The following is a 115,343-nucleotide window of genomic DNA, read 5'->3' on the forward strand; positions in this document are numbered from 1 at the left end:
AAAGAAAACACCGGCTGGCAGAGTTATACCGTTTCACTATCCATCCTCCCCTGTGGCGTGCAGGTCTGCGCCAGAACTTCCGTAATTTCCAGCAGCAGGATATTCAGACTATTTCAGCGCTCCTGCTACAGGAAAACGGCATCACAGACTGGCAACCGTATTTTTATGAAGACCATGCCGATCGCGAGTTCTGCGTCCAGTATGGCGAAAGCGACCTGGCATTTTTGTCACGTCTGTGGGCTGAAGAGGGGATTTTCTTCTTCGACAAGCACTCCCCGGACGGTGCGAGCCAGACATTAACGTTGTGTGATGATAAGGCGGGCCTGGCCCGGGCTGAATCTTCCTTCCCGTTTAACCCGAACACTCGAGAAGTCACCGATGAGTGTATCAGCGTGTTTCGCTATGAAGCCTGCATCAGCCACTCATCCGTAATAAGCCAGGACTACACCTTTAAAATACCCGACTGGACGGGTCTCTATGACCACGATGCTGAAAATCTCAACGGTCAGCGCTCGCAATATAAAATCTTTAATTATCCGGGGCGTTATAAAGACGAACAGCACGGCAAAGATTTTACCCGCTACCGCATGGAAGGCCTGCGCAATGATGCAGAAAAAGCCAGCGGCTCGGCCAATACGCCAAAATTGTGGCCAGGCGTGTGCTTTGCGCTGACCAGACATCCACAGGAAAACCTGAACCGCCAGTGGCAGGTGGTGCGCAGTCTGCTCAGTGGAGAACAACCACAGGCGCTGCACGGCAGCCAGCGAAAAGGTACCACGCTCAGCAACCAGTTTGAGGTGATACCCGCTGACCGGACCTGGCGCTCCACGCCCCTGCCGAAGCCGAAAGTGGATGGCCCGCAAAGCGCTGTCGTCACCGGTCCCCCAGGCGAAGAAATCTTCTGCGATGAGTACGGACGTATTCGCGTCAAATTCATCTGGGACCGCTATCACGGCACCACCGAAGACAGCTCCTGCTGGATTCGTGTCTCGCAGGCATGGGCAGGTACCGGATTCGGCAATCTCGCCATCCCGCGCGTCGGCCAGGAAGTGATTGTTGATTTTCTCCATGGTGACCCGGACCAGCCCATCGTCATGGGACGGGCCTATCACGAAGACAACCGTTCGCCAGGCGACCTGCCGGGCACCAAAACCCAGATGACCATTCGTTCGAAAACCTACAAAGGCAGCGGGTTTAACGAACTGAAATTCGATGATGCGACCGGCAAAGAGCAGGTCTATGTCCATGCGCAAAAGAATATGGATACGGAAGTGCTGAACAATCGCACTACCGATGTGAAAGTCGATCACACCGAAACCATCGGTAACCACCAGAAGATCACCGTGGGGCTGGGTCAGAAGGTGTGGATCGGTAAAGAAAATGCGGGCGGCCATGACCAGACCATCACGGTGGCCCATGACCGCAGCATCACGGTACGCAACGACCAGACGCTGAAAGTGACAAATGACCGCACCGCCAACATCAGCCACGACGACGGTCTGTTTGTGGCGAATGACAGGAAAGTGACGGTGAAGGGGAATCAACATCACAAAACCACCGGTAATCACGTCAGTCTGGTGGAAGGGAAATGCAGCCTCGAAGTGAAAGGCGATCTGGCACAGAAAATTGCCGGCGCAATGGGGGTAAAAGTACAGGGATCTGTCGTGCTGCAGAGCGGCGAAAAAATCACCCTGAAGGTGGGCGGTTCGTCCGTTGTGATCCATGCCAGTGGCGTGGACATCATAGGGTCGAAGATCAACCTCAACAGTGGCGGCAGCCCAGGGACGCCGGTGCAGACATTGAATCCGGCAGTGCTGAAAGCGCTGCCGGATGATGGCGATGAAAATGCTGGGAGTGATGAGAATGCTGACAACGTTGGTAACGATGAAGGTGATGATAAGGGGAACGATGATCCAACCGTGAGATTCATGTTTTCGTAACAGAGTGAGTATTCAGACAGATAACTCGCAGTTATTACCTTAGCTACGCTTTTGAAAAAGGAATTTAAAATGATCATCAGCCCTCCGTTATTACATGAACATTCGGACACGGAAGCAGATTCCGACTGGGTCAACAGAATGATGCCTGTTGACTCACAGCGAACTTTCCCCATGAATGCAGGCCAGTCATGGCATGGTGGCATTCATCTCGTCGGTTCTCCATCCGACATCCTGCGGTGTATTGCCGATGGTGAAGTCATTTCACTGCGCCAGCCCGATCCGGCTAAAAGTCTTGTGCCGCCATTAAATTATAACGGGACGACAGACTACGGTTATGTTCTGCTGAAACACGAAACGGAAATCGGCAGCGGTGATGATGGCAAAATTGTTTATTACTCACTGTATATGCACCTGAAGAGCATCAGCAGTGACATCTCTGCAGGGAAAAAACTTTACCGTAAAGAGTCCATCGGCACGGCTGGCGTGGTGGATGGCCAGAACGGGCTGCATTTTCAGATTTTCTGTGATGATGAAAATATCCGGAAAATCACTGGCAGAACGGCTCCGGAACTGGATCTGACGAAAGATGGCCGCATCGACGCCGTTTATGGTGATATGCATTTCTGCCTGCCAGCAGGGACATCGGTGTATGCCAGTGCACCGGATGGGAATTCGCCAACAGTAAGCGGTACACAAGTGACAACCAGCGTACCGCTGTATGTGACCATGAGCTTCAGCAAAGGCAGTTGTACGATGGTGACGCGCCAGCAAAATCTCGGACAGACGGGGCAGTATTCTGTCGTGGGAGAATCCCTGAATAACGCCGATGGTGAGGATTATGAATACAACCTCTATTCCACTGCGCTGAAACTTTACTCGGACAGCCCGAGTGCCGGATACGAAATGCTACGATTCGGGCGGGTGATCAATACAGAATACGAAACATTATCCCCTGCGGATGCGCCGCTGTGGCGGACAGTAAGCACGCCCGAAGGTAACGGCTTTGTGAATCTGGCGGCCCCTGATATCCGCGTTTACAGTGACGGAGATTTTCCGCACTGGATGGGATGGACACTGGTGGATGATGATACGGATACCAACAGCCAGTGCAATTCACCGACTATCCTCAATTCAACTCGCACGGATTTAAGCCAGATGGTTTGTCATTTCCCGCTGGAATGGGATACGGGCACGGTGGACACGCGCTTTGAGTGGCTGAAGTCGCCCAATGACGTGCTGAATAAACCCATGACGGAGTGTGACCTGGGGCTACTTACCGATCACGGGAAAGCGCTTTGCCTGACCGAGAACCCATTACCTTCCGGACGGGTATGGCATTTTGACCCACGGCAGTTTATTGCACATTTCAGGAAGTGTAATTGGATCTCAAAAAATGAATTTACATTAATATATCCAGATAATATGTACCCTGTGACAAAATTACAGGTAATAAACAAAACACCTGAGGGTATTCGGGAAAAATATCGTTGCATTATAAACAATGCATTAGAGAAATATTTCATCATCACACCAACAAGGAAATCTCATTTTTTCGGACAAGGTGCTGTTGAATCAAATATGCTTTCGCTAATGGTTGAAGGGGCTGTAAGTTTCAACAGAAACCCATCACACGCCAGCTTTGGAAGTGAGGCTGGTGGGTTTTATAATCCACCACAGGGGGGATATCTTGACTATCTCAATAATCGTTTAGGCAACATAGAAACTGGTGATGGCCCTAAGTTTAGAGGTCGCGGAATGAAACAATTAACAGGCAGGGAAAACTACAGTAAATACTGGGGCTATAGAGGCTGGATAAATATCAATGAATACAAAATGACCTATAAAGGTTTTGTTTCACAATGGTGGAATCCTACCAACCTGAGTAAGGCTCCAGTCATCCCCGACCCTCAGAAGTTATCTGTAGATGATTACAGCTGTATAGATGCTGGCAGTTGGTACTGGGCAGCGGGATCTCGAGTTAATAAATTTTTATCTATTAACAAATCAATTTTTGAAGGAAATATCGATTTTGAGCACTCAAAAACTGTAACCTACTCTATTAATGGTGGATACACTGCAGATATCGAACGATGGAACCACACTACCAGAATATCTAAAATCCTAATGGATAAGGTCTGCTAGCATGAAGAAAACAATTTCAACTTTATTCTTGATACTTTTATTTTTGTGCATTTCCTTAATGAATTCTTATGCATCAAATATAATCATTGAAAAATCTGGAGAAAACAATGTTAAAATTGAAAGTGTAAATGGAGTTTTTTATCTCAAAACAGATATACAACTAACAGGATATAGTGTGAACTGCTCTGGGGATAAATTAATTTTGTGGGGGCATTCAAAAATACTAAACGAAAGCAACCCACAGGATAGCCTTATTATTTTATTTGACTTAGCAAAACAAATTAAAATTAAAGAGCAAGGGTTCAGCAAGGGTGTTTTTGATGTTAACTTCATAAAAAAAAATAACACAGCATATATTGATAGTGACCCTGGCTTTATTATTAATGTCATCACCGGCAATACTTTTATTATACCGCAAGGTTTTGATCCTTCGGAAGATGATAATTTTGAGCATTGCGAGAAAGATAAAAGCTGGACATATGACAAATATCGTAATAACCAGTAAATATTTCTTTGTCTGCGTAATAGCACCAATTGGACTGAAGAGAATATCCCCATGAATACAGGCCAGTCATGGCATGGTGGTCGGTTCTCCACTCAACACGCAGTGATTTAAGTCAGATGGTTTGTCATTTCCCGCTGGAATGGGATACGGGCACGGTGGACACACGTTTTGAGTGGCTGAAGTCGCCCAATGAGGTGCTGAATAAACCCATGACGGAGTGTGACCTGGGGCTGCTTACCGATCACGGGAAAGCGCTTTGCCTGACCGAGAACCCATTACCTTCCGGACGGGTATGGCATTTTGACCCGCGGCAGTTTATTGCACATTTCAGGAAGTGCGGGTGGTTAGGGGAACGTGATTTCTTAAGCGTGGTCAGGCGCTATCAGAATGCTTACCCAATGACTTCAGAAATTAGAATACCATTAACTAAAGAAACCCTAATTGATCGAATTACTAATCAAGGTCAGAATGATGAAAATGAAGTGGTAAGTCCGAGTGATTTAAAAAATACACTATCAAAATCATTAAGGAAATATTTAATCACAACCCCTGTCAGAATTTCACATTACTTTGGACAGATGTCGAGAGAAACAGGTAGGTTTGCATCATTTATTGAAAATGGGAATATTCATTATTTTGATATTTATGAACCAGGAACGGTTCAGGGAAATAAACTTGGTAATAATGTTATTGGTGATGGTGCACGATTTAAAGGTAGAGGTACAATACATTTAACTGGTCGTGAGAATTATAAAAATTATGGAAAGTATAGAGATCCTAGAAATGAAGATTTCTTCACTAATGAACCAAACAATCGACTTCCGGTAGAAAATGCATATTATGCCTGTGATGCGGGCGGATATTATTGGGCAAGTAAGCAAAAATATATCATGGTGCACGGGCGATTGACGCCGAGCGGTAGTTTAGGTGTTAATTATTGGGCTGACAAAGGATGTAGCTTAACTGATGCTCACGAAGTGACTCGCAGAGTCAATCCGGCAAGCGATGGCTTCGATTTAGTCCGCTTACCTGCTTTTGAACATGCCTGGTATGCATTAAATGATGTAATCACTCCTCCATCTAATTTTCAAAGGATTATTTAGAATCATGGGAAATTTAAAACAAAACGGAATGGTACTACTATTTTTATTATCGGTTCCTGTATTTTTTTCTAGTGGTGGTTCCTTTCAGCCTGATCTTAGCAGATATTCAGTTCTACTATGTGGAAAAATATCAAATGAAATATTAAATGATGTTGATCGTTATAATCAAAGAGATAGAAACTCTGATACAGTAAACTTTATAATCTTAATCAGTAATGATGACCCAAACAGCATCTCAGACACCAGAGTTGTTTCTGATGGTGAGATATTTTTCAAAGGAAATGACATGATTAAGTTTGATACCTCATTTATTATGACTATAGACAAAGGCAAGCATACAGACACGGTTATGTTTATGTCAAAAGAAAATAAAGTGGTTGGTGGTTATTTTTATAAAAATGAAAGTAGTGTAAATGAAAACAATGATGTATATATCTCAAAAACAGGAGCCGTATACCATTTAAATATTGCAAAAGAAAACGATGAGAGTTGTTCTAATAAGTTTAGATGAATTTATTAGATAATAAAATTATTGTCCATCAGGAATAATCTTGGTACAGCATTATTCCTGAGAAAAACAGAGAATAATGATCAGCCCTCCATATTTACATGAACATTCGGATGCTGAAGCAGATACTGACTGGGTGAACAGAATGATGCCTGTTAACCCACAGCGAAATTTCCCCATGAATGCAGGCCAGTCATGGCATGGTGGCATTGATTATTCCATCAAGACAAAGCGCGGCCAGACGGAAGCCTATCATATGTGGCCGGGTCATGGCGGTGGTAAATGAGGTAAATAGTATTCGTCCTGGAATTCGTTCGCAGGCCCTAATCACTGGACAACAGACACCTACAGAACCAATTTTCAGGGTTCCCCATTAAAGTCCCCGAAGTTAAAAACTACACCGGTTGGGACAAAATGCGCTGCGACCCGGATTTAGGATTACCGCCATCATCATGAGGAAATAAATAATTTCACTATATAAAGAAGCAGTGGCAGAGAATAAGGGCTGATATAGAGACTCGATTAATATTTTGCACAGCAGATGTGCCAATACTATCCCATTCGTTCGATGTCTTATTTGAAAAGTGTAGTGATGTGATGAACGTCCCTCCCCTTCCCTAAAAATAAACTCGCGAGAGTGCCACCCACACTTTGCGATTGAGTAGATGGCACAACATTTAATTTATGGCTTTGGATAATGTGACGGACGGGCTTTCGGGTGTATTGCAAAATGGCCAGTCGGCGCGTTATCAACGGTCACAGGAACGATATGCGGCGCGTGTCTTATTCGTGAATGGTCGCGGAACATATAAACGATAAATGGCAGAATAAATACCAGACCGAAGCAGATGACCAGCAAGCCGGCATAAATATCATGGGCATGGGTGCCAGGCAGAGAGCTCGGTGGAATAAACGAAACCACAAACGCCAATACTGAAACCAGCAGACCAGAACAGGCGATAGCCAGTTTCACCGATTTCCCTCCGGGGATCTGGAAGGCACGCGCTCTATCGCGCTGATGGCGAACCAACTGGATATATCCCAGAAACAGCATCAGGTAACTGCACAGATAAATAACCACGGTGAGTGACAGCGCAATCAGGAATGACATATTGCTACCGCCACCGGTATTGGTGAGGACAATCAATGCAATGGTTGTGATGGTTAACTGGGAAATCACCAGTGCGACTGGAACACCATTTTTATTCACTTTGGCGAAACGTGAAGGCAATAAACCGTCTTGTGCCGTCACTAGCATGCCGCGGGAAGGGCCAACAATCCACGACGCGATCTCTGCCAATACCCCCAACATTAACAACGCAGCTATCACGCGAACCGCCCACTCATATTCAGGCCCGTAATAATTTATCAAGGTGCTGAATGCCTGCATAACACCCGCAGAAAGGTTGATTTCATTATGCGGGATCACCGCTGCGACGGACAGGCCACCAATGGAGCTCAACACAATGGCAGCAATCACCAGCAGGAACATCGCCAGAGGATAATCGCGGGCCGGGTTTGTCATTTCATTAACGTGGGTTGCCGAGGCTTCAACGCCCATGTAACTGAGCACAAACGCCACAAACACCACTAATGTGCCAATCTGGGAAAAATCAGGGAAGAAGGTGTTCGCTGACATCTCAATGGCCAACGGCTGCCCGTGATAAAGCCAGGCCACAGCCAACCCCACCAACACAATTGCCGGGAATAAGATCCCAAAGAAGAAGCCAAGTTTGGCAATGATCGCGGTATAGCGCGTCCCTTTAAATTGGGTCAGCGCCAGCCCCCACAAAATAACGATGGAAGCCACCGTTCTCACCAGCGGATCGGTGTTTAACGCAGGCCAACTGAGAATGTAAGAGAGTGCGCCAAGCACAAAATAAAGCATCGGGATAAAACCGATGGCAATTTGCAAATAGCTAAAGGAGATAGCCGCAAATCCCCAGCGCTCCCCGAGCGTATTAGAAACCCAGGCGTACAGGCCTCCTTCTTGCCAGCCTTCTACGGTCGCCATTTCTGCGGCACACAGTCCCACGGGGATAAACCAGAAAATCCCGCCCATCAGCAGAAAGAAAATCAGGCTAAAGCCTGAGGTAGCAAACGTTGGATACTCATAAACTGCCATCACCATAGAGGCGGTAATGGCGAAAAAGCCGAGCAAAGTGAGCGATCTTGTCGGGCCGCTCGTCGTTGTACTGGACATAAGCCTCTCCACATCTCCAGGTACAAGTAACCTGTAGATGCTCATACAAAATTAAGGAAGAGAGCCGAAATCGACAGGCTCTCTGAATGATTGATACTGATAAGAAAGGGTTTTATGCGTGGTTGAAGCCACCCGCTTCCTCGATGGTCAGCGGACGTGTGACAGGATTTTGCTCAAGCGTTGCAAGGGTGCGTTTCAGATCAGCAATCAGCAATTCGGCCAAATCGGTGCTCATACCATGGCGAACCAGAATTCGCTGCACCACTAAGTCTTCGCGGTGAGTTGGCATGGAATAAGCTGGCACCTGCCAGCCGCGGCTACGCAGGCGGTCGGCAAGGTCGTAAAGCGTGTAACCACAATTCTGGTGGTCAGCTTTGAGTGCCCAGGTCAGCCCTGGGATGCCCTGTTGTTGGTTGCCATCATAAATAACGTCGAATGGGCCAATAGCGGCAATCTCACGCGCCAGATACTGCGCAGTGTGGTAACAAGCCATATGAATTTTACGGTAGCCTTCACAGCCCAGACGCAGGAAGTTGTAATACTGAGCGACAATTTGCCCACCCGGACGCGAGAAGTTCAGCGCAAAGGTCGGCATATTGCCGCCGAGGTAGTTAACGTTGAAGACCAAATCCTCTGGCAGATCCTGCTTTTCACGCCATACCACCCAACCGGCACCCAGTGGTGCAAGGCCGAATTTGTGGCCGGAAGCATTAATGGATTTCACTCGTGGCAGACGAAAGTCCCATTCGATTTCCGGTGCGCAGAACGGAGCAAGAAAACCCCCACTGGCACCATCGACGTGAATTGGAATATCAATCCCGGTCTTCGCGGACAAATCATCCAGCGCATCATTAATTTCTTTTACCGGCTCGTACTGGCAGGTAAAGGTAATACCCAACGTTGGCACCACACCGATAGTGTTTTCATCCGCATATTTAAGCACTTCTTCGGCGGTCATCATCAGGCGATCGCCTTCCAGTGGAATTTCTCGTAACTCAACATCAAAGTAGCGGGCGAATTTGTGCCAACAAATCTGTACCGGGCCGCAAATCAAATTCGGTTTATCAGTAGATTTCCCGGCCAGTTCACGGCGTTTACGCCAGCGCCATTTCATCGCCAGGCCGCCAAGCATTGCGGCTTCGGAAGAACCTATCGTTGAGCAACCCATAGTGTCGGTTGCTGACGGGGAATGCCAAAGGTCGGCGAGCATATTCACGCAACGCTGCTCAATTTCAGCGGTTTGCGGATACTCATCTTTATCAATCATGTTTTTGTCGATGGAGAGATCCATTAACTGGCGGATCTCATCATCAACCCAAGTCTGGCAAAAGGTCGCCAGATTTTGGCGGGAGTTACCGTCCAGCATGAGTTCATCATGAATGGCATGAAAAACATTACGTGGATTACTTTCTTTTACCGGAAATGTGGTTTTAGGTAGCGGTGCCAATAACTCTACGGATGCATAAATATCGTCATTTTCATTTTCGACAGACTGAGTTGATATGATCATAATAAATCCTCTATTGGTCTCATTTCATTTAACAGTTCAATTAATCGTGAGTGCAGATTTACTTAATGCTATGAGTCAGTTCACCCAATTTTGCTTTAGGTGTTTTTTGACACTGTTTATAGATTCTGGGTACTGATACGGTTTCGACTTCCTGCCAATGGACATAATCGCCACCTTTAAAGTCGGTATCTTTATTCACCACCCAAAAGGCGATTGGCGTCATATATTTTGGGTTCATGTTTATAAACTCCTGACAGGTCATATTCTGCGGCGTCGTTTCCTGAGCAGCGAAAGCACTATTCATTGAGCCAGATAAAGCGCCAGCAGAAACAATTAACGAAATAAATACTTTATTCTTCATAAGTTAATCCAGTGTTTATTGTGAATTTGAAAAAGCTTGTTTAATCTGCGGAGCAGTCGTCAATTTCTTGCGCAAAATGAGAAAACTCACTGCGCTGAAAATCATCTCAATGCCAATAAATGCGGTCGTAAAGAGATACGATTGTTCAGGCGTCATCCCTAACCAGATAATCGCAATCAGCAGATCAAAAATACCGACAAAAATGTTCGGGATAGCGCCTACGTGGCCTCGCATAGTGAACCCTGACACGATGCGTGAAACCCCACCGACAATGAACAAGCAGCAAAATACTATCGATAACGAATTCATTCCAACCAGCGGATGAGAGACGAAGCTGTAGCCCAACAATAACCAGGCGATGGCAAACACCGCGCTGACAAATTTAGATCGCCAGTGCTGAGAACGAAAAACCACCAGGCTATAAAGAGTATAAAAACCGCAGACCATAAACAGCATGCCAATGATATAGCAGAGGTACATCCCAGCCATAAACGGGAAAATAAGACAGCAAGCACCGCATAGATATAGAAGCACTGCCATAATCATGGCATGCCTTTTATATTGAAGACGTGAAGCTTCACTAAGAGCCTTCACTCTAAATTGGTTAAATATGAACATTTGATACCCACCCTGTAGTTGATGAGCAAAATAGTAAATCCTGTCTCCGGGAGGGTAAATAAGAGCGAAACCCCATTGTTATACGCTCAATCTGACGTCTGTCTCAACAATCTGACAAGCGTCAGATGGCTCCTGCAATATTCATTCTGCGCTCTGATTTTCATCCTGAGCGTTATTTTCTATTCTGGCTCCGTTGGTGATTAACACCCATTTTATTGAGGAGAAGATAATGAAAAAATTAATTCTGGCTGGTGTACTGGCAACCATGATGAGTTCTGCACCGGTATTTGCTACAACAACAGCGACTCCAGCGCAAACCGCTGCTGCAACTGCACAAATCCAAAAAGAAGCGGCTGATGTGATGCAGGTTGCCGTACAGGGTGCTAATGCCATGCGAGATATCCAATTCGCACGACTGGCGCTGTTTCACGGCGAACCCACTACTGCTAAAAAACTGACTGATGACGCGGCGACGCTGCTTAAAGATGACAGCGTGGACTGGAAGAAATTTGTCAAAACCGATTCCAAAGCGAAGATGATTGACGATCAATACGTCATCATTAACGCCAATGTCACCTTATCTGAAGACTATATTGCGTCACCGGCCAAAGAGAGCGCCATCAAGTCTGCCAATGAAAAACTGGCAAAAGGCGATAAAAAAGGGGCAATGGATACCTTACGTCTGGCGGGTATTGGCGTAATGGAAAATCAATATTTGATGCCACTGAACCAAACCCGTAAAGCGGTGGCTCAGGCTCAAAAACTGTTGGCAGACGGCAAATACTACGAGGCTAATTTGGTACTGAAAGGTGCTGAAGACGGGATCGTAGTGGATAGCGAAATGTTCGCTGCAACCAACTAAGCAGTGCTTCGCTAATCCGACCTACGAAAGCTGCGTTTGCATTATCGTCTCGTAGGTCGGATGCCGTTTTAGTGACTCATCAAACTGTCTATCTCAATGTCGATTTCCCGCATCACCGCAGAAATTTTCTCCAGCGTTTTCTTACGCTCCTCAAGCGGTATCGCATCGTGTCGGCGTGATTCGAAAGGTTCACACAACGCCTGAAGCGCTGTGATTTCCAGAATCTGTGCCGAGCCATGCAAACGGTGTAACGCGTGCAAAAACATCTTAGGTTCATTCTGCTCAATTGAGCGCACAGCGACTTGCAAATCATTGGCCGATGCTTCTCGGAACGTTTCCAGAATCTCGTTCATCAACTTCCTGTCACCACCGGTGTTCTCAGTCAGAATACTCAGTTTCAAATGTCGTGTGTTGCCAGATGACGCACGCCCCATATCGAGTTTACTCAGCTCATGAGTCAACGTTTGAATCGAAATCGGTTTAAACAGGCACTGATTCATCCCACTTTGCAGGCATTGCTCGCGTGACTGCGAAAGTGCACTGGCGGTAAGTCCCCAGATTTGCAGCCGCACATTCTTGCGACGTAAAGATGCCGTCAGCGCCAGGCCATCTTTTTTCGGCATGTTCAGGTCAGTTATCAACAAATCGTACTGCTTGTGGGCGATTTTGGCTTCAGCCTCCTCGCCGTCACAGGCTTCATCCACGTTATAGCCAATGGCATTCAACTGGCGCTTTAACAGCAGGCGATTCGTCGGGTTATCGTCAGCAATCAAAATCGACAAACGAGGCAGCGGCGACAAAGCGGCTGGAGTATTCTTCGTCGGGGTACGGGTTTGCTGTGCGATTTCAACCGCAAGCGTAATGGTGAAAGTGGAGCCTTGCGACTGCTGGCTGCTGAGTTCCAGCGTGCCGCCCATCAGCGTCACCAACTCTTTGGTGATAACCAGCCCCAGCCCAGATCCGGTGTGTTTACGCCCCTGGCCTGCCTGAACATAACGGTGGAATAATGTCTTCTGTTCTTCCGCACTGATCCCGCAGCCGGTATCGCTAACCGTCACGGTCAAAGTCCCATGTTTATCCTCACCGGGTGTCAGACGGCAAGAAACCTCAATATGCCCTTGCTCGGTAAACTTCAGCGCATTGCCGACCAGATTGTTGAGAATTTGCCGCCAGGCTTGCGGGTCAATCAGCACACGATCATCCGGCGCAAGATGACTGGTAAAACGCAGCTCCACGCCTTTCTGTCTGGCCAGAGCGTCAAACGAGTGGCACTGAACGTCGATCAGCTGCGATAAATCCGTCCATTGTGGGGCAATCTGGTATTTACCAGACTCAATCTTATCAACGTCCAGGATCTTCCCGATCAACCCCAGCAGCGATTGTGCAGTAGCCGCGGCAAGCGCTATCGCCTCTTTGCGCTGAGCGGCGTTAAGATCCGAACTCGACAGCAGCTCTAAAAAACCAACAATCGAACTCACCGGAGTACGCAGCTCGTGGCTCATACTCGCAAGGAATCGACTTTTCGCTTTCGTGGCTTGAATCGCTTTATCTTTTTCAGCTTCCAACTCATGCGAGAGCGCCTCTTTAAGCTGCAATTCTTCTTCGAGTTGCCGTTGTGACTGTTTTCTTTTTCGAACTTCACGCGACAGCGATAATCCCCACCCCAGGCTAATGGCAATCAGCACTAACGCGAAGAACACCAACTGATAAAACTGCTTGCTATAAAGGCTCCAGGTGTCTTTCTGTACGCTAGAAATTTTCGACCACTTCTCCGTCATTTGCAGAATGTCACGCGGAGGAATCGCTTGCAGCGCCTTACTCATAATGGCGTTCAGTTCTGGTTCATCACGCGCCATCGCAAACCTCAGCGAGGCGCTCGGCATTCCGGGTAGCCGCATGTAGTACATTTTTTGCAGATAATAATGATCAATCATGTAGCGGGCGGATAACTCGCTGGTAATCGCCGCATCAACCTCGCCCTTCTCCACCATTTTCATTGCCTCAACAATGTTTTCCGTTTCAACCAGGGTCGCCTGCGGATAACGTTGATGTAAATCGTTGGTCAAAATAGTCCCCGCGGCCACGGCAATGCGCAGGGGTTTTGTGAGCAACAGGTCGGCATTTTCCTGGTGTGGAGTGACAATCACATACGAGATGCTCATCAGCGAATCGCTAAACGAGATTAATTTCAGGGGCGCATTATTCAGCGTAGCGGCAGGGATCATATCCCATTGGTCTGGCGCCATTTTGTTGCCGGAATTCACCATCACCGGCTGAAATTCAAGCCCGGTTTGTAGCTGAATAATATTGAGTAAATCAGCCATGATGCCGCGTAGCTCGCCACCCTGGTCGATAAGCGTAAACGGTGGATAGTTAGGGTTAATCAACACCTTAATATTACGATGTTTTTTAAGCCATTCCTGCTCTTCCTTACTGAACGGAATAGGCGAATTCAGATAGGAAAGATTGCCGCGATTCAACCAGTTCTGCATCATCCGCATATGCGTTTCATTACTAATAGAAGTAATGAAAGTTTCAAGGATGTTTCGCAACAACGGCTGATTATTACTGGTGATAAAATAATTGTATTGTTCTTGCTTGTTGAAGTAATGAGTTATAACCAGCGATTGCGAGAAGTATTTAGAAATATAATTCCCAGTGGTGACGTTATTACCTATAAAATATTGATTTTTACCGTCCCGCACCGATGACAATGCCTGATAGTCATTTTCATAAAAGGTCATGCTGGCGTTAGGGAAAGCTTCTTTGGCAACACGGGCAAATGCGCAATCTTGCACGCAGGCAAGGGTAACTTCTTTATCCGTTTTTAGCGGCAGCAAGGTATTTTTGAGCGAGGTCACAAGCGTCGGCCAGGTTTTGATCAACGCCGAAGTCGTCAACAGAGCACTTCCCACATCTTTGTGGACAGACAGTTGAGTGAGCAGCGTATCGACTTCGTGTCTCGAAAGCGCAGCAAGAGCTTCTTTCTCGCTATCGTACTGTTTAATAGTAATTTTAATATTCAGGTTTTTTTGCATCAGGGCCAGATAATCGGCATTCACTCCCTGATAAATTCCCCCGGTACTTTCATAATCGATAGGGGAAACTTCCGGCAACCAGGTACCGACAGTGAGGTTTTTTTTGTGCTTCAGCCAAAACCGTTCTTCCGGGCTTAAACGAATATCCAGCACTGCGGGTTGGTAGTTACTTTTAAGCTCAATAACTTGTGTCGCGCCAAAGGTGGAAAAACTGCTCAAGCCAAAAACAATCATCAAATAAATAAACAAACGAGCCAGCATCTCATTACCCTATTTTATTTCTTTGTGCATAATCGTAGAGTTCCATCAATGAGGAGCAATCTAGTTTTTCCATTAAGCGGGTTTTATACGTGCTCACCGTTTTATTACTGATATTCATTTTGCTGGCGATGGTGGTGTAATCAATGCCATTGAGAATATAACGCAGCACCTTCATTTCCTGGGTCGATAACGTATCCAGTTTGTCTTGCTCAGTAATGCTCGTACCAATAAAGCGGTCAAGAGAGAAAGGAAAATAGCTATAACCATTCTTTGCCGCGTCGATGGCGGCGAGAATATTGTTCATACCCTCTTTTTTACTGACAAACCCATTCGCGCCACACTCTGCGCTACGCTTGCCATAAAACAGTTCGTTTTTGGCCGAGATGATAATGATAAAGCCCGCGAAATGGCGTTTGCGTAATTGTTCCAGCACCTCAATGCCGCTAATGCAGGGGATATCAACATCGATTATCAGCAGATCCGGTTTGAGCCTCTCCGTGGTTTGCACTGCATGTTCGCCGCTATCGAGCTCAGTGATGACGGTGATGCCATTAGTATCGAGTAAATTGCGAATGGCGATCCGCGCCAATGGATGATCGTCAACGATTATCGCGTTCATTGCGTTAAGAAATCCTGATGTAATAAAAAATAGCGAAGTTTGCTATATTATTACTTTTTAGAGAGGATTCAGGGGGGGATGACATTTAGATATAACAGGAAATGGTGTCCTTAAATATTTACACTGTGTACAACCCAGCAAAGAAAATGGCTTCTATTTATTCAGCTCATTACCTTTAATTTAAATTAATCCTACTTAACATGATATCGATCATATTCTTGATGACACGTGTAGGAAATATCTTCAGATATTTTGCCGCATATTCAATCCTGAGATCATCAGATAAACACTTCATCGACCATCGCACTTCCCAGACGCATTGCGGAACAAATGCGTGGCATGCCAAGCGAAACCCCCAAATGTGTTTGAGTGGTAGCAAAACTCACCGGCTGATACTCGCGGTCACAATCGTCACCCAGCCATGCCAGCGCGTCTTTGCTTTCCATCATTGAAGGCGTAGACGGAAACATCAGCCATTCATAATAGTAATGACGAGTGCGAGCGGAGGCATTCACATCTTGCGCCAGCTGCCTGATGGCCAACGCTCTCGCCTGTTCTATCAGCTCACTTGCCTGTAACGTGCTGCCGAAACGCAGCGCATCGCCAAAGGTGCCCCAGTACAGCTCCTGCAACGCCACATAACAGCGTCCAGCGGGCGAAAATGATAAATAGTGTCCAGCCTGCCAACGGGCAAAAACTTGCTCGCAATGCACGAAGCCCTGATGCGTGAGATCGGTGCCGTTGAGTTGCGCCTCCAGCTTGCCGATTCGCAGCGCCAGTTGCTGTTGCACGAGAGCAAACAACTGTCGCGTTTCGTGAGCCTCGTTATTCATTCGCGCAGAAGCGGCGGACATAGAACAGACGCTGTCATAGACTTTCGTCATCGCCCGATGTTTTTTCACCACACGCTGGCAAAGCTGCCCGAGCATCGCTAACGTGAATTCAGGCGTCTCGAGTAACACATCGTCCACCGCCCATTTTTGCAACTGACTGCTGCCAATAAACTCGCCGGTCAGCCGTTGGAAATACGCTTTGCTTTGCTGGCTGTGCCACAGCTCACGTGTAACCCCCCTGTTTCTTGCAAAATCGACGACAAATTTCTCTGCAACACATTCCAAAGCGCGGGTTTGAGTACCCTGTACCAGGCTGTTCATTACTGTTCTACCGTAAATAGCGTCTGAATATCGTCCCGCAGCAGGCGGGTATCTTCGTGGATATAGCGCGTGGTTCGCACGCACAGCTCAAGCCGCTGGCGCAAAGCCATTACCGCGTCTTCATTTTGCTGACGCGCCAACAAACTTTGTTGCAGATTCAGGCGTATTGCATCCAACGTCTGGGAAAAATCGGCAAAGAAAGCTGTCATTCCCTCACTCACTGCATTTTCAATTTGCATCGCCAGGGTGCGATTAAGCTGCTGCAGGAAACGGGCAACATGCTCGCACAGCTTGCGTTGTACATCGGGCAACGAAATGACATAGCGACTTTGCATCACGGTGTACCCTTCCCAACCCCACTCCTCGCTATTGAGCCAGCGTGCGACGGTGCCTCGCATCCCAGCCGGACGGCGTAACTGCGCGACGGGAATATCCTGCTCTTCGATAAGCTCATTGAATGCTTTATGAGCATTGAAATTTAACAATCCGACATGGAACACCGGCAAGCTGAAATGGGTACGAAACCCTGCCTGGGCGAGCCCTTGTGAGACTCGGGATTCAATGGGTTTTAAGATATTACGCAGCGTATCCGCCAGTTCGACTTCCAGATAACTGAACAGGTGCATCAGTTCCTCATTCATCTTTTCTTGCGCGGCGGCCAGGATGATTTCGCATGAGGCGCGGATTCTGTGCAGCGCAATTTGCGCCGATTGTTCATCGTCAAAATTCAGCGTTTCATCGCGGGCGTCAAAATCGACGCCGCGACGAGTTCCATACGACATCGCCTGGCGAGTGAGTTTTTCAGGCACCATGCCTTGCTGGAAATAGTCGGCTACGTTTGCATTAATCTGTTGCTCATAACGGTGGATAAAATCCTCCATCGCTTGCACAGCAAGGTTTACGTTACTGCGCGCAACCGCACTTGCAGACTGCTGGCTTTCAGCGGCCAGGCTCATGTCCTCTTCAATTGCCACAATATTTTGCTGCAATTGCTCGCTGGCGATGCGCAAACCCTGGCAGCGGAAATTCAGGTATTCTTCCGCGCCCTGCGCGTAATTAAGTAATTTCTGGCAGGCAGAACGCAGTGCGTACATCGAGGCATTGGCGTGTGCGGCATGAAGCACATTTTTAATGGGTTCGGCAAACTGCGAGTCTTGCCAAAGCAGTTCCGCCGCCTGGCGCACAACGTCGCTATCCGCCAAATCATCACGTTGCCAACGACGCCCCAGCGCGGCATCAGCAAAATCTTGCACCCAGCGATGTTCATCGGGGTTCGGCAACTGAGTGTGTAATGCCAGTTCATGACGCGCGCGATTGGCCAGGTAACCCCACATGGAAGAAACCGGGAAAACATGGCTCGGCTCAATCATCCCTTTCATCAGCGTGCCAGAAATCAAGGCTTTAATTTGTTCTTCGTCGTCGCCGTTTCTGTCTTTTTGATCAAACTTGTTCACCAACGCGTACAGCGGCACGGAAGAACCGGTGCCTAATATCGCTTTTCGCACATCTTCGTCAGAAACTGACTTCAACTGGGTGTAATCCAGTACTGCCAGCACCGCAGACGCCTGCGCCAGTTGTTCCTGTAGCATTTTTTTCAGATGCGGTTGCCCGGCTTCATTCGGACCAGGCGTATCTAATAATGTCAGTTGCCCATAACCTTCATTAATTCCCGCTAAATGAACAAACTCCACTTCAATTACCGGAACATGTTCAATTGCCGCATAGGCTTTAAAGGGAAAAGCTACATCCAGAGCTTTGGATAAACGCACTAAATCATTAAGGCTTTTCAGACAATGAAAAATAGGCTGAGCCCCCAGATAATGTTTAGCGAAAGATTCCCCTTCAGTTATTCGGGTTAATAACGCCGCCATATCCCGATCAATTTCCAAATGCCTGCCGAGCGTTGCTCTGTCGGTTTGTTGCAAACGAAGTTGCAGCGCATGCATTAATTGGTCGATGGGTTGCACGTAAGGAAAATGCAATACTGGCTCACGCTGGCCTGGCGTGTGGCGAATCAATGTCGGTAATGCTGTCATCGGGCGATTGCGATTAGGCAGAACTTCTGTGCCAATAATGGCGTTGATGGTGGTGGATTTGCCTGCTTTTACCGTGCCTACAATGGCCAGCACCATCTCATTCTGGGTGATTTTGCGTAATTCATTTTGCAGCATGGCCTGCTGCTGTTGAAGGGTGTGCGGGCAAAACGCAGACGGGACAACCGCCCCCATTTGCGATTGCCCAGCGTCATTCTCATCATGCCGTGAAGTAAAAGATGTTGCCTTTAAGGAATTAAGGTTTTGCAGGGCGAGCTGTAATAGCCGCTCAGCCTCCTGACTTAACTCAAATATTGCTTGTGTGTGCATAAAAAATCCTTACTTAAATAAAATTATCCGGATTTTTATAAAAATACTTATATTTATAGGTCAATTCAGTACCGGAAATTATAATTTCGTGCGGAAATCAATTATTCGATATTTTTATTAAGCTTACGTTTCAAAGAAAGTTATCTAATGGTATAGAAAAAGAAAGAAACAATAGCGCATTTCAATAAGCTAATTCTGTATTTTCATCCCGAATTTAGCAATTGATTACAGATACAAAATATCAATCTTTGCGTTCATCTCATCCTCATGGCGCAAGGCGTAGCGGCAATAATCCCTGCAAAAGTAGGGTTTTAATGTATAATTGCGCTACTTTTGGCGGAAAGCCGCTATTTTTGAGGATATTAAGATGACTCTCCCTCATTGCCCGAAATGCAGTTCCGAGTACACCTATGAAGACAACGGTATGTTTGTCTGCCCGGAATGTGCGCATGAATGGAATGATGCCGAACCCGCACAAGACAGCGACCAGCTGATTGTTAAAGATGCCAACGGTAACCTGCTGGCTGACGGCGATAACGTCACCGTAGTGAAAGATTTGAAAGTTAAGGGCAGTTCTTCAATGCTGAAGATCGGTACCAAAGTTAAGGGTATCCGTCTGGTTGAAGGCGACCATAACATTGATTGCAAAATCGATGGTTTTGGCCCGATGAAATTGAAGTCAGAGTTTGTGAAAAAGAACTGATTCTTTTCCCTCTCCTTGAAGGAGAGGAAGAACTCCAGACTATCCCCTCTCCTTCAAGGAGAGGGTTAGGGTGAGGATGGTGTTAATAGTCAGTATCGCCCTCACCCCATCCCTCTCCCCCAGGAGAGGGAGAAACCGTACCATCCCCGCCTGGCTTGCCCTTATTCCCACATCTACACTTCATATTCACTCCGCATATGAGGAAAAAACCATGTCTGTTGGCCCCTACATCTTTTTTGACGGCACCTGCGAAGAAGCTATCGCGTTTTATAAACAAGCTATCGGTGCTGAACTGCTGTTTAAAATGACTTTTGGCGAAATGCCAAAGGAGGAAGCAAACAATGCAGCAGAAGGCTGCAACAGTGGATTTAACTGGCCTGATGATAAAATCATGCATGCCAATGTCCGAATAGGTGACAGTGAAGTCATGATGAGCGACGGCAATATAGCCACCGACCAGGTGAAACACTCCGGCTATTCACTGAGCCTGACCAGTAAAGATGTCGACGAAGGTAAACGGTGGTTTGATAACCTGGCCGCCGGTGGAAATGTCACCATGCCTTGGGGAGAAACATTCTGGGCCAAAGGCTTTGGCATGCTGACCGATAAGTACGGTATCCCGTGGATGGTGAATGTCGAAAAACCGATGTAATCCGTTTTAGGGTGCTGCCGCCTGCGATAACAGACGACAGCACCTCTACACCTACCGCGCTATTGCCCAGTTAATGGGGATGGCACCCTGCCCGTGTAAATAGTTCTGTAACGGTTGCGGCGCATAAGGTCCTGGCAGACATTCCCCGGTTATCGCTGACTGCTGCAACAACATTGGGCCGCCGCTCAGCCGCTCGATAACCGACTGGTGAACCATCATTGATGACGTCACCGGTGGAGGAAGCTGTCGAGGCGTGATGCGCAAATATCGGGTTGGCGGATACCAATCGCAATGCAGCAGCCCAAGCGGATCTGCAATAACCTCGCTGGGTGCAAGATTAATTCCCAAATCGTCGAGCGCATCATGCATCCACAAATACGCGCCATTCGACAAACCTCGGTCCTCTTGAGTGTTTTGATATCCCCCACCCACATCCTGATGAATACCAGGAAACATCACCTGCAAAATACGATCGCGGTTGTCCCACAATACGGGTTCTAAATCGACACGCTGCTCATCAATCGCCAGCGCCTGTAGCCCGTATTTCACACGGGGATGCAGCTCGGTATTGTTAAAGCGGAAAACACTGTAACGTTTATCCGTGAAATATTGAGGGATGCCCATCCGCCCGACAGTTTCCCACACCGCAACCGCTTCAATTGAGGCCGGACGCGAAATACAGGTAGGGTCAACGCTGTCGCAAAAAAAACCCGGCAACTCGCGCACCACGCTCCCTAGCAGGCTCGGACTCATATCCAGCGAATGGGCAAGATACTGCGCCCACACCGACGCGGCAAACCGCCACGCCTCATCTTTATTACGCTGATTTAATTTCAGCTTTTCACGATTTAATAAGCCACGATCGATGATCATCTCCGCCAGAACCCTCGCGGTATAGGCACCGTGGCTAAATCCCACCAGATAGATCCGATCGCCCGGCTGCCAATGGCGGCTGATAAAGGTGTACCCGCGAATGATCGGCACGATCAAATCTGCGCCAAATGCGCCACCCAGTCGCTTGATCAGGCCATTATGCGGATCACCCATTCCATAAATGTATTTCGCGACCTGCACCACATTGCCGCTGCTATCCGTCAGCGTTTTTTCTTGCTCATTGGCTAGTAACAAACTCTGCTGGTCAACAACACCTTTCAAATCAATAAATAACTGATAAACATTACTGGCAACGGTTTCATCATCCGGCTTTGGTTCAAAACCGGGAGCGGTCCATGTGCCATCGGCACAAAAAATAATATTCTTGCTCATTGTTACCTTCCCAATGCCCAGCGGGTAACTGTAAGCAAAGACAAAAACGAAGCGCCGAACAATACGACAAATAGCTGATTAGCTTGATGACTTCCAGGCTGCCGCTCACTCTTCATCATATCGAAACTTATCCTTAACAAAATCGTCACATTCAATCGGCACCATGAGGCAACTTTTTTAAGGAGCCGAATGATGCAAACAATTATTCGCGTCAACAAACTGAGCAAAACCTTCAACCAACATCAGGCGCTGAATGCGGTTGATCTGGTTGTTAATGAAGGTGAGATGGTTGCTCTGCTGGGGCCGTCTGGTTCAGGCAAATCTACCCTCTTACGTCACCTGAGCGGCCTGATTACTTCCGATAAATCAGCAGACTGCCACGTTGAATTGCTCGGCCGCACCGTACAAAAAGCGGGTCGCCTGGCAAGTGACATACGCAAAAGCCGCGCCCACACCGGCTACATCTTCCAGCAGTTCAACCTTGTGAATCGCCTGACGGTACTGGAAAACGTACTGATCGGCGCGCTCGGTTCCACGCCGTTCTGGCGTACCTGTTTTAACTGGTTTACCCGCGAGCAGAAACAACGCGCGTTGCAGGCACTGACCCGTGTCGGCATGGCGCAGTTTGCATATCAGCGCGTCTCCACCCTGTCCGGTGGGCAGCAGCAGCGCGTGGCGATTGCCCGCGCGCTGATGCAGCAGGCGAAAGTGATTCTGGCCGATGAACCCATTGCCTCTCTCGACCCGGAATCTGCGCGCATCGTGATGGAAACCCTGCACGACATTAACCGTCTGGACGGCATCACCGTGGTGGTGACGCTGCATCAGGTGGATTACGCCCTGCGCTACTGCGAACGCATTGTCGCACTGCGCCAGGGCCATGTGTTTTACGACGGAAGCAGCTCAGCGTTCGACAACGAACGGCTGGGAAATCTTTACCGCAGTATGAATCGCGTCGACGCGGTCGCTGCTTAACCACTTCAATCAGTTACCTCAAGGAATTGTCATGAGCTACAAAGCCGCTAAAGCCCTTGTCTTTACCAGCCTGTTAAGCGTTAGCACCCTGTTCAGCGCAGCTCATGCGGATGAACAAGAGAAAGCGCTGAACTTCGGCATTATCTCGACAGAATCGCAGCAAAACCTGAAACCGCAGTGGGACCCGTTCCTGAAGGATATGGAGAAAAAACTGGGCGTGAAAGTGAACGCTTTCTTTGCACCGGACTACGCCGGGATCATTCAGGGGATGCGTTTTAACAAAGTGGATATCGCCTGGTACGGCAACCTTTCCGCGATGGAAGCGGTAGACCGCGCTAACGGGCAAGTCTTTGCTCAAACCGTTGCGGCAGACGGTTCTCCGGGTTACTGGAGCGTGCTGATCGTCAACAAAGACAGCCCGATCAACAACCTGCAAGAGATGCTGGCAAAACGCAAAGAGCTGACTTTTGGCAACGGCGATCCTAACTCAACATCGGGTTATCTGGTCCCGGGGTATTACGTTTTTGCCAAGAACAACGCAGCAGCCAACGAATTTAAGCGCTCAGTGAACGCCAACCACGAAACCAACGCCCTGGCCGTTGCCAACAAGCAAGTGGATGTCGCGACCAACAACACTGAAAACCTCGATCGTTTAAAGAAAACCGCCCCTGAGAAATTCAAAGATCTGAAAGTCATCTGGAAATCCCCGTTGATCCCAGGCGATCCGATCGTGTGGCGTAAGAACCTTTCCGAAACCACCAAAGACAAAATTTACGACTTCTTTATGACTTACGGCAAAACCCCGGAAGAAGCGGCCGTGTTGAAAAACCTGACATGGGCACCGTTCCGTCCATCCAGCGACCTGCAACTGGTGCCGATTCGCCAGCTCGCTCTGTTCAAACAGATGCAAGGCGTGAAGGACAACAAAGGGTTAGCCGAGCCGGAAAAAAACACCAAAGTCACCGAGATTCAAAACCAGCTTAGTGATCTGGACCGCCTGACCGCAGCACTTTCCGCGATGAGCAGCGTGAATAAAGCAGTTCAGTGATCGATTAGCCCTCACCCCGACCCTCTCCCCCAGGAGAGGGGGAAACCACTCGATCCGTCCCCTCTCCCTCAGAGAGAGGATGAACACCGATCCGTCCCCTCTCCCTCAGGGAGAGGGTTAGGGTGAGGGTGGTTTTTCAAACAAAGGCAAAAACCGGAGCACCACATGCAACAAACCATTCAAGTCGCCGCACCAAAACGTAGCTGGTTCTCGCTACTGAGTTGGGCGATTTTGTTAGCGGTACTCGTTGCCTCCTGGCAAGGTGCGGAAATGGCTCCGCTCACCTTGTTCCGCGATGCGGGCAATATGGCGACCTTCGCCGCTGACTTCTTCCCGCCAGATTTCAGCGAGTGGCAGCAATACCTCAGCGAAATGGGCGTCACGCTGCAAATCGCCGTCTCGGGCACCGCCCTTTCCATCGTCCTTTCCATTCCGTGTGGCCTGATGTGTGCCGACAATCTCGTGCCATGGTGGGTTTACCAACCGATGCGCCGCCTGATGGACGCCTGCCGCGCCATCAACGAAATGGTGTTTGCGATGTTATTCGTGGTTGCCGTCGGCCTGGGCCCATTCGCAGGTGTTTTAGCACTGTTTATTCACACCACCGGCGTGCTCTCGAAACTGCTTTCCGAAGCGGTGGAAGCCATCGAACCCGGCCCGGTAGAAGGCATTCGCGCCACCGGTGCCAACAAACTTGAAGAGATCATTTACGGCGTCCTCCCACAAGTGATGCCACTGCTTATCTCCTACTCGCTCTACCGCTTCGAGTCGAACGTCCGTTCGGCAACAGTGGTCGGCATGGTGGGCGCAGGCGGGATTGGCGTAACACTTTGGGAAGCGATTCGTGGATTCCAGTTCCAGCAAACCTGCGCACTGATGATTGTCATCATCATCACCGTCAGCCTGCTGGATTTCCTGTCGCAACGACTGCGTAAGCACTTTATTTAACGAGGCTTTGTTGACGATGCACCTATCCAGACATCCGACCAGTTACCCGACGCGTTACCAGGAAATCGCCGCCCTGCTCGAACAGGAGCTGCGTAAAAACTACCGCTGCGGCGACTACCTTCCCGCCGAAAGCCAACTGGCGGCACGTTTTGAGGTGAATCGCCACACGCTGCGCCGCGCCATCGACCAGTTAGTCGAAAAAGGCTGGGTACAGCGCCGCCAGGGCATCGGCGTGCTGGTGCTGATGCGCCCGTTCGACTACCCGCTGAATGCCCAGGCTCGCTTTAGCCAGAACCTGCTCGACCAGGGAAGCCACCCCACCAGCGAGCGCTTACTCGCGGTATTGCGCCCGGCCTCAAGCCATGTGGCTGACGCGCTGGGCATTACCGAAGGCGAGAACATTATTCATCTGCGCACATTGCGCCGCGTTAACGGCATCGCGGTGTGCCTGATTGACCACTACTTTGCCGACCTGTCCTGGTGGCCCACGCTGCAACACTTCAACAGCGGTTCGCTACACGAAGTTATCCAGACACAGCTCGGCATCAGCCTTAAACGCACTCAAACACGCATCAGCGCCCGCCGCGCTCAGGCCAAAGAAAGCCGCCTGCTGGAAATCCCCAATATGGCGCCGCTGCTCTGCGTACGCACCCTTAACCACCGTGAAGGCCACACGTCACCGGCGGAATACTCCGTCAGTCTGACCCGCGCCGACATGATTGAATTCACCATGGAGCACTAAATGGACGCACCGCATTTTGACATCGCACAGCGCCAGCAGTGGATGGCCGTGCTCGCCCAAAGCCTGCCACAAGAACTGGCAGCACTTTGGGCAGAACAAAAACTGAATCCTGAATATCAGGTTATCCGCCAACCCGAAACCGGGCTGGTACAAATTCAGGCGCGGATGGGCGCAACCGGACAACGCTTTTTTGCCGGTGATACCACGCTGACCCGCGCCGTCGTGCAGCTCACCAACGGCACCTACGGTTACAGCTACATATCAGGGCGCGACAAAGCCCACGCCGAACGCTGCGCGGTCATCGACGCGCTGATGCAGGAAAAAACGCAATTCCGGACATTACAAGAAACCTTAATTGCGCCGCTGGCCGCAAATCGGGAACAACGTTTGGCTTCCCGTCGCACACAAATTAATAGCAGCCGAGTCGACTTCTTCACTCTGGTTCGCGGAGATAACGCATGACCCTGATGACCGCTTTTAACCTACCCGTGCAGGATGCCCAACAGAGCTTCCGTCGCCTGCTTAAAGCGATGAGCGAGCCGGGCGTGATCGTCGCCCTGCATTCGCTGCAACATGGCTGGAAACCGTTGAATGTCGCCTCCACCAGCGTGCTGCTGACGCTTGCCGACAACGACACGCCGGTATGGATTAGCGAGGCGTTAAGCAATGACGTCGCGCTGCAAAATGTCCGTTTTCATACCAATGCCCCGGTGACCCAAACACCAGAGCAGGCACAGTTCGCGGTCACCGACAGCACAATTACCGCCGAACAACTCAACGCACTGGCGCAAGGCACCGACGTCGCTCCCGACACCAGCGCGACGCTGATTTTGCAGGTGCCGAGCCTGAGCGGTGGCCGCATGTTGCGCTTAACCGGCGCGGGTATTCGCGAAGAACGCATGATTGCCCCGCAGTTGCCGGACTGCGTGATTCACGAGCTGACCGAGCGCCCGCACCCGTTCCCGTTGGGTATCGATTTAATCCTCACCTGCGGCGACCGCCTGCTGGCAATTCCCCGCACCACTCATGTGGAGGTGTGCTGATGTACGTCGCCGTCAAAGGGGGCGAAAAGGCGATTGCCGCCGCCCACGAACTCCAGGAACACAACCGCCGTGGCAGCCAAAATCTGGCTGAACTGAGCGTCGCACAAATCGAACAGCAGTTAGGTCTAGCCGTTGACCGCGTGATGACCGAAGGCGGCATTGCCGATCGTGAACTGGCGGCGCTCGCCATCAAGCAGGCCAGTGGCGATATGGTCGAAGCCATCTTCCTGCTCCGCGCTTACCGCACCACACTGCCACGTCTGGCGGTGAGCGAACCGTTAGATACCGCCGAGATGCGTTTAGAGCGCCGAATTTCAGCGGTCTATAAAGATGTGCCGGGCGGCCAGTTGCTCGGCCCAACTTACGATTACACCCACCGCCTGCTGGATTTCACTTTGCTGGCCAACGGCGAAGCGCCACAGCTTAAAAAGGCTGACGACATCACTGAGCCCGCGCCGCACGTTTTCAGCCTGCTGACGCGCCAGGGCCTGGCAAAAGCCGAAGAAGACCACGGCGAACAGCCGGACGATATCACCCGCCAACCGCCGGTTTATCCGTGCTCCCGCTCCTCGCGCCTGCAACAACTGGTGCGCGGCGACGAAGGCTATTTGCTGGCACTCGCCTATTCCACTCAGCGCGGCTACGGGCGCAACCACCCGTTCGCCGGGGAAATTCGCAGCGGTTATGTCGATCTGGAAATCGTGCCGGAAGAGTTGGGTTTTGCGGTGAACATCGGCGAACTGCTGATAACTGAGTGCGAAATGGTCAACGGCTTTGTAGCACCAGAAAACGAAGATCCGCACTTCACCCGTGGCTACGGGCTGGTGTTCGGCATGAGCGAACGCAAAGCGATGGCGATGGCGCTGGTTGACCGCGCCCTGCAAGCCCCGGACTACGACGAAACCGTCGCGGGCCCCGCGCAGGATGAAGAGTTCGTGTTGGCCCACGCCGATAACGTCGAAGCCGCGGGCTTTGTCTCGCACCTGAAACTGCCGCACTACGTCGATTTCCAGGCCGAACTGGAACTGCTGAACCGTCTGATTAAGGAACGCGCAAATGGCTAATTTAAGCGGCTACAACTTTGCTTATCTTGATGAACAAACCAAGCGCACCCTGCGCCGCGCCATCCTGAAAGCGGTCGCCATTCCGGGCTATCAGGTGCCGTTTGGTGGGCGTGAAATGCCGATGCCCTACGGCTGGGGAACCGGCGGCATTCAAATTACCGCCAGTGTGATTGGCGAAAACGACGTGCTGAAGGTGATTGACCAGGGCGCGGACGACACCACCAATGCGGTGTCGATTCGCAACTTCTTCAAGCGCGTCACCAACGTTGCCACTACCGAATCTACCGCCGACGCCACGCTGATTCAGACGCGCCACCGCATCCCTGAAATGCCACTCACCGAAGATCAGATCCTGATTTATCAGGTGCCGATCCCTGAGCCGCTGCGCTTTATCGAACCGCGTGAAACCGAAACCCGCACCATGCACGCGCTGGAAGAGTACGGTGTGATGCAGGTGAAACTGTATGAAGACATCGCCCGTTTCGGCCATATCGCCACCACTTACGCCTATCCGGTGAAGGTGAACCAGCGCTATGTGATGGACCCGTCGCCGATTCCAAAATTCGACAATCCGAAAATGGACATGATGCCCGCGCTGCAACTGTTCGGTGCCGGGCGTGAAAAACGCATCTACGCGGTGCCGCCGTATACCCGCGTCGAAAGCCTCGATTTTGACGACCATCCGTTCACCGTTCAGGAATGGGAAGAACCGTGCGCCATTTGCGGCTCCCACCACAGTTACCTGGATGAAGTGGTGCTCGACGATGCGGGCAACCGCATGTTCGTCTGCTCCGATACCGATTTCTGCCGCCAGAACAGCGAGGCCGCAAGCCAATGACTCAGCCGTTACTTTCCGTGCAAAACCTGACGCACCTTTATGCCCCAGGCAAAGGCTTCAGCGACGTTTCATTCGAGCTTTATCCTGGCGAAGTGCTGGGCATTGTGGGCGAATCTGGCTCCGGTAAAACCACATTGCTGAAATCAATTTCGGCACGTCTTGCCCCGCAAAACGGCGAAGTGATTTACCTGGATTCATCGCTGTACGGCATGAGCGAAGGTGAGCGCCGCCGCCTGCTGCGCACCGAATGGGGCGTGGTTCACCAACACGCGATGGACGGCCTGCGCCGCCACGTTTCCGCAGGTGGCAACATCGGCGAACGGTTAATGGCCACCGGTGCGCGCCATTACGGCGACATTCGTGCCACCGCTCAACGCTGGTTAGAAGAGGTGGAAATTCCGGCCTCACGCATCGACGACTTGCCAACGACCTTTTCTGGCGGCATGCAGCAACGCCTGCAAATCGCCCGCAACCTGGTGACGCATCCGAAGCTGGTGTTTATGGATGAGCCAACCGGCGGGCTGGACGTTTCGGTACAGGCTCGTTTGCTCGATTTATTACGCGGCCTGGTGCGCGAGCTGAACCTGGCGGTGGTGATTGTGACTCACGATTTGGGCGTGGCGCGTTTGCTGGCCGACCGCCTGCTGGTGATGAAACAGGGGCAAGTCGTGGAAAGCGGCCTGACTGACCGCGTCCTCGACGACCCGCATCATCCGTATACCCAACTGCTTGTTTCTTCCGTCCTTCAGAATTAGGTGAGCACGATGACCAGATTACGGGTTGAAAACCTGAGCAAAACCTTTGTGTTACACCACCAGCACGGCATTCGTCTGCCGGTGCTGTCGAACGCCTCGCTTGAAGTGAAAGGTGGCGAATGCGTCGTGCTGCACGGCCACTCCGGCAGCGGAAAATCCACGCTCTTACGCTCGCTGTACGCCAACTATTTGCCGGATGTTGGGCATATCTGGGTCAAGCATAACGAGCAGTGGCTGGACATTGTGCAAGCTCCGGCGCGTGACGTACTGGCGGTGCGCCGCCAGACCATCGGCTGGGTCAGCCAGTTCTTGCGCGTTATCCCGCGTATTTCCGCGTTAGAGGTGGTGATGCAGCCGCTGCTGGATTTAGGCGTATCGCGCGATGTCTGTGAAGACAAAGCCTCCATGTTACTCACCCGCCTGAATGTGCCAGAACGCCTGTGGAACCTCGCTCCGTCAACGTTCTCCGGCGGTGAACAACAGCGTGTGAACATCGCCCGTGGCTTTATCGTGGATTACCCGATTTTGCTGCTGGATGAACCGACCGCCTCACTGGATGCGAAAAACAGCGCAGCAGTCGTGGCGCTGATTCTGGAAGCCAAAGCTCGCGGTGCGGCGGTGGTCGGGATATTCCACGACGAAGCGGTGCGTAATCAGGTCGCAGACAGACTGCACAATATGGCAACCCCGATGGCAGCAGTGGAGGCACAGCATGATTATCAATAACGTAAAATTAGTGCTGGAAAATGAAGTGGTGAGTGGGTCGCTGGAAGTGGCCGATGGTGTCATCCGTAACTTTGCCGACAGCCCAAGCCAGCTGCCGCAAGCGCAAGACGGCGAAGGCGGCTGGTTGCTGCCCGGGCTTATCGAACTGCATACCGATAACCTGGACAAATTCTTCACCCCGCGCCCGAAAGTCGACTGGCCGGCGCATTCAGCCATGAGCAGCCACGACGCGATGATGGTCGCCAGCGGTATTACGACGGTGCTGGATGCCGTGGCGCTGGGCGATGTCCGCGATGGCGGTGACCGTCTGGAAAATCTGGAGAAGATGATTAACGCGGTGCTGCACAGCCAGGCGCGTGGCATCAACCGTGCCGAGCACCGCCTGCATCTGCGTTGCGAACTGCCGCATCACACCACATTGCCGCTGTTTCAGCAGTTAATCCAACGTGATGGCGTGTCGCTGGTGTCATTGATGGACCACTCGCCAGGACAGCGCCAGTTCTCAAATCTGGTCAAATATCGCGAATATTATCAGGGAAAATATTCACTGAGCGACGCCGATATGAATCGCTATGAAGCGGAACAACTGGCGCTGGCAGAACGCTGGTCGCAGCCTAACCGCCTGGCGATTGCCGCCGAGTGTCGCGAACGCAATATCGCCCTTGCCAGCCACGACGATGCGACGAAAGCGCACGTCGCAGAATCTCATGAACTGGGCAGTGTGATTGCTGAATTCCCCACCACGCTTGAAGCGGCTCAGGCCTCTCGCCAGCATGGTATGAGCGTACTCATGGGCGCGCCAAATATCGTGCGAGGCGGCTCGCATTCCGGCAACGTGGCAGCCCATCAACTGGCACAAGTCGGGCTGCTGGATATTCTCTCCTCAGATTATTATCCGGCCAGTTTGCTGGACGCGACTTTCCGCGTGGCGCAAGACGAAACCAACAGCATCACGTTGCCGCAAGCTGTCGCGCTGGTTACACGTAACCCAGCAAAAGCGCTGAATCTGGCCGATCGCGGCGTACTGGCTGAAGGCAAACGTGCCGACATGGTACTGGCGCATCTTCATAGCGATCACATCCACGTCGGTCATGTCTGGCGTCAGGGAATACGGGTGTTCTGATGAGCAAAATAGTCTGGTTGATGGGGCCGTCAGGCTCAGGGAAAGACAGCCTGCTGAGCGCGCTGCGCCAGCAGGAGAATAATCAACTGCTGGTGGCTCACCGTTACATCACCCGCGCCGCCGACGCGGGCTGTGAAAATCACGTCGCGCTGAGTGAGAAGGAGTTCACCCAGCGCCAGCAGCAAGGCTTGTTCGCTTTGTGCTGGCAAGCGCACCACCAACGTTATGGCGTAGGCATTGAGCTGGATATCTGGCTCGATTCTGGCTTCGATGTGGTGGTGAATGGCTCACGCCAACATCTGGCGCAAGCGCGGGCACGCTATGGCGAAGCGCTGGTGCCGATTTGTCTGCATGTTTCAACTGACGTTTTGCGTAAGCGCCTCGAACAACGCGGGCGCGAAAGTACAGAGCAAATAGAGCAACGCCTGCAACGTGCGGCCTTCTACGCCCCGGATTTAGACGATTGTCTGGTACTTAATAACGATGGCAGCCTGACGGAGGCTGTCTTATCGTTTATGCGTATGGTAGAAAGCCAGCGCAATACCAATATCGTCCATTTTTACAAAAAAGAGCCGCGCCATGTCTGATAACCTCGAATTTCGTCCTGCCAACCTTGCCGACACCGATGCCGTTTACGCTTTGATTTGCGAGCTAAAGCAGGCCGAATTTAACCGCCAGGCGTTTAATGCTGGGTTTGCGGCAAACCTCGCAGATAGCCATTTGCATTACCAACTCGCGGTGCTTAACGGTGAAGTGGTCGGCATGATCGGTTTGCATATGCAGTTCCACCTGCATCATGTGAACTGGGTCGGTGAAATTCAGGAACTGGTGGTGATGCCGCAGGCACGCGGCTATGGCGTGGGCAGCAAATTATTGGCCTGGGCCGAAGATCATGCGCGTCTTAACGGAGCGGAACTGACCGAGCTTTCCACCAGCAAAAAGCGCCTTGATGCCCATCGATTCTACGAACGAGAAGGTTATCAGCCAACGCATGTTCGCTTTACCAAACCGGTGGAGATAAACCATGAGCCTGATACTCACGCTTAGCGGTACTGGTGGCGCGCAGTTGGTGCCCGCCTTTGGTTGCTCTTGCGCAGCCTGCGAGCGGGCTCGCAAAAACCCGCAATATCGCCGCAAACCTTGTAGCGCAGTGGTGAAGTTCAACGATGCGGTGACGCTTCTGGATGCGGGCATTCCTGATTTGATGGACCACTGGCAGCCTGGCGAATTTCAGCAATTTTTGCTGACGCATTACCATATGGATCACGTGCAGGGCCTGTTCCCGCTGCGTTGGGGCGTGGGCGAGAAGATCCCGGTTTATGGCCCCGCCGATGAACACGGCTGCGACGATCTGTTTAAACACCCCGGCATCCTGGATTTCAGCCACCTGCTTGAACCCTTTGTAGGGTTCACGCTGCAAGCGCTGCGCATCACGCCTCTGCCACTTAACCATTCAAAACTCACGCTCGGTTATCTGTTCGAAACACCGCACAGCCGCGTGGCATGGTTAAGTGATACCGCTGGGTTGCCGGATAAGACGTTGAAGTTTCTGGCAAACAATAAGCCGCAGGTTATCGTGATTGATTGCAGCCACGAGCCGAGAGCGCAAACGCCTAACAACCATTGCGATCTGAATACCGTCGTTAAACTGAATGAAACTATTGGCTGCCCGCGAGTGATCCTCACACACATCAGCCATCAGTTTGATTGTTGGTTGATAGAGAACGAACTGCCAAAAGGGTATGAAGCTGGGTTTGATGGAATGGTGATTAGCGAGGCGTAGCATGATTGGGAGCAGATGACGTAGCAACTCGCCACCCGTCCGAAACTCATCTCATACAAAAAACTTAACGATAATCCTCATCCAGACGGCGTTCATCGTCTTCAAGCTGGCGACGTTGATTATCTAACTGGCGTTGCTGCTCATCCAACTGGCGACGCCGGTCTTCAAGCTGCCGCTGGCGATCCTCATACCGACGTCTTTCATTGTCGTTATTACGCGCGCGCGAATCATCCTCATACGCGTTATTGTCGTCATTGTTGCGGCCATTGTCTGGATGGTAGGCATCATTAAGTGCCTGCGAAATTGAGCTGACAATGGAATTATCAAACAGACCATCCAGTGCATCAGCACGGGCAAATGTTGCCATGGTCAGGCTGCCGAGCAGCAATAAGGTGGAGTATCGATTCATAAGCCTGTCTGATGTCTGGTAACTCTGAAAACGATAGGGAAAGCCCCCGCATCTCAACAGCGGAGTATTCTCAATTCGTAGAACATCACTCTTTTATGGATACTCGGGAGCGCGGATTAATAACGTGCCATTGACGTTGATTCAACAGGTGACATAGGAAAAGAGGGGTAAAGTCAGCCCCTCTTTGCAGAGGGGCTTAGTCCTTGCTACAGGATGATCAATGAGGTGCATAACAATCAATGTGGCGGCTAAGTTGTGTTCCTAAACCCACCCGCTTCCTCCTGGGATACTGGAAGGGGTCTTTCTATTAATGTCTTCTTCTGGACTCCGAGTCAATTGTTTGCGAGTGACCTTTTCATTGATTTGCAATCCAGTTTACAAATGTCTGGTTCTGCGCAAAGCCTGTGCCAGTTTTTGCTGATTAAAAGGTTTGCGCAGGAGCTCTACCTGGGGAAATTGCTGGCTGCTGCGGCGCAAATCCTGGCCGCTGATCAGCAAACACGTGAGATGTGGAAAGTTATCGCGGGCGTGTTGGATAACATCAGCGCCACTCATCGGCCCGGGTAACATCAGGTCGCTAATCAGAACCTGAATCTCCGGCACATCCTTGAGAAATTGCAGCGCCTGCTGGCTGTCGCCGGTTTCCAGCGTCAGATAGCCCAATTGATGTAACTGCTCACACAACGTCTGGCGCACGTCGAGCTCATCTTCCAGCACCAACACTAATTGATCTTCATCGTTATTCGCCGCCAGCGGCTCAGGCAAGGCTTCACTGAGCGCTTGTGCGGGCGCTCGTGGGAGTTGCAAACGCACCAGCGTTCCTTGCCCTGGCGCACTTTCAATTTGTACTCGCCCCCCTGACTGGCGCACAAATCCATAGACCATCGATAAACCCAGACCACTTCCGCTGCCGGTCTGTTTGGTGGTGAAGAACGGCTCAAATACCTGGGCTTTGACCTCCTCTGACATACCATGACCACTGTCGATAACCTCCAGGGCCACCATGTCCTGTTTTCCCCCATCCGTGCGCACAACTCGCTGATTCCAGGTGCGGATCTTAATCGTGCCGCTTTGCCCGTCCATGGCATCCCGCGCATTCATCACCAGATTGATAATCGCATTCTCAAGTTGATTCACATCGATCCATGCAGGCCAGGCGGGGTGCTGCGCTTCAATCTCAAGCGTCAGGGCTGCGGGGAGCGAGTGACGAATCAGTGGATCGAGGTTTTCCAACAAGTTTTTCATCGAAACGGCGTGCGGATGCAGCGATTGCTTGCGAGAAAACGCCAGCAAACGCTGAGTGAGTTGCGCCCCCCGCTCAGCGGCTTTTAAGGCTCGCTGGATGCGTACTGCGTCGGGTGAATCCACCGATGTCAGCTCAAGGCTGCCGATAATCACCGCCAGCAGATTATTAAAATCATGCGCCAGGCCACCGGTTAACTGCCCTACCGCTTTCATTTTTTGGCTGTGAACCAGCGCTTCTTCCAGCGCTTTGCGCTCGGTACGCTCCAGTACGACGTTCACCATGCCGCGCCCTGGCACTGGGCTAAAACGCAGCTCAATAGTGCGATTATCTGCCAGCCGCAGTTCTTGTGGTTTAGGTAGCGGGCGTGAGAGGTTTTCGAGAATATGCTCCTGCAAGGGCGTCACGTGTTTGAGCAGGCTTAAATAGTGTTGCCCGCGCTGTAGCCGCTCCGCTGGAAGCCCCAGCAACAACGGATATTGCGGGTTCCACACCACTAAGATCCCCTCGTTATCAAACAGGGCAAAACCGTCGCGCATTGCATGAAACGTGGTTTCCAGTTGGGTACTTTTTTCTTTGAGTAATTTAGAAGTGTGTTCCAGCGAGGCGGTATTACGTGCAAAAACGTTAAATGCTCGCGCCAGTTCGCCCAGTTCATCACGCCGTTGTAATGCAGGTACGCTGACATCCCGCTCGCCACGGGCCAGCCGCGTCATGGCATGGGAAATCGCCGTAAGATTTGAGCCAAGATTGCGGTAAATATACCAACCCGCAAAACCGGTGATCACCAGCGCCAGTAGTGCAAACAGACCGATAAAGGCAATCATCGATTGCAGCTCTTTATGGCTTTGGTCCGTGCGGTTGAGCGACTCTTGCGCCACCTTTTGCACATACTGGTTGATGTCCTGATTCAGGAACGCCACTAGCGCTTTGATGTGATACATAAACCAGGCGATGCCTAAATCGCTGTTATCTAACGCCTGAGAAAGCGGCAGCAACTGACGCAAATGCGCTGTGAACTCCTGCAATATGCCATCAACCAGTAGCGAATCGGCATGGGTCGGAAGCTGTGCCATCACATCGGTAAGCTGCACCACGGTAGCTTTTGGGGAAGGAGTTTGAATGGCGATCAGAATCAGCCGGTCCATTTCGGTTAACAGCCGGGCTTCGGGAACGGCTAATCCGTCCCTGGCATCAATATCCTGAATATGATGCAAATAACTTTGGTTCTGATACAGCGCACTGAGCAGCGCATTACGCTCCAGATGGCGGCGATGGCCCAGCTCCAGCATGCGTGTCACGCTGCTTTCCAGTTCGTTGCTCCGCTCGGTTATGCGTTTGACCAACGCGGGTTCGTGGCGGGCTAAAGGCGCATTCGCCAGGTGATTAAGTGAGTTTTGCAACGCAAGCTGTGTTTGTTTCAAACGCTGCGCTTCACTTTGATATTCCAACGCACCGACCACTTGCGTGAGGCGCACCGCTGCCGTCGCCACATTCGCTGTATCCCGCGCCAGCTCCATGCTGCCAGACATATCACTGAGCGTTTGTCCCTGAACCTGTTCTTGTAAACGGCTGGCGTGATTAAACCCCAGCACCGCCACGCCACACACCAACAATGTTACCGCCACCACCAGCAGATTGAAGGACAACAGGCGTCCTCGGGCGCTTGCGAAGAACGGTGTGCGGGGTTGCGGCATGGTTGGCTCCGTGCTGATTTGGCTCCCTCGCTCATTGCAAGGAAATGACCCGGCTTTCCCTTCGTCATAACAACCGAAAACAGAATCGCCTGATTCTCCAACCTATGTCTAGTATTCCTCCCTGCAGAAGTAAAGCACCCACACCTTAAATAAAGAGATGAATAAACGAGTCAGCCTCTCCTCTAAATTTAATGGTCGAAAAAAAACCGGAAGTGAATATTCATTTCCGGTTTTGTTCGATGCTTTATTTTCAGCGTTATTTTTTTAGACTGCTAATGAATATCCAAACCCTTCAAGTTGCAGTCAACGTACCTGCAACCTAAAGTGCAAAGGGATAAAAATTACCAGTGGTAAGAATAACTCAACCCAACCTGCATACCGTCATTTTGATAATCGGTGGTCTGGTAACCCACATTGCCACGCAAGGTGGAATTAGGGGTAATGTAGTAATTGACGCCAACTCGTGCATAAGGCTTAACGCTTTGGCTATCTCCACGATCGTAAATAGAGTCTGCGTCGTTTACATACTGAATCAGCCCAGTAAATGCATCACGCTTGTGATTAAGCTTAATATCAGCACCAATACCACCGTCTAACTCGATAGTTTCCGTGAGCTGATGATTCATATCAACGCCTAATTGAAGGTCGAAGTTTTCATTCCCCATACGCCCATACGTGGCAGGGAAATTAATATTATCTTGTTCAGTGTAACCCGCACGATAAACATTATGATATTTCAGCGCAGCCAAAGGTGTGATGCGTGTTTGTTCACTGGCAACAATACCGTAGCTCGCAGTTAACTTCGCGTAGTAACCTTTAATCTTAGAATTTCCTTCACCTGCTTCAGTACCATATTGAGCGGCACGGGTGATATCCAGCCCTTGTTGCAGGAAGGCTGCGGAAATTTCTGAACTGAAACCAGCGTTATTTTTATTCTCCTGGTAACGCAACCATGTACCCACACCAGGATGGTTGTTACCGCTGGTTTTATAACCTTCGACCAGATTCGTGTTATTGGCTAAATTCAGGGATGCACCCATAGTCCAGTTTTCTGCCGGGAAGCGGAATGAACCAAACAGCCCCGTTGCAATACGGTTATTTTGGTGAACATTATCATACTGAGTAAATAAACCTACGCAGTAGTCGCTATCGCCCAGCTGGCAGCGACTTTCAGCCAGGTTGTATAGCGCGGTCTGATAGAGGTCGAGGATCCTGTAGCCATTTTCTGCCATTTTGTTGATTGATTGGCGCGTTTTATTGATATCAATAGGGTCTGATATTGAAGGCTCACGCGGTTCCGGCGGCACAATTGGATCAACTGGCGGCTGCGGAGCAACAGGGTCAACCGGTGTAGTTGGTTCAACAGGGTCTACTGGCTTCTGTGGGTCAACAGGATCAACCGGTGTCAGTGGCTCAACAGGGTCAACTGGCTTGGACGGCTCAAGTGGCAGCATGTCCGGGGTATAATTTAATTTCCACAGCACCGCACTCGTTTCGCCATTGTTCGCCTCAACATAACCGGCAACGACTTTGCCATCATCAGAAATCGCCTCGGCACTGGTCTCGCCACCCTGTTGATTACCCAGAGGTTTGAGCTCATACATTTTTTTCGCGCTGGAGACATAGACAAATCCGCGCTCAGAATCATCTTCGTTCCACGAAGAACCGACAATAAATTCACCATCATGCGAGACGCCGGAAGCAGATGAAAAACCGGTATTATCTTTTTTCAGAGTACCCAGATCTTTCATGCCTTCTGCATCAGTATGGCGAAAGGCATGCATTTCATTCAGGTCATTTTCTGAATAACCAACTGCCACCAGCCCATTGGAAGAGACGGCATTAGCGCTTGATGCACCATCATTGGCTTTACGCAATGTTCCTAAAGAGACCATACCTTTAGCTTCGGTATATTTAAATGCCTGAGCTTCGTTATTAAACGTCGCTCTGCCAACAATAACATTGCCATCATAATTGACGCCATTGGCGCTAGAAAAACCAGAATTGCTGTTAGATAAAAATGAAAGCCCTTGAGTTTCTGAGAAGCGGTAGGCGCGCTCGTCTGCTAAACCAACAATGGTGTTACCATCACCAGACACCGCAAGTGCAGAAACTTCTTTAAGGCCTTTATCTTTACCTACAATTTTTACGTTGCCCGTTTTCAGATTATAAATATAGGCTTCTGATTCATTGGCTTGAACGTCATTAAAATAACCGGTGGCGACCTCACCATTATCTGAAATACCGGTGACATAAACGTTACGGCCATCATTGTTTAATACTGAGATATCAATATCTTTCCCGTCTTTACGAATAAAGGAACGGTAAACATCATTAGATAGCTCATACGTACCACCGGTCACGCTACCATTAGATGATATGGCTGCAGCTTGTCCAACATCTTTTAAAACCGAGAGATCATAATCCATTTTCGCATGAGAAATGGAGACGTTAGACACGATCAAATACGCCAGCAATGACAATTTAAAATTGTTACGTTTATTTAATTTCATAATCTTATATATTATTTTTAGAAAATAGGTGCTCAGCATAGATATAATACTTATCTATACCCTATATAATTCGAGTTGCAGGAAACAATACAATATCGCATTTGAATTAGACAAATGCTGGCTCATACAACTTGAATGATGACAAAGAGTTGCACTACCTCTCTCGAAGGTGCATGTTCTGCTTGAAATGATTTTTTTTCATAACTTCCTGTAATAACAATATCCGTACATAACCAGAAACTGCTTAAGAGAGGTCATAAGCAGACTTACTACCTGAAATGGGATGAAACTGAATCGGGGCGAAATATAATGCAACATATACACAATAGACAAGGTAATTATCATTATTTTTATCAAAAAAATAACAGTCATAACTAATATGACCAAATAAGAAAGTGATTTCTGGAAATAATAAAATAAATACATCTTTTCCATTATCTGATTGAAAAACATGACTTAAGTCACACTTTTCGACAACGCATTCAACCCCATTAACACACTTTTTCTCCGCTGCCGGGAGCATCAACTTAGCTCCAGGTGCCAGCATAAGATCAAGTTGATTGTATTGATAATTACTCTCAATACAGCAAGAACAACCAAGTCAAAGAGGCAAAAAAGCACATTTTAAACTACAAAAAAACACAAATAGCAGACTAATAATCTATCTCTATAACCGCTCACTTTGTGTTGGTTTTGGCCCTTTCCGTTACGGATCCTCAAGCTGAGCGGTGTTCATTCGTGATAGACGCGTTGCAGATATGCTGGCTGACTTAACAGCTTGTTCACTGAGTATGCTTTCAGTGGAAAAACATTATCGTGACCCAATAATAAATGGCTAATAATGTCTTTATTGAACTTCATTTATATGGGTCAAAATTAATTGCCGTAAATAATAATCAAATAACCCATACACAATTTACCCATCCTCATACGCGTTGCAACCAACACACCAGCATCCTGAAGAAGAATAGATATATGACAAATATGAACGGCTTTTGACATCTTCCATTTACCTGGGCGTGTTTAACTGCGAGCAATGAAAACTTCACCCGCAGGAGTCGCGCCATGAATCGCGTTCCCATTCTGGAGATGCGCAATATTGCCAAGTCATTCGGCAAGTTTTATGCGTTGAAAGGTGTCGACTTAACGGTATTTCCCGGTGAAATTCACGCATTAATGGGGGAAAACGGCGCGGGGAAAAGCACGCTAATGAAGATTTTGGCCGGTGCCTACCCCGCCACCAGCGGCGAAATCCTGATTGAAGGTGTGCCTTACAGCATTAAGGGGCCAAAAGACGCACTCAGCGCAGGCATCACGCTGATTTATCAAGAGATGCAACTCGCCCCCAACCTGACGGTCGCCGAGAACATTTTTCTGGGCAGCGAACTTTCACGCGGCGGCCTGGTAAAGCGCAAAGAGATGGTTTTACAGGCGCAAAGCGTTATTGACCGCCTGGGCGCGCAGTTTAAGGCCAGCGATTTAGTCTCACGTCTGACGATTGCCGAGCAGCAACAGGTGGAAATTGCCCGCGCACTGCACCGCAAGAGCCGCATTCTGGTGATGGATGAACCCACCGCCGCCCTCTCTTCTCGTGAAACTCATCGCCTGTTCGAGCTGATTATGCGGCTGCGCGATGAAGGGATGGCGATTATCTATATCAGCCACCGTATGGCGGAAGTGTATGAACTTTCTGACCGCGTGAGCGTGCTGCGCGACGGGCAATACGTCGGCAGCCTGACGCGTGAAAATCTTAACGCCAATGAGCTGGTGCGCATGATGGTGGGCCGTCCGCTGAGCGATCTGTTCAATAAAGAACGCGATATTCCACTGGGCAGCGTACGTCTGAATGTTCACCACCTGACGGATGGGGCCAAAGTTCAACCGGTGAGTTTACAGGTGAAATCTGGCGAAATCGTCGGGCTGGCGGGGCTGGTCGGTGCCGGGCGTTCCGAACTGGCGCAGCTGATATTTGGAGTGCGTAAATCCACCGGGGGCAACATTGAAATTGACGGCAAACCCGTCAAGATTCATTCACCTCGTGAAGCTATTCACCACGGCATTGGCTTTCTCACAGAAAACCGCAAAGAGCAGGGTTTGTTCCTCGAACTCGCCGCACAAGACAACATCACTATGGCCACGATTGAGCGTGACGCACACTACGGCTGGCTCGACCGGAAAAAAGCCCAGACCATTTCTGACGATGCCATCAGCCTGCTGAATATCCGCGTACCACATGCACAAGTTCGCGCCGGTGGTTTATCCGGCGGCAATCAGCAAAAGTTGCTGATTTCGCGTTGGGTGGCGATCGGCCCGCGTATTTTGATCCTCGATGAGCCCACGCGCGGTGTGGACGTCGGCGCGAAAAGTGAGATCTACCGAATCATGAGCCAGATGGCAAAACAGGGGGTGGCGATCCTTATGATCTCCAGCGAATTGCCGGAAATTGTCGGGATGAGCGACCGGGTTTATGTAATGCGCGAAGGTAGCATCGCGGGCGAATTGCACCCCGCCGACATCACTCAAGAAAATATTATGACGCTGGCAACGGGCGTTGAAGATGCCCATAGAAAGGCGGTACATCATGGCTAATCAATCTACACAATCGGTCGTAAAATCCGCCTCGCTGAAAAAAGCATTATTCGGCGATTTGATGCAAACCGTCGGTATTTTGCCGATTTTGATCCTGATCGTGGCGGTATTTGGTTTTATTACGCCAAACTTTTTTACCGAATCTAACCTGCTGAACATTGCCCGCCAGTCGTCGATCAATATCGTTCTCGCCGCCGGGATGACTTTCATTATTTTGACCGGCGGTATCGACCTTTCTGTCGGCTCGATTCTGGGTACCACAGCGGTGACAGCAATGGTGGTTTCGCTGATGCCGGGCTGGGAATCGCTGTCGATTCCTGCCGCGCTGATGATGGGCACCGGGTTGGGGCTGTTTAATGGCATGTTGGTCGCCTGGGCAGGATTACCGCCGTTTATCGTCACGCTCGGCACCTATACCGCTTTGCGCGGTGCGGCCTATTTGCTGGCTGACGGCACCACGGTGATTAACTCCAATATCAATTTTGAATGGATTGGTAATTCGTATCTCGGCCCGATTCCGTGGCTGGTAGTGATTGCGCTGGCGGTGATTGTGGTGTGCTGGTTCATCCTGCGACGCACCACGCTCGGCGTTCATATTTATGCGGTCGGCGGCAACATGCAGGCGGCACGTCTGACGGGGATTAAAGTCTGGATGGTTCTGCTGTTCGTTTATGGCATGAGCGGACTGCTTTCAGGCCTGGGCGGTGTGATGAGTGCATCGCGGTTGTATAGCGCCAACGGCAACCTCGGCGCAGGTTATGAGTTGGATGCCATTGCGGCGGTTATCCTCGGTGGCACCAGTTTTGTCGGCGGTATTGGCACGATAACCGGCACGCTGGTTGGCGCATTGATTATCGCCACGCTCAACAATGGCATGACGTTAATGGGCGTTTCGTATTTCTGGCAACTGGTGATCAAGGGTGCGGTGATCATCATTGCGGTACTGATCGACAAATACCGTACCCGTCACCATCAAAGTGCATAGCTGTATCCATAACAACAAAACTCAACCCTACGTGAGGAAAACAACATGCGTTTAAAGCTAATAGCCGCTGCACTCCTGATTGCGAGCGCGCCATTTGTTCAGGCAAAAGAACTGAAATCCATCGGGGTGACGGTGGGCGATCTCGCCAACCCGTTCTTCGTGCAGATTACCAAAGGGGCGGAGCTTGAAGCCCGCAAACTGGCTGGCGATAACGTGAAAGTGACGCTGGTTTCCAGCGGTTACGATCTCGGCCAGCAGGTTTCTCAAATTGATAATTTTATCGCCGCCAAAGTCGACATGATAATCCTCAACGCGGCGGACTCTAAAGGGATTGGGCCGGCGGTAAAACGCGCGAAAGATGCCGGGATCGTAGTGGTAGCGGTTGACGTTGCCGCGGAAGGTGCGGATGCAACGATCACATCGAACAACACCCAGGCGGGTGAAATGGCCTGTAAGTACATTTCGGATCGTCTGAAAAACAAAGGCAATGTGGTGATCATCAACGGGCCTCCGGTTTCCGCCGTGCAGAACCGTGTTGAAGGCTGCGAAACCGAGTTTAAAAAGCATCCAGAGATCAAAGTGCTTTCATCTAACCAGAACGCCAAAGGCAGCCGTGAAGGTGGCCTGGAAGTAATGACGTCATTATTGGCGGCGAATCCGAAGATCGACGGCGTATTTGCGATCAACGATCCTACGGCGATCGGTGCCGATCTGGCAGCGAAACAGGCACAACGCAATGAGTTCTTTATTGTTGGCGTGGATGGCAGCCCGGATGCGGAAGAAGCGCTGAAACGGGGTGGAAGTACGCTGTTTGTGGCAACGCCTGCGCAAGATCCGCAAGTGATGGCGGCGAAAGCGGTAGAGATTGGTTACGACATTCTGCAAGGCAAACCTGCGCCGAAAGAGCCGGTGCTGATCCCGGTGACGATGATCGATAAAAACAATATCGGGACTTATAAGGGCTGGACGGTGAAATAACCTTTTCCCCTCACCCCGGCCCTCTCCCAAAGGAGAGGGGGAAAGCCCTATGTCCCCTCTCCCTCAGGGAGAGGGTTAGGGTGAGGGTGGTTTCAGGAGACAAAATGAAACGCTCCGAAGTGAACGAGATCCTCTCACAGACGCGTCATTTCTTTATGCAGCACGACGTTCATCTGCCGCCATTCGCCTCATTTGACCAGGCAAAATGGCAACAGGTGGATAAACAAATCTGGCATGAAGTGTTCGATCTCAAATTGGGCTGGGACGTGACAGCGTTCGGCGGTAACAACTTTCTTGCTCAAGGCCTGACGCTGTTCACGCTGCGTAACGGCTCACCCGATGGCACACCGTATGCCAAATGCTATGCCGAAAAAATCATGCATGTGCGTGAAGGGCAGCTCACGCCAATGCATTTTCACTGGCGCAAACGCGAAGACATTATTAATCGCGGCGGCGGTAATTTGATTGTTGAGCTGTGGAATTCCGATCAGTTCGAGCAGACCGAAGAGACCGACGTCACGGTCGTTATCGATGGCTGCCGCCAGACTCACGCGGCAGGTAGTCAATTGCGCCTCTCACCAGGGGAAAGCATTTGCCTCGTGCCGGGTATTTACCACAGTTTCTGGGGCGAGCCAGGCTATGGCGACGTGCTGGTTGGCGAGGTGTCGATGGTCAATGATGACGACCGCGACAACCGTTTCCTTAAACCACTCGAGCGCTTTAACGCCATCCTTGAAGACGCGCCCGTGCAGCAGTTGCTGTGCAACGAATATCGCCAGTACGTTTAAATTTTTTCCAACATCAGGGGAATCATTATGGCTTTGATATCGCTCGCAGATGGACTGGCGCACGCGCGTGCAAACGGCTATGCATTAGGGGCGTTTAACGTGCTCGACAGCCATTTTCTGCGCGCCCTTTTTGCCGCGGCAAAGCAGGAAAACTCACCGTTTATCATCAACATCGCCGAAGTTCACTTTAAGTATGTCTCGCTGGATTCGCTGGTAGAAGCCGTCAAATTTGAAGCGGCGCGCCATGATATTCCGATAGTGCTCAATCTCGATCACGGCCTGCATTTTGAAGCGGTGGTTCGCGCTTTACGCCTTGGTTTTAGCTCAGTGATGTTCGATGGTTCTACACTTGAATATGAAGAGAATGTTCGCCAGACCCGCGAGGTAGTGAAGATGTGCCACGCGGTGGGTGTTTCGGTTGAAGCAGAGCTTGGTGCAGTAGGCGGTGATGAAGGTGGCGCGCTGTATGGCGAGGCCGACAGCGACAAATTCACCGACCCTTCTGTTGCGCGTGATTTTGTCGACAGAACCGGTATCGACACGCTGGCCGTCGCCATCGGTAATGCTCACGGCAAATATAAAGGCGAGCCGAGACTCGATTTTGATCGTCTGGCCGCGATTCGCCAGCAGACTGGCCTGCCGCTGGTTCTGCACGGAGGATCTGGCATCAGCGACGAGGATTTCCGCAAAGCGATAAGCCTCGGTATCCACAAAATCAATTTCTATACCGGGATGTCACAGGCGGCGCTCGGCGCGATAGAAAAACGCATGACTCAACGTCACGCCATTTATGACGAATACGCCGAGTTGCTGCTGGGGATTGAAGGGGCGATTACTGACGTTGTCGCCCAGCAAATGCAGATTTTTGGCAGTTCAGGCAAGGCTTAAGGAGAGGTTATGAGTGAGCGCAGCGGGATTATCGCCGCCGGAAATATGTTGGTCGATCATGTGCATCAAATTGTGCAATGGCCGCAACGCGGGTGGCTTGCGGAAATTGTCCACAGTGAACGTTCAACCGGTGGCGCACCTTTAAACGTGTTGCTGACGCTGGCGAAAATGCACGTCGGCCTGCCGCTTCAGGCAGTGGGTCTGGTGGGAGACGACCACGACGGCGACTACATTATGGCGATGTTGGATCAGTATCATGTAAATCGCCAACACGTGCACCGCACCACTTTCGCGCCGACGTCGATGTCACAGGTGATGACTGACCCGAGCGGACAGCGCACGTTTTTTCACTCACCGGGTGCCAATCGCCTGCTCGATTTACCTGCCTTTGACCGCCTTGAATCGTCGTTCAAAATCTTCCATCTCGGTTATTTATTGCTGCTCGATAGTCTGGATATGGAAGACGCGGAATACGGCACGCGCAGCGCCAGATTGTTGGCGATGATGGCGCAGCAAGGCTACGAAACATCGCTTGATCTGGTCTCGCGCCAGGGCGACCCACGCTATCGCCCGATGGTGCTCCCTGCGCTGCGCTGGCTGGATTATCTGGTGATTAATGAACTGGAAGCCGGTGAGTTTAGCGGGTTGGACATTCGCCATTCTGACGGTGCGCCGCATATCGAAAATATTGCCCAGGCAGCAAACCAACTGCTGGAAGCGGGCGTGCGCCAACGCGTCGTTATTCACTGCCCAGAAGGTGCATGGGGTGTTGAACCAGGAAGCGAAGGGATTTGGGTGCCGTCGTTTATGTTAACTCAGAAAGAAATTATCGGCAGCGTCGGTGCCGGTGACGCTTTCTGCGCCGGAATATTATATGGCAGCCATGAAAAATGGCCGCTTATCGATAGCCTGAAATTAGCCCACGCTTGCGCACGTGCTAATCTTTTATGTGCCAATGCGATCGATGGCGCAAAAACACTGACGGAATTACAGATGTTTATTAATGATAATGGTTAGTTTTTATTAGACGATTCATTAATAATGGCATGAATATATGGAATTTGTTTTGCGAGAGAGATTCCAGAAGAATGTAATTCTAAAAAATTAATTACATTGTTAATTTCATTTAAAATAAATAAAAACTGCGTAAACTACGCGACGGGTGCTTAGGGCTTTCAGTCCTGAGCATGAGTGAGGGATATTCTTTGAATCCAAGGAATAAGAAAGCCCCGGGCAACTTTGACGTTAACCCGAGGCTAATCCCCAACCCTAGACAAGTTGAGATTAGCCTCTTACTCGCCACAAGGCAAGGAGTAACAGGCATGAAGCCATCTAAAACTGTTGTCATTTGCTTATTCATTGTTTGTGTAACACTAATAGCGATGACCTTATTAACGCGGCGTAATTTATGCGAAGTGAAAATAAGGAATGACAAACAGGAGGTAGCGGCCAGGCTGGCCTGCTCCGAATAGTAAAGCTATCCGGGCGGGGTTCGCCCCGCCCAACTTGTGCAGACGTAGGGGATAAGTCTTAAGCACCCAATCTATAATTCAAGCTGCACTATTCTCAGCCTGAATAACATCTGCCGAAAATACATAACCTATGCCACGAATTGTTTTAATTAATACAGGCTGGTGCGGGTTGATTTCTATTTTGCGGCGCAGGCGCATAATCAATACATCTATAGTCCTGTCGAATACGTCCAGGCTTTCGCTGTGGGTTAATTCCAGCAATTTTTCACGGGATAATACTTTGCGTGCGTTTTGCATCAGCGCCAGTAATAAGCCGTATTCACCTTGAGTCAGGTCAATCTGTTCATGCTGTGAGTTAAAAAGCTGGCAACGTTCGGTATCCAACCGCCAGCCATTAAAATGCAGGCCACCGGTTTTTGTTGTGGTTGTTTCGACCGCCAGCGCTCCGCTGCGGCGCAGCACGGCTTTGACGCGCGCCACCACCACGCGCGGATTAAACGGTTTGGCGATGTAATCATCTGCACCCATTTCCAGCCCGACAACCACATCGGATTCGCTACCCAGCCCGGTTAGCATCACCACCGGTAAATCCGGGCGCTGGCGCTGAATGTGTTGCAGCACAAGCAGCCCATTGATATCAGGAAGGATCATATCCAGCAGCACCAGCGCGATTTCCGGCTGTTGGGTTATCGCTGTCAGCGCGTCGTTCCCCGAGTGGCAAACCCTCACCTCAAAGACGTGTTCATTGAGCACGTCGCGCAGCACATCACAAATTGCCAGATCGTCATCCACCAGCAAAATGGCAGGCTTCATGGTTCATCTCCGTGGAGGATGCAGGGGTGAAATAATCATTGTGGGTGATAGTTGAAGGAGTGCCGCATACCCATGCTGAATTTTCAACCAGTGTCACAAACCCGGCTTTGGTCGACACGTCACTTTTGACGATGACCTGTTTTTCGTCAGCGTTTTGCTGCTTTTATCATCGTAAGATACCGGTTATTCCCCTTCTTTTTATATGGCATAGATAATGCATTAGTGCGGGGAGATGTGATCAGCTGTTTAGTGTCACACACATTTAGCAGCATTGACTGGAGCAACACTGATGAAAAAAGTCGTCACGGTTTGCCCCTATTGTGCCTCAGGTTGCAAAATCAACCTCGTGGTCGATAACGGCAAAGTCGTCAAGGCGGAAGCGGCTCAAGGTAAAACTAACCAGGGCGATCTTTGCCTGAAGGGTTACTACGGCTGGGATTTTATTAACGATACTAAAATCCTCACCCCGCGCCTGAAATCACCGATGATTCGTCGCCAGAAAGGCGGCAAACTCGAAAATGTTTCCTGGGATGAAGCACTGAACTACGTCAGCACTCGTCTTAGCGAAATCAAAGCGAAACACGGCTCCGATGCCATCATGACCACCGGTTCTTCCCGTGGTACTGGCAACGAAACCAACTATGTGATGCAAAAATTTGCGCGCGCCGTTATTGGTACCAATAACGTTGACTGCTGCGCACGCGTCTGACACGGCCCATCGGTTGCAGGTCTGCACCAATCGGTCGGTAACGGCGCTATGAGCAACTCAATCGTCGAGATTGAGGATACCGATTTAGTGTTTGTGTTCGGGTATAACCCGGCAGATTCACACCCTATCGTTGCTAACCGCGTGATTAAAGCGAAGCAAAAAGGGGCGCAAATCATTGTTGTCGATCCGCGTAAAATTGAAACCGCGCGCATCGCCGATATGCATTTGCAGTTAAAAAATGGTTCTAACATCGCCCTGCTTAACGCAATGGCGCATGTGATTATCGAAGAAAACCTGTATGACCAGTCCTTTGTGGCTGCTCGCACCGAAGGTTTCGACGAGTATCGCAAAATTGTTGCAGGCTACACGCCTGAATCCGTTGAAGAAATTACTGGCGTGAGCGCGTCGGAAATTCGCAACGCAGCGCGTATGTATGCAAACGCAAAAACGGCCACGATTCTGTGGGGCATGGGCGTGACCCAGTTCTATCAGGGCGTGGAAACCGTTCGCTCGCTGACAAGTCTTGCGTTGATGACCGGAAACCTGGGTAAACCAAACGTTGGTGTAAACCCGGTTCGTGGTCAGAACAACGTTCAGGGCGCTTGCGATATGGGCGCACTGCCGGATACCTATCCGGGCTACCAGTACGTGAAAGATGCGGCAAGCCGCGAGAAGTTCGCGAAAGCCTGGGGCGTAGATTCTTTACCTGCGCACACTGGCTATCGCATCAGCGAATTGCCACACCGCGTCGCCCATGGCGAAGTGCATGCGGCGTACATCATGGGTGAAGATCCTCTACAAACGGATGCGGAGCTTTCAGCCGTACGTAAAGCGTTTGAAGAACTTGAACTGGTGATTGTGCAAGACATCTTCATGACCAAAACCGCGGCTGCGGCCGATGTGATTTTGCCATCCACCTCCTGGGGTGAACATGAAGGCGTATATACCGCCGCTGACCGTGGTTTCCAGCGCTTCTTTAAAGCGGTAGAACCGAAGTGGGACCTGAAAACGGACTGGCAGATTATCAGTGAAATCGCCACCCGTATGGGTTACGAGATGCACTACAACAACACCCAGGAAATTTGGGATGAGTTGCGTGGCTTGTGCCCAGACTTCTATGGTGCCACCTACGAGAAAATGGGCGAACTGGGTTATATCCAGTGGCCTTGCCGCGATGTTGCGGAAAGCGACCAGGGAACTTCGTTCCTGTATGACGGTAAGTTCGATCGTGAAAATGGTCTGGGTGAATTCTTTACCTGCGACTGGGCGCCACCAATCGATCGCATCACCGAAGAGTACCCAATGGTGCTTTCCACGGTGCGTGAAGTGGGCCACTACTCTTGCCGTTCGATGACCGGCAACTGTGCGGCATTGGCTGCGCTGGCGGATGAACCCGGATACGCGCAAATCCACATCGACGATGCTGCGCGTTTGGGTATCGAAGATGAAGCGCTGGTGTGGGTCAATTCCCGCAAAGGTCGCGTCATCACGCGTGCGAATGTGAGCGAACGTCCGAACAAGGGCGCGGTTTACATGACGTATCAGTGGTGGATTGGTGCCTGTAACGAGCTGGTGACTGAAAACCTCAGCCCGATTACCAAAACGCCGGAGTATAAGTACTGCGCCGTGCGTGTGGAGCCGATTGCCGATCAGCGCGCCGCCGAGCAGTATGTGATTGATGAGTACAGCAAGCTAAAAGCCAGCCTGCGCGAGAGCGCTGCGGGTTAAAACCTTTCTGACAAAACCTTGAGAGCTGCCATCTGGCAGCTCTTTTTTTATCTGCCTTCATCTTATTGTTATCCAAACAAATAACCCTCCGTTCCCCCTCTCTCCTCACAGTATTTATTGATTGGATTTTCAACAATTTAATTAATGCGTGATCTGTCGCCCAAAAAGTAAACAAAGCGCTCAAAGCCCCTACAATTAACGTTTGCTTGACATATTATTAACATCCCACAAGGAGAAAAAAAGCCATGAGCCAAATACATAAGCACAACATTCCCGCGAACATCGCGGACAATTGCCTGATAAACCCGGAGCAGTACCAATCCATGTACCAACACTCGGTACATGACCCCGATGCATTCTGGGGCGAACAAGGGAAGATCCTTGATTGGATCAAACCTTATAAAAAGGTGAAAAACACCTCTTTCGCCCCTGGTAACATCTCTATCAAATGGTATGAAGACGGCACCCTGAATCTGGCCGCCAACTGCCTGGACAGGCATCTGAAAGATCGCGGCGATCAAACGGCGATCATCTGGGAAGGCGACGACGCTACCCAGAGTAAAACCATTACTTATCGCGAACTGCATCGCGAAGTGTGCCGTTTTGCCAATACCCTGGTAGAGCTGGGCATCAAGAAAGGTGATGTGGTCGCAATTTATATGCCGATGGTGCCGGAAGCCGCCGTTGCAATGCTGGCCTGTGCGCGTATCGGTGCCGTGCATTCGGTGATCTTTGGCGGCTTTTCTCCAGAAGCGGTCGCGGGCCGTATTATCGACTCCAACTCTCGCCTGGTGATTACCGCCGATGAAGGCGTACGCGCCGGGCGTTCTATTCCGCTGAAGAAAAACGTCGACGACGCGCTGAAAAATCCAGGCGTTAAAACCGTTGAACACGTGATTGTACTTAAACGTACCGGTGGAAATGTTGAGTGGCATGAAGGCCGCGATCTGTGGTGGAACGAACTGGTCGAAAAAGCCAGCACACACCACCAGCCGGTGGAGGTCAACGCCGAAGATCCGCTGTTTATCCTGTACACCTCCGGTTCAACCGGCAAGCCAAAAGGCGTGCTGCACACCACGGGTGGCTATCTGGTATATGCCGCCACCACCTTTAAATATGTATTCGATTACCACCAGGGCGACGTTTACTGGTGTACCGCCGACGTGGGTTGGGTCACCGGCCACAGCTACCTGCTTTACGGCCCGCTGGCGTGCGGTGCCATCACGCTGATGTTTGAAGGCGTACCAAACTGGCCAGCACCAAACCGTATGGCACAGGTAGTTGATAAACATAAAGTGAATATTCTCTACACCGCACCAACTGCGATTCGTGCGCTGATGGCTGAAGGCGATAAAGCGATTGAAAATACCGATCGTTCGTCGCTGCGCATTTTGGGTTCGGTGGGTGAGCCTATCAACCCAGAAGCGTGGGAATGGTACTGGAAGAAAATCGGTAACGAAAAATGCCCGGTGGTCGACACCTGGTGGCAAACCGAAACCGGCGGTTTCATGATTACTCCGCTGCCTGGTGCAATCGAGCTGAAAGCAGGTTCCGCCACACGCCCATTCTTTGGCGTTCAGCCCGCTTTAGTGGATAACGAAGGTAATCCCCAACAGGGTGCAACCGAAGGCAACCTGGTGATCACCGATTCGTGGCCAGGCCAGGCGCGCACGCTGTTTGGCGACCACGAACGTTTCGAGCAGACCTATTTCTCGACGTTTAAAAATATGTACTTCAGCGGTGACGGCGCGCGTCGTGACGAAGACGGTTATTACTGGATTACCGGACGCGTGGACGACGTGCTGAACGTTTCCGGTCACCGTCTGGGCACCGCAGAAATCGAGTCAGCCCTGGTGTCGCACCCGAAAGTCGCTGAAGCGGCAGTGGTTGGGATCCCGCATAACATTAAAGGCCAGGCGATTTACGCGTATGTGACGCTAAACCACGGCGAAGAACCGACACCTGAGCTGTATACCGAAGTGCGTAATTGGGTGCGCAAAGAGATTGGCCCACTTGCCACACCGGATATCCTGCACTGGACTGATTCACTACCGAAAACGCGCTCCGGCAAAATTATGCGCCGTATTTTGCGCAAAATCGCCGCCGGCGATACCAGCAACCTTGGTGATACTTCAACGCTTGCCGATCCGGGTGTTGTTGAGAAGCTGCTGGAAGAAAAACAAGCCATTACCATGCCTTAATCGCTCTTTCCCTCACCCTAACCCTCTCCCCCAGGAGAGGGAATATAAAAACCCTTTCCCCACAGGATTTTGCGTTGCAGGAAGGCGGCAAACGAGCGTGTCCCCAGGAGCATAGATAACTATGTGACTGGGGTGCGCGAGAGCAGCCAACACACCTGCGGCGTAAAAGACGAAGGGGAAACCTCTGGAGAGTCTGTGATGAATAACATTTATCAACAGATAGAAGACAGTGAGCATTTCAGGGAGTTAGTCGCTAAACGGCAACGGTTTGCCACCATTTTATCTCTCATCATGCTGGTGATTTACGTCAGCTTTATTTTGCTGATTGCCTTTGCTCCCGGCTGGTTGGGCACGCCTTTACACGAAGGCACCACCGTGACGCGTGGCATTCCCATTGGTGTTGGCGTGATTTTGATCTCTTTCTTCCTGACAGGGGTCTATGTCTGGCGGGCGAACGGCGAATTTGACCGCCTGAACAATGCTGTTGTGCGCGAGGTGAAGGTATCATGAAACGTCTTTTCGGCGTCTTTGCCGCACCGCTCCTGAGCCTGCCTGCGTCTGCCTTTGCGGCAGATGCGATTACGGGGGCTGTGCAGCGCCAGCCAACCAACTGGCAGGCGATCATTATGTTCGTCATTTTCGTCGCCTTTACTTTAGGCATTACTTACTGGGCGTCAAAACGCACCCGCACCCGTAGCGATTACTACACCGCAGGCGGCAATATCACGGGCTTCCAGAATGGCCTGGCGATTGCGGGCGATTATATGTCTGCCGCGTCGTTCCTCGGGATTTCGGCACTGGTATTTACCTCCGGCTACGACGGCCTAATTTACTCGCTGGGCTTTTTAGTCGGCTGGCCGATTATTCTGTTCCTGATTGCTGAACGCCTGCGTAACCTGGGTAAATACACCTTTGCTGACGTGGCTTCGTACCGTCTGAAGCAAGGGCCAATTCGTATTCTGTCGGCCTGTGGTTCACTGGTCGTCGTGGCGCTTTACCTGATTGCCCAGATGGTCGGCGCAGGTAAACTGATCCAACTGTTGTTCGGCCTGAACTACCACGTTGCCGTGGTGTTGGTTGGCGTGCTGATGGTGATGTACGTGTTGTTTGGCGGCATGCTGGCAACGACGTGGGTACAAATCATCAAAGCGGTTCTGCTGCTGTTCGGTGCAAGTTTCATGGCCTTTATGGTGATGAAACACGTCGGTTTTAGCTTCAATAATTTGTTTGCCGAAGCCATCGCTGTCCACCCGAAAGGTGTTGCGATCATGAGCCCAGGCGGGCTGGTGAAAGACCCGATATCAGCGCTTTCGCTGGGATTAGGTTTGATGTTTGGTACCGCCGGTTTACCGCACATTCTGATGCGTTTCTTCACCGTAAGCGATGCCCGCGAAGCGCGCAAAAGCGTGCTTTATGCCACCGGTTTCATGGGCTATTTCTACATCCTGACCTTTATCATCGGCTTTGGCGCAATCATGTTGGTGGGGGCAAACCCGGCCTTTAAAGATGCGGCTGGCGCATTGATTGGCGGCAATAACATGGCTGCGGTTCACCTGGCTGATGCCGTGGGTGGCAGCTTGTTCTTAGGCTTTATTTCGGCAGTCGCCTTCGCCACGATTCTGGCGGTGGTCGCCGGTTTAACGCTTGCAGGTGCGTCTGCGGTGTCGCATGACCTCTACGCTAACGTATTCCGCAAAGGGGCATCTGAACGTGATGAGCTGAAAGTGTCGAAAATCACCGTTCTGGTGCTGGGTGTGGTGGCTATCCTGCTGGGGATTTTGTTCGAGAAACAAAACATCGCCTTCATGGTCGGCCTGGCGTTCTCTATTGCGGCGAGCTGTAACTTCCCTATTATTTTGCTCTCAATGTACTGGTCAAAACTGACCACACGTGGCGCGATGGTAGGTGGCTGGCTCGGCTTGCTGACCGCGGTCATTCTGATGGTCCTCGGCCCAACGGTTTGGGTACAGGTTCTCGGCCACGCTTCAGCCATCTTCCCGTATGAATACCCTGCACTGTTCTCGATTCTGGTGGCATTTGTCGGTATCTGGGTATTCTCCATCACCGATAACAGCCCTGAAGGCAATCTGGAACGTGAGAAATTCCGTGCTCAGTTCATCCGTTCCCAAACCGGGATTGGTATCGAACAAGGTCGCGCACACTGATCGTTTTGCCCTTCCCGGCTCGCCTGAGCCGGGAAATTTCTCGCCGATCGACTTCGCATTTTCCCTCGCTCGATACGCCGTTGCTCACAGTTTTCCGCCCAGCAAAAGTGATTCGCGTCACAGAGAATTTCTCCATTCTGCGAGATTGATCGCGAGTTTAGCCATTGCCAGTCGTAGCGCTGTTTTGCGCACCGATTGCCGCACGACAATCCCAGTCCACCTTCATATGATTATCTCAACAGGCTCGCGGCGAAATCACGTAACCGTTCAGCATTGAGCAGTAATGAAACATAGTGCGGGCTACCTGCTGGCGGCGAATCAGCCCAACGTTCCAGCGTATCGGCAAAACGCAGCAGTGTTTCCCGATGCCCGGTGGACGTCTTCAACACCTGGGCAGCATCACCGTAATGTTCGCTCATTTGCATGTCGCTGACGGCGAAAGCAACGCGTGAGAACAGCTGGCCGTACATTTCGGCGTTACGCCAGGCGGCTTCAAGGCGTTCCAGCGTGTCGTTGGGGCAGGTGATGCGTAGTTCGCGGAGTTGTTGTACCGCAGAGGCGACAAGAAACTGGGCGCTCTCTTTTTCAAGTCCAATCAACTGGCGTTGATCGGCACCGAGTTTAGGATCGTCTGTTGGAAACAGCGGCTGAAAAGCCTGTACCCAGTTGGCGCTACGAATGTCGGTATGCAGCAGTTGCTGCGCCTGAGCATAGCTTTCCGGGATTTGGCTTTGGTAGTGCATGCGCCGCCCGAGAAGATTCGGTGTTTTGCAAAGCCAGTCGTAACTTGAGGTGTACAAATCGCTAAAACGCTGGCGGTCCAGCTTGCTGTGGAAACCCAGTTTTTGCTGCTCAATCCAGCGGTCGATGACAGAAGAAGGCGCGGTGTTATTCGCAGCACTTAAGCCGAAAAGATTGATGGCATTGGCGGAATCCATCGTCAGTCCGTCAGGCAGCCACTGCCAGGTTACGCGTGATGTGATGGTTTCGATGTTGTGGTCTGCGAGGCTGGTTGCCCAGCTTAAACGCCCCTGGATTTCATCGCCCAGATAACAGGGCAGGATCGTCCAGCCGTAGCCGGTGCCCCAGAGATCGTATTCGATCCATTTTTTACGCCCGCTGAGCGCGACAATATTCGGGTGGTTAGCAAAACCCGGATGGTAATCCAGTTCTGTGGCTTTTATCGAAGCGCGAACATCATCCGGCAGGCCCGATAGCACACGAGAAAGCTGTTGGCGCGGCCAACTGGTATCAATGAAATCGCGCAGAATGAGTTTTTTACCCTGAGCGCGTAACAGGCTCCAGACGTGATGCAGGCTTTGCTGCCAGCCGTCGGTCTGAAACTGCGGGGTGGTCAGGCTCAATATCAAACCGCTGAGGTGCGGTAATAACGGTAATAACCGGGTCAATATCGACGAATAAAACTGTTTCCAGAAATCGGGCGTACTGCGCTCATCAAAAGAAAACTCAGGAAATTTACGTCTGATGATGTCATCGGTCGGCGCGGCTTCGCCTTGTAGCCAAAAGCTGAGGTTATTTTCCTGCAAATAAGCACTGACCTTTTTTAAATATTGCAGGGCGTTTTTTTGCTGGTGAATAAGATTTTCAACGTCGTGGCGGTAACTCAACGGTGACGGTGTTGCCAGCAGCGAAAGCAACTCCTGCTGATGAAGAATAATGCCGGTAAAACCGTGAACTCTGGCGGCATTGACACAAGAAACAAACCACGGCCAGTGCCAAATAAACGGGCTGTTTAACTCCATTAATTGATGCGGAACCAGTTTCATACGCATTACCGAAAATAAAGCCAGGTTGGAATTGTAGGGTGGATAAACGTCAGCGTCATCTACCCCTTATTAAATATGAGGATATTATGAAAAAGTATGCGTTGGTGGGAACCGGTGGCCGAGCGGGCTTATATATCGAGGCGATCGGTGGAAAATGGAAGGACAATGCGCAGTTAGTCGCTTTTTGCGACACCAATCAGACGCGCATGAATTACGCCAATAAGCTGCTGACCAACACAGGTGCGGCGCAGGCGTCCACCTGGAAAGCTGCGGATTTCGAAACCATGATCCGCGAAACACGCCCGGATATTGTCATTGTCACCACCATGGACCGTACGCATGACGATTACATCGTGCGAGCGCTGCACGCGGGTTGCGATGTGATTACCGAAAAACCGATGACCATTGATGAGCAGCGCGCCCTGCGCATTCTGGATGCCATCGAACAGACTGGCCGGGAAGTGCGCGTCGCATTTAATTATCGTTATGCGCCGCACCACAGCAAAATCCGTGAACTGCTGATGGATGAAACCATTGGTGAAGTGTTCTCGGTACATTTCGAATGGTTACTCAACACCGAACATGGTGCGGATTATTTCCGTCGCTGGCACCGCGAAAAACGTAATAGCGGCGGCCTGCTGGTGCATAAATCCACCCATCACTTTGACCTGATGAACTTCTGGCTGGGCAGTTATCCGGAACGTGTGTATGCGGAAGGCGGCCTGCGTTTTTATGGTAAAGAGAATGCAGAAAAGCGCGGTGTTTCGCAGTTTTATCCACGAGCTCATGGTTTTGCTGCAGCCAAAGATGATCCGTTTGCGCTACACATGGAGGACAATGCGCAGCTCAAGGCGCTGTATCTGGAAGCGGAACACGAAGACAATTATTTCCGCGACCAGAGCGTATTCAGCGATGGGATTAACATCGAAGACACGCTGTCGGTGATGGTTAAATACCAAAACCAGGTACAGATGACCTATTCACTGAACGCATATTTGCCGTGGGAAGGGTTGAACGTGGTGTTCAACGGTAGTCGCGGGCGGCTTGAGATGAAACTGGTGGAGATGTCTTACGTCAACGCTGGCGGCGAACGTGAAAATGAAGGCAGTCTGGAAAGTTGCGACATCACTGTATTCCCGATGTTTTCAGCACCTTACAAAGCCGATTTCAGTATTGGCGCGGGTGGGCACGGCGGTGGCGATAACGCGATGCTGGCCGACTTATTTGGCGAGCCGGGTCACGACCCACTCAAACGTGCCGCCGATCACCATGACGGGGCGATGTCGATTCTGACCGGTATTGCCGGGAATATTTCGATGCAACAACAACGCCCGGTTTGTTTTAAAGAGTTTGAGCTGGTTTCACGGCTAAAAAGTAAGTAAGCACTTACTGGGTTATGTCGGGCAGTGCCTCACTGCCCAACATTTTATTTAGGATTTATCAGAACATAAGCCAGCGCTAATATGTGCGCAAACAGCAGCTATCTAAAGGAAAAATTAATGCGCACATTATTGCTGGCATCACTCCTGCTAATGGGTTGCACCGTTCATGCACAGACGCCTGAAGCCACCGTTAGTGATTTTTATCATTTTTACTTAACGGATTTTGTCTCTGACAGTAACGAGAATCCTCTGACCTCCGCCAAAATGCGGCAATACGTCGCGAAAGAAACGCTGGCAAGGCTTGAAGCCATTCAGGGTATCGAAGAGCAAGAGATCGTAGAGGCGGACTATTTCACCTACTGCCAGGATTATGCGCCCGAATGGATATCTGCTCTTGAAGTCGGGGCCGCCCAGGATGATGCAGGAGGTAAAGTGCTGGATGTCTGGTTGGGTATTGAGGGAGGCAAAAAGCTAAAGCTTCGCGACTATTTGCGCAAGGAAGACGGGAACTGGAAAATCTACCGGGTGGTGGATGTTTCGAACGGATTTGAGCAGAACATATTTGATGATAAAGCGATTAGTGCAGCCAAAGCCCACGCAGCCACGCTCTCCAAAAACTAGCGATGAAATGTCGGGCAGTGCTCACTGCCCGACACAGCATTCACAGCTCATCAGAACATCAACCAGCGAACAACGGGTGCTAACAGCACCATAATGATGCCGGAAAACATCATCACCAAACTGGCAACCACGCCTTCCTGCGGACCCAGCTCGTAAGAACGTGCAGTACCTGCACCGTGAGAAGCAGCACCGAAACCAGCCCCTTTTGCCATCCCTTCACGAATCGCAAGACGCAAAAACAGCACATCACCGATCGCCATTCCAAAAACGCCGGTCACTACCACAAACAGCGCCACGAGTTCAGGTTGCCCGCCGAGAGGTTTTGCCGCCGCCAGTGCAAAAGGAGTGGTAATCGAGCGCACCGCAAGGCTGCGTTGGATTTCATCCGACAAAGTAAACAACCGCGCCAGCCAGACCGAACTGGTCACCGCCACAACCGTTGCGGTGATAACGCCTGCGGTGAGTGACATCCAGTGACGTTTTATCACCTTGAGATTGTCATAAACCGGTACGGCAAATGCGATTGTCGCCGGGCCAAGCAGCCACAATAGCCAGTGCGCCTCACCCATGTAGTTTTGATAGGAGATATGGCCAAAAATGAGCATTGCCACCAGCAGTAATGGGGTCAAAACCAGCGGCATTAACGGCAGTTTGCGAAAGCGGCGATAGAGTTTTTTATTGGCAAAGTAGAGCCCTAGAGTGATCACCAGGCACAGAATACTCAACTGGAAATTTTTCACAGCTTAGCCTGCCTGCGCGCTTCTCGCGCCAGTTCAAAACGGTAGACCTTATCCACCACCAGCGCAGTTGCACCGAGCACCAGCGTCGTGCTGATAGCAATGACCAGGAAAATGCGCCAACCATCGACCATCAGCAGTTCAGCGTAATTCACCACCGCGACCACCGCAGGCACAAAGAACAGCAACATTTCAGCCAGTAACCAGCGAGAGCCTGCACGCACCCATTTCATCGGCACCACACGACAAACTATCAGCGCCAACAGCAGCAACATCCCGACCAGATTTGCAGGCAGCGGCAAATGCCACCATTCCACTAACTGCTGAGCAAAAACAAACAATCCCGCGTATAGCGCAACTTGCACAGGCACTTGCATGCGGCGAAAAATAACCGGCGTAAAACCACGTAACGCCACAGCCATGAGAATGGCACTCCAAAAAAAGTTGAGGTGGCGATTATAGTTAGCCGACGTCATTGAAAGAAATGAATTAAAATCATCACAGGTATAGTCAACAGGAATAGTTATGGACATCAGGACACTGCGTTATTTTGTTGAGGTGGTCCGCCAGCAAAGTTTTACCCGCGCTGCCCAGAAGATGTTCGTCACTCAGCCGACCATCAGTAAGATGCTGCGCAATCTCGAAGATGAGCTCGGTTGCACGTTGCTGATTCGTGATGGGCGAAAACTCTTACTGACGGATACCGGCGAGGTGGTTTACCAACACGGTTTGGCTATTTTGGCGGAATTTCGCCAGTTGGAAGCCGAATTGGGTGACATTAACCATCTCAACAAAGGCGTTCTGCGCCTCGGCATTCCTCCTATGGTCGGCATGTTAATGGCGGGGCCCATTAGCCTGTATCGCCAGCGTTACCCGGGGGTCGAGCTGAAGATTTCTGAATTTGGCGGCTTGACGGTGCAACAAGCGGTGCTCAATGGCGAGCTGGATTTAGCCATGACCGCCCTCCCGGTAGAAGACGAGCATACGTTCTCCACGTTGCCCTTGGTCCAGAATCCGCTCTGCGTTTTGGTGCCGCGCTCCGGCCCGTGGACGACACGTGAAAGCATTGATCCCATCGAACTGGCCGCCCATCCGTTACTCATCTACAACGAAGATTTCGCGCTAAGCCGCCAGTTGATTCAGCTGTTTCAGGAGCATGGATTTACACCGCGTATTGCGGTGCGCAGCGGGCAGTGGGATTTCCTCGCCGCCATGGTGCAGGCCGGCGTTGGGATTGCGATTTTGCCAGAGACTATTTGCCAGCGGCTTGATAAAAACACGCTGATGTGGCTACCGTTAAACAGCGATTTGACGTGGCAACTGGCGATGATTTGGCGTGAAGGGGTTTATATTTCGCATAGCGCTCAGGCGTGGATTTCATGCTGTAAGGAGTTTTGGCCGGAGCATCCGTAGGATGCCCTCACCCCAACCCTCTCCCACAGGAGAGGGAGAAACCGCGCACAGTTGAGGGAGAAACCGCCCCCAATCATTTCGCTTAACAGTCCCTTCTCCCTCAGGGAGAAGGTTAGGATGAGGGTTGTTTTGCCCGTTACTGCTGTTCAACCAGCAAAGCTTCGAGCAAATCGAGATCGTGCAGCAACTTCATCAAAGTGTCATTGCTGATTTTCTGCGTTGCGCGTAAATGGTAAAGCTCGGCGCGCTCGGAACGTAACGCGGCAAGACGGAAACGGCGCTCAAGGTTCTCTTCAAGTTCGCTGCTTTCCATATCATTTCGCCCATCAGCACGACGGCGTAAGTTCCCTATCACGCGTGAACTTACCTCTTTGAGCAACTGATCATCGATGTTCTCGTTAACGTCAGATTGCAGGCGCTGTTCCATTTTCTCAATCGCGGTGATCGCGACTTCTGCCGTTGCCGCACGGGCAATTCGCTCCTCCTGGCGTGCCACCGACTTGTCAGGAACTTCCACATTGCGCAGCAAAATCGGCAACATGATTACCCCAGTAAACAGTGAGAACAGAATCACGCCTGCCGCGAGGAAGATGAGCTCATAACGCGCCGGGAATGGCGTTCCATCACCTAACAGCAGCGGAATGGACAACACACCGGCAAGGGTGATGGCCCCACGAACACCCGCAAACGAGGCAATGCCCAACTCGCGCATAGTGTAAGAGCCGAACGCCAGTGGGCGCTTTTTCATAAAGCGTAAACTGATGCGTTTCATTGACCACAGCCACAAGAAACGCACGCCAATCAGGGCGAAATAGATAAGCCCGACATCGACAAACAGCATCCACAATTCCACGTTCGGATCGGCGTTTGCCGCCGCAATAGACGTCTTCATGATGCCGGGTAATTGCAGGCCTAACAGCAGGAACACCATGCCGTTAAACACAAACTCGAGCATTGCCCAGACGCTGTTTGCGCGCAGGCGCATCGTCAGCGGTGCGCTGCGCAACACACCAGAACGGGTGATGGTCATCCCTGCGGCAACTGCCGCCAGAATGCCGGAAACGCCGATGTGTTCCGCAATCAGGTAAGACGCGAATGGCAACAGTAACAGCAGCAGGATTTGTGTGGCAGGCTCGTCACCGCTCCAGCGGCTCATCAGACGTAACGATTTGCCGTACAGCCAGCTCACGGCGATCCCGGCCAGCAGGCCGCCAATTGCCACTTTGAAGAACTCAAATGTTGCCCCGCCGACGCTAAACACCATCGTACCCACGGCAACCGCCACGGCCATTTTCAACGACACCAGGCCGGAGGCGTCATTCATTAGCGCTTCGCCCTGCAAAATCCCCATGATTTTCTTCGGAATACGCCCTTCTCCGACGATGCCCGAAAGCGCCACGGCATCTGTCGGCGAGAGCACCGCCGCCAGCGCAAATGCAGGAATTAACGGGATCCCCGGCACCACAGCATAAATCAGGAAGCCAATACCGACGACGGTGACCAGCACCAGAACCAGCGCAAGGCCGATGATTTCGCGCCCGTGATGGAGAAATTCGTTTGTCGGGGTTTTCCAGCCATCGGCAAACAGCAACGGTGGAATAAACAGCACCAGAAACAGTTCCGGGTTGAAATCGACATGCAAACCGAAGTGCGGCCAGGCGAGCACCGCACCTATCGCTATCTGCATTAACGGGAGCGGGATCTGGAATGGCAGCATACGTGTCGCAACCCCAGATAAAGAGACCACAAGGGTCATGATGAGAATAGTAAAGAAGATTTCCATGCTTTCCTTAGTCGCGGTGTTTTGTGAAACCCTTTTTGCAGGATGTTGTTCTACTAATAATAAAACAACTTTATACACCGGAAGGAAACAGGAAAAGACTTGAAGTGGTTTTAGACGGAGTGTTCTAAAAATCTTTTAATCAAAATAATTCACGTTGCAGCAAGGCGGCAAAGGAGCTCATCCCCAGGAGCTTACACAAGTAAGTGACTGGGGTGAGTGAGTGCAGCTAACGCAGCTGCAACGTGAAGTATGAAGATTAAATGGCCCAGCCGCCCGCATAGAACGCGACTAACGCGATAGCAATGATCACCGTGCCGATATTCAGCTTGCGCCACTCACCCGACACGAGACGGCCAATCACCAGTGAGGCAAAACCAATCATGATGCCGGTAACGATGTTACAGGTCAGCACAATGAATACCGCGGTAATCAGGCCAGCCATTGCATCAACGAAATCTGCGAAATCGATTTTTGCAACGTTGCTCAGCATCAGCAGACCCACGTACATCAGCGCCGGAGCGGTTGCGTAGGCAGGAACCAGATAAGAAAGCGGAGAAAGGAACAGAATCAGCAGGAACAGCACGCCAACGGTGATCGCGGTCAGGCCGGTTTTACCGCCCGCCGCAGTACCTGCCGCAGACTCGATATAGACCGCTGCTGGAGCTGCACCCACCAGGCCCGAGAACACGGAGCTCAAGGAGTCGGTAGTCAGCGCTTTGCCACCATCAATGATTTGACCGTCTTTATCCAGCAGATTTGCCTGGCCTGCAACAGCACGGATGGTACCCGTTGCATCAAATACCGCCGTCATCACCAACGCCAGAACGCTTGGCAACACCACCGGATTCAGTGCGCCCATAATATCCAGGCTGCCAATCAGTGAATTACCCGCTTCATCTTTCAGCGATGGCATTGCGAAGATGCCAGAGAAGTGCACCGTTGGGTCGAAGATCAGGCCGAAAATTGAAATACCGATAATGGTCAGCAAAATGCCGCCAGGGACTTTCAGTTTTTCCAGACCAATGATCACCGCCAGGCCAATCAAAGACATGATGACAGGGAAGCTGGCGAAATGGCCGAGTGCGACAGGCAGACCATCCAGTGGGTTTTTGATAACCAGACCGACACCGTTTGCTGCGATCAGCAGCAGGAACAGGCCGATACCGATGCCTGTGCCATGCGCAACACCCATCGGTAAGTTACGCAAAATCCAGCTACGAATGCCGGTCGCGGAGATGATGGTGAACAACACACCCATCAGGAACACGGCGCCCAGCGCAACAGGCACGCTGATGTGTTGGCCTAATACCAGGCTGAATGCGGTAAAAGCCGTCAGTGAAATAGCACAACCAATTGCCAGCGGCAGGTTTGCCCAAAGGCCCATGACAAGAGAGCCGACACCGGCGACCAGGCACGTTGCCACAAAGACCGCCGCAGGAGGGAAACCTGCTTTACCGAGCATGCCCGGAACGACGATCACGGAGTACACCATCGCGAGGAAAGTGGTTAAACCCGCCACAACTTCCTGACGAACGGTACTGCCACGTGCAGATATTTTGAACCAGGCATCAAGACCGCCGGTTGCACGCGGAGAATGATTAGACATAGTGAAAAATCCCCTGAGATTTTTATGATGATGTCGGTATACGTGGTGGACAATCCACTGCTGATTAAACGTTCAAATTCTTAAATACTACGAATTAATCCCTGTGCTGCGTTTGCGACAAAAAAGGGCGTCACAAAAAAAGCAAACGTTTAACTCCGCGTATACAAACTGGGTGTAAATATTAAGGCAAACGATTATCCGGCCTTCTTACATGGATTTTCAACCGAACTTTGCCGCTTTTTGCTGAAAAACGCGTTAGCTGGCTAAATTATCGCCACCTCGTGCGCAAACGTTATCGTCGATGCGCAATTTAGCAACAATGATGCAAGATACCGGTAATGAATTTTCCTGACTCATAGGATTTTTCGATAGCTCATTGGCCAGGGATTTCGAACGATCCACCCTGTTCGATTGCTCGCTGCCAGGCCGGTCGCGTTTGTACCTTACTAAACCAATTTTGCAGATTGGGTAAATCGTTGATACCGCCACGAGACAGTAAAGCAATGACCGGGAAACTCATTTGAATATCCGCTGCACTGAAGGCCTGGCCTGCAAACCACGGATTTTTTTGCAGTGAATCTTCGAGATAGCGCGCATGAGTCATAATCTGTTTGTTCAGATAAGCCTTTTGCACTCCCTGCCCCAATAAATTACCCACCGGACGCAGCAACCACGGCACTGGCTCCTTTCCCAGACTGCCGAACACCAGTTTCATCATTAACAGTGGCATTAACGATCCCTCGGCGTAATGCAGCCAAAAGCGATAACGCAGCTTTTCTTCGCTGGAAATCGGTTTGTAACGACTTTCGAGATCGTAGGTTTCTTGCAGGTATTCAATGATTGCGCCCGACTCGGCGAGGATGTTGCCGTTATCTTCCACCACCGGCGACTTTCCCAACGGATGCACCGCTTTTAACGACTCGGGTGCCAGCATCGTGGGTTCGCGCTCATAGCGAACAATCTGGTACGGCACCTGCAGCTCCTCAAGCATCCATAAAATACGCTGTGAGCGAGAGTTATTGAGATGATGGACGATAAGCATGAGTTAACCTTCTGTTTAGCAAGATGAGTTAACTATAGGTAAATGGGCAAAAAGTGAAGTATTAGAATTGTGCAAAAAACACTCAAAAAGCCTTGAAACCTGACGAAGGGGATCTACACTTAAATTGTCAGTGCAATCCGGAACCTCCTGAGAATGTGTGATTGAGGGACGCTGATGTCGGGGGAAACCCTCCTTGCGAAAAGCGGGATAGATCGAAAGACAAAGACCGGGAAAAACTAAAGCGCCGATGTTTGGCGCTTTAGTTTTTCATCCAATTCCATTTTAGTCCTCAAGCAGACGCGCCCCCGTTCCTTGCTCACCCAGCGTGTCACCAGGATTGCGCAATGGACAATCGGCCCCGGACAGGCAACCGCAACCAATGCAGCCATCCAGTTCATCGCGCAACGCCGTTAGCGTATGAATGCGCCGCTCGAGTTCTTCGCGCCATTGCGACGACATCTTTTTCCAGTCGTTTTTATTAATTTTATGCCCGTCAGGTAGCACACCAAACTCTTCACCAATCGTCGCCAGTGGAATGCCAATGCGCTGCGCAATTTTAATGATTGCCACGTTTCGCAGCACATCACGCGTGTAGCGCCGTTGGTTTCCACTGTTACGTACGCTTTTGATGAGTCCTTTGCTTTCATAGAAGTGCAACGCAGAAACCGCCACACCGCTGCGCTTCGCAACTTCACCAGGGCTTAGCAAAGATTTAAATCGGGGTGATTTCTTTTCCAAAATGGTCTTTACCTCAAGTTAACTTGAGGAATTATACTCGCTGCCAACAAAACCTGCTAATTGTAATCGGGCTTGGGGAAGGCTTATGGCACATCAGGATATTATTCAAACTTTGACTGAATGGATTGACGATCATATTGATCAACCGCTGAACATTGATGTTGTGGCAAAAAAATCTGGTTATTCAAAATGGTATCTGCAAAGGATGTTCCGTACCGTGAAGCGCCAAACTCTGGGTGAATATATTCGGCAGCGCCGTTTGTTGATGGCGGCGAAAGAGTTACGCAACACCCGACGCCCCATTTTTGATATCGCGATGGATTACGGTTATGTCTCTCAGCAGACTTTCTCACGCGTGTTTCGCCGTGAGTTTGACCGCACGCCAACTGACTATCGTCATCACGCCTGACCCGGTTTGCCAGAATTTTGTCGCTGAGCACGTCGATAAAGCGGAACAGAAAATGCGCTACAAGTGTGGTGATTAAAAGAACAAATGTGATATAGTTCACACATCCTGTGTAACGGGATTCTTCTTACATTTTCTGTACCCACTCATTTTCCAGACGGTCCCTGTGCTGTAATTGCTGCGCCTTGTGTCGCGCATAACCGTTGAGCGTAATGAGTTATGTGATAAAGGACAATTTTCATGGCAGCAATCACTACCAGCGTTTTATTAATGCGCTGGCCTTTAGTCAGTGCAGTTCTGATGTTTTTAGCCAGTACGTTGAATATCCAGTTTCGCAAATCCGATTACACGTTTTTTGCTATCGTCAGCAGTATGTTGGGGATTGCATCTGCCTTGTGGTTTGCGACGGGTTTACTGGGACTGGAGTTGGCCGATTTCCCGGTAATCTGGGCATCGTTTAAAGACATTATGATTGAGATCTCAAGTCATGCCCCGCCGGAATGGCCGATGGTAATGACCTGATGAGTCTGCGTTGAAAATGTAAATGGCCTCTTTCGAGGCCATTTTTGTTTTTGTACATCGACAGAGTATGTTTAGGTTCCTGAGTAGATATCAAAACTAAAGTATTTTGATGCCAGCTTTTTATAGGTTCCATCGGCGAGGATTTGGCTAATCGCGCCATTAATCGCTTCGCGCAATTCCGTGTCATCTTTACGCAAGCCAATAGCGGCACCCGCATCGAATAATTCAGGATCCTGCAATGCGCCCCCCACAAAGGTAAAATCCTTACCCTGCGGTTTTTTAAGGAAACTGTATTCTGCCATTACGCCAGAAAGCACAGCGCCATCAATACGCCCGGATTCTAAATCCCGTACGACCATATCAGCGCCCTGATAAGAGACAACATTCACGCCTGCACTGCGCCAGTTTTTGTTGGCGAAGGTTTCCTGAGCTGAACCTTGTTCCACACCGATCGTTTTGCCCTTCAACTGCTCAACATCCGGCTTAATATCAGTTTTTTTATTTGCCACGAGGAATACCGGACCGTTATAAATCTTATCCGTAAAAGCAACTTGCTCTTTGCGTTTTTCCGTCATGTACATTCCGGAAAGAATAGCGTCAAACTTTCTCGCCTGCAGGGCAGGAATAATTGCATCAAAGTTATTTTCAACCCAAATACATTTTGCCTGAAGTTTCTCGCAAATAGCATTACCCAAATCAATATCAAAACCAACCACTTTCCCATTGGCATCTTTCGATTCAAAAGGAGCAAATGTGGGGTCAACGCCAAAACGGATCTCTTTAATATTATTTGCCAACGCCGAACTTGTCGCCAGCAGAGCAATTAACGGCAGTAGATATTTTTTCATATTCGCTCCAGTGAATTAACGACAATAAGCTTGAACTAAACGGGAAAAGAATGATGCGCCGGTTGAAATAATATCATCATTAAAATCATAACCCGGGTTATGCACCATACAGCCACCTTTATCGCCCTTTTCTCCATTCCCTAATAAGAAATAACTGCCCGGTCTTTCTTGCAGCATAAACGCAAAATCTTCGCTGCCCGTTGAAGGGAGAACTTTATCGAGCACCGCATCTTTACCGAAGTAATCGACAGCCAACTCGCGGGCAAATGCAGTTTGTTCATCATCGTTAATCAGCACAGGATAGGAATCGTAAACTTCCACATCACAACTTGCGCCAAAGCTTTTCGTCGTGAGATCGGCTAATTCTTCAATTCTTTTAATTAATAAATCGCGGATTTCTGGTTTCATGGCACGCACGGTTAATTCCATCACTGCGCTATCCGGGATAACGTTTGATGCAATACCGGACTGGAAAGTCCCCACGGTCACAATAGCGGTTTCACCCGGCGTCACATTGCGGGAAACAATGGTTTGCAGCGCGGTAATTAATGCAGCCCCCGTCACGATAGGGTCAACGGTACGTTGCGGGTAAGCGCCATGGCCGCCGTAACCTTTAATGGTAATTTTCACCGTATCCGCCGAGGCCATAAAATTGCCTGAATAAAACCCTAACTTACCTACGGGTAAGCCCGGCATGTTGTGCAGACCAAAAATACGGTCGCATGGGAAACGATCAAACAGCCCCTCTTTAATCATTAAATCCGCACCGCCAATGGCTTCTTCGGCAGGCTGGAAAATGAGGTGCACTGTGCCGTTAAACTCGCAGGCTGGTGAGGCAATATATTTGGCAGCGGCTAATAGAATGGTGGTGTGTCCATCATGACCGCAGGCATGCATTTTTCCGGGAACGGTACTGGCCCACGGTAAATTGGTTTCTTCAAAGATAGGCAGTGCATCCATATCCGCACGCAGGCCGATAGATTTAGTTGAATCCCCTTTTTTAAACGTCCCGACAACACCTGTGGTACCAATACCACGAGTGACTTTATAGCCCCAAGTTTCAAGCTGTTGGGCCACTAAGTCGCTGGTTTTAAACTCCTCCAGACTTAATTCTGGATTCGCATGTAGATAATGCCGTATTGCTATCATCTCAGCTTCAGATGCTTTTATTTCTGGAATAACGAAATCCGTCATGCTGTTCTCCGGTGGAGTTTTATTGTGTTTGCACAAAATAACTTAGCTGGATAACGTTTTAATGCAAGTGGGATTACTTATGGCAAAATGAAATACATTCAGATTGCTAATAGGATCACCGTTTTTGGATATAAAAAAACCCCGCATGTGCGCGAGGTTTTTAATAACGTTTTATTCCAAATATCAGAATGGAATATCGTCGTCAAAGTCCATTGGTGGTTCATTGTTAGATGGTGCTGGTGCACTCTGCTGCGGACGAGATTGCGCGCCGCCGCTGAACTGGTTTCCACCCTGCTGCGGTTGCTGAGGCTGACCCCAACCACCTTGCTGCTGACCTGGATTACCGCCACCTGCTGGAGCACCGCCTGCTGCACGGCCACCCAACATTTGCATGGTACCGCCAACGTTAACCACGACTTCGGTGGTGTATTTTTCAACGCCAGCCTGGTCAGTCCATTTACGCGTCTGCAATGCGCCTTCGATATAAACCTGGGAGCCTTTACGCAGGTATTCACCCGCCACTTCTGCCAGTTTGCCGAACAGCACTACACGGTGCCATTCAGTCTTTTCTTTGGTTTCGCCGGTTTGCTTATCGCGCCAGGACTCTGACGTGGCCAGAGTAATGTTGGCAACTGCGCCACCATTTGGCATGTAGCGTACTTCCGGGTCTTGACCCAGATTCCCGACGAGAATCACCTTGTTTACGCCTCTGCTGGCCATGATCGTGTCTCCTGAAACGTTGTATGAATAGTGTAAACCCTCGATTCTACCACGCCACCTCTAATGTTTATAGCTGCGGGATGCATTCCAGAATCTCGTCAGGGTATACAGTGTTGCATTAAAACACTGGATATCCATTCAGGTTTTATTGTGTCATAATTAGCCGTTTGTGATCGTCGGCGGCCTCCTGTGCGGCCTGGCAAAAAGCGTTTAAACCGGGAAAGGTGAATGGATAAGATCGAAGTTCGGGGCGCCCGCACCCACAATCTCAAAAATATTAACCTCGTGATTCCACGCGACAAGCTGATTGTCGTGACTGGGCTTTCGGGTTCTGGCAAATCCTCACTGGCTTTCGACACCTTATACGCCGAGGGGCAACGTCGTTACGTTGAGTCCCTCTCCGCCTATGCGCGTCAGTTCCTCTCTTTGATGGAAAAGCCGGATGTCGACCACATTGAAGGTTTGTCACCTGCTATTTCTATCGAGCAGAAATCCACGTCGCACAACCCGCGTTCAACCGTCGGTACTATCACTGAAATTCACGACTACCTGCGCCTGCTGTATGCCCGCGTGGGTGAGCCACGCTGCCCGGACCACAATGTCACGCTGGCGGCACAGACCGTTAGCCAGATGGTCGATAACGTTTTAGCGCAGCCTGAAGGCAAGCGCCTGATGCTGCTCGCCCCCATCATTAAAGATAGAAAAGGCGAGCACACCAAAACGCTGGAAAACCTGGCAAGTCAGGGTTATATCCGCGCAAGGATCGACGGAGAAGTGTGCGATCTTTCCGATCCGCCTAAGCTCGAATTACAGAAAAAACATACTATTGAAGTGGTGGTTGACCGCTTCAAAGTCCGTGAAGATTTAGCACAGCGCCTGGCAGAGTCGTTTGAGACAGCGTTGGATTTATCCGGTGGTTCTGCGGTTGTTGCCGATATGGACGACGAGAAAGCCGAGGAGCTGTTGTTCTCAGCTAACTTCGCCTGCCCAATCTGCGGCTACAGCATGCGCGAACTGGAACCGCGCCTGTTTTCGTTCAACAACCCGGCCGGTGCTTGCCCAACCTGTGATGGGCTGGGCGTGCAGCAGTATTTCGACCCAGAGCGTGTGGTGCAAAACGGTGAGCTTTCGTTGGCTGGCGGTGCGATTCGCGGCTGGGATCGCCGTAACTTCTATTACTTCACGATGATGCGTTCGCTGGCCGAGCATTATAAATTCGATATCGAAACGCCGTGGAATGAACTGAGCGCCAGCGTGAAAAACGTGGTGCTCAATGGTTCAGGTAAAGAAAGCATTGAATTCAAATATATCAACGATCGTGGCGATACGTCCGTGCGCCGCCATCCGTTTGAAGGCGTTTTGCATAATATGGAGCGCCGCTATAAAGAGACAGAATCTTCTGCGGTGCGCGAAGAGCTGGCGAAATTTATCAGCAACCGTTCATGTTCAAGCTGCGAAGGTACACGTCTGCGTCGCGAAGCACGTCATGTGTATGTCGAAAATACGCCGCTGCCGACCATCTCAGATATGAGCATCGGCCATGCGATGGAATTCTTCCAGAACATGAAGCTCAGCGGCCAGCGGGCGCAAATCGCGGAGAAAGTGCTGAAAGAGATTGGCGATCGCCTGAAGTTCCTGGTTAACGTCGGCCTGAACTACCTGTCACTTTCGCGTTCTGCTGAAACCCTTTCCGGTGGTGAAGCACAGCGTATTCGTCTGGCGAGCCAGATTGGTGCGGGCCTTGTCGGCGTGATGTACGTGCTGGATGAACCCTCTATCGGTCTGCATCAGCGTGATAACGAACGCCTGCTGGAAACCCTGATTCACCTGCGCGATCTCGGTAATACCGTGATTGTGGTCGAGCACGACGAAGATGCTATCCGCGCCGCAGACCATATTATCGATATCGGCCCTGGTGCCGGTGTTCACGGCGGCCAGGTGGTGGCGGAAGGCTCCATGCAGGACATCATGGATGTTCCTGAATCGCTCACCGGGCAATTCCTGAGCGGCAAGCGTGAAATCGCCGTACCGAAGAAGCGTGTGCCAGCCGACCCTGAGAAAGTGTTGAAACTGGTGGGCGCGAAAGGCAACAACCTGAAAGACGTGACCCTGACGCTGCCGGTTGGCTTGTTTACTTGTGTCACCGGGGTGTCTGGTTCGGGTAAATCAACGCTAATTAACGACACGTTATTCCCTATCGCTCAGCGTCAGCTTAACGGCGCGACGATTGCTGAGCCTGCGCCATACCGCGATGTTCATGGCCTTGAACATTTCGACAAAGTGATTGATATCGACCAAAGCCCGATTGGCCGTACGCCACGCTCAAACCCAGCCACTTACACTGGTGTGTTCACGCCAGTACGTGAACTGTTTGCCGGTGTGCCAGAATCGCGTGCGCGTGGTTATACGCCAGGCCGTTTCAGCTTTAACGTGCGTGGCGGGCGCTGCGAAGCGTGCCAGGGCGACGGTGTTATCAAAGTTGAGATGCACTTCCTGCCGGATATTTACGTGCCGTGCGACCAGTGCAAAGGCAAGCGCTATAACCGCGAAACGCTGGAAATTAAGTACAAAGGCAAAAGCATCCACGAAGTGCTGGATATGACCATTGAAGATGCTCGCGAATTCTTTGATGCCGTACCTGCACTGGCGCGTAAGCTGCAAACGTTAATCGACGTGGGCCTGTCTTATATTCGCCTTGGGCAATCGGCGACAACACTTTCCGGTGGTGAAGCACAGCGTGTGAAACTGGCTCGTGAGCTTTCTAAGCGCGGCACCGGCCAGACGTTGTATATCCTTGATGAGCCAACCACTGGCCTGCACTTTGCGGATATCCAGCAATTGCTGGAAGTGCTGCATCAGTTGCGCGATCAGGGCAATACCATTGTGGTTATTGAGCACAATCTTGACGTGATTAAAACCGCAGACTGGATTGTCGATCTTGGCCCAGAAGGCGGTAGCGGCGGCGGTGAGATCCTCGTTTCCGGCACGCCAGAAACGGTGGCGGAGTGTGAAGCGTCGCATACTGCGCGCTTCCTCAAGCCATTACTTAGTTAAGTAATCAATTAGAAAGCTGCTGCCGGGCCCTTTCTGGCAGCAGCGATAATGCCTGCTGATAAGAAGCATCCACCAGATAGTAAATCTGCGAATCGGGCAGTGATCCATCCAGATAAACCGTGCTCCAGTGTGCTTTATTCAGATGCGCACTCGGATACACATCGCTGTGTTGTTCACGTAATAAATCAGCAAGAGCCGGACTGGATTTCAACGACACCGCCGGGCGAGCTTCCACGTCATGCACCATCGCGTACATCACATCCGCTACTTTTATTTGTGTGGCCTTCCAGTCGCTATGAACAGTTTGCTCCGCTCCGGGTTTGTTCATGCAGTATTGCAATAGCTCCGAATTGGTCATTTTTATTCCCCTTATGGCAACAAGATGAGTGATTTTCGCTCACCTAAGTGTGCTCGCTACTCGCCAAAAGGTAAAACCCGACAGGGGAATTTTGATGAAAAAAACGGCGATCTGCTGTCGCACATCGCCGATTTTAGAGAGGTTATTTAATTAATATTCAGAGTTAACAATCACTTCCTCGCCAAAAGCTCCGGCTTTTGGCAATGGCTGATAACTTGAGTTCGAAGCACGTAACAGGCGAATGCCGCGCGCACCGACATCCTGAGCGGCGGTAATATCACCGTCAGAATCACCGTAGTACACTTTGATTTTCTTATCTTTCAGCCACTGGGTTTTCGTGTTTTGCCCCGGCTGGTCACCCGCAAAAATAACCGGATTCATTTGAGCTTGTGGGATCAGGAAATCGTTTTTCAGCGTTTGGGTTACGGTTTCCGTTTTCGTTGGGCTACGGCCGGTGATGAAGTAGATGCTGTCGCCGCGCTTGAGGTGCATAGCGATAAGATTCTTCGCCACCTCTTTCGGCATGCTGAAATCATCCCAACCGTTGTTCATTTTTTCCCAGAAAACCGGATTTTTCAGGTAGTCCTGCTTACCCGGAGAGTACTCTTTTTGCCCGCGATAGAAGCCTGGGCTTGAAAAAAGTACCGTATCGTCAATGTCGAAACCTACCGCCATCGGCGCTCGGCCCAACAGGCTATTCTCAATTTGCGCGACAGAAACCCAGTGAATCGGAACTTGCTGCGCCAGTTGAGCAACGTTGACGCCAGGATTTAATGGAGCGGGTGCAGATTCCTTCGCAATAACAGACTGATTCAACCCTAATAATAAACACGCGGCACTGAGTGCCAGGGTAATTTTACGCATCGTTTTCCCTTTAATAATCATTAGTTTTTATCGTTAGAAAGTAGACTGACTGGTCAAAAACCTACCCGACCATACTCGCAGGCGTCTGGCAGTTAAAGGGTTTTTTCAGGAAATGTCATAGAAAAAGGCGATGATCACAGAATGGGAAATGTGTGGAAAACAACCCTCATCCCAGCCTTCTCCCTGAGGGAGAAGGAGAAAACCGGACAGTTCCCTCTCCCTTTGGGAGAGGGTTAGGGTGAGGGGCACTCAAAGTTAGTAAGCACTTACATTACTGCAGCAAATGCCTGCGCCACGCGCTGTACGTTGTTGCTGTTTAGCCCGGCGACACACATACGGCCGCTGGCAATCAGGTAAACACCAAACTCGTCACGCAGACGGTCAACCTGCTCAGCGCTCAAGCCGGTGTAGCTGAACATCCCGCGCTGTTTCAGCAGGTAGTCAAAATTACGCTCTGGTATTTCGGCCTTTAATACGGACACCAACGCCTGGCGCATATCGAGAATACGGCGACGCATGGTTTCCACTTCGCCCAGCCAGTTGGTTTTCAGCTGTTCATCATTCAAAACCGCCGCGACAACCTGTGCACCGAAGTTTGGCGGGCTGGAGTAGTTACGGCGAACAGTGGCTTTTAGTTGGCCCAACACGCGGCCTGCTGCATCGGCATCATCACAGACAATCGACAATCCGCCGACGCGTTCGCCATACATTGAAAAAATCTTCGAGAACGAGTTGCTGACTAATGCAGGTAATCCTGCACTTGCAATCGCGCGAATCGCATAGGCATCTTCTTCCATACCCGCGCCGAAGCCCTGATAGGCAATGTCGAGGAACGGGATCAGGTCGCGGGCCTTCAGGATTTCGACGACGGCATCCCACTGAGCATCAGTCAGGTCAGAGCCTGTCGGGTTATGGCAGCACGGATGCAGCAACACAATACTTTGCGCAGGCAGTGTATTCAGGGTTTCCAGTAACGCTTCGAAGCGCACACCGTTAGTTTCACTATCAAACCACGGGTAGGTATTCACTTTAAAACCGGCGCCACCAAAGATGGCGACATGGTTTTCCCAGGTCGGATCGCTGACCCATACCTGCGAATTCGGGAACCAGGTTTTCAGGAAGTCTGCGCCCACTTTTAACGCGCCGGAGCCGCCAAGTGTTTGAATTGTAGCGATACGACCTTCAAGCAGTGCCGGATGATTCGCGCCAAACAGCAAAGGCGCAATCGCGCTGCGATAGCTGTTCAGGCCTTCCATCGGCAGATAAAGTGATGCGCCATGCGGTTGAGAATTCAAACGTTCTTCAGCTTGAGCAACAGCCTGTAACTGCGGGATGACCCCATCTTCGTTGTAATAGAGACCGATGCTGAGGTTTACCTTGTCACTGCGCGGATCGACTTTGAAACGTTCCATAAGGGAGAGGATTGGGTCGCCAGCATAGGCGTCAACTTTTTGAAACACGGTGAGGTTCTCCTGGTTTACAGTGTGGCGGATGATCAATGTAAACCAGGGAAGGACAACTAGTCCAGATACTCCATCGCCACCCTTGAAGTCAGGCGCGTGATAAGTTCGTAAGCACTCACTTTTGTAATTTCAGCGATGCGCTCAACCGGAAGCTTGTCGCCCCACATCACCACGCTATCACCAACTTTCTCCCCGGAACCAGGGCCAAGATCGACACAAATCATGTCCATCGCGACGCGCCCAACAATCGGCACTTCCCGGCCATTCACTAACACAGGTGTGCCTGAAGGTGCCGCACGTGGGTATCCGTCGCCATAACCAATCGCCACCACGCCCAGGCGAGTATCGCGCTCAGCAATCCAGGTGCCGCCGTAACCTACTGCTTCACCGGCTTTGTGTTCACGAACCGCAATCAGGCTGGAGGTCAGAGACATCACCGGCTGGAAGCCGAAGTCGACACCCCACGGCTTTTGCTCCAGTGGAGAAACACCATAAAGAATAATACCAGGGCGAACCCAGTCCATATGCGATTCGGGCCACAACAAGATGCCGCCGGATGCGCCAATAGAACGCATCCCCGGTTTGCCTGCGGTAAATGAATTGAAAATATCGAGCTGGCGCACTGTCGCGTCGGACTCTGGCTCATCTGCGCGGGCAAAATGGCTGACGATATTCACCGGCTGTGTGACATTTTTGCAGCGCGAAAGACGTTGATAGAACGCCTCCGCTTCGTGCGGCAAGATACCCAGGCGATGCATGCCGGTATCGAGCTTCATCCACACGGTAATAGGCTGGCTAAGCTCCGCTTGTTCCAGCGCTTCGAGCTGCTCGATGCAGTGTACCGCGGTCTGGAAGTTCTGTTCGGCGATAGTCGGGAGGTCGCTTGCATTGAAGAAGCCTTCGAGCAGCAGAATGGGCTGAGTGATCCCCCCCGCACGCAAACGAACACCTTCTTCAAGCCGGGCCACGCCAAAGGCATCTGCGCCAGTCAATGTTTGGGCGGTCTCCAGCAGACCATGCCCGTATGCGTTTGCTTTCACAACCGCAACCATGCGGCTGGCAGGAGCCAGTTCACGCAGGCGTTGGAGATTGTGTCGCAGAGCGCGGCGGTTAATTTTTACGGTTGCCGCTTGCATGTTCGTTCCTTGCAAAAAATTTAAAATGGGATTGCGAGGATTCAATCCTCGTCATACTGCGGCCCCGCGTAATTATCAAAACGCGAGAACTGACCGTTAAACGTCAGGCGCACTGTGCCGATTGGGCCGTTACGCTGTTTACCGAGGATGATTTGCGCGATGCCTTTTTCGTCACTGTTATCGTTATAAACTTCGTCACGATAGATGAACATGATTAAGTCGGCATCCTGCTCGATGGAGCCGGACTCACGCAAATCCGAGTTAACCGGACGTTTATCGGCACGTTGTTCCAGGGAGCGGTTAAGCTGCGAGAGCGCGACTACCGGGACCTGTAGCTCTTTGGCCAGCGCTTTGAGCGAGCGTGAAATCTCCGCGATTTCCAGCGTACGGTTATCAGACAGTGAAGGCACACGCATCAACTGCAGGTAGTCGATCATGATCAGGCTCAGGCCGCCATGTTCGCGGTAGATACGACGGGCACGAGAACGGACTTCCGTTGGCGTCAGACCGGATGAGTCATCGATGTACATGTTGCGTTTTTCAAGCAAGATACCCATGGTGCTCGAAATACGCGCCCAGTCTTCATCATCCAGTTGACCGGTACGGATTTTGGTTTGGTCGACGCGAGAGAGTGACGCCAGCATACGCATCATAATCTGTTCGCCAGGCATCTCGAGGCTGAAAATCAGCACCGGTTTTTCCTGCAACATCGCGGCGTTTTCGCACAAGTTCATGGCGAACGTGGTTTTACCCATCGACGGACGCGCCGCCACGATAATCAGGTCTGATTTCTGCAGACCGGCGGTTTTCTTGTTCAAATCCTGGTAGCCAGTATCCACGCCCGTGACACCATCGTGAGGAGTCTGGAAGAGCGTTTCGATACGCGAAACAGTAGCTTCGAGGATTTGGTCGATGCTTTTTGGCCCTTCGTCTTTATTCGCGCGGCTCTCAGCAATCTGGAACACGCGTGACTCGGCGAGGTCGAGTAAATCTTCACTGGTACGCCCTTGCGGGTCATAACCGGCATCGGCGATTTCATTCGCCACGGCAATCATTTCACGAACAACGGCGCGTTCACGCACGATGTCGGCATAAGCACTGATGTTCGCAGCACTTGGCGTATTTTTAGATAATTCGGCCAGATAGGCGAAACCACCCACGCTTTCCAGGTTGCCCTGTAATTCCAGAGATTCAGAAAGCGTGATCAGGTCGATTGGCTTGCTCATTTCGAGCAAACGCTGCATTTCGGTGAAGATCATGCGGTGTGGACGGCTGAAAAAATCGTTAGCCACGACGCGCTCAGAAACGTTATCCCAGCGTTCGTTGTCCAGCATTAAACCGCCCAACACCGACTGCTCCGCTTCCAGAGAATGTGGCGGCATTTTCAGCCCTTCCATCTGACGGTCGCGGTGTTCGTTCGGTTTGTTGAAGGGTTTATTTCCTGCCATAGTGAGGGAGTTACCAAAATTCAGATAAGAGAGACGAGAGTTTACTCTATCCCTCCGCGGAAACAGAAGGAGTTATCATGGCAACACGCATTGAATTTAGTCAGCACGGTGGGCCAGAAGTCTTAAAAGTTGTCGAATTTACCCCTGGCGCTCCTGCCGATAACGAAGTACAAGTTGAAAACAAAGCGATTGGTATCAACTACATTGATACCTATATTCGCAGCGGTTTGTATCCGCCACCGATGTTGCCAAGTGGCCTGGGTACCGAAGCGGCAGGCGTGGTGAGTAAAGTGGGCAGTGCCGTCACGCATCTTAAAGTCGGCGATCGTGTTGTCTACGCACAATCCGGGCTTGGGGCATACAGCAGCGTTCATAACGTGCCGGCGGATAAAGCCGCAAAACTACCCAATGCCATCTCTTTTGAACAAGCCGCGGCGTCTTTCCTTAAAGGTCTGACGGTCTATTATTTATTGCGTAAAACCTACAATATCAAAGCCAACGAAGTTTTCTTGTTCCATGCCGCCGCCGGTGGTGTTGGGCTTATCGCTTGCCAATGGGCCAAGGCGCTGGGTGCAAAACTGATTGGTACGGTAGGGTCGGCGCAAAAAGCCGACAGCGCCAAAAAGGCGGGAGCCTGGCAGACCATTAACTATCGCGAAGAGAATCTTGCAGAACGCGTCAAAGAACTGACCGCGGGCAAAAAAGTGGCGGTGGTTTATGACTCGGTAGGGAAAGATACCTGGGAGGCGTCATTAGATTGCCTGCAACGCCAGGGATTGATGGTGAGTTTTGGTAACTCATCTGGCCCCGTGACGGGTGTGAATCTGGGGATCTTAAACCAGAAAGGCTCGCTATATGTTACTCGTCCGTCATTAAATGGTTATGTGACTACGCGTGAAGAGCTGGAAGAAGCCTGCCATGAGCTGTTCTCACTGATTGCCAGCGGGGTTATCAAAGTGGATGTGGCTGAAAGCCAGAAGTTTGCCCTGAGCGATGCAGCCCTGGCACATCAAACGCTGGAGAGCCGAAGCACACAAGGCTCTAGCTTGCTGATTCCATAAAAGAATTTGGGCTTCCCGAGGGAAGCCCATTCTTTTTTTTGTTCGCGCTGTGTGTAGGGTACAGCACGATGAATTCTTGTTTCGCAACACGGTAATAATGTCAGGTTTGGTAAATGATTGATACGCCACACCCTGCAAACTTAGCCAAAAAGATGCAAGGTTGTGATCAACTCCGCAATACCTGAGCAATTTGCACGGTTATTGCGGACAAAAGTTAGCGCTTATCCGCGACCAGTGACAAAGCGTGCTCAACCACATCAATTCCGGCACCCGCTTTATGCGCGTTTTCACTTAGATAACGACGCCATTGGCGTGCACCAGGGATCCCCTGGAATAAGCCCAGCATGTGGCGAGTTACATGACCCAGATAGGTTCCATTAGCCAACTCGCGTTCGATGTAGGGATACATGGCACGAACCGCAGCAACCGTATCGACTTCCGGCGTATTGATGCCAAAAATCTCGCGGTCAACTGCCGTCAGCAGGCCTGGATTTTGATAGGCTTCACGCCCAACCATGACACCATCCATATGTTCCAGATGGGCTTTTGCCTCTTCCAGTGATTTGATGCCACCGTTGATGGCCATCGTCAGATTCGGGAAATCACGCTTAAGTTGATATACGCGCGGATAATCCAGCGGCGGAATTTCACGGTTTTCTTTCGGGCTTAATCCAGAAAGCCAGGCTTTACGCGCATGGATAATAAACATCTCACATTCGCCCTTCCCGGCGACCGTACCGATAAAATCACACAGGAATTCGTAGCTGTCCTGATCATCAATGCCGATACGTGTTTTGACGGTGACAGGAATAGAAACCACGTCGCGCATCGCTTTGATGCAATCGGCCACCCGCTGTGCATCAGCCATCAAACATGCGCCGAACATACCGTTTTGTACGCGATCGGACGGACAACCCACATTGAGATTGATTTCGTCATAGCCGCGCGCTTCAGCCAGTTTCGCGCACTGCGCCAAAGCCGCCGGATCGCTGCCACCCAGTTGCAACGCGACAGGATGCTCGTCCTCGCTGTAAGCCAGATAGTCCCCTTTGCCATGGATGATCGCACCGGTTGTCACCATTTCGGTGTACAGCAGTGTCTGGCTTGATAGCTGACGCAAAAAATAGCGGCAGTGGCGGTCAGTCCAGTCAAGCATCGGCGCTATGGAAAAACGATGTGGCTGGAAGGGAGTCTGGTTTATTTGTGAGGACATAGGCACTGGCGTTATCGGGCTACGGTTAAAAAAGGGTCGCTACTATAGCATAATCCAGCGGTCAGCACGCGTTGCCCGACCGCTGGATAAAATCAGAACGTCATACCCATCTGGACACCCGCCCCCCAGGTTTCGTCCTGGCCATACAAGCCCATGAGATCAACATGAACCAGGTCGAGCGGGGCGAACCCCACACCGCCGGTAAAGACATTACTTTCAGTGGAGCGCATATCCGCACGATAACCCGCACGCACCGCAAGCCACGGGAGCGGCGTTATTTCCGCGCCAATGCCCGCAAATTGTGAGTTATCTTCACTCTTGAAGTTTTTGGTTTCGGTGAGATCAACATCGGTCGTCAATACCAGCAAATCGCTGTGCCAGGCGATGCCGGTAGTGACCAATGGGCGAATTTGGTAGGTATCTTTAAAACCATCAATCACTTTCGTATCGATATCACGAGACACCAGATTTTGCCCACTTAACCCTATGGTCCAGGAATCACCAAAGTCTGCCGCCAACCCTGCATCGATGTTAAAACCCGTGTCGGAGTTTCGATAGCGGCTGTCAGTGAAATCATCTTTCTTGTACTGATAAACCGAGGTGCTGTAGTTATACAACCAGGTATATTGAAGCTTTGGCGTAACTCCTACCGAAACAGGCACCCCGCCAACATCAAATTTGTGCGCCACTGCAACACCGTAATCCGAGACAACAGCCGCACGGCCAAAGCCTTTTGAGGTGAAGTTTTGCAGGTCGTCAGGATTCGGGATCACGGTTCCATTAGCGATCCCATCAAGATAATCAAGATCGTGCTGAGTGATATCTGACGTAACTCTGGCGGTCCCATAAACTTTCGCCACAAACGCAAACGGCAAAACGGCATTTGGGATACTCACCGCGAGAGAACCGCCCGCTTTCGCACGAGCCTCTTCCCCTCTGACATCTCGCAATTGCCCGGCAAGGTCAGCTGCACTGCTTTGCAATTCACGATACAACGAAGGGTTACGGATCAGTTGTGGTAACGGAATTTCCGAGAAATCGAGATAATCCTCAACCATGTTACTGATGTCGTCGATATTATCCTGGAGGTTATGGGGGTCTGTCATTTGCACACCCACTGAAGGAATGATGAGTCCGACGTTATCCCCCTCCTGGCTTCTGGTGAGCAAAGCGGGGTTAATCAGTACCGCACTGCTCCACCTAGATGATGCAACGCCGGTGCCGCCCATCGCATCATTGCGTGATTCCGTCCATGTCCCTGCCGCATTAGCCGTATTTGCCGCAAAGAAAAAGGCGACGTTTGCCGCCACCAAAACTCTGGTTTTTATCATTCTCTACCCGCCCGTCTTACTTCCGATTGATGAATCGCCTCTTGCCAGAACTAAGCTGACAAAAGTGGTTAATGCCGTGAAGAAAAGACTCAAAGCGGGTGTTTTCACCCAAATAAAAACCCGCATTAATCCAACGGGTTATATTTATTTAATCCCTATACATATACTTATAGTTTACCGTTTGGTTTCCGTGAAGGATGTCCGTCATGTGGACCGAAAAATTGTGGCGGGTGATCAATCCAGCGGTCCTGCCGTTGTGCGGCATAGCTCGCGTTTAGCGGGTAATAAATTCGATTTTCAGCTTTGTTGGCTTCACCCACAATCAGCAACCTGACTTCATGTTCTGTATTGTTGATGAACGTATGACAAATGCCGGTTCCTGACGGAAAGCCAACGCTATCACCCGGCTCAAGCGGGTAAAGATGACCATTGATCCATACCTGCGGATGCCCTTCCAGAACATAAGCAAATTCTTCCTCGCTACTTTCCGCATGCGGGTAGGACGTCCGGCGACCGGGCAACAGACGCTCATGGTGGATCCCCAGGCGTGTTAGCCCGAGTTTGCGAGCCAGCGGCGCGCCAATAGAAAACAGTTCAGCGCTGTCTGGATAAGTTGAATCATCTTCACCTTCCAGGTCTTTCCAGTGGCGTATGCAATCAGGTTTATTCATAACAAACTCCGGGATAGTCATCTCAAAAGGATGCAGCCAGAATGGTGCACCACTCGGCGTTTTTTGCGCGTTGTGATAGAGTGTAGGGCTAATCTACAGGGGAATGCTGATGGACATCACGACTTCACAAAACGTGTTAGCGCAGGCTGAAAAACTATGCGAGCAGCGTAATGTGCGCCTGACGCCACAACGCCTGGAAGTGCTGCGTTTACTGACGCAACAAGCGGGTGCAATCAGCGCTTATGATTTGCTGGATTTATTGCGTGCCAGTGAACCACAAGCAAAACCTCCGACGGTGTATCGTGCTCTCGATTTTCTTCTTGAACAAGGCTTTGTGCATCGCGTTGAGTCAACCAACAGCTATGTTTTGTGCCATCTGTTTGATCAGCCAACGCACTCATCAGCGATGTTTATTTGCGACAGATGTGGAGCGGTGAAGGAACATGGTGCGCAAGACGTTGAAGATATCATGCATCAATTGGCTGCCCAGTTAGGATTTGCTCTGCATCATAATGTCATTGAGGCGCATGGTTTATGCAGCGCTTGCGCAGAAGTTGAAGCCTGCAACCATCCCGAAGCATGCGGGCATGACCACACTATTCAGTCGAAGAAAAAATCACGCTAATACGAATTTAGAAGATTAGACTGGGGAAGAATCGGTACTTCCATGTACCAGGGCAGATTTAGAGAGTTAACACATCTGAGGGATGAGATTACCAGCGGTAATCGTTACGTTTTTCCCAATCAACGACTTCTTTCTCTGCCTGTTCTTGGGCGTATCCATAGCGTTCCTGGATTTTACCGACTAGCTGATCGCGCTTCCCTTCGATGACGGTCATGTCGTCATCCGTCAGTTTGCCCCATTTTTCTTTCACTGTGCCTTTGAACTGTTTCCAGTTACCGCCGATTTCGTCTTTATTCATAATAGTCTCCTCAACGTTCGCTAAAAAACTGCTAAAAGTTAACAACGTCCGAGTGCTGCCGTTTGGCTAAAACCACTCTTATCTGCTGGACGTGATAACAATTGTAGTTAAGGATGCGGCAGTGGCGGAAAAACTAAGAATCTTTAACCATGCACGTGTTCAAACCAGGTGTTGTGACGCCAATGACGACGCCAGATCCACCCCAATGACAAACCTCGTAGTGCAAGAAACACCGCCAGCGAAAGCCATAACCCATGGTTGCCCAACCAGGGCACGGTGAACAAGGTTAATCCAAAGCCAAGAGCCGCAACGGCCATACTGTTTCGCATTTCTGCACCACGTGTTGCGCCAATAAACATGCCATCAAGCAAATAGCACCAGACGCCCACCACCGGTAAAACTATCTGCCAATGCAAATAGCGATCGGCCTGGCGCTGCAATTCAGGGATTGATGTCAGGAGCGAAACAATGTTCTCGCCAAACAGTGCATACACTATGGCAAAAGCTAACGCGACCAATCCCGCCTGGCGACAGGCTGCTCCCCACACCTCCAGCAATTGGCCTCGATTTTTCGCACCAAATGCCTGCCCCGAATGGGCTTCAACAGCGTAAGCAAACCCATCAAGCGCATAGGCGGTGAAGGTCAGCAACGTCATCAGCACCGCGTTTACCGCAACGATTTCGCTGCCTAACCGTGCGCCAAAAATCGTCACTGATGCGAAACACACCTGCAGCAACAGCGAGCGCAACATAATGTCCCGGTTAAGCGCCAGTAAACGCCGAACGTTTCCGCGCCAGGCTTTCATCAGCATCTCTACGCTGATTCCACGCAGGCCCATCACCTTTTTCACCATCAGCAACCCGATGATAAATGTCGCATATTCCGCAGTGACCGTCGCTAACGCCGCCCCCTGCACATTCATGTGCAACCCCATCACCAGCCACACATCCAGCACGATATTCAGCACGTTTCCGACGACCAGTAAGATAACCGGTGCACGCGCATACTGAACGCCTAACAGCCAACCAAGTAAGACCAGGTTAGCCAGTGAAGCCGGGGCGCTTAGCCAGCGGATCTCAAGAAAACGCTGTGCCTGCCAGAGCACATCCTGGTTACCGCCAACAATATGTAATGCCAGTGAAATGAGGGGATCGCGCAGCGCGATAATCACAACGCCTGCGCCCAGCGCCAGCAATAAAGGCTGTACCAGTGCACGAGCTAACGCCGAGGGATTATTTGCGCCAAACGCTTGAGCGGTTAAGCCCGTGGTACTCATGCGCAGGAATAGCAAAAGCATGAACAGGAAACTGGTTGCCGTAGCGCCAATAGCGACTCCGCCAAGATAGACAGGGCTGTCCAGATGACCAATGACTGCCGTATCGACCAGACCCAGCAAGGGGACGGTGATGTTGGAGAAGATCATGGGTAAGGCGAGGCGCCAGAGTACTTTGTCAGCCGTTGAGAAAAATCGCATTCCACCCTTCATACTTCAAGCCGCATCTTTGTTGGCCGCGTTCACTCACCCGAATCACTTACTCAAGTAAGCTCATCGGGACTCGTTTTCTCGCCGCCTCAATGCAACTTGAATTATTTGGGTTTTCAGTTTTAAGAAACTTTACAGCCAGTTGCCGTTGCGAATCACCCCAACCGCCAACCCTTCAATGGAGAAGTTATGTTCGCGCAGGTCAACCACAATAGGTTCAAACTCGCTATTTTCTGGAAGAAGATGAACAACGTTGCCCTGCTGTTTTAAGCGCTTAACGGTAACTTCATCATCAATACGCGCAACCACAACCTGGCCGTTACGCACATCCTGAGTTTTATGCACCGCGAGCAGATCACCGTCCATAATACCGATGTCTTTCATAGACATACCGCTGACGCGCAGCAAGAAATCGGCATTAGGTTTAAACAGCGATGGATCAACCTGGTAATGGCCTTCGATATGCTGCTGAGCCAAGAGTGGCTCACCTGCAGCAACACGCCCAACCAGCGGAATACCGGTAACTTCTTCCACCAGCAAGCGGATACCGCGCGACGCACCAGAGACAATCTCAATGACGCCTTTACGAGCCAGTGCTTTTAGGTGCTCTTCAGCGGCGTTTGGAGAACGGAACCCCAGACGTTGAGCAATCTCGGCACGAGTCGGTGGCATGCCGGTCTGGCTGATATGATCCCGAATAAGATCAAACACCTCTTGCTGCCTGGTAGTTAACGCTTTCATTCCGCCCCCTGGGTGTTTATACAGTTATGCTGTGAGTATATACAGTCAAAGGCGAATTTGGAACCACAAATTAAGCAAAAAACCAGCCACTTAACTATTCTGGAAAGATCATCGCAAATGCTGCCAAAGCAGTGTGACCCAGGTAATCACTGCGAGGATAATGGCGATTAACACAGCAGCTGATCCCATGTCCTTGGCGCGTCCTGAAAGCTCGTGATAATCCGTACCCACGCGGTCAACAAGGGATTCAATCGCACTGTTGAGGATCTCGACAATCATAACCAGCACGACAGAACCAATCAGTAGAATACGGGTGATGGGGTCGATATCTAAATAACAGGCAATGGCAATAGCGATTACGGCACAAACGCCTTCCTGACGGAACGCAGCTTCGTTGATCCAGGCTGCTTTGAGCCCTTTCCATGAATAGCCAGCGGCTTTGATGATACGGGTAAATCCGGTGACGTTACTCGCCATTTTTGGAAACCTTTTCAAATTATTTGCGTCAATACTTATCTATACCCGTCATTCTTCAAATTGCTGCCAACACGGCTACAACTTGAAGAATGACGGGTATAAAGCGCAACGCCACAGAAATCTGAGTGAGATTCTGATATTCTTGCGGCGAAATTGCATTATTAACCTGAGGCTTTACATCGTTTATGTCAGGCTGGCCAAGAATCTACTACAAATTACTTAATTTACCATTAGGCGTTCTGGTAAAAAGCAAGTCCATTCCGGCAGATCCACAAGCCGAACTGGGCTTAGATCCCACACGCCCGATAATGTACGTGCTGCCGTATAACTCTAAGGCGGACTTATTAACGCTGCGCGCACAATGTCTCGCGCATGGCTTACCCGATCCGCTTCAGCCGTTAGAGATTGATGGAGCGGTACTCCCGCGTTACGTCTTTATCCACGGCGGCCCGCGCGTATTCACGTATTACACGCCGAAAGAAGAGTCGATCAAGTTGTTCCATGATTACCTCGACTTGCACCGCAGCAATCCAAATCTGGATGTGCAGATGGTGCCGGTCTCGGTGATGTTTGGCCGCTCTCCGGGTCGCGAAAAAGGCGAAGTTAATCCGCCATTAAAGATGCTGAACGGCATCCAGAAATTTTTCGCCGTTACCTGGCTTGGTCGCGACAGTTTCGTGCGTTTTTCGCCACCCGTCTCTCTACGCCACATGGCCACCGAGCACGGTACGGATAAAAAGATCGCTCAGAAATTGGCTCGCGTTGCGCGTATGCACTTTGCTCGCCAGCGTTTAGCGACCATCGGGCCGCGTTTGCCGGTACGTCAGGATCTGTTTAATAAACTTCTGGCATCGAAAGCTATCGCTCGCGCCGTCGAAGATGAAGCACGCAGCAAGAAAATCTCCCATGAAAAAGCACAGCAAAACGCTGTGGCGCTGATGGAAGAGATTGCCGCCAACTTCTCTTATGAAGCGATTCGAGTGAGCGACCGCGTGCTCAGTCTGACGTGGAACCGCTTGTACCAGGGGATAAACGTTCATAATGCAGAACGCGTGCGCCAGTTGGCTCACGATGGTCATGAGATTGTTTATGTCCCTTGCCATCGCAGCCACATGGATTACATGCTGCTGTCCTATGTGCTTTATCACCAGGGGCTGGTTCCTCCGCACATCGCGGCGGGTATCAACCTGAACTTCTGGCCAGCGGGCCCGATTTTCCGCCGCCTCGGTGCGTTCTTTATCCGTCGTACCTTTAAAGGCAGCAAACTCTACTCCACCGTGTTCCGTGAATATCTGGGCGAGCTGTTTAGCCGTGGCTATTCCGTTGAATATTTCGTGGAAGGGGGTCGTTCTCGTACCGGGCGTTTGCTCGACCCGAAAACCGGCACCTTGTCGATGACCATTCAGGCAATGCTGCGCGGCGGTACTCGCCCTATTACATTGGTGCCGATTTACATTGGCTACGAGCATGTAATGGAAGTGGGGACTTACGCAAAAGAGTTGCGTGGTGCGACCAAAGAGAAAGAGAGTTTCATGCAGATGGTACGTGGCCTGAGTAAGCTGCGTAACCTCGGTCAGGGCTATGTGAACTTTGGCGAACCGATGCCATTGATGACATTCCTGAACCAGCGAGTTCCTGAGTGGCGCGATTCCATCGACCCAATCGAAGCGATTCGTCCTGCGTGGCTGACGCCGACGGTGAATGAAATTGCCGCCGAGTTGATGGTGCGAATTAACAATGCAGGTGCGGCGAACGCCATGAACCTGTGCTGTACAGCGTTATTAGCCTCACGTCAGCGTTCACTCACCCGTGAGCAACTCACCGAGCAGCTAAACTGTTACCTGAGCCTGTTGCGTAATGTGCCGTATTCACCGGACGCTACTGCACCCGATCAACCAGCAGAAGCGCTGATTGAACACGCGTTGCAAATGAACAAGTTTGAAGTAGAGAAAGACACTATCGGTGACATCATCATTTTGCCGCGTGAGCAGGCAGTTCTGATGACGTATTACCGCAACAACATCCTGCATATGCTGGTGTTGCCTTCTCTGCTGGCAGCGATTATTACTCAACATCGCCGCATTGACCGTAGCGAACTGCTGCGTCAGGTCACGTTACTGTACCCGATGCTGAAGGCTGAGTTGTTCCTGCGCTGGAACACCACTGAACTTGCCGGTGAAATTGACATTATGCTCAATGAACTGGCGCGTCAGGAACTGGTCACGCTGACAGACGACGAAGTGCAGATGAACCCTGCGCGTTCACGCACCATGCAGCTACTGGCTGCGGGTGTTCGTGAAACGCTACAGCGTTATGCGATTACGTTCTGGTTGTTGAGCGCGAATCCGTCGATTAACCGTGGGACACTGGAGCGCGAAAGCCGCACCGTTGCCCAGCGCTTGTCAGTTTTGCATGGTATTAATGCACCGGAGTTCTTTGATAAAGCCGTCTTCACCTCGCTGGTATTAACCTTGCGTGATGAAGGCTATATCAGTGACACCGGGGATGCAGAGCCAGGCGAAACGATGAAGGTCTACCAGTTACTGGCTGATCTGATCATGCCGGATGTGCGTTTAACGATTGAAAGTGCGACGTCGCAGGCTGCGACCGAGTAATGCCCTCACCCTAACCCTCTCCCACGGGAGAGGGGATAACTGTTATCTCCTTCACCTGAGGGAGATATGCCCGGTTTTCTCCTTCTCCCCGAGGGAGAAGGCCGGGATGAGGGGATTTTTTAGAAGTGTATGTAACTCAGCACCAGGCCAATAAACAACACCAGCCCAACGTAGTTATTATTCAGGAATGCGCGGAAACAGGCATCGCGGTCGCGATTCGCCGTCAACCGTTGCTGATGGATAAAGAGCGCGCCAGCCAATGCTATAGACCAATAAAAAGCGCCGCCTAAGCCATTCAGCCAGCCAATTACGGCCAGCAATACCATTACCGCAACCTGCAAAATCCCAATGATCACATTGTCATAGCGTCCAAACAGGATAGCCGTGGATTTGATACCTATTTTAAGATCGTCATCGCGATCAACCATCGCATACTGTGTGTCGTAGGCTACCGCCCAGCAAATATTGGTCAAAAACATCAGCCAGCAACTTAGCGGAACAGATTCACTGACCGCAGCAAATGCCATTGGGATGGACCAACCGAATGCCGCACCCAACACCACTTGTGGCAGATGGGTGTAACGCTTCATAAACGGATAGACCCAGGCTAACGCTAATCCCGCGACAGACAATAAAATCGTCATGGTATTGAGTGTCAGCACCAGTAAAAACGAAAGCAGCACCAGCACCACAAACAGGATACGCGCCTCTTTTTCACTGACAGCACCGCTCGGTAGCGGCCGATGGGCGGTCCGTTTAACGTGGCCATCAAACTTGCGATCGGCGTAGTCGTTAACCACGCAACCCGCGGCGCGCATCATCCAGACTCCGGCGATAAACACGCATAAAATAGTCAGCGGCGGGACACCCGGTGTCGCAAGCCATAACGCCCATAACGTGGGCCATAACAATAAAAGCGAGCCAATCGGCTTATCCAGCCGCATCAGGCGTTGGTAGGCCTGTAATTTGCCCTGTTTCAGACTCCACTCCATTATTTTTCCTCTGCATACAACGGCGAAGCGGGAAGGAATAACTCGGTCAGTACCAATGGCTTTCCGGCTAATCTCAGGCGGGACCGACGTCCCCACAGCTCCGCACTGCGTCCAATCTCAATAAAATCCCGCGTCAGGGATGATGCACTAAACAAATAACGCCCAAGCGGCGTGGTTCCAAGCTGTTGCAAAGCAAGCTCAGGCCCTTCAAGGGTTGATTCCGGTACGACCGTGCGCCCAAGCAGCCAGGGCTCATCGTCACCGCATAGCACAACTTCACGCAGCCAATAACGTTTGGCTTCTGGCATCATCTCAGCTTCGGGAAAATCGACAGGCGAATCGAAAAAACCTTCACGCACAATGCGAACAGTGACTCGCGAACAATACTGTTCAAAGCGTTTAGTCATTGAGTCTTCAAGCAACAACCAGTCAAGAAGCGAAGCACTCAGCCCCTCGGGAATCGTAGCCTCAAAACGTAAGGCGCGCAGTGCCGAAAGCGCGTCAGACATGTGAATTTCTCCGAAATAAAACCGGCAGTCATTGTAACGCAGAATGGGTAGAGCGGGGACGATTTAACAGGTCTACAACCTTCAAAATCATTTGGGTGGCGTCACTAAAACGCATTTGCGTTTTTGAACGCAGCCAACGCAGAAGCGGCTCGAAATATGACGGGCAAAAAAAAGGTGCGCCACAAGGACGCACCAATACTCCAAACATCAGCATTGCGGGGAGACGGTTACCCCTTGCCTTTTACACTGCTGATAAAAGTTTTACGGGCAGAAGTTGATCCAAGACGCTCTGCTTCATCCAACAGTTTCAAGGCTTTATCTACATCGCCTTTGTCGACTGCTTGCTTGATAGCCTGGTTGAAGTAGCTTTCTGTATCGTTAAGCATTGGCTCTTTTTTCACCGCTGGCGCAGGGGCGGCAACAGGTGCAGGAGCAGGAGCTGAATACGTTGGCGCAGGTGCTGCGGATGTCGCTGCAACGGCTGCTACAGGCGCTGCGTAAGTCGCGGCTGGCGCAGCCGTATTCCCGACAGTGACCGGGCCTGGGCCTTTTGAACCAAACAGTGGACCAACCAAAATGCTGGAACCGGAGGAGGTTCTGACTTTAAGCGACAGTTCCCCCTCTTTGACATGGCGTGCAATCGGGTCTGGGATATCCGGAACTGCGTTACCATTACCTCGGGCATAGGCTTTCGCCGGGTCAACCATGGTGGTGATTTGTTGGAGATCTTTATTGGTGGTGAAGACCAACAAATACAGTTTTTGTTGCCCCAATGCTGGGGTTAATTTCAGTACGCCTTCCAGACGGTTGGAAGACATTACGCCCGGCTCTTCATAGGGAAAGAAACTGGATGGGAAGTAAGCAGCAGGCGTCAAATTCTGATCAAGTACCAACACGTTTGGCGCAAATACTGACTCTTTATTCACCAGGCTGGTGAGCGTAATGGTCAACTCACCGATGCTTGCCGGTACGCTGTAGGCAGCTACTGGCCCCACAATATCACCGGCATTCAGCGTCTGCCCGGTGGTAGCGAGATTCGTTTTTTGGGTGTTCGTTTGATCAACCGGAGTCCATTGCAGTTGTTGCAGTGCAGAGGCCGGAATTGCAGGTGCGGCAGAGAGATCCTGAGGCACGATGTTCACATCCGCCAGGCTTACGCCGGGCAGGCTGGCGAGCAACCCTGCGGATAGGCAGAGTGCGATGAGACTTTTTTTCATTTTCATTGTTATAAACCTCGGCTGGGAAGTCGGTGGAAAGTTAGCCAGGCAATAGCGCTTTCCATCGAAACAGGCATTGGCATACAAGGGTAATAACGAGGGGCTCAGTGACGAACCCCTCATCGTTTCATAACATCAGGTTAAAGCTGAATTACCACCAGATTTCCATCTGGGCACCGAAGGTGAATTCGTCGTTATCGCCACGGCTGGTAGAGAATGTACCGTTACCGGTATTGTCTGCGATGGCAAAGCGAGTGGTATCACCGCTAGCATTTTTCGCGTAACCCCATTGCTCATCCCAACGTGCGTAGGTTGCAAAGAGACGCAGTGCTGGACGAGACCAGATGCTGTCGCCTGCTTGCCATTGTTGTGCCAGCGTAATTTTGTACTGACCGTTGTGATCGCCCGTTTCCTGGGATTTCACGTTGTCGTAGCCAAGTTCCAGCAAGGTGCTCATGATTGGCGTCCATTTGAACATTGGACGCACACCGACGGTGTACCACTCAGTTCCCTGGTTATCATCCATATCCAGATTCTGGTACATAGCGACATACATCAGGTCCCAACGGTCGGCCAGAGTAATTGCACCGTGGTCGAGGACACGAATCATGCTGCCGTCGTTGTTGATGCTACCGCCCTGCGCCTGACCTTTACCATTGGAGGTCATAGAGTCAGTTGCGTACTGGACAACGAATTTGTTGAAGCCTTTCATCATGCTTTGGGTGTGCTCAAGAGTCCCCATCCAGCCGTCTTTAGACGCGCCAGGTTGCAGATAATAGTCATCAGGAATGTTGGTGTGGCCGTAATCTACACCCAGCTCCAGGGTACCGCCTGGGTTGGTTTCAATACCCGCCCAACGCACGTCAAACACGTCGTTTGGTACTTTGTTGTTATAAGTACGCTCACCCGTCACTGGATCGAACTCAGCAGCGCCGGAAGAACCACCCGATTCAGCAGAACGAGTGGCAGCAAAGGAGAGTTTACCTACGCCGACATCGATGTTTTCCAGACCTGCACCAGGACCAGAAATATCCCAGTAGTAGAAGTCGATCATGTGAACGTCATGACGTTGGTAGAAGCGCTTACCAGCCCACATGTTGGCACCTGGCAGCGAGTCGATGAGGTTTTTACCCTGCACGTTAAATTCACGGATTGCTGGAGTATTGCCATCTTCCCAGTCGTTTAACTGTGGAGAGTTATAGGCAATGTTGGAGTCGAAATAGAAGCTCTTATCGCCTTCTTTCCAGACTTCTTGTCCTAATTTAATTTCCGCATAGGTTTCACATTCGTTACCAAGACGGTATTTAGATTGAGCACCTGTTGCCTGGAAACATTCTTGAGGTCCGCCGCTACCAGTCCAGCCGATACCAGAACGGGCATAACCGTGGAAATCCACAGCCAGAGCCTGAACAGACATAACGCCTGCTGCTACGGCGACTGCCAGTGGAAGTTTGCGCAGAGTAATCATCGATCTATCTCCTGAATCATTGCTTTTCTTTTTTATGGGAATGCTTAAACACCTGGCTCTTGATGCAGCCGACGACATGCAGTGCCATCCTCACGGAACAGATGGCAACGCTCTGGCGGCAAGCCAATAGCGAATGTGGCACCCTCTTTTACCAACACCACGTCATTCTGGCGGTACACCAGGTTCTGACGGATGGCGGGGATTTGGATATGAATCTGAGTTTCATGGCCGAGTTGCTCAACCACCTGGACTTCACCTTCCAGAGTGACGTCTGCGATCTCGCTGGGTAGAAGATGTTCCGGGCGAATACCAAGAGACATATTGGCGCCGACCTGAACTTCTTTGCTTTCAACCGGCAGCCAAACTTGCTGACGGTTAGGTAATTCAACCTGCACTTGATCGATTGCGGTTGCGGTCACTTTCACTGGCAGGAAGTTCATTTTTGGTGAGCCAATAAAGCCCGCAACAAAACGATCTGCCGGATAGTGGTACAACTCGAGTGGTTTACCGACTTGCGCGACACGGCCTGCGTCCAGCACCACAATTTTGTCGGCAAGCGTCATCGCTTCGACCTGATCGTGAGTCACGTAAATCATGGTGCGCCCAAGGCGCTTGTGCAGTCGGGAGATCTCAATGCGCATCTGTACACGCAGCGCCGCATCAAGGTTTGAAAGAGGTTCATCAAGCAGGAATACACGTGGTTCAGCCACCAGCGTACGGCCAATCGCGACACGCTGACGTTGCCCACCAGAAAGCGCTTTCGGGCGACGTTCTAACAAATGCGCCAATTGCAGCGTTTCCGATACCTGAGTGACTCGCTGATTGATTTCGCTTTTCTTAGCGCCGGCCAACTTCAGGCCGAAGGACATATTTTCTGCAACGGAGAGATGGGGATACAAAGCGTAAGACTGGAACACCATACCAACACCACGTTCAGCGGGTGGAATGTCATTCATACGCGCTTCACCAATGAATAAATCACCGCTAGTGATAGTTTCCAGCCCCGCGATCATACGCAACAGTGTGGATTTTCCGCAGCCAGACGGACCAACAAAAACCACGAACTCACCTTCCTGGATGTCCAGATTGATATCTTTCGATACCACCACATCACCCCAGGCTTTTGTTACGTTCCGTAGCTGTACGCTTGCCATGTACTTCTCCCTTCATTCCGTCACGCTGCTAATTGGCAGGTGATTCAATATGTGTCGGACTATGACGGATCTATACATTTGGTAACTCCTCCACCCTGATGTTTTTTATGGGGGAGGAGGCGGGAGGATGAGATGCGTGTTTCTGCAACCGGTTGCAGTGTGCAGCAGAGATTTTCGTGATCGTGGTTTCAAATTTCCGGGGGGTTTTGTGTGCGCCAGGACACATAACTGGCAGTTATGGAATGGGGATCACAGATAATCGGGGTGGGGCGTAGGGCTAAGGAGGATGAGAAGCACTTGCCATCTGAGCAAACTGGCAACCGTAACGCCACTACCTTGACCTTGATGTATCCACGCGCAAACAACCATTCAAAGGATGGGACACATGAAAATTAAAACTGGCGCCCGCATCCTCGCTCTGTCTGCCCTGACAACGATGATGTTTTCCGCCTCTGCACTGGCAAAAATAGAAGAAGGCAAACTGGTTATCTGGATTAACGGTGATAAAGGCTATAACGGCCTGGCCGAAGTGGGTAAAAAGTTTGAGAAAGACACGGGCATTAAAGTCACCATCGAACACCCGGACAAACTGGAAGAGAAATTCCCACAAGTCGCAGCCACTGGTGATGGCCCGGATATTATCTTCTGGGCGCACGACCGTTTCGGGGGTTACGCGCAATCTGGCCTGCTGGCCGAAATCACTCCAGACAAAGCATTCCAGGACAAACTGTATCCGTTTACCTGGGACGCGGTACGTTACAACGGCAAAATTATCGCTTACCCCGTCGCGGTTGAAGCGCTCTCTCTGATTTACAACAAAGACCTGGTACCTAATCCGCCAAAAACCTGGGAAGAAATCCCTGCGCTGGATAAGCAGTTGAAAGCGAAAGGTAAGAGCGCGTTGATGTTCAACCTGCAAGAACCGTACTTCACCTGGCCGCTGATTGCTGCCGACGGTGGCTATGCGTTCAAACTCGAAAACGGCAAATATGACGTTAAAGATGTGGGCGTGGACAGCAAAGGCGCGAAAGAAGGCCTGACCTTCCTGGTTGACCTGATTAAAAACAAACACATGAATGCGGATACCGACTATTCCATCGCAGAAGCAGCCTTTAACAAAGGCGAAACCGCGATGACCATTAACGGCCCGTGGGCATGGTCCAACATTGAGAAGAGCAAAGTCAATTACGGCGTGGCGCTGCTGCCAACCTTTAAAGGCAAGGCTTCCAAGCCGTTCGTCGGTGTTCTGAGTGCCGGTATCAATGCCGCCAGCCCGAACAAAGAGCTGGCGAAAGAGTTCCTGGAAAACTACCTGATGACCGACCAGGGTCTGGCTGAAGTCAACAAAGACAAGCCATTAGGCGCTGTTGCTCTGAAATCTTACCAGGATCAACTGGCGAAAGACCCACGCATCGCTGCAACCATGGATAACGCCCAGAAAGGCGAAATCATGCCAAACATCCCGCAAATGGCTGCTTTCTGGTATGCCACTCGCACCGCGGTGATTAACGCAGTTAGCGGCCGTCAGACTGTTGATGAAGCGCTGAAAGACGCTCAGGGACGTATTACTAAGTAATAACAACGCCCTCATCCCGGCCTTCTCCCCCAGGAGAAGGGGAAAAACAGCTCCCTCTCCCTCAGGGAGAGGGTTGGGGTGAGGGTGGTTTCAGTGAATCACCAATGAGATGTAGAGGAAGACCCCATGGATGTTGTTAAAAAGAGCCACTGGTGGCAAAGCGATGTACTGAAATGGTCAGTCATCGGCCTGCTGGGCCTGCTGGTTGGTTATCTTATTGTAATAATGTACGCCCAGGGGGAGTACCTGTTCGCCATTATGACGCTGATTTTAAGCTCACTTGGCCTCTATATTTTCGCTAACCGCAAGGCGTATGCCTGGCGCTATGTTTATCCTGGTATGGCCGGAATGGGGCTGTTCGTGCTGTTCCCATTGGTGTGTACCATTGCGATTGCCTTCACCAACTACAGCAGCACCAACCAACTGACGCAAGAACGTGCCCAGCAGGTGCTGATGGACCGCCAGTATCAGGCGGGAAAAACCTTTAATTTCGGCCTTTATCCAGCGGGCGATGAGTGGCAGCTGGCCCTCACCGATGGCGAAACCGGCAAGAATTTCATCTCCGACGCCTTTAAATTTGGCGGCGAACAACATCTGAAACTGAAAGAAGCGGAAGCGCTGCCTGAAGGCGAAAAAGCCAACCTGCGTGTGATTACGCAAAACCGTACAGCGCTGACGCAAATTACCGCTCAAATGCCTGATGAAACCACTCTGACCATGAGTTCTCTGCGCCAGTTCTCCGGCACGCGCCCACTGTATACGCAGGCCGATGATGGCGAGCTGACGAACAACCAAAGCGGCGTGAAGTACCGTCCGAATAACAACATTGGTTTTTATCAGTCAGTTAATGCCGATGGCAATTGGGGCAATGAGCAATTAAGCCCGGGCTACACTGTGACCATTGGCTGGAAAAACTTCCTACGTGTCTTCCACGATGAAGGCATCCAGAAACCGTTTATGGAGATTTTCGTCTGGACGATCATCTTCTCAATCCTGACGGTGATTCTGACCGTGGCGGTCGGCATGATTCTGGCGTGCGTCGTGCAGTGGGAATCCTTGAAAGGCAAAGCGATTTATCGCGTGCTGCTGATTCTGCCCTACGCGGTGCCGTCGTTTATTTCCATCTTGATTTTCAAAGGGTTGTTCAACCAAAGCTTCGGTGAAATCAACATGCTGTTGGGATCACTATTTGGTATCAAACCCGAGTGGTTTAACGACCCAACGACCGCGCGTTCAATGATAATTATCGTGAATACCTGGCTCGGTTATCCATACATGATGATCTTGTGCATGGGCTTGTTGAAAGCGATTCCAGACGACTTATACGAAGCCTCGGCGATGGATGGCGCAGGTCCGTTCCAGAACTTCTTTAAGATTACGCTGCCGCTGCTGATTAAACCTTTGACGCCGCTGATGATCGCAAGCTTTGCCTTTAACTTTAACAACTTCGTACTGATTCAACTGTTAACCAACGGTAGGCCAGACCGCCTCGGCACCACGACACCTGCTGGATACACGGACTTGCTGGTGAGCTACACCTACCGAATCGCCTTTGAAGGCGGCGGTGGTCAGGACTTTGGTTTAGCTGCGGCTATCGCGACGCTTATCTTCATTCTGGTTGGCGCGCTGGCGATTGTTAACCTGAAAGCCACCCGCATGAAGTTTGATTAAGGAGCGACACTCATGGCCATGGTTCAACCAAAATCTCAAAAACTGCGACTACTCACGACGCACCTGTTACTGCTGCTGTTTATCGCGGCAATTATGTTCCCACTGCTGATGGTCATTGCGATTTCACTACGTCCGGGTAACTTCGCGACGGGCAGCCTTATCCCGGATCAAATCTCCTGGGAACACTGGAGGCTGGCGCTGGGCTTTAGCGTGCAACATGCCGATGGTAGCGTAACGCCACCTCCGTTCCCGGTGCTGTTATGGCTGTGGAACTCCGTCAAAATTGCGGCCATTACCGCACTGGGGATTGTGACGCTCTCGACAACGTGTGCTTACGCCTTTGCCCGTATGCGTTTCTCAGGTAAGGCGACGATACTCAAAGGGATGCTGATTTTTCAGATGTTCCCGGCAGTGCTGTCACTGGTCGCGTTATACGCCTTGTTTGACCGCCTCGGTCAGTACATTCCGTTTATCGGTCTGAATACGCATGGTGGGGTGATCTTCGCCTATCTTGGCGGCATCGCGCTGCACGTATGGACGATTAAAGGTTACTTCGAAACGATTGATAACTCGCTGGAAGAAGCGGCGGCAATAGATGGAGCAACCCCATGGCAAGCCTTCCGCCTGGTACTGCTGCCACTGTCTGTTCCGATTCTGGCGGTGGTATTTATCCTGTCGTTTATTGCCGCGATTACCGAAGTGCCTGTCGCCTCGTTGTTGCTGCGTGATGTCAACAGCTACACCCTGGCGGTAGGTATGCAGCAGTACCTCAACCCACAAAACTATTTGTGGGGCGACTTTGCTGCGGCAGCGGTACTTTCTGCCATCCCAATTACCGTGGTGTTCTTACTGGCGCAACGCTGGCTGGTGAGCGGCCTGACGGCCGGTGGGGTGAAAGGCTAAGATTACCTGTAAGTTATTGCTTCACATTATGTAATGCCACTGCAAACCCTCAATTTGACCTTATTATCATTTCCGGCGGCCTTAGGGCCGCCATTTTTTTACTCCCCTACTCCCGCTTCAAGCGGCTGCTGTTACATAACCACAGCGTAATCACCAGCAACAGAATGGCTCCAGAGTAAATCAGCACATCCAGCGGCTCTTTATGGTCGATGATGATGAGTCGCACTATCGCGGTGATGCCGATATAGACAAAGTAACGCAGCGGGAAGTGATAACCAGACTGAAAGTATTTAACGATCAACGCGATAAATTCGAAATACAGGAAGTAAACCACCAGCCCTTCGATCAGCAGGTATTTGCTGGCCTGTTCGCTGGGCGTGAATAGCACGTTGGCTAAGTGCAGGGTTTCTTTACCGAGGAAGATAATGAGGATCAGGCCGAGGGTGAGCAGGGCCAGATTAAGTACCGTTTGCAGAACGGTGGCGATCAACTCAACGCGGGTGGTAGTCGTCATAGCAGCACCTGATGGATTATGTTTCCGAGGGCTGTTATACGTTGAAAGTGTGATCTGGATCTAGATTATTTACTTATATATGCACCCTCTCCCCGGCCCTCTCCCTGAGGGAGAGGGGGAAAAACAAGGCTAAAACCGTCGATCCCCTCTCCTGGGGGAGAGGGCTAGGGTGAGGGCAAACACATCACTAGCGGAAATTAATATCCCGATCGCTCGTCATCCCATACAACTCAAACTTACGTCCCAACATCTGCCCACCGTCACGCGTTAACGGCGTCCAGCCAATCTGCGCACGGCTACGGGTTGGTGACGACGAGAAGATATCCAGCGGGACATTCACGTAGAAACCTTTGGTAAAGTCCCCTTCCCCGTATTCCTCTTTAGAAACGTTAGTAATAGTGGCGTAAGTCCCGACGACCACACCGCTGTCGAAACGTTTGGATATTTCCAGCGTACCGCCTTTATCTTTAGCCAGATACTGGCCAATGCTCAGCTTCACCAGAACATCGTCGGCAAACGGCGGCGTCCAGTAGCCCGTGATATGGCCGGTTGGTGCGCTGTAATCGGTGAACTTCATCATATCTAACGAGCTGGTCCAGTCACGCTGTTTGACGTAGTTGGCGTTGGCACCAATCGCCCAATGACTGTCGACCGGGCGATACAGAACTTCCGCCCCCACCCCGCCATACATGGTTTCGAGATAACCACCATATACCTGCCCATACCAGCTGTTACCCAGATACTGGAAGTAGTTGGCTTGCAGGTTATTGATGTAAATGTCGTTCTCGACGTAGTCGCGGACGTGGGTTCGCACGCGCGGTAACGTCGAGTCATTCGGTGGATTGGTGTAGTTAAATTTGTCGTAGTTATTGGCGATGTTGGCAAACAGGCTACCGGTCGTCAGCAAATGATCCGTGACCCACCAGTCGGCGGTTCCCATCACGCCGACCTGGTACATATAGAAGCTTTCCGGCCCACCAATCGACTGATTCAGCACCGGGTTAATCGAGAAATTCACTCTGGATTTATCGATGAAATACCCTTGCTCCGTTTTCTCAGGCACCACGGGCTCAACACGTTTCTCCACCTGTGGTGTTTCATGCCCAAGTGGCTCGCCTTCCAGATGATGACGTAGGCTCGACACATCCGTTTCGGTCGTCACCTGCGGCATATTCAAACGCGTTTCAGTAATACGAATGGTGCGGATATTCTCCGGCAGGTCGTTCATGATGATGCGGTTGGCGCGTTCAATTCCTTCGCGGGAATCGCGGTATTTCACCTGCTCCCCCGTCACATACAAGGTCTCGCCTTTCACCTGAATATTCGGATTGGCGAAGCCCGCATTGTATTTGAGTTGCGTCAGTTGGTTGGCGACCACCGTTGGCTGCAAAATTTCGTCTTGTGGATTCGGCTGATATTGCGGGCGACGGCTATCGTTATAACCTGGGCGTAAATCGTTGAAGTTAGTCCGCAACGTTACGCCAAACATGAAGGTATTGCCGCGTTCATAACTGAGATTAACGTCTGCCCAGTCGGCGACACGATAGATAGCGCCGACATTAACGTTGCTACGTTGCTCCAGTTTTCCGGCAAAATCTTGTACGTAATTATTGCCCTCATATTCCAGCTTGAGGCGCAGCGGTTGCCACGGCGTTTGGTATTCGATACCGCCGAACAATGACGCGGGACCATGAAACATGCCGCTGAAATCAAATGAACCCGCCTGGTTGTAACTGTTGTCGCGATAGCAAAAGCTGTTGCTCACTTCGCAAAACGGGTTCTTTACGTTACCGCTCGTGCCCATATAACCCCAGCCCAGCCCAAGGGTGAAATCGAATGGTCCCCAGGCTTTGCTCGCCACCACATATTCACTGTCGAACAGCCCTGTACCGCCTAAGTCGCGAACGCCCACCGCGACTTGCGGCAAGTAATACCCCTCTTCCCAAAGACGGATTTTCATGTCGAAGGCTTTATCTTTGTAGGTCTGGTCGCCCGAAAAGGCATCGACACTGCTGTACTGTTTCGTGCGCACGTCGGTGTAGCGCAGCGTCGTCTCCAGCCAGGGGAAAAGCTGCACCGAAGCTGAATAAAAGCGGTACTGATCGTTATCGCGATAGTTGAGGCTAAATTCCCCTTCGCGTGCCATGCGTGCCGTGGGGGTTTGCAGCAAACCGACACCGCCGAAATCCGATTGAGACGGGCCGACAGGTGCAGGGAAGGTTTCTGCCTGGCAGGCAGATGAAACAGCCAGAGCAAGCAGGCTGTAGAGCGTTTTTTTCTTCATCAATCCGGTCTCCGATGCGTCAGAGAGTGAAGGATTTGCTGATTCATAGCGTTGAAATCAGAATTAAAAAGTCGGTCTTTAAAACCCACAAACAGGATGCTTCCCGGTGTGAGTTCGACATGGCGGTTGTTCCAGTAAGCCACCGGCGCTTTTTGTGTTTTCCCGTCCGGATAAATCACCCATGCGTAGCTGCGATCGGCGCCACTGAGTTTGTCGACCCCCTCCAGATATTCCTCCGCACTGCGTCCCGCAACGAACGGCCTTACGCCCGGTGTGCTCACCAATCCCATCACCGTTACTGTGGAAGGCTGCGGCCCAGCCCACAGGCTGTATTCGCCTTGCAAGGGAACGTTGGCGCGAGGATGGACGCGCACCCAGTCGGGATCGAGGTCAACAAACTGCCGCCCGGTGACGTGAATAGCCTGCATCTGCTGGCGCAACCCGTTGATTACGGCGGCATCATCAGCGTCTTCCTGTGCTGACAATTCGCTCAGTGAAGTCAGTAGTTTTTGATGTTGTTGTTCTGCTATCGCCGTTGCTTGCCGCTCGCTGATGACAGCACCTGGCCACCATGTGTGAGCAAGTGACGGTTGGGAGACTAAATCTGCCAGGCGTTCGACGTGGGTGAGTTGCTGATTGCCAGGATAAACCGTGACCGTACCTGCGGCGTAAGTGGCAGCACTACTGGCCAGGCCGGATAAGCAAAGTGCGGCCCACCAAAGTGAAGCTTTTGTTTTCATTGTTTTGCCGCCTTCAACAAAATCGTAGTGACAGGCCAATAATCCGGGCCAAGATATTGTGTTGACTGGCGCACCTGCCCTTCGCTGTCTATCCAGAAACGGTTATGCCAGGTTTTACCCAAGGCCGTCACTTCTTCGTCGAGGACACGAACAGGAGTGCTGCTGGCAGCGACTTTCAGCGTGTCGCTTCCCTCCCAGGTGAACGTTGAATGCGCGGTCGCCATGCGCACCTGCTGGTGTTCGGTCCAGGCCATTTGCCGTGTCCAGCGGGTGCCATCCACAATCTGGTTCACTTTTGCCAGCGGGTCGCTTGCCAGGTTTGTCACTTGCTGGAGGTTGTCGCCAAGACCTGTGGTTTTTACGATGCGGCCATTTTCCGTGACGATCATCGCCCGGTCCTGGGTGACCCACTTTTGCTGGCCATTTTCGTCATAGGCCAACACCACAAATATCTGTGGGCCGTTATTAATGCGCATGTACTGGCTGGCGTAGCGCATATTCTGAATCTCGTCATGGGTAAGCTGAACACCGTCATCACCCACAATGCTGTGCCAAAGCGACATGCCAAGGCCTTTGGTGGAGTCAGAACACGCCTGAAGTAATAAGCAGACAAGAAGGATTGCGAGTCGCTGCACGAAGTTTCCCTGGAGTAGAAATAACCACACCGAGGTGTGGTTAGGATTAAATCACCCGTGAAATTAACGGGTGCTGGTCGTCGTCGTGGTTGTCGTTCCCGTGTTGGAACCGTCACCACCACCGGTTGCAGCAAGTGCTACACCCACTGCCGACCCGACAGTGCTGGCGCTGGTCGCAGTAGAACTGCCTGCGGACACAGAAGTCGCTTGTGCCCCGGCCGCTTCACCCACTGATACCGGATCTGCAAACGAAACACCTGACGCTGCCAGCGTGAATATGGCTAAAGCGCCATAAAGGACTTTCTTCATAACAATTTCCCTTCATTGAATGAATGGAGATGTGCCCAAAAGAATTTCAGGCGTTTTCGAGTATACACAACAAATAATAGGCTTAGGCCGCAACTGGAAATATGCGAGGCGCTTTAAGATAGTTGGAAATATAACAATAAATCGAATGATGATTTTAAAGTTATCAATTAATAAACAACAACTTAAAATATAACCAAGAAATTATTTAATCTAATTAATCCGAAAATAACACACCTGAATTATCAGGGTATTAGCGTTTTTAGGATTAACCTCAGCGGGAAAGGTGGAGGATATTATGCGGCAAGGGGATTTATCTTATAAAGAATAAAATAAATAAACCGACATTACGTCGGCTTATATTTAACTCAAATATCTAACTATGCGCGCCAGGACTTGTAACGGTTAATCAGACCGTTGGTGGAGCTATCGTGGCTATTAATCGCTTTATCATCGCCCAGCTCCGGCAGAATACGGTTAGCCAGTTGCTTACCTAATTCCACGCCCCACTGATCGAAGGTGAAGATGTTCAGAATTGCACCCTGGGTGAAGATCTTGTGCTCATACAGCGCAATCAGTGCACCAAGGCTGAATGGAGTGATTTCACGCAGCAGGATGGAGTTCGTTGGACGGTTACCTTCGAACACTTTGAACGGTACAACGTGTTCCAGTGTTTTAGGGTCTTTGCCCTGATCCGCATATTCCTGCTCAACCACGTCGCGTGCTTTACCAAACGCCAGTGCTTCGGTCTGCGCAAAGAAGTTAGACAGCAATTTAGGATGATGGTCGGAAAGCGGGTTGTGGCTGGTTGCTGGCGCGATGAAATCGCAAGGAACCATTTTGGTGCCCTGGTGAATCAGCTGGTAGAACGCGTGCTGACCGTTGGTGCCTGGCTCCCCCCAGATGATTGGGCCAGTCTGGTAATCCACAGCGTTGCCGTTACGGTCAACATACTTACCGTTGGATTCCATGTTGCCCTGCTGGAAGTAAGCGGCAAAACGGTGCATATACTGGTCGTATGGCAGAATCGCTTCGGTTTCAGCACCGAAGAAATTGTTATACCAGATACCGATCAGCGCCAGCAGCACTGGCAGGTTCTGTTCTGCTGGTGTATTCGCGAAATGCTGGTCCATTGCGTGAGCACCGCTCAGCAATTCCACGAAGTTTTCGTAACCGACAGACAAAATGATGGACAAGCCAATGGCTGACCACAGGGAGTAACGGCCACCGACCCAGTCCCAGAACTCAAACATGTTGGCAGTATCGATACCAAACTCACCGACCGCTTTCGCGTTGGTAGACAGTGCAGCAAAGTGTTTCGCAACGTGCTTGTCATCGCCTGCGGTTGCCAGGAACCAGTCGCGCGCGCTGTGGGCGTTAGTCATGGTTTCTTGAGTGGTGAAGGTTTTAGACGCTACCAGGAACAGCGTGGTTTCTGGGTCAACATTCTTCAGCACTTCAGCGATATGCGTACCATCAACGTTGGACACAAAGTGCATGTTGAGGTGGTTTTTGTATGGACGCAGCGCTTCAGTCACCATGAATGGGCCGAGGTCTGAACCGCCGATACCGATGTTCACAACATCAGTGATCGCTTTGCCGGTGTAGCCTTTCCAGTTACCGCTGATAATGCTTTCAGAGAAGGTTTTCATCTTCTCAAGCACCGCGTTCACTTCCGGCATCACATCTTTGCCATCAACGATGATTGGCGTGTTGCTGCGGTTACGCAGTGCAACATGCAGAACAGCACGGTCTTCAGTACGGTTAATTTTCTCACCTGAGAACATGGACTTGATTGCGCCCTGCAAATCCGTCTCTTTCGCCAGCGCCTGCAGCTTAGACAGGGTTTCTTCCGTGATGCGGTTTTTTGAATAATCCACCAGCATTAAATCATCGAAAGTGGCGGAGAACTTAGCAAAACGGTCGGCATCCTGCGCAAAAAGCTCAGCGATAGTGACATCTTTCATTTCGTCAAAATGCGCTTGCAAAGCCTGCCATGCAGCGGTCTGCGTTGGGTTGATATTCTTCATAGCGATACCCTTTTGATTTGAGAACTGTGACTGCGGTCAATTGTATATCCACAAAACGGGATTTGTGATGATTTTTCTCCCCTTGCTCAGGGAATACCGTTTCAGATTATGTGCCAGAGAATAAATCGTCGGGCCGTTTTCCGCCCATGGAGAGCCCGTCTACACTGAGAAAAACAGTATGGCCTCGTAAACCCGCTAAGGTAAAAATTTATGGAACTCTCCGTTCCCATTTTATTGGTGATTATCACTATTAGCTCGCTGGCGGCGCAATGGCTGGCGTGGGCGATTCGGCTTCCGGCCATTCTTCCTCTGTTGTTGTTCGGTTTGATTCTTGGCCCCTTTACTCATGTGCTCAATCCCGACCATCTGTTTGGCGAACTGCTCTTTCCGATTGTTTCCTTATCGGTTGCCATTATCTTGTTCGAAGGCGCGTTGACTCTGCGTATTGATGAGATTCGTGGGCTGGGTGGGGTTGTGCGTAACCTGGTCAGTATCGGCATGTTGGCGACCTTTGCCGTCATCAGTCTCGCCTGTTGGGGTCTTCTGGGTTTAGATCCCGCACTGGCGGCATTAGTGGGCGCAGTGACGGTTGTCACCGGCCCGACTGTTATCGCCCCGCTCATGCGTGTAGTACGTCCCAATGCGGCGATTAATCAGGTATTGCGCTGGGAAGGGATTGTCATCGACCCGGTTGGCGCGATTTTCACCCTGTTGGTATTCGAGTTTATTACCCTGCGCCATGACGCGGGCTCGAATTTGCACCTACTGATCACCTTCGCGCAAACCGTCGTGGTCGGCTTAGCCTGCGGCGGGCTGTTTGGCTGGCTGCTTGGGACAGCATTAAAGCGCGTCTGGTTTCCGGGCTATCTGCAAAACTTTGCGGTACTGGCGGTGGTTTTACTGACGTTCGGCCTTTCTAATTCGCTGGCCGATGAGTCAGGGTTGTTGGCAGTGACGGTCCTGGGTATTTGGCTGGCGAATATGCGCGATGTCGATGTCAGCGATATCGTCGCTTTCAAAGAGGAGCTGTCCGCTATTCTTATCTCGGCGCTATTTATTATTCTGGCGGCACGATTAGATATCTATGGTGTGATTGCGATGGGCTGGCCGCTGATCGCGTTGCTGCTGGTGATTCAGTTCGTCGCCCGTCCGTTATGCATTGCGATTTCAACCTTTGGTTCGACGCTAACCTGGCGGGAAAAATTGCTGCTGAGCTGGATTTCTCCACGCGGTATTGTCGCTGCGGCGGTCAGTTCGTTGTTCGCCCTGACATTGCAAAAAAATGGCTACGAAGGTGCGGATAAGCTGGTGAGCGTGGTGTTTGCCATCATCATGGGTACTGTCGTCCTGCAAAGCCTGACCAGTGGCCCGCTTGCCCGATGGCTGGGAGTGCAACAGCGCAAGCCCCGCGGCGTACTCATTATTGGCGCTAACACGGTGGCGCGTACGCTGGCTCATGCGCTGGTAAAACAGAATGTACCGGTGCTGCTCACCGATAATAGTTGGGAATATTATCGTCTGGCGCGCATGGAGGGATTACCGGCTTATTACGGTAACGCCTGGTCTGAACATGCAGAAAACTACCTCGATTTAAGCAATATTGCACAAGTGCTGGCACTTTCGCCCAATCGCCATCAAAACGCACTGGCGGTTTATCATTTCAGCCACATTTTCGGCAGTGAAAAAGTTTTTTCAATCCGCTCAGGTTCCGCATTAAAAGGTCGAACCAGCAACGAAAGTGCTCGTTTTCGCCGTCATGAAAAACTTTTTCCTGAAGATGTCACCTGGAGCAGTTTGAGTAGTCAATTGGCGAAAGGGGCAACCATCAAAGCGACGCGACTAAATGAAAATTTTGGTTGGCTGGATTATTTGGAGAAAAATCGCGGCGTAGTGCCACTATTTTCACGTCTGGAAGAAGGAAAAACTACCGCGATAAATGGACGCACTCCTCCGACCTTACCCTGCACCCTGATTGCACTGGTGCAGAATGAAAACTCTGCATCTTCCAGGCGTTGACATCTGTCGCGTTACCTTTTATTTCTATACGGCTACTTGCTCACTTGTGAGTAAGCCAGAAGAGGCGCGTCGCCCAGGTATCGTGTCTGAGGAGCCAATCCGCAGACGACACAGGAGGGGGAGCGGCGCCGAGATAATGTGCGTATGGCAGCGTATGTTATCGACTACAAGGGCTGAATCCCTTGGGTTGTCACCGAAGCATTCGGCAGTTGGATGCTTATACCCGGATAGCACACACTCTGGGTAGACAAGGTGGGGCGCTTCTGGGTGTATCCGTAGTTCAGGTTTTCTTTTCTACGTCTGCCCCTTTCCCGCTCCCCCCTTGTGCCAAGGCTGAAAATTTACTGCTATTACCCCGGAATTATTCGAGCGCATCCTACAATCATGCGGCCTGAAGAATGACGGATTGGTCCCTGACACGAGGTTGTAATGTCTTACCCACAAACCGTTATCGCCAAATTTGGCGGCACCAGCGTTGCTGATTACGACGCAATGAATCGCAGCGCTGATGTTGTGCTGGCCGATGAAAACGTTCGCGTAGTGGTACTTTCCGCTTCTGCGGGTATCACCAATTTACTGGTTGCGCTGGCGCAAGGCCTGGAAGCGACGCAGCGTTTCGTTAAGCTCGATGCTATTCGCAAAATTCAATATGACATCGTCGAGCGTTTGGCGAATCCGCAGATCATCCGCGAAGAAATTGAACGCCTGCTTGAAAATATCACCACGCTTGCTGAAGCGGCATCTCTGGCGACGTCTGCTGCGTTAACAGACGAATTGGTCAGCCACGGCGAATTAATGTCGACACTGCTGTTTGTCGAGATCCTGCGTGAACGCAAAGTCGATGCGCAATGGTTCGATATCCGTAAAATCATGCGCACCAATGACCGTTTTGGCCGTGCTGAGCCTGATGTGGCGACATTAGCAGAGCTGGCGAGCCAGCAGCTTCAACCGCGTCTGGCGCAATCCCTGGTGATTACTCAAGGTTTTATCGGAAGCGAAGCCAAAGGCCGCACCACCACGCTTGGCCGTGGCGGCAGCGACTATACTGCGGCATTGTTGGGTGAAGCGCTGAAAGCCATCCGTGTTGATATCTGGACTGATGTCCCGGGCATTTACACCACCGACCCACGCATGGTGCCAGCGGCAAAACGTATCGACAGAATCGCGTTTGAAGAAGCCGCTGAAATGGCGACATTCGGTGCTAAAGTCCTGCACCCGGCGACATTACTGCCTGCGGTTCGTTGTGATATTCCGGTGTTTGTGGGTTCAAGCAAAGATCCAAAGGCAGGCGGAACGCTGGTCTGCAACCAAACCGACAATCCGCCATTATTCCGTGCTCTGGCCGTCCGTCGTAAACAAACTCTGGTGACACTGAACAGCTTGAGCATGCTGCATGCTCACGGTTTCCTCGCGGAAGTGTTCAATATTCTGGCGCACCACAATATTTCCGTAGACTTGATTACTACGTCCGAAGTCAGCATCGCGCTGACACTGGATACCACGGGTTCTACGTCAACGGATGAAAGTCTGCTGACTACCTCACTGCTGACTGAGCTCTCCTCGCTGTGCCGTGTGGAAGTGGAAGAAAACCTCGCCCTGGTCGCGATCATCGGTAACAACCTGTCCAAAGCGTGTGGCGTGGGCAAAGAGGTATTTGGTGTACTCGAGCCATTCAACATTCGCATGATTTGCTACGGCGCATCCAGCTATAACCTGTGCTTCCTGGTGCCAGGCGATGACGTTGAACAAGTGGTGCAAAAACTTCATCATAATTTGTTTGAATAAGTTTTAATCTCATGCAATGAATACCAAATGCCGGGCTCGATCCCGGCATTTTTATAACCATAAAACAACACAACACTTGCAAGGATCTCAATATGCTCGCTGTATTCACCCGGCTGTTTCCGCTGTGGGCGGTACTGCTGTCTGTACTCGCCTATTACACTCCCGGCACGTTCACCCCCATTGGCCCGTGGGTTAGCACCCTTTTGATGCTGATTATGTTTGGCATGGGCGTGCATCTCCGGATAGATGACTTTAAACGGGTGCTGTCACGCCCGGCACCTGTCGCGGCGGGGACATTTCTGCATTATCTCATCATGCCGCTGGCAGCCTGGGTGCTGGCAAAACTGTTCCATATGCCTCCTGACCTTTCCGCTGGCATGGTGCTGGTAGGCAGCGTGGCAAGCGGTACGGCGTCAAACGTGATGATTTATCTGGCAAAAGGCGATGTGGCACTCTCGGTGACCATTTCTTCTGTTTCCACGCTGGTTGGGGTTTTTGCCACGCCATTGTTGACGCGTTTGTATGTCGATGCGGATATCAAAGTGGATGTGATGGGTATGCTGCTGAGCATCCTGCAAATCGTGGTGATTCCAATTGGCCTCGGTTTGATTGTGCATCACCTATTCCCGCGCCTTGTAAAGCGTGTAGAGCCCTATTTGCCGGCATTTTCGATGCTCTGCATTCTGGCAATTATCAGTGCTGTGGTGGCCGGTTCGGCTTCGCATATCGCATCGGTTGGGCTGATGGTCATCATTGCGGTTATTCTGCATAACGGTATTGGGCTACTGAGCGGATATTGGGGCGGGAAGCTGTTTGGTTTTGATGAGTCCACTTGTCGCACACTGGCAATTGAAGTGGGTATGCAGAACTCGGGCCTTGCTGCCACGCTCGGCAAGATCTACTTCTCTCCGTTAGCGGCGCTGCCTGGCGCACTGTTCTCGGTGTGGCACAACCTGTCCGGCTCGGTTCTGGCGGGTTACTGGTCTGGAAAACCGATTGATGAAAACGAAGGCAAACGTTTGAAAAAACGCCGCGCGTGATTTACCGCTGATTAAGCAAAAAGCTCGGGAAACCGGGCTTTTTGCTTTTAACTCAACAAAACATCGGCAAATCTGCCAATACAACTCAGCGTTTTTACCAACATTTTAGGGGAACTTTGCGACCAGAAGCTGATTTTTACTGAGCTGGCGAGCAGTTTGCTTTACACTGGAGGTCACTTCTTAAGAGGCCGCAACAATGTCCACATCAAGACTGACACAACAAGATATGACCGAAGCCGAGCAGCGCGAACTGAAAACGCGGCTAGACCGCGCACGCATCGCCCATGGTCGTCCCCTGACAAACTCAGAAATCAACCACGTTAAAAAAACTTATATCGACCAATTAATGGAAGCGCGTGAACAGGCGGCTAAAAAAGTTCGCCAGATCAAAAAGCAAAAAGCAGCAAAACCAGATACTTCTGCAACCTATTCCTGGTCTGCCAACAGCCATTCACGCGGAAAGCGCTAATCTAGCGCCCTTTCTTTTTACGCCCTGGCTGGGCAAAGCGTTTGCGTGAAGCAAGCTCTGCCGGGGTTTTCGCGCTGCTCTTTGGCCCCGCACTTACCGGTTTTTTTGCAACGGCAGGTTTAGCCTTTGGTTTTTTCGCAGGCTTCGCCTCTGAAGAAGAATTCTCAATCAGCTTAAACAATTCGACCAACTCATCGTCAGTTAAATCACGCCATTCACCCAGCGGCAGCCCTTTCATGCTGACGTTCATAATGCGGGTACGTTCCAGCTTCGTCACTTCATAACCAAAGTGTTCACACATACGGCGAATCTGGCGGTTAAGACCTTGTACCAAAGTGATACGAAACACGAACGGCGCTTCTTTCTTCACTTTGCATTTTTTGGTTACCGTTCCCAACATCGGAACGCCTGCACCCATGCCACGAATAAACTCGTCAGTGACCGGTTTATTGACCGTGACGACGTACTCTTTTTCATGGTCGTTCCCGGCACGCAGGATTTTATTCACCAGATCGCCATGGTTGGTGAGGAAAATCAGCCCCTGGGAATCTTTATCTAAACGCCCGATAGGGAAAACGCGTTTGCTGTGGTTAACGAAATCGACAATGTTGTCCTTTTCGCCATCTTCGGTGGTACTCACGATACCCACAGGCTTGTTCAGTGCGATAAGCACCAGATCGTCTTCATCACGGGGTTCGATTAACTGACCGTTGACCTTCACCACATCTCCGGCAAATACCTGATCGCCAATCGCGGCGCGTTTACCGTTGATAAAAACATTTCCCTGTTCGATGTAACGGTCGGCGTCACGGCGGGAGCAGATACCGCTCTCGCTAATGTATTTGTTCAGACGTATTGATGAGTTGGTCAGCATGGTTCCTCCGTAAAACCTGGAATATACCTTACCTGAAGGGCGATGCGAACAGGCAGCGCGCACTTTGTCTGTTTATCTCGAGGGATCTCGCAGAGCGAGAAAATGGGTTGCGGCCTGCTTTCCAGATTAAAGTGGTGCCTCTTGTTAAGCCGCCCATTGAACAAATATTTTCCCTTCTCGTTTCTCTCCTACAGGTGTATTTTATAAACTACTATGAACGGACTCAAACAAACGGATGCTTATCGTCGATGGGAAGCCAGTCTTAAAGATAAGCGAATAAAAACTGTCGTGACGACTCGTTTATTACGTCTTGCTGGCGGCCTTACAGGAGATGTGCAACCTGTTGGCGAAGGTGTTAGCGAGTTGAGAATTCATTATGGCCCGGGATACCGTATTTACTACCAGCAGCACAAGGATCACATAATTTTACTTTTATGTGGCGGCGTTAAAAGATCGCAATCGCGAGATATTCTTCTGGCAAAATTTTTGGCCAAAAACTGGATTGATGAGGAGGAAGAAGAGAATGAAAGTAACCGTTACCGATTATGATCCCGCCAAAGCGCTGGTCGATGATGAAGAAATCGCTTTCTTTATGGCCGATGCCCTGGAAACCGGTGATGCGGCCTACATTGCCAAAGCACTTGGTGTTGTTGCACGGGCGAAAGGCATGACCGACGTTGCAACTGAAACAGGACTGTCGCGCGAACAGCTGTATCGTTCGTTTAGTGAAGAGGGAAACCCTACGCTCAAAAGTACACTGGCAGTGATGAAAGCATTAGGGATTGAATTAACAACTAAAACCCCTCACTCCTGAATCAATGAGCAAATGCGGGCAACGAAGACAAATTCATTACCCGCAGAGTTGACTTACTTAGGTGTCGCAGCAATCACCGCTAATTTTTTCTGGATATCTTTATCCAGATTATTCACCCAATGGTTGTATGAACGGTGTATTTCCCCCCCTGATGCCAGCAAATTAACGCTGCTGACATAACTAATGGAGTAATCCCTTTCGCTGTAGTTAATGCGAACAGTGACGCTGTGCTTACGAATATTTTGTGTCGCATTAATCACACCTGGACCTGCCACGGACATTATCCAGTCACGCCCTTGCCCGGCATTAATAATCGCATCTTTGACCTGCTCAGTGGTCACATGTTGGGTGATAATCGTGCGTGGTGTGCGCACGGGTTCTGTCCGTTCAAGTGCCGAGCATCCTGCCAATGCAGCAACACAAAGTACCCCTGCCAATAATTTTTTTATATTCACTGCCGAATCCCTTTGGTTTTATGAAGTTAAGCGACAGGAGTATAAACGGCATGGTTAACAGCCAGAAGAAAAAATAGGCAAAAAACAGCAAAGCACCTTCATTTCAGAATGTGCTTTGTTGGTTAATATTCGTCACGTTCATCATCGTCAGGTTGCTCGAGCACACTGTACGCGACGGCACAGAATAACGAGTTCAGACGCTTCATATCCCCGAGCAAACCGAGGTGCAGCGAGCTGGTTTCGATACTCTGCACGTTTTGTTGATGCAGACGATCAACGTGCGCATGTGAGAAACGACGATTTAGAATACGGAAACGATGCTTATTACGGCGTAAACGGCGTGCGCTGTTTACATCCGCTGAGAAGAACACGGATAAGCTGAGTTTCAGGTTGCTGGTGAGTTGCTCAAGCAGAATATCCAGTTCCTTCAGGCCATCAGGCGAGAAGGCCCGGCGAGCGGCCAACGATTTATCTGCGACTTCACTCCCCATGCGTTCGAGAATATCCGCCGCCTGCTCGAGGTTTAGCGACATCTCAATAATTTCCGCCCATCGACGCGACTCCACTTCCGCCAGCTCCTCTTTTTGCATCTGTGCCATATACAGTTTGATGGCGGTGTACAGCACATCAACATCATCAGCGAGCTTACGCAGCTCTTTCTCCTGGCGCGGTTCGCCGTGCATCACCTTGCTCCAGGTTTCGAGCATTTGTTCGAGCACGTCCCCCATGCGCAAGGTTTCACGCGCTGCGTTGGACAACCCAAGCGCCGGGGTATCGATGGCAGTAGGGTCGAGATGTTTGGGCTTCATACGCGCATCGATTTCCGGCTCTTCACTAATCACTTTTCGGCAGAAATTCGCCATCGGGCCGGCAAATGGCACCATCGCCAGGCAGCGAATCAGGTTGTAGAAGACGTGGAAATAGATAACCAATTCAGAGGCAGGAAGCGGCAGTTTGTGCATTTTATCAGCGAGAATATGCACAAAGGGCAGCACAATTAAACTCCCCACCAGCTTAAATAACAGGCTGCCCAGCGCAACGCGACGAGCGGCGGCATTAGATGCACTGTTATTAATCATGGCCAAAAGACCAGAGCCAAGATTGGCACCGATGACAAGGCATAGCCCTACATCAAGCGAAATGGCTCCGGATGCGGTGAGAGTTGCGGTAAGCAATACAGCGGCAAGACTGGAATAGCTAATAATGGCAAAAAGTGCACCAATGATGGCGTTCAGCATGATATCGCCAGTCAGCGATGTGAAAATATCCTTTATGGCTGGAGCCATCGTGATGGGTGCTGTCGCAACAACAATCAGCTCCAGCGCCATCAAAATCAGCCCTAATCCAATGCTGACACGCCCCAGTTGCCCCGCTCTTGTTTGTTTGCGCCCCAGAAAGAAAATCACGCCAAGGAAGATGAGTAACGGTGATAACCAGGAGAGATCAAATGTCAGAATTCGCGACATCAATGCGGTACCGACATCGGCTCCCAGCACAATCACCAACGCAGGCGTCAGCGCCACCAAATCCTGCGCAACAAACGAAGCCACCAGCATCGTGGTCGCATTACTACTTTGGACCAATGCGGTGACGCCAATACCGGCGCAGAAGGCAAACGGTTTTTTTTCAACACTGCGGCTGAGCACGTTACGGAGATTTGCACCGTATACGCGCATGATACCGGTACGCACAATGTGCGTGCCCCATACCAGTAGAGCAATCGCAGAGAGCAGATGCAGAAGAGTTAGCACACTTTCTCCAGGTCAGGTATTTAGACGGAAATTCCTTCTCTTTCCAGTATATATGGATTGGCGGCAATTTAGCGTTTCGGGTTGTAAACCACCCTCACCCCGACCCTCTCCCTGAGGGAGAGGGGGAGATCGGTGCCCCCTGAGGGAGAGCATGGTGTTCCCCTTCTCCTGGGGGAGAAGGTTGGGATGAGGGCGTAAAGTGATCAGTCCGCGTCGTAGCCCAAATTCGGTGCTAACCAGCGCTCCACATCGGTCACTGACATCCCTTTGCGACGCGCATAATCTTCCACCTGATCGCGTTGAATCTGCGCTACGGCGTAGTATTTGCTGTCTGGATGGCTGAAGTACCAACCGGAAACCGATGCACCCGGCCACATGGCGTAGGATTCGGTCAGTTTCATACCAATTACATTTTCTACGTCCAGCAGCTCCCAGATGGTCGCTTTTTCGGTGTGTTCCGGGCAGGCCGGATAGCCTGGTGCCGGGCGAATCCCCTGATAGTTTTCGCGGATAAGATCTTCGTTGCTGAGGTTTTCTGTCGGCGCGTAGCCCCAGTAAACCTTACGCACGCGTTCATGCAGATATTCCGCAAAAGCTTCGGCCAGACGGTCAGCAAGCGCCTTCACCATGATTTTGTTGTAATCATCGTGTTGTGCTTCGTAACCCTCTGCCAATGCGTCTTCTTCCATGCCACCGGTTACTGCAAATGCGCCGATGTAATCCGCTTTGCCACTGTGTTTCGGGGCCACAAAATCGGCGAGGCAGTAGTTAGCAAAACCGACTTTTTCGGTTTGCTGACGCAAGTGGTGCGCGACGGTCTGCACACGAGTACGAGATTCATCACGATAGATTTCGATGTCATCATCGACGCGGTTTGCCGGGAATAACCCTACCACGCCACGCGGCGTCAGCAGTTTCTCCGCATGGAGTTTGTCGAGCATATCGTTGGCATCTTTAAACAAGCGCTGCGCTTCTTCGCCCACAACTTCATCTTCGAGAATGCGCGGATATTTCCCGGCCAGCGACCAGGTCATAAAGAACGGCGTCCAGTCGATATAATTACGCAGCGTTTCAATACTGGCCGTGACTTCCTGCACACCGGGACGATGTGGAACGGGTGGCGTATAGTTTTCCCAATCAAATGCCAGATCGTTTTCACGCGCGGCAGCCAGCGTCACTGGCGGTGTGCGAGGTTTTTTACGTCCATGTTGGGTGCGCACGGTGACATATTCTTTGCGGGTGCGCGCAACAAAATCGTCGTGCTGGGTTGGCGAAAGCAGGGCCGAAACCACGCCGACGGTACGCGAGGCGTTTTGCACATACACCGTTGGGCCGCTGTAGTTTTGCTCGATTTTTACTGCCGTGTGCGCTTTAGAAGTGGTCGCCCCACCGATCAGCAACGGCAGCGTAAAGCCCTGGCGCTCCATCTCTTTGGCTACGTTTACCATTTCGTCGAGCGACGGGGTAATCAAACCGGACAGGCCGATAATGTCTGCACCGACTTCCCGCGCGGTTTTCAAAATTTTCTCTGTGGGCACCATCACGCCAAGGTCGACGATTTCGTAGTTATTACATTGCAGCACCACGCCAACGATGTTTTTGCCGATGTCGTGGACGTCGCCTTTCACCGTGGCGAGTACGATTTTGCCGTTGGTCGAGCCTTTTTCTTTGCTGGCTTCAATGTACGGTTCGAGATATGCCACCGCTTGTTTCATGACGCGGGCTGATTTTACGACCTGTGGCAGGAACATCTTCCCTTCGCCAAACAGGTCGCCAACCACGTTCATGCCGTCCATCAACGGGCCTTCAATGACCTGAATCGGGCGTTCAGATTGCTGGCGTGCTTCTTCCGTATCAAGTTCAATAAACTCGGTGATACCTTTCACCAGCGAATATTCGAGGCGTTTCTTCACATCCCAACTACGCCATTCGGCTTGCTGGGCATTCGCGCCATCATCGCTTTTGCTACCGCGATATTTTTCTGCCAGATCCAGCAAACGCTCGGTGCTGTCATCACGACGGTTCAAAATCACGTCTTCGACTGCATCACGTAGTTCATCAGAGAGATCGTCATAAATGGCCAGTTGCCCGGCGTTGACGATACCCATGTCCATGCCGTTACGGATGGCGTAATACAGGAACACAGCGTGAATCGCTTCGCGCACCGGATCGTTACCACGGAAGGAGAACGACACGTTCGACACGCCGCCGGAGATCATGGCGTGTGGTAATTCACGCTTGATGTCTTCGCATGCGCCGATAAAGTCCTGAGCGTAGTTATTGTGTTCTTCAATACCGGTCGCAACGGCGAAGATATTCGGGTCGAAAATAATATCTTCCGGTGGGAAGCCCACTTCTTCGGTCAGAATTTTGTAGGCGCGGCGACAGATTTCAATTTTGCGTTCGCGAGTATCGGCCTGGCCCACTTCATCAAACGCCATCACCACCATCGCAGCACCGTAGCGGCGCAC

The 115,343-nt window shown here is 50.9% G+C and carries 101 protein-coding genes, 3 pseudogenes and 1 riboswitch (2 of these 105 only partly in view); of the genes and pseudogenes, 53 read left to right on the plus strand and 51 right to left on the minus strand.

What is annotated here, in order from left to right:
- The 7 genes and pseudogenes from OH773_RS19700 to OH773_RS22470 all read left to right on the plus strand — a co-directional run.
- Positions 1-1,940 (plus strand): annotated as a pseudogene (locus OH773_RS19700) (type VI secretion system Vgr family protein) (it extends 243 nt beyond the left edge of the window).
- Positions 1,941-2,009: 69 nt separating this feature from the next.
- Positions 2,010-4,082 (plus strand): kinase, encoded by a 2,073-nt coding sequence (locus OH773_RS19705; protein WP_270141184.1) that lies wholly within the window; start codon positions 2,010-2,012, stop codon positions 4,080-4,082.
- A gap of 1 nt (position 4,083) precedes the next feature.
- Complete coding sequence (locus tag OH773_RS19710) at positions 4,084-4,587, plus strand: hypothetical protein (RefSeq protein WP_270141186.1); 504 nt, start codon at positions 4,084-4,086, stop codon at positions 4,585-4,587.
- A gap of 95 nt (positions 4,588-4,682) precedes the next feature.
- Positions 4,683-5,690: pseudogene (locus tag OH773_RS19715) on the plus strand (glycoside hydrolase family 19 protein); the annotation flags it as partial.
- A 4-nt stretch (positions 5,691-5,694) separates the two neighbouring features.
- Positions 5,695-6,201, plus strand: coding sequence for a hypothetical protein (locus tag OH773_RS19720; RefSeq protein ID WP_270141191.1), 507 nt, complete (start codon positions 5,695-5,697; stop codon positions 6,199-6,201).
- Positions 6,202-6,277: 76 nt separating this feature from the next.
- Positions 6,278-6,484, plus strand: a complete 207-nt coding sequence (locus OH773_RS19725) for a hypothetical protein (protein WP_270141193.1) — start codon at positions 6,278-6,280, stop codon at positions 6,482-6,484.
- A gap of 9 nt (positions 6,485-6,493) precedes the next feature.
- Positions 6,494-6,654, plus strand: a pseudogene (locus tag OH773_RS22470) (T6SS immunity protein Tli3 family protein); the annotation flags it as partial.
- Positions 6,655-6,880: 226 nt separating this feature from the next.
- On the opposite strand, the gene gadC reads toward OH773_RS22470, so the two are convergent.
- The 4 genes from gadC to OH773_RS19745 all read right to left on the minus strand — a co-directional run bounded on the left by gadC (position 6,881) and on the right by OH773_RS19745 (position 10,890).
- Positions 6,881-8,401 carry a glutamate:gamma-aminobutyrate antiporter gene (gene gadC / locus OH773_RS19730; protein ID WP_270141196.1) on the minus strand — a complete coding sequence of 507 codons (1,521 nt, stop codon included), beginning with the start codon at positions 8,399-8,401 and terminating at the stop codon, positions 6,881-6,883.
- A gap of 112 nt (positions 8,402-8,513) precedes the next feature.
- A complete protein-coding gene (locus OH773_RS19735) occupies positions 8,514-9,911 on the minus strand; it encodes a glutamate decarboxylase (protein WP_270141198.1) in 1,398 nt (465 codons plus the stop codon).
- 58 nt (positions 9,912-9,969) lie between these two features.
- A complete protein-coding gene (hdeB, locus tag OH773_RS19740; RefSeq protein ID WP_442865626.1) occupies positions 9,970-10,272 on the minus strand; it encodes an acid-activated periplasmic chaperone HdeB in 303 nt (100 codons plus the stop codon).
- Between the two features lie 15 nt (positions 10,273-10,287).
- Positions 10,288-10,890, minus strand: a complete 603-nt coding sequence (locus OH773_RS19745; protein WP_270141200.1) for an HdeD family acid-resistance protein — start codon at positions 10,888-10,890, stop codon at positions 10,288-10,290.
- Positions 10,891-11,119: 229 nt separating this feature from the next.
- Between OH773_RS19745 and OH773_RS19750 the strand changes: the two genes are divergently transcribed.
- A complete protein-coding gene (locus OH773_RS19750) occupies positions 11,120-11,752 on the plus strand; it encodes a YfdX family protein (RefSeq protein WP_442865627.1) in 633 nt (210 codons plus the stop codon).
- 68 nt (positions 11,753-11,820) lie between these two features.
- On the opposite strand, the gene OH773_RS19755 is transcribed toward OH773_RS19750, so the two are convergent.
- From OH773_RS19755 to OH773_RS19770, 4 genes are all read right to left on the minus strand, one after another.
- The gene (locus OH773_RS19755; protein WP_442865628.1) at positions 11,821-15,051 is read right to left on the minus strand and encodes a response regulator; all 3,231 of its coding nucleotides are present in this window, start codon (positions 15,049-15,051) and stop codon (positions 11,821-11,823) included.
- Positions 15,052-15,055: 4 nt separating this feature from the next.
- Positions 15,056-15,670: an acid-sensing system DNA-binding response regulator EvgA gene (gene evgA, locus OH773_RS19760; protein WP_270141202.1), complete on the minus strand. Its 615-nt coding sequence runs from the start codon at positions 15,668-15,670 to the stop codon at positions 15,056-15,058.
- Between the two features lie 278 nt (positions 15,671-15,948).
- Entirely contained in the window at positions 15,949-16,824 is an 876-nt protein-coding gene (locus OH773_RS19765) for a diguanylate cyclase regulator RdcB family protein (RefSeq protein WP_270141204.1), read from the minus strand.
- Positions 16,824-19,187 (minus strand): dynamin family protein, encoded by a 2,364-nt coding sequence (locus OH773_RS19770; RefSeq protein WP_270141206.1) that lies wholly within the window; start codon positions 19,185-19,187, stop codon positions 16,824-16,826. Before OH773_RS19770 ends, OH773_RS19765 begins: the two co-directional genes overlap by 1 nt.
- A 367-nt stretch (positions 19,188-19,554) precedes the next feature.
- Here OH773_RS19770 and OH773_RS19775 point away from each other — a divergent pair, with 367 nt between their 5' ends.
- Both OH773_RS19775 and yjdN read left to right on the plus strand, forming a co-directional pair.
- On the plus strand, positions 19,555-19,890 hold the full coding sequence (locus tag OH773_RS19775; RefSeq protein ID WP_183272457.1) for a zinc ribbon domain-containing protein YjdM: 336 nt from the start codon (positions 19,555-19,557) through the stop codon (positions 19,888-19,890).
- A 211-nt stretch (positions 19,891-20,101) separates the two neighbouring features.
- Entirely contained in the window at positions 20,102-20,542 is a 441-nt protein-coding gene (gene yjdN, locus OH773_RS19780; protein ID WP_270141209.1) for a VOC family metalloprotein YjdN, read from the plus strand.
- 51 nt (positions 20,543-20,593) lie between these two features.
- Here yjdN and OH773_RS19785 read toward each other — a convergent pair whose 3' ends face one another.
- Positions 20,594-21,808 carry a phospholipase effector Tle1 domain-containing protein gene (locus OH773_RS19785; protein ID WP_270141211.1) on the minus strand — a complete coding sequence of 405 codons (1,215 nt, stop codon included), beginning with the start codon at positions 21,806-21,808 and terminating at the stop codon, positions 20,594-20,596.
- A gap of 192 nt (positions 21,809-22,000) precedes the next feature.
- Between OH773_RS19785 and phnC the strand changes: the two genes are divergently transcribed.
- The 14 genes from phnC (at position 22,001) to phnP (ending at position 32,853) form a co-directional block, all read left to right on the plus strand.
- Positions 22,001-22,783, plus strand: a complete 783-nt coding sequence (gene phnC / locus OH773_RS19790) for a phosphonate ABC transporter ATP-binding protein (protein ID WP_183272692.1) — start codon at positions 22,001-22,003, stop codon at positions 22,781-22,783.
- A gap of 31 nt (positions 22,784-22,814) precedes the next feature.
- The gene (gene phnD, locus OH773_RS19795; RefSeq protein ID WP_270141213.1) at positions 22,815-23,831 is read left to right on the plus strand and encodes a phosphonate ABC transporter substrate-binding protein; all 1,017 of its coding nucleotides are present in this window, start codon (positions 22,815-22,817) and stop codon (positions 23,829-23,831) included.
- A gap of 165 nt (positions 23,832-23,996) precedes the next feature.
- Positions 23,997-24,779: a phosphonate ABC transporter, permease protein PhnE gene (gene phnE, locus OH773_RS19800; protein WP_270141215.1), complete on the plus strand. Its 783-nt coding sequence runs from the start codon at positions 23,997-23,999 to the stop codon at positions 24,777-24,779.
- 16 nt (positions 24,780-24,795) lie between these two features.
- Entirely contained in the window at positions 24,796-25,521 is a 726-nt protein-coding gene (gene phnF / locus OH773_RS19805; RefSeq protein WP_270145978.1) for a phosphonate metabolism transcriptional regulator PhnF, read from the plus strand.
- A complete protein-coding gene (phnG, locus tag OH773_RS19810; protein ID WP_270141217.1) occupies positions 25,522-25,983 on the plus strand; it encodes a phosphonate C-P lyase system protein PhnG in 462 nt (153 codons plus the stop codon).
- Positions 25,980-26,564, plus strand: a complete 585-nt coding sequence (phnH, locus tag OH773_RS19815; protein WP_270141219.1) for a phosphonate C-P lyase system protein PhnH — start codon at positions 25,980-25,982, stop codon at positions 26,562-26,564. Before phnG ends, phnH begins: the two co-directional genes overlap by 4 nt.
- Positions 26,564-27,628, plus strand: a complete 1,065-nt coding sequence (locus tag OH773_RS19820; protein ID WP_270141221.1) for a carbon-phosphorus lyase complex subunit PhnI — start codon at positions 26,564-26,566, stop codon at positions 27,626-27,628. Before phnH ends, OH773_RS19820 begins: the two co-directional genes overlap by 1 nt.
- Entirely contained in the window at positions 27,621-28,466 is an 846-nt protein-coding gene (locus OH773_RS19825; protein WP_270141223.1) for an alpha-D-ribose 1-methylphosphonate 5-phosphate C-P-lyase PhnJ, read from the plus strand. Before OH773_RS19820 ends, OH773_RS19825 begins: the two co-directional genes overlap by 8 nt.
- Complete coding sequence (gene phnK, locus OH773_RS19830) at positions 28,463-29,221, plus strand: phosphonate C-P lyase system protein PhnK (protein WP_270141225.1); 759 nt, start codon at positions 28,463-28,465, stop codon at positions 29,219-29,221. The genes OH773_RS19825 and phnK overlap by 4 nt, the downstream gene beginning before the upstream one ends.
- Positions 29,222-29,230: 9 nt before the next feature.
- A complete protein-coding gene (gene phnL / locus OH773_RS19835; protein ID WP_270141227.1) occupies positions 29,231-29,947 on the plus strand; it encodes a phosphonate C-P lyase system protein PhnL in 717 nt (238 codons plus the stop codon).
- Positions 29,934-31,070, plus strand: coding sequence for an alpha-D-ribose 1-methylphosphonate 5-triphosphate diphosphatase (phnM, locus tag OH773_RS19840; RefSeq protein ID WP_270141229.1), 1,137 nt, complete (start codon positions 29,934-29,936; stop codon positions 31,068-31,070). Before phnL ends, phnM begins: the two co-directional genes overlap by 14 nt.
- Positions 31,067-31,657 carry a ribose 1,5-bisphosphokinase gene (gene phnN, locus OH773_RS19845; RefSeq protein ID WP_270145980.1) on the plus strand — a complete coding sequence of 197 codons (591 nt, stop codon included), beginning with the start codon at positions 31,067-31,069 and terminating at the stop codon, positions 31,655-31,657. The genes phnM and phnN overlap by 4 nt, the downstream gene beginning before the upstream one ends.
- Positions 31,650-32,117: an aminoalkylphosphonate N-acetyltransferase gene (gene phnO, locus OH773_RS19850; RefSeq protein WP_270141237.1), complete on the plus strand. Its 468-nt coding sequence runs from the start codon at positions 31,650-31,652 to the stop codon at positions 32,115-32,117. The genes phnN and phnO overlap by 8 nt, the downstream gene beginning before the upstream one ends.
- Positions 32,095-32,853 carry a phosphonate metabolism protein PhnP gene (gene phnP, locus OH773_RS19855; protein WP_270141239.1) on the plus strand — a complete coding sequence of 253 codons (759 nt, stop codon included), beginning with the start codon at positions 32,095-32,097 and terminating at the stop codon, positions 32,851-32,853. Before phnO ends, phnP begins: the two co-directional genes overlap by 23 nt.
- A gap of 64 nt (positions 32,854-32,917) precedes the next feature.
- Here phnP and yjdP read toward each other — a convergent pair whose 3' ends face one another.
- From yjdP to OH773_RS19875, 4 genes are all read right to left on the minus strand, one after another.
- The gene (gene yjdP / locus OH773_RS19860; RefSeq protein WP_270141242.1) at positions 32,918-33,262 is read right to left on the minus strand and encodes a DDRRRQL repeat protein YjdP; all 345 of its coding nucleotides are present in this window, start codon (positions 33,260-33,262) and stop codon (positions 32,918-32,920) included.
- Between the two features lie 375 nt (positions 33,263-33,637).
- Positions 33,638-36,202, minus strand: coding sequence for an ATP-binding protein (locus tag OH773_RS19865; protein WP_270141244.1), 2,565 nt, complete (start codon positions 36,200-36,202; stop codon positions 33,638-33,640).
- A 341-nt stretch (positions 36,203-36,543) separates the two neighbouring features.
- On the minus strand, positions 36,544-38,754 hold the full coding sequence (locus tag OH773_RS19870) for an autotransporter domain-containing protein (RefSeq protein ID WP_270141246.1): 2,211 nt from the start codon (positions 38,752-38,754) through the stop codon (positions 36,544-36,546).
- Positions 38,755-38,959: 205 nt separating this feature from the next.
- The gene (locus tag OH773_RS19875; protein ID WP_270141248.1) at positions 38,960-39,262 is read right to left on the minus strand and encodes a hypothetical protein; all 303 of its coding nucleotides are present in this window, start codon (positions 39,260-39,262) and stop codon (positions 38,960-38,962) included.
- 518 nt (positions 39,263-39,780) lie between these two features.
- On the opposite strand from OH773_RS19875, the gene OH773_RS19880 reads away from it, so the two are divergent.
- The 7 genes from OH773_RS19880 to OH773_RS19910 all read left to right on the plus strand — a co-directional run bounded on the left by OH773_RS19880 (position 39,781) and on the right by OH773_RS19910 (position 46,415).
- Complete coding sequence (locus OH773_RS19880) at positions 39,781-41,304, plus strand: sugar ABC transporter ATP-binding protein (protein ID WP_270141250.1); 1,524 nt, start codon at positions 39,781-39,783, stop codon at positions 41,302-41,304.
- A complete protein-coding gene (locus OH773_RS19885) occupies positions 41,297-42,289 on the plus strand; it encodes an ABC transporter permease subunit (RefSeq protein ID WP_270141252.1) in 993 nt (330 codons plus the stop codon). The genes OH773_RS19880 and OH773_RS19885 overlap by 8 nt, the downstream gene beginning before the upstream one ends.
- A gap of 45 nt (positions 42,290-42,334) precedes the next feature.
- Positions 42,335-43,267 carry an ABC transporter substrate-binding protein gene (locus OH773_RS19890; RefSeq protein ID WP_183272435.1) on the plus strand — a complete coding sequence of 311 codons (933 nt, stop codon included), beginning with the start codon at positions 42,335-42,337 and terminating at the stop codon, positions 43,265-43,267.
- 104 nt (positions 43,268-43,371) lie between these two features.
- Positions 43,372-44,055, plus strand: a complete 684-nt coding sequence (locus OH773_RS19895; protein WP_270141255.1) for a D-lyxose/D-mannose isomerase — start codon at positions 43,372-43,374, stop codon at positions 44,053-44,055.
- A gap of 27 nt (positions 44,056-44,082) precedes the next feature.
- Positions 44,083-44,943 carry a ketose 1,6-bisphosphate aldolase gene (locus OH773_RS19900; RefSeq protein WP_270141257.1) on the plus strand — a complete coding sequence of 287 codons (861 nt, stop codon included), beginning with the start codon at positions 44,083-44,085 and terminating at the stop codon, positions 44,941-44,943.
- 9 nt (positions 44,944-44,952) lie between these two features.
- Entirely contained in the window at positions 44,953-45,960 is a 1,008-nt protein-coding gene (locus tag OH773_RS19905) for a carbohydrate kinase family protein (protein ID WP_270141259.1), read from the plus strand.
- Between the two features lie 365 nt (positions 45,961-46,325).
- The gene (locus OH773_RS19910) at positions 46,326-46,415 is read left to right on the plus strand and encodes a Hok/Gef family protein (protein WP_270145982.1); all 90 of its coding nucleotides are present in this window, start codon (positions 46,326-46,328) and stop codon (positions 46,413-46,415) included.
- A gap of 78 nt (positions 46,416-46,493) precedes the next feature.
- Here the strand turns inward: OH773_RS19910 and OH773_RS19915 are convergent, their stop codons facing one another.
- A complete protein-coding gene (locus OH773_RS19915; RefSeq protein WP_270141261.1) occupies positions 46,494-47,228 on the minus strand; it encodes a response regulator in 735 nt (244 codons plus the stop codon).
- A 289-nt stretch (positions 47,229-47,517) separates the two neighbouring features.
- Between OH773_RS19915 and fdhF the strand changes: the two genes are divergently transcribed.
- From fdhF to actP, 4 genes are all read left to right on the plus strand, one after another.
- The gene (gene fdhF / locus OH773_RS19920; RefSeq protein WP_270141263.1) at positions 47,518-49,665 is read left to right on the plus strand and encodes a formate dehydrogenase subunit alpha; all 2,148 of its coding nucleotides are present in this window, start codon (positions 47,518-47,520) and stop codon (positions 49,663-49,665) included.
- Between the two features lie 245 nt (positions 49,666-49,910).
- Positions 49,911-51,866 carry an acetate--CoA ligase gene (gene acs, locus OH773_RS19925; protein WP_270141266.1) on the plus strand — a complete coding sequence of 652 codons (1,956 nt, stop codon included), beginning with the start codon at positions 49,911-49,913 and terminating at the stop codon, positions 51,864-51,866.
- 198 nt (positions 51,867-52,064) lie between these two features.
- On the plus strand, positions 52,065-52,376 hold the full coding sequence (locus tag OH773_RS19930) for a DUF485 domain-containing protein (RefSeq protein WP_183272691.1): 312 nt from the start codon (positions 52,065-52,067) through the stop codon (positions 52,374-52,376).
- On the plus strand, positions 52,373-54,031 hold the full coding sequence (gene actP / locus OH773_RS19935) for a cation/acetate symporter ActP (protein WP_270141268.1): 1,659 nt from the start codon (positions 52,373-52,375) through the stop codon (positions 54,029-54,031). Before OH773_RS19930 ends, actP begins: the two co-directional genes overlap by 4 nt.
- A gap of 230 nt (positions 54,032-54,261) precedes the next feature.
- Here the strand turns inward: actP and OH773_RS19940 are convergent, their stop codons facing one another.
- Positions 54,262-55,818, minus strand: a complete 1,557-nt coding sequence (locus OH773_RS19940) for a hypothetical protein (protein WP_270141270.1) — start codon at positions 55,816-55,818, stop codon at positions 54,262-54,264.
- 86 nt (positions 55,819-55,904) lie between these two features.
- On the opposite strand from OH773_RS19940, the gene OH773_RS19945 reads away from it, so the two are divergent.
- The gene (locus OH773_RS19945) at positions 55,905-57,200 is read left to right on the plus strand and encodes a Gfo/Idh/MocA family protein (RefSeq protein ID WP_183272424.1); all 1,296 of its coding nucleotides are present in this window, start codon (positions 55,905-55,907) and stop codon (positions 57,198-57,200) included.
- 117 nt (positions 57,201-57,317) lie between these two features.
- A complete protein-coding gene (locus OH773_RS19950; RefSeq protein ID WP_270141272.1) occupies positions 57,318-57,821 on the plus strand; it encodes a YbjP/YqhG family protein in 504 nt (167 codons plus the stop codon).
- A 50-nt stretch (positions 57,822-57,871) separates the two neighbouring features.
- Here the strand turns inward: OH773_RS19950 and OH773_RS19955 are convergent, their stop codons facing one another.
- Both OH773_RS19955 and OH773_RS19960 read right to left on the minus strand, forming a co-directional pair.
- Entirely contained in the window at positions 57,872-58,561 is a 690-nt protein-coding gene (locus tag OH773_RS19955; protein WP_270141274.1) for an LrgB family protein, read from the minus strand.
- On the minus strand, positions 58,558-58,980 hold the full coding sequence (locus OH773_RS19960) for a CidA/LrgA family protein (protein ID WP_270141276.1): 423 nt from the start codon (positions 58,978-58,980) through the stop codon (positions 58,558-58,560). The genes OH773_RS19955 and OH773_RS19960 overlap by 4 nt, the downstream gene beginning before the upstream one ends.
- Before the next feature lie 103 nt (positions 58,981-59,083).
- On the opposite strand from OH773_RS19960, the gene OH773_RS19965 reads away from it, so the two are divergent.
- Complete coding sequence (locus tag OH773_RS19965; RefSeq protein ID WP_270141278.1) at positions 59,084-59,971, plus strand: LysR family transcriptional regulator; 888 nt, start codon at positions 59,084-59,086, stop codon at positions 59,969-59,971.
- 136 nt (positions 59,972-60,107) lie between these two features.
- Here the strand turns inward: OH773_RS19965 and OH773_RS19970 are convergent, their stop codons facing one another.
- From OH773_RS19970 to soxR, 4 genes are all read right to left on the minus strand, one after another.
- Entirely contained in the window at positions 60,108-61,754 is a 1,647-nt protein-coding gene (locus OH773_RS19970; protein ID WP_270141281.1) for a Na+/H+ antiporter, read from the minus strand.
- Positions 61,755-62,010: 256 nt separating this feature from the next.
- Positions 62,011-63,360, minus strand: coding sequence for a guanine/hypoxanthine transporter GhxP (gene ghxP, locus OH773_RS19975; RefSeq protein ID WP_270141283.1), 1,350 nt, complete (start codon positions 63,358-63,360; stop codon positions 62,011-62,013).
- A gap of 373 nt (positions 63,361-63,733) precedes the next feature.
- Entirely contained in the window at positions 63,734-64,402 is a 669-nt protein-coding gene (locus OH773_RS19980; RefSeq protein ID WP_270141285.1) for a glutathione S-transferase family protein, read from the minus strand.
- A gap of 282 nt (positions 64,403-64,684) precedes the next feature.
- Positions 64,685-65,140 carry a redox-sensitive transcriptional activator SoxR gene (gene soxR, locus OH773_RS19985; RefSeq protein WP_270141287.1) on the minus strand — a complete coding sequence of 152 codons (456 nt, stop codon included), beginning with the start codon at positions 65,138-65,140 and terminating at the stop codon, positions 64,685-64,687.
- Between the two features lie 85 nt (positions 65,141-65,225).
- On the opposite strand from soxR, the gene soxS reads away from it, so the two are divergent.
- Both soxS and OH773_RS19995 read left to right on the plus strand, forming a co-directional pair.
- A complete protein-coding gene (soxS, locus tag OH773_RS19990) occupies positions 65,226-65,549 on the plus strand; it encodes a superoxide response transcriptional regulator SoxS (RefSeq protein WP_183272413.1) in 324 nt (107 codons plus the stop codon).
- 237 nt (positions 65,550-65,786) lie between these two features.
- The gene (locus OH773_RS19995; protein WP_232865370.1) at positions 65,787-66,068 is read left to right on the plus strand and encodes a YjcB family protein; all 282 of its coding nucleotides are present in this window, start codon (positions 65,787-65,789) and stop codon (positions 66,066-66,068) included.
- A 71-nt stretch (positions 66,069-66,139) separates the two neighbouring features.
- Here OH773_RS19995 and OH773_RS20000 read toward each other — a convergent pair whose 3' ends face one another.
- The 3 genes from OH773_RS20000 to ssb1 form a co-directional block, all read right to left on the minus strand.
- Complete coding sequence (locus OH773_RS20000; protein ID WP_270141292.1) at positions 66,140-66,916, minus strand: ABC transporter substrate-binding protein; 777 nt, start codon at positions 66,914-66,916, stop codon at positions 66,140-66,142.
- A gap of 15 nt (positions 66,917-66,931) precedes the next feature.
- Positions 66,932-68,110 (minus strand): M20 aminoacylase family protein, encoded by a 1,179-nt coding sequence (locus tag OH773_RS20005; RefSeq protein WP_270141294.1) that lies wholly within the window; start codon positions 68,108-68,110, stop codon positions 66,932-66,934.
- 183 nt (positions 68,111-68,293) lie between these two features.
- Positions 68,294-68,830, minus strand: a complete 537-nt coding sequence (gene ssb1, locus OH773_RS20010; RefSeq protein ID WP_183272409.1) for a single-stranded DNA-binding protein SSB1 — start codon at positions 68,828-68,830, stop codon at positions 68,294-68,296.
- A gap of 228 nt (positions 68,831-69,058) precedes the next feature.
- Here ssb1 and uvrA point away from each other — a divergent pair, with 228 nt between their 5' ends.
- A complete protein-coding gene (gene uvrA / locus OH773_RS20015) occupies positions 69,059-71,884 on the plus strand; it encodes an excinuclease ABC subunit UvrA (RefSeq protein WP_270141297.1) in 2,826 nt (941 codons plus the stop codon).
- A gap of 4 nt (positions 71,885-71,888) precedes the next feature.
- Here uvrA and OH773_RS20020 read toward each other — a convergent pair whose 3' ends face one another.
- From OH773_RS20020 to dnaB, 5 genes are all read right to left on the minus strand, one after another.
- Positions 71,889-72,242 carry an MmcQ/YjbR family DNA-binding protein gene (locus tag OH773_RS20020; RefSeq protein ID WP_270141299.1) on the minus strand — a complete coding sequence of 118 codons (354 nt, stop codon included), beginning with the start codon at positions 72,240-72,242 and terminating at the stop codon, positions 71,889-71,891.
- Between the two features lie 150 nt (positions 72,243-72,392).
- A complete protein-coding gene (gene aphA / locus OH773_RS20025) occupies positions 72,393-73,106 on the minus strand; it encodes an acid phosphatase AphA (RefSeq protein ID WP_270141304.1) in 714 nt (237 codons plus the stop codon).
- Between the two features lie 266 nt (positions 73,107-73,372).
- Entirely contained in the window at positions 73,373-74,566 is a 1,194-nt protein-coding gene (tyrB, locus tag OH773_RS20030) for an aromatic amino acid transaminase (protein WP_270141306.1), read from the minus strand.
- A gap of 59 nt (positions 74,567-74,625) precedes the next feature.
- Positions 74,626-75,705: an alanine racemase gene (gene alr, locus OH773_RS20035; protein WP_270141308.1), complete on the minus strand. Its 1,080-nt coding sequence runs from the start codon at positions 75,703-75,705 to the stop codon at positions 74,626-74,628.
- A 41-nt stretch (positions 75,706-75,746) separates the two neighbouring features.
- The gene (gene dnaB, locus OH773_RS20040) at positions 75,747-77,153 is read right to left on the minus strand and encodes a replicative DNA helicase (protein WP_183272403.1); all 1,407 of its coding nucleotides are present in this window, start codon (positions 77,151-77,153) and stop codon (positions 75,747-75,749) included.
- Positions 77,154-77,230: 77 nt separating this feature from the next.
- Between dnaB and OH773_RS20045 the strand changes: the two genes are divergently transcribed.
- Complete coding sequence (locus OH773_RS20045; protein ID WP_270141312.1) at positions 77,231-78,214, plus strand: quinone oxidoreductase; 984 nt, start codon at positions 77,231-77,233, stop codon at positions 78,212-78,214.
- Between the two features lie 214 nt (positions 78,215-78,428).
- On the opposite strand, the gene dusA is transcribed toward OH773_RS20045, so the two are convergent.
- The 3 genes from dusA to OH773_RS20060 all read right to left on the minus strand — a co-directional run bounded on the left by dusA (position 78,429) and on the right by OH773_RS20060 (position 81,429).
- A complete protein-coding gene (dusA, locus tag OH773_RS20050) occupies positions 78,429-79,427 on the minus strand; it encodes a tRNA dihydrouridine(20/20a) synthase DusA (RefSeq protein WP_183272401.1) in 999 nt (332 codons plus the stop codon).
- 92 nt (positions 79,428-79,519) lie between these two features.
- A complete protein-coding gene (locus OH773_RS20055; RefSeq protein WP_270141315.1) occupies positions 79,520-80,758 on the minus strand; it encodes a conjugal transfer protein TraF in 1,239 nt (412 codons plus the stop codon).
- Positions 80,759-80,925: 167 nt separating this feature from the next.
- Positions 80,926-81,429: a cupin domain-containing protein gene (locus OH773_RS20060; protein WP_270141317.1), complete on the minus strand. Its 504-nt coding sequence runs from the start codon at positions 81,427-81,429 to the stop codon at positions 80,926-80,928.
- Between the two features lie 109 nt (positions 81,430-81,538).
- Between OH773_RS20060 and zur the strand changes: the two genes are divergently transcribed.
- Positions 81,539-82,054: a zinc uptake transcriptional repressor Zur gene (zur, locus tag OH773_RS20065; protein WP_270141319.1), complete on the plus strand. Its 516-nt coding sequence runs from the start codon at positions 81,539-81,541 to the stop codon at positions 82,052-82,054.
- Positions 82,055-82,142: 88 nt separating this feature from the next.
- Here zur and OH773_RS20070 read toward each other — a convergent pair whose 3' ends face one another.
- From OH773_RS20070 to OH773_RS20085, 4 genes are all read right to left on the minus strand, one after another.
- On the minus strand, positions 82,143-82,352 hold the full coding sequence (locus OH773_RS20070) for a CsbD family protein (RefSeq protein WP_183272397.1): 210 nt from the start codon (positions 82,350-82,352) through the stop codon (positions 82,143-82,145).
- A 143-nt stretch (positions 82,353-82,495) separates the two neighbouring features.
- Complete coding sequence (gene dinF / locus OH773_RS20075) at positions 82,496-83,827, minus strand: MATE family efflux transporter DinF (RefSeq protein ID WP_270141321.1); 1,332 nt, start codon at positions 83,825-83,827, stop codon at positions 82,496-82,498.
- A 141-nt stretch (positions 83,828-83,968) separates the two neighbouring features.
- On the minus strand, positions 83,969-84,577 hold the full coding sequence (gene lexA, locus OH773_RS20080) for a transcriptional repressor LexA (RefSeq protein WP_270141323.1): 609 nt from the start codon (positions 84,575-84,577) through the stop codon (positions 83,969-83,971).
- A 108-nt stretch (positions 84,578-84,685) separates the two neighbouring features.
- Positions 84,686-85,054, minus strand: coding sequence for a diacylglycerol kinase (locus OH773_RS20085; protein ID WP_183272394.1), 369 nt, complete (start codon positions 85,052-85,054; stop codon positions 84,686-84,688).
- A gap of 185 nt (positions 85,055-85,239) precedes the next feature.
- Between OH773_RS20085 and plsB the strand changes: the two genes are divergently transcribed.
- Positions 85,240-87,669, plus strand: a complete 2,430-nt coding sequence (gene plsB / locus OH773_RS20090; protein WP_270141326.1) for a glycerol-3-phosphate 1-O-acyltransferase PlsB — start codon at positions 85,240-85,242, stop codon at positions 87,667-87,669.
- Between the two features lie 119 nt (positions 87,670-87,788).
- Here plsB and ubiA read toward each other — a convergent pair whose 3' ends face one another.
- From ubiA to malK, 5 genes are all read right to left on the minus strand, one after another.
- Positions 87,789-88,661 (minus strand): 4-hydroxybenzoate octaprenyltransferase, encoded by an 873-nt coding sequence (gene ubiA / locus OH773_RS20095; RefSeq protein WP_183272392.1) that lies wholly within the window; start codon positions 88,659-88,661, stop codon positions 87,789-87,791.
- Positions 88,661-89,170: a chorismate lyase gene (gene ubiC, locus OH773_RS20100; protein WP_270141329.1), complete on the minus strand. Its 510-nt coding sequence runs from the start codon at positions 89,168-89,170 to the stop codon at positions 88,661-88,663. The genes ubiA and ubiC overlap by 1 nt, the downstream gene beginning before the upstream one ends.
- A 227-nt stretch (positions 89,171-89,397) precedes the next feature.
- Positions 89,398-90,393 (minus strand): maltose operon protein MalM, encoded by a 996-nt coding sequence (malM, locus tag OH773_RS20105; protein WP_270141331.1) that lies wholly within the window; start codon positions 90,391-90,393, stop codon positions 89,398-89,400.
- A 145-nt stretch (positions 90,394-90,538) separates the two neighbouring features.
- Complete coding sequence (locus OH773_RS20110; RefSeq protein WP_183272389.1) at positions 90,539-91,855, minus strand: maltoporin; 1,317 nt, start codon at positions 91,853-91,855, stop codon at positions 90,539-90,541.
- Positions 91,856-91,899: 44 nt separating this feature from the next.
- Entirely contained in the window at positions 91,900-93,009 is a 1,110-nt protein-coding gene (malK, locus tag OH773_RS20115) for a maltose/maltodextrin ABC transporter ATP-binding protein MalK (RefSeq protein ID WP_183272388.1), read from the minus strand.
- A 385-nt stretch (positions 93,010-93,394) separates the two neighbouring features.
- On the opposite strand from malK, the gene malE reads away from it, so the two are divergent.
- The 3 genes from malE (at position 93,395) to malG (ending at position 97,159) form a co-directional block, all read left to right on the plus strand.
- Positions 93,395-94,585 (plus strand): maltose/maltodextrin ABC transporter substrate-binding protein MalE, encoded by a 1,191-nt coding sequence (gene malE / locus OH773_RS20120; protein WP_270141334.1) that lies wholly within the window; start codon positions 93,395-93,397, stop codon positions 94,583-94,585.
- A gap of 126 nt (positions 94,586-94,711) precedes the next feature.
- Positions 94,712-96,256, plus strand: a complete 1,545-nt coding sequence (gene malF, locus OH773_RS20125) for a maltose ABC transporter permease MalF (RefSeq protein ID WP_270141336.1) — start codon at positions 94,712-94,714, stop codon at positions 96,254-96,256.
- A gap of 12 nt (positions 96,257-96,268) precedes the next feature.
- A complete protein-coding gene (gene malG, locus OH773_RS20130) occupies positions 96,269-97,159 on the plus strand; it encodes a maltose ABC transporter permease MalG (protein ID WP_270141338.1) in 891 nt (296 codons plus the stop codon).
- 106 nt (positions 97,160-97,265) lie between these two features.
- Here malG and psiE read toward each other — a convergent pair whose 3' ends face one another.
- The 6 genes from psiE to pgi all read right to left on the minus strand — a co-directional run bounded on the left by psiE (position 97,266) and on the right by pgi (position 103,668).
- Positions 97,266-97,673, minus strand: coding sequence for a phosphate-starvation-inducible protein PsiE (gene psiE, locus OH773_RS20135; RefSeq protein WP_183272384.1), 408 nt, complete (start codon positions 97,671-97,673; stop codon positions 97,266-97,268).
- A gap of 187 nt (positions 97,674-97,860) precedes the next feature.
- On the minus strand, positions 97,861-99,957 hold the full coding sequence (locus tag OH773_RS20140; RefSeq protein WP_270141341.1) for a YjbH domain-containing protein: 2,097 nt from the start codon (positions 99,955-99,957) through the stop codon (positions 97,861-97,863).
- Positions 99,957-100,697, minus strand: a complete 741-nt coding sequence (locus OH773_RS20145; RefSeq protein ID WP_270141343.1) for a capsule biosynthesis GfcC D2 domain-containing protein — start codon at positions 100,695-100,697, stop codon at positions 99,957-99,959. The genes OH773_RS20140 and OH773_RS20145 overlap by 1 nt, the downstream gene beginning before the upstream one ends.
- Positions 100,694-101,332: a YjbF family lipoprotein gene (locus OH773_RS20150; RefSeq protein ID WP_270141345.1), complete on the minus strand. Its 639-nt coding sequence runs from the start codon at positions 101,330-101,332 to the stop codon at positions 100,694-100,696. The genes OH773_RS20145 and OH773_RS20150 overlap by 4 nt, the downstream gene beginning before the upstream one ends.
- Before the next feature lie 63 nt (positions 101,333-101,395).
- Positions 101,396-101,641: an exopolysaccharide production protein YjbE gene (gene yjbE / locus OH773_RS20155; RefSeq protein WP_270141347.1), complete on the minus strand. Its 246-nt coding sequence runs from the start codon at positions 101,639-101,641 to the stop codon at positions 101,396-101,398.
- Positions 101,642-102,018: 377 nt separating this feature from the next.
- Positions 102,019-103,668, minus strand: coding sequence for a glucose-6-phosphate isomerase (pgi, locus tag OH773_RS20160; protein WP_270141349.1), 1,650 nt, complete (start codon positions 103,666-103,668; stop codon positions 102,019-102,021).
- A gap of 210 nt (positions 103,669-103,878) precedes the next feature.
- On the opposite strand from pgi, the gene OH773_RS20165 reads away from it, so the two are divergent.
- From OH773_RS20165 to OH773_RS20180, 4 genes are all read left to right on the plus strand, one after another.
- Positions 103,879-105,684, plus strand: coding sequence for a cation:proton antiporter (locus tag OH773_RS20165; protein WP_270141351.1), 1,806 nt, complete (start codon positions 103,879-103,881; stop codon positions 105,682-105,684).
- A gap of 51 nt (positions 105,685-105,735) precedes the next feature.
- Positions 105,736-105,955: riboswitch (Lysine riboswitch) on the plus strand.
- A 158-nt stretch (positions 105,956-106,113) separates the two neighbouring features.
- Positions 106,114-107,469, plus strand: a complete 1,356-nt coding sequence (gene lysC / locus OH773_RS20170; protein ID WP_183272377.1) for a lysine-sensitive aspartokinase 3 — start codon at positions 106,114-106,116, stop codon at positions 107,467-107,469.
- A 92-nt stretch (positions 107,470-107,561) separates the two neighbouring features.
- Positions 107,562-108,509 (plus strand): ketopantoate/pantoate/pantothenate transporter PanS, encoded by a 948-nt coding sequence (gene panS, locus OH773_RS20175; RefSeq protein ID WP_270141354.1) that lies wholly within the window; start codon positions 107,562-107,564, stop codon positions 108,507-108,509.
- 196 nt (positions 108,510-108,705) lie between these two features.
- Positions 108,706-108,978: a DUF3811 domain-containing protein gene (locus OH773_RS20180; protein WP_064541291.1), complete on the plus strand. Its 273-nt coding sequence runs from the start codon at positions 108,706-108,708 to the stop codon at positions 108,976-108,978.
- Position 108,979: 1 nt separating this feature from the next.
- Here OH773_RS20180 and rluF read toward each other — a convergent pair whose 3' ends face one another.
- Positions 108,980-109,852 (minus strand): 23S rRNA pseudouridine(2604) synthase RluF, encoded by an 873-nt coding sequence (rluF, locus tag OH773_RS20185; RefSeq protein ID WP_270141357.1) that lies wholly within the window; start codon positions 109,850-109,852, stop codon positions 108,980-108,982.
- Positions 109,853-110,065: 213 nt separating this feature from the next.
- Here rluF and OH773_RS20190 point away from each other — a divergent pair, with 213 nt between their 5' ends.
- Both OH773_RS20190 and OH773_RS20195 read left to right on the plus strand, forming a co-directional pair.
- A complete protein-coding gene (locus OH773_RS20190; protein ID WP_270141359.1) occupies positions 110,066-110,401 on the plus strand; it encodes a type II toxin-antitoxin system RelE/ParE family toxin in 336 nt (111 codons plus the stop codon).
- Positions 110,376-110,666: an addiction module antidote protein gene (locus OH773_RS20195; protein WP_270141361.1), complete on the plus strand. Its 291-nt coding sequence runs from the start codon at positions 110,376-110,378 to the stop codon at positions 110,664-110,666. Before OH773_RS20190 ends, OH773_RS20195 begins: the two co-directional genes overlap by 26 nt.
- Positions 110,667-110,719: 53 nt before the next feature.
- On the opposite strand, the gene OH773_RS20200 is transcribed toward OH773_RS20195, so the two are convergent.
- From OH773_RS20200 to metH, 3 genes are all read right to left on the minus strand, one after another.
- Positions 110,720-111,121: a hypothetical protein gene (locus OH773_RS20200; RefSeq protein ID WP_442865631.1), complete on the minus strand. Its 402-nt coding sequence runs from the start codon at positions 111,119-111,121 to the stop codon at positions 110,720-110,722.
- Positions 111,122-111,243: 122 nt separating this feature from the next.
- Entirely contained in the window at positions 111,244-112,872 is a 1,629-nt protein-coding gene (locus OH773_RS20205; protein WP_270141363.1) for a Na/Pi cotransporter family protein, read from the minus strand.
- A 203-nt stretch (positions 112,873-113,075) separates the two neighbouring features.
- Positions 113,076-115,343 carry the 3' portion of a methionine synthase gene (gene metH / locus OH773_RS20210; RefSeq protein ID WP_270141365.1) on the minus strand. 1,416 nt of this gene lie beyond the right edge of the window, so 2,268 of the gene's 3,684 nt are visible here — the last part of the coding sequence; its start codon lies beyond the right edge, outside the window — the gene reads right to left on this strand; the stop codon is at positions 113,076-113,078.

The organism is Buttiauxella sp. WJP83 (genome assembly GCF_027594725.1).
Lineage (GTDB): Bacteria > Pseudomonadota > Gammaproteobacteria > Enterobacterales > Enterobacteriaceae > Buttiauxella > Buttiauxella selenatireducens.

What these genes read in the sequence shown, in the direction of transcription:
- lysC (WP_183272377.1), top strand. Translation starts at nt 106,114, where the DNA reads ATGTCTTACCCACAAACCGTTATCGCCAAATTTGGCGGCACCAGCGTT.
- aphA (WP_270141304.1), bottom strand. Translation starts at nt 73,106, where the DNA reads ATGCGTAAAATTACCCTGGCACTCAGTGCCGCGTGTTTATTATTAGGG.
- OH773_RS19820 (WP_270141221.1), top strand. Translation starts at nt 26,564, where the DNA reads ATGTACGTCGCCGTCAAAGGGGGCGAAAAGGCGATTGCCGCCGCCCAC.
- phnE (WP_270141215.1), top strand. Translation starts at nt 23,997, where the DNA reads ATGCAACAAACCATTCAAGTCGCCGCACCAAAACGTAGCTGGTTCTCG.
- OH773_RS19930 (WP_183272691.1), top strand. Translation starts at nt 52,065, where the DNA reads ATGAATAACATTTATCAACAGATAGAAGACAGTGAGCATTTCAGGGAG.
- yjdN (WP_270141209.1), top strand. Translation starts at nt 20,102, where the DNA reads ATGTCTGTTGGCCCCTACATCTTTTTTGACGGCACCTGCGAAGAAGCT.
- ubiC (WP_270141329.1), bottom strand. Translation starts at nt 89,170, where the DNA reads ATGTCTGACGCGCTTTCGGCACTGCGCGCCTTACGTTTTGAGGCTACG.
- OH773_RS20045 (WP_270141312.1), top strand. Translation starts at nt 77,231, where the DNA reads ATGGCAACACGCATTGAATTTAGTCAGCACGGTGGGCCAGAAGTCTTA.
- dnaB (WP_183272403.1), bottom strand. Translation starts at nt 77,153, where the DNA reads ATGGCAGGAAATAAACCCTTCAACAAACCGAACGAACACCGCGACCGT.
- OH773_RS19895 (WP_270141255.1), top strand. Translation starts at nt 43,372, where the DNA reads ATGAAACGCTCCGAAGTGAACGAGATCCTCTCACAGACGCGTCATTTC.
- hdeB (WP_442865626.1), bottom strand. Translation starts at nt 10,272, where the DNA reads ATGAAGAATAAAGTATTTATTTCGTTAATTGTTTCTGCTGGCGCTTTA.
- OH773_RS19940 (WP_270141270.1), bottom strand. Translation starts at nt 55,818, where the DNA reads ATGAAACTGGTTCCGCATCAATTAATGGAGTTAAACAGCCCGTTTATT.
- OH773_RS19970 (WP_270141281.1), bottom strand. Translation starts at nt 61,754, where the DNA reads ATGGAAATCTTCTTTACTATTCTCATCATGACCCTTGTGGTCTCTTTA.
- malM (WP_270141331.1), bottom strand. Translation starts at nt 90,393, where the DNA reads ATGAAAATGAAAAAAAGTCTCATCGCACTCTGCCTATCCGCAGGGTTG.
- OH773_RS19755 (WP_442865628.1), bottom strand. Translation starts at nt 15,051, where the DNA reads ATGCTGGCTCGTTTGTTTATTTATTTGATGATTGTTTTTGGCTTGAGC.
- OH773_RS20060 (WP_270141317.1), bottom strand. Translation starts at nt 81,429, where the DNA reads ATGAATAAACCTGATTGCATACGCCACTGGAAAGACCTGGAAGGTGAA.
- OH773_RS20055 (WP_270141315.1), bottom strand. Translation starts at nt 80,758, where the DNA reads ATGATAAAAACCAGAGTTTTGGTGGCGGCAAACGTCGCCTTTTTCTTT.
- OH773_RS20070 (WP_183272397.1), bottom strand. Translation starts at nt 82,352, where the DNA reads ATGAATAAAGACGAAATCGGCGGTAACTGGAAACAGTTCAAAGGCACA.
- OH773_RS20145 (WP_270141343.1), bottom strand. Translation starts at nt 100,697, where the DNA reads ATGAAAACAAAAGCTTCACTTTGGTGGGCCGCACTTTGCTTATCCGGC.
- rluF (WP_270141357.1), bottom strand. Translation starts at nt 109,852, where the DNA reads ATGCTGACCAACTCATCAATACGTCTGAACAAATACATTAGCGAGAGC.
- OH773_RS19735 (WP_270141198.1), bottom strand. Translation starts at nt 9,911, where the DNA reads ATGATCATATCAACTCAGTCTGTCGAAAATGAAAATGACGATATTTAT.
- OH773_RS19875 (WP_270141248.1), bottom strand. Translation starts at nt 39,262, where the DNA reads ATGCTGGCACCTGGAGCTAAGTTGATGCTCCCGGCAGCGGAGAAAAAG.
- evgA (WP_270141202.1), bottom strand. Translation starts at nt 15,670, where the DNA reads ATGAACGCGATAATCGTTGACGATCATCCATTGGCGCGGATCGCCATT.
- OH773_RS19765 (WP_270141204.1), bottom strand. Translation starts at nt 16,824, where the DNA reads ATGAACAGCCTGGTACAGGGTACTCAAACCCGCGCTTTGGAATGTGTT.
- dinF (WP_270141321.1), bottom strand. Translation starts at nt 83,827, where the DNA reads ATGCGATTTTTCTCAACGGCTGACAAAGTACTCTGGCGCCTCGCCTTA.
- OH773_RS19720 (WP_270141191.1), top strand. Translation starts at nt 5,695, where the DNA reads ATGGGAAATTTAAAACAAAACGGAATGGTACTACTATTTTTATTATCG.
- phnH (WP_270141219.1), top strand. Translation starts at nt 25,980, where the DNA reads ATGACCCTGATGACCGCTTTTAACCTACCCGTGCAGGATGCCCAACAG.
- pgi (WP_270141349.1), bottom strand. Translation starts at nt 103,668, where the DNA reads ATGAAGAATATCAACCCAACGCAGACCGCTGCATGGCAGGCTTTGCAA.
- OH773_RS20180 (WP_064541291.1), top strand. Translation starts at nt 108,706, where the DNA reads ATGTCCACATCAAGACTGACACAACAAGATATGACCGAAGCCGAGCAG.
- soxS (WP_183272413.1), top strand. Translation starts at nt 65,226, where the DNA reads ATGGCACATCAGGATATTATTCAAACTTTGACTGAATGGATTGACGAT.
- OH773_RS20195 (WP_270141361.1), top strand. Translation starts at nt 110,376, where the DNA reads ATGAAAGTAACCGTTACCGATTATGATCCCGCCAAAGCGCTGGTCGAT.
- plsB (WP_270141326.1), top strand. Translation starts at nt 85,240, where the DNA reads ATGTCAGGCTGGCCAAGAATCTACTACAAATTACTTAATTTACCATTA.
- OH773_RS20005 (WP_270141294.1), bottom strand. Translation starts at nt 68,110, where the DNA reads ATGACGGATTTCGTTATTCCAGAAATAAAAGCATCTGAAGCTGAGATG.
- OH773_RS19910 (WP_270145982.1), top strand. Translation starts at nt 46,326, where the DNA reads ATGACCTTATTAACGCGGCGTAATTTATGCGAAGTGAAAATAAGGAAT.
- OH773_RS20000 (WP_270141292.1), bottom strand. Translation starts at nt 66,916, where the DNA reads ATGAAAAAATATCTACTGCCGTTAATTGCTCTGCTGGCGACAAGTTCG.
- lexA (WP_270141323.1), bottom strand. Translation starts at nt 84,577, where the DNA reads ATGAAAGCGTTAACTACCAGGCAGCAAGAGGTGTTTGATCTTATTCGG.
- OH773_RS19750 (WP_442865627.1), top strand. Translation starts at nt 11,120, where the DNA reads ATGAAAAAATTAATTCTGGCTGGTGTACTGGCAACCATGATGAGTTCT.
- ghxP (WP_270141283.1), bottom strand. Translation starts at nt 63,360, where the DNA reads ATGTCTAATCATTCTCCGCGTGCAACCGGCGGTCTTGATGCCTGGTTC.
- phnF (WP_270145978.1), top strand. Translation starts at nt 24,796, where the DNA reads ATGCACCTATCCAGACATCCGACCAGTTACCCGACGCGTTACCAGGAA.
- OH773_RS19945 (WP_183272424.1), top strand. Translation starts at nt 55,905, where the DNA reads ATGAAAAAGTATGCGTTGGTGGGAACCGGTGGCCGAGCGGGCTTATAT.
- psiE (WP_183272384.1), bottom strand. Translation starts at nt 97,673, where the DNA reads ATGACGACTACCACCCGCGTTGAGTTGATCGCCACCGTTCTGCAAACG.
- OH773_RS19880 (WP_270141250.1), top strand. Translation starts at nt 39,781, where the DNA reads ATGAATCGCGTTCCCATTCTGGAGATGCGCAATATTGCCAAGTCATTC.
- malK (WP_183272388.1), bottom strand. Translation starts at nt 93,009, where the DNA reads ATGGCAAGCGTACAGCTACGGAACGTAACAAAAGCCTGGGGTGATGTG.
- OH773_RS20110 (WP_183272389.1), bottom strand. Translation starts at nt 91,855, where the DNA reads ATGATTACTCTGCGCAAACTTCCACTGGCAGTCGCCGTAGCAGCAGGC.
- phnM (WP_270141229.1), top strand. Translation starts at nt 29,934, where the DNA reads ATGATTATCAATAACGTAAAATTAGTGCTGGAAAATGAAGTGGTGAGT.
- phnK (WP_270141225.1), top strand. Translation starts at nt 28,463, where the DNA reads ATGACTCAGCCGTTACTTTCCGTGCAAAACCTGACGCACCTTTATGCC.
- ubiA (WP_183272392.1), bottom strand. Translation starts at nt 88,661, where the DNA reads ATGGAGTGGAGTCTGAAACAGGGCAAATTACAGGCCTACCAACGCCTG.
- malG (WP_270141338.1), top strand. Translation starts at nt 96,269, where the DNA reads ATGGCCATGGTTCAACCAAAATCTCAAAAACTGCGACTACTCACGACG.
- OH773_RS19745 (WP_270141200.1), bottom strand. Translation starts at nt 10,890, where the DNA reads ATGTTCATATTTAACCAATTTAGAGTGAAGGCTCTTAGTGAAGCTTCA.
- OH773_RS20085 (WP_183272394.1), bottom strand. Translation starts at nt 85,054, where the DNA reads ATGGCGAGTAACGTCACCGGATTTACCCGTATCATCAAAGCCGCTGGC.
- OH773_RS19775 (WP_183272457.1), top strand. Translation starts at nt 19,555, where the DNA reads ATGACTCTCCCTCATTGCCCGAAATGCAGTTCCGAGTACACCTATGAA.
- OH773_RS19725 (WP_270141193.1), top strand. Translation starts at nt 6,278, where the DNA reads ATGATCAGCCCTCCATATTTACATGAACATTCGGATGCTGAAGCAGAT.
- OH773_RS19825 (WP_270141223.1), top strand. Translation starts at nt 27,621, where the DNA reads ATGGCTAATTTAAGCGGCTACAACTTTGCTTATCTTGATGAACAAACC.
- OH773_RS19890 (WP_183272435.1), top strand. Translation starts at nt 42,335, where the DNA reads ATGCGTTTAAAGCTAATAGCCGCTGCACTCCTGATTGCGAGCGCGCCA.
- phnD (WP_270141213.1), top strand. Translation starts at nt 22,815, where the DNA reads ATGAGCTACAAAGCCGCTAAAGCCCTTGTCTTTACCAGCCTGTTAAGC.
- uvrA (WP_270141297.1), top strand. Translation starts at nt 69,059, where the DNA reads ATGGATAAGATCGAAGTTCGGGGCGCCCGCACCCACAATCTCAAAAAT.
- OH773_RS20020 (WP_270141299.1), bottom strand. Translation starts at nt 72,242, where the DNA reads ATGACCAATTCGGAGCTATTGCAATACTGCATGAACAAACCCGGAGCG.
- gadC (WP_270141196.1), bottom strand. Translation starts at nt 8,401, where the DNA reads ATGTCCAGTACAACGACGAGCGGCCCGACAAGATCGCTCACTTTGCTC.
- zur (WP_270141319.1), top strand. Translation starts at nt 81,539, where the DNA reads ATGGACATCACGACTTCACAAAACGTGTTAGCGCAGGCTGAAAAACTA.
- malF (WP_270141336.1), top strand. Translation starts at nt 94,712, where the DNA reads ATGGATGTTGTTAAAAAGAGCCACTGGTGGCAAAGCGATGTACTGAAA.
- ssb1 (WP_183272409.1), bottom strand. Translation starts at nt 68,830, where the DNA reads ATGGCCAGCAGAGGCGTAAACAAGGTGATTCTCGTCGGGAATCTGGGT.
- actP (WP_270141268.1), top strand. Translation starts at nt 52,373, where the DNA reads ATGAAACGTCTTTTCGGCGTCTTTGCCGCACCGCTCCTGAGCCTGCCT.
- OH773_RS19995 (WP_232865370.1), top strand. Translation starts at nt 65,787, where the DNA reads ATGGCAGCAATCACTACCAGCGTTTTATTAATGCGCTGGCCTTTAGTC.
- OH773_RS19705 (WP_270141184.1), top strand. Translation starts at nt 2,010, where the DNA reads ATGATCATCAGCCCTCCGTTATTACATGAACATTCGGACACGGAAGCA.
- alr (WP_270141308.1), bottom strand. Translation starts at nt 75,705, where the DNA reads ATGCAAGCGGCAACCGTAAAAATTAACCGCCGCGCTCTGCGACACAAT.
- yjdP (WP_270141242.1), bottom strand. Translation starts at nt 33,262, where the DNA reads ATGAATCGATACTCCACCTTATTGCTGCTCGGCAGCCTGACCATGGCA.
- OH773_RS20165 (WP_270141351.1), top strand. Translation starts at nt 103,879, where the DNA reads ATGGAACTCTCCGTTCCCATTTTATTGGTGATTATCACTATTAGCTCG.
- OH773_RS19965 (WP_270141278.1), top strand. Translation starts at nt 59,084, where the DNA reads ATGGACATCAGGACACTGCGTTATTTTGTTGAGGTGGTCCGCCAGCAA.
- phnO (WP_270141237.1), top strand. Translation starts at nt 31,650, where the DNA reads ATGTCTGATAACCTCGAATTTCGTCCTGCCAACCTTGCCGACACCGAT.
- phnP (WP_270141239.1), top strand. Translation starts at nt 32,095, where the DNA reads ATGAGCCTGATACTCACGCTTAGCGGTACTGGTGGCGCGCAGTTGGTG.
- phnG (WP_270141217.1), top strand. Translation starts at nt 25,522, where the DNA reads ATGGACGCACCGCATTTTGACATCGCACAGCGCCAGCAGTGGATGGCC.
- OH773_RS19915 (WP_270141261.1), bottom strand. Translation starts at nt 47,228, where the DNA reads ATGAAGCCTGCCATTTTGCTGGTGGATGACGATCTGGCAATTTGTGAT.
- dusA (WP_183272401.1), bottom strand. Translation starts at nt 79,427, where the DNA reads ATGTCCTCACAAATAAACCAGACTCCCTTCCAGCCACATCGTTTTTCC.
- OH773_RS19960 (WP_270141276.1), bottom strand. Translation starts at nt 58,980, where the DNA reads ATGGCTGTGGCGTTACGTGGTTTTACGCCGGTTATTTTTCGCCGCATG.
- OH773_RS19900 (WP_270141257.1), top strand. Translation starts at nt 44,083, where the DNA reads ATGGCTTTGATATCGCTCGCAGATGGACTGGCGCACGCGCGTGCAAAC.
- OH773_RS19710 (WP_270141186.1), top strand. Translation starts at nt 4,084, where the DNA reads ATGAAGAAAACAATTTCAACTTTATTCTTGATACTTTTATTTTTGTGC.
- OH773_RS19770 (WP_270141206.1), bottom strand. Translation starts at nt 19,187, where the DNA reads ATGCACACACAAGCAATATTTGAGTTAAGTCAGGAGGCTGAGCGGCTA.
- OH773_RS19980 (WP_270141285.1), bottom strand. Translation starts at nt 64,402, where the DNA reads ATGCTTATCGTCCATCATCTCAATAACTCTCGCTCACAGCGTATTTTA.
- panS (WP_270141354.1), top strand. Translation starts at nt 107,562, where the DNA reads ATGCTCGCTGTATTCACCCGGCTGTTTCCGCTGTGGGCGGTACTGCTG.
- acs (WP_270141266.1), top strand. Translation starts at nt 49,911, where the DNA reads ATGAGCCAAATACATAAGCACAACATTCCCGCGAACATCGCGGACAAT.
- OH773_RS19870 (WP_270141246.1), bottom strand. Translation starts at nt 38,754, where the DNA reads ATGCTGAGCACCTATTTTCTAAAAATAATATATAAGATTATGAAATTA.
- malE (WP_270141334.1), top strand. Translation starts at nt 93,395, where the DNA reads ATGAAAATTAAAACTGGCGCCCGCATCCTCGCTCTGTCTGCCCTGACA.
- OH773_RS19905 (WP_270141259.1), top strand. Translation starts at nt 44,953, where the DNA reads ATGAGTGAGCGCAGCGGGATTATCGCCGCCGGAAATATGTTGGTCGAT.
- OH773_RS20140 (WP_270141341.1), bottom strand. Translation starts at nt 99,957, where the DNA reads ATGAAGAAAAAAACGCTCTACAGCCTGCTTGCTCTGGCTGTTTCATCT.
- OH773_RS19950 (WP_270141272.1), top strand. Translation starts at nt 57,318, where the DNA reads ATGCGCACATTATTGCTGGCATCACTCCTGCTAATGGGTTGCACCGTT.
- OH773_RS19885 (WP_270141252.1), top strand. Translation starts at nt 41,297, where the DNA reads ATGGCTAATCAATCTACACAATCGGTCGTAAAATCCGCCTCGCTGAAA.
- phnL (WP_270141227.1), top strand. Translation starts at nt 29,231, where the DNA reads ATGACCAGATTACGGGTTGAAAACCTGAGCAAAACCTTTGTGTTACAC.
- yjbE (WP_270141347.1), bottom strand. Translation starts at nt 101,641, where the DNA reads ATGAAGAAAGTCCTTTATGGCGCTTTAGCCATATTCACGCTGGCAGCG.
- phnC (WP_183272692.1), top strand. Translation starts at nt 22,001, where the DNA reads ATGCAAACAATTATTCGCGTCAACAAACTGAGCAAAACCTTCAACCAA.
- OH773_RS20190 (WP_270141359.1), top strand. Translation starts at nt 110,066, where the DNA reads ATGAACGGACTCAAACAAACGGATGCTTATCGTCGATGGGAAGCCAGT.
- OH773_RS19865 (WP_270141244.1), bottom strand. Translation starts at nt 36,202, where the DNA reads ATGCCGCAACCCCGCACACCGTTCTTCGCAAGCGCCCGAGGACGCCTG.
- OH773_RS19785 (WP_270141211.1), bottom strand. Translation starts at nt 21,808, where the DNA reads ATGAGCAAGAATATTATTTTTTGTGCCGATGGCACATGGACCGCTCCC.